This is a genomic window from Klebsiella sp. CN_Kp088 (assembly GCF_040064335.1).
Classification (GTDB): Bacteria; Pseudomonadota; Gammaproteobacteria; order Enterobacterales; family Enterobacteriaceae; genus Klebsiella; species Klebsiella aerogenes.
In genome coordinates, this window is the sequence record NZ_JBEAIQ010000022.1 from 1 (window position 1) to 112,344 (window position 112,344).

The 112,344-nt window shown below is 54.9% G+C and carries 115 protein-coding genes, 2 tRNA genes and 1 other RNA gene; 59 read left to right on the forward strand and 59 right to left on the reverse strand.

Annotated features, from left to right (window positions below):
• Positions 1 to 113 precede the first annotated feature (113 nt).
• Complete coding sequence (locus tag ABLV08_RS11975; RefSeq protein ID WP_348855897.1) at positions 114 to 812, forward strand: hypothetical protein; 699 nt, start codon at positions 114 to 116, stop codon at positions 810 to 812.
• A 28-nt stretch (positions 813 to 840) separates the two neighbouring features.
• On the opposite strand, the gene degS is transcribed toward ABLV08_RS11975, so the two are convergent.
• The 3 genes from degS to zapG form a co-directional block, all read right to left on the reverse strand.
• Positions 841 to 1,899: an outer membrane-stress sensor serine endopeptidase DegS gene (degS, locus tag ABLV08_RS11980; RefSeq protein ID WP_047080093.1), complete on the reverse strand. Its 1,059-nt coding sequence runs from the start codon at positions 1,897 to 1,899 to the stop codon at positions 841 to 843.
• 87 nt (positions 1,900 to 1,986) lie between these two features.
• Positions 1,987 to 3,354 carry a serine endoprotease DegQ gene (gene degQ, locus ABLV08_RS11985; protein ID WP_015369479.1) on the reverse strand — a complete coding sequence of 456 codons (1,368 nt, stop codon included), beginning with the start codon at positions 3,352 to 3,354 and terminating at the stop codon, positions 1,987 to 1,989.
• A gap of 173 nt (positions 3,355 to 3,527) precedes the next feature.
• Positions 3,528 to 3,926, reverse strand: coding sequence for a Z-ring associated protein ZapG (zapG, locus tag ABLV08_RS11990; RefSeq protein ID WP_015369480.1), 399 nt, complete (start codon positions 3,924 to 3,926; stop codon positions 3,528 to 3,530).
• A 190-nt stretch (positions 3,927 to 4,116) separates the two neighbouring features.
• On the opposite strand from zapG, the gene zapE reads away from it, so the two are divergent.
• From zapE to ABLV08_RS12020, 6 genes are all read left to right on the forward strand, one after another.
• A complete protein-coding gene (gene zapE / locus ABLV08_RS11995; RefSeq protein ID WP_015703612.1) occupies positions 4,117 to 5,247 on the forward strand; it encodes a cell division protein ZapE in 1,131 nt (376 codons plus the stop codon).
• Positions 5,248 to 5,494: 247 nt separating this feature from the next.
• A complete protein-coding gene (rplM, locus tag ABLV08_RS12000) occupies positions 5,495 to 5,923 on the forward strand; it encodes a 50S ribosomal protein L13 (protein WP_002918559.1) in 429 nt (142 codons plus the stop codon).
• Positions 5,924 to 5,938: 15 nt separating this feature from the next.
• Entirely contained in the window at positions 5,939 to 6,331 is a 393-nt protein-coding gene (gene rpsI, locus ABLV08_RS12005) for a 30S ribosomal protein S9 (protein ID WP_000829818.1), read from the forward strand.
• A 309-nt stretch (positions 6,332 to 6,640) separates the two neighbouring features.
• On the forward strand, positions 6,641 to 7,279 hold the full coding sequence (sspA, locus tag ABLV08_RS12010; protein WP_015369483.1) for a stringent starvation protein SspA: 639 nt from the start codon (positions 6,641 to 6,643) through the stop codon (positions 7,277 to 7,279).
• 3 nt (positions 7,280 to 7,282) lie between these two features.
• Positions 7,283 to 7,780 (forward strand): ClpXP protease specificity-enhancing factor, encoded by a 498-nt coding sequence (gene sspB / locus ABLV08_RS12015; RefSeq protein ID WP_015369484.1) that lies wholly within the window; start codon positions 7,283 to 7,285, stop codon positions 7,778 to 7,780.
• A gap of 120 nt (positions 7,781 to 7,900) precedes the next feature.
• On the forward strand, positions 7,901 to 8,596 hold the full coding sequence (locus ABLV08_RS12020; RefSeq protein WP_032712589.1) for an N-acetylmannosamine-6-phosphate 2-epimerase: 696 nt from the start codon (positions 7,901 to 7,903) through the stop codon (positions 8,594 to 8,596).
• A gap of 63 nt (positions 8,597 to 8,659) precedes the next feature.
• On the opposite strand, the gene gltD is transcribed toward ABLV08_RS12020, so the two are convergent.
• Both gltD and gltB read right to left on the reverse strand, forming a co-directional pair.
• Entirely contained in the window at positions 8,660 to 10,078 is a 1,419-nt protein-coding gene (gene gltD / locus ABLV08_RS12025; protein WP_015369485.1) for a glutamate synthase subunit GltD, read from the reverse strand.
• Between the two features lie 9 nt (positions 10,079 to 10,087).
• The gene (gene gltB, locus ABLV08_RS12030; RefSeq protein WP_015703611.1) at positions 10,088 to 14,548 is read right to left on the reverse strand and encodes a glutamate synthase large subunit; all 4,461 of its coding nucleotides are present in this window, start codon (positions 14,546 to 14,548) and stop codon (positions 10,088 to 10,090) included.
• Between the two features lie 685 nt (positions 14,549 to 15,233).
• Here gltB and ABLV08_RS12035 point away from each other — a divergent pair.
• The 4 genes from ABLV08_RS12035 (at position 15,234) to mtgA (ending at position 20,214) form a co-directional block, all read left to right on the forward strand.
• Positions 15,234 to 16,160, forward strand: coding sequence for a TIGR01212 family radical SAM protein (locus ABLV08_RS12035; RefSeq protein ID WP_015703610.1), 927 nt, complete (start codon positions 15,234 to 15,236; stop codon positions 16,158 to 16,160).
• 107 nt (positions 16,161 to 16,267) lie between these two features.
• Positions 16,268 to 18,604, forward strand: a complete 2,337-nt coding sequence (gene arcB, locus ABLV08_RS12040; RefSeq protein WP_015703609.1) for an aerobic respiration two-component sensor histidine kinase ArcB — start codon at positions 16,268 to 16,270, stop codon at positions 18,602 to 18,604.
• Positions 18,605 to 18,838: 234 nt separating this feature from the next.
• A complete protein-coding gene (gene elbB, locus ABLV08_RS12045) occupies positions 18,839 to 19,492 on the forward strand; it encodes an isoprenoid biosynthesis glyoxalase ElbB (RefSeq protein WP_032709251.1) in 654 nt (217 codons plus the stop codon).
• Positions 19,489 to 20,214, forward strand: coding sequence for a monofunctional biosynthetic peptidoglycan transglycosylase (gene mtgA, locus ABLV08_RS12050; RefSeq protein WP_015369490.1), 726 nt, complete (start codon positions 19,489 to 19,491; stop codon positions 20,212 to 20,214). The genes elbB and mtgA overlap by 4 nt, the downstream gene beginning before the upstream one ends.
• Before the next feature lie 22 nt (positions 20,215 to 20,236).
• Here the strand turns inward: mtgA and npr are convergent, their stop codons facing one another.
• From npr to ABLV08_RS12105, 11 genes are read right to left on the reverse strand one after another with little or no spacing between them, the layout of a single operon-like run.
• A complete protein-coding gene (npr, locus tag ABLV08_RS12055) occupies positions 20,237 to 20,509 on the reverse strand; it encodes a PTS phosphocarrier protein NPr (RefSeq protein WP_002918431.1) in 273 nt (90 codons plus the stop codon).
• The gene (gene rapZ, locus ABLV08_RS12060) at positions 20,506 to 21,360 is read right to left on the reverse strand and encodes an RNase adapter RapZ (protein WP_015369491.1); all 855 of its coding nucleotides are present in this window, start codon (positions 21,358 to 21,360) and stop codon (positions 20,506 to 20,508) included. Before rapZ ends, npr begins: the two co-directional genes overlap by 4 nt.
• A 45-nt stretch (positions 21,361 to 21,405) precedes the next feature.
• Positions 21,406 to 21,894, reverse strand: coding sequence for a PTS IIA-like nitrogen regulatory protein PtsN (gene ptsN, locus ABLV08_RS12065; protein WP_015369492.1), 489 nt, complete (start codon positions 21,892 to 21,894; stop codon positions 21,406 to 21,408).
• A gap of 58 nt (positions 21,895 to 21,952) precedes the next feature.
• Complete coding sequence (gene hpf, locus ABLV08_RS12070; protein ID WP_004125711.1) at positions 21,953 to 22,240, reverse strand: ribosome hibernation promoting factor; 288 nt, start codon at positions 22,238 to 22,240, stop codon at positions 21,953 to 21,955.
• Between the two features lie 22 nt (positions 22,241 to 22,262).
• The gene (gene rpoN / locus ABLV08_RS12075) at positions 22,263 to 23,696 is read right to left on the reverse strand and encodes an RNA polymerase factor sigma-54 (protein WP_032715896.1); all 1,434 of its coding nucleotides are present in this window, start codon (positions 23,694 to 23,696) and stop codon (positions 22,263 to 22,265) included.
• A gap of 47 nt (positions 23,697 to 23,743) precedes the next feature.
• Positions 23,744 to 24,469 (reverse strand): LPS export ABC transporter ATP-binding protein, encoded by a 726-nt coding sequence (gene lptB / locus ABLV08_RS12080; RefSeq protein ID WP_004206203.1) that lies wholly within the window; start codon positions 24,467 to 24,469, stop codon positions 23,744 to 23,746.
• A gap of 6 nt (positions 24,470 to 24,475) precedes the next feature.
• The gene (gene lptA / locus ABLV08_RS12085) at positions 24,476 to 25,021 is read right to left on the reverse strand and encodes a lipopolysaccharide ABC transporter substrate-binding protein LptA (RefSeq protein WP_015369494.1); all 546 of its coding nucleotides are present in this window, start codon (positions 25,019 to 25,021) and stop codon (positions 24,476 to 24,478) included.
• Positions 24,990 to 25,565, reverse strand: coding sequence for an LPS export ABC transporter periplasmic protein LptC (gene lptC / locus ABLV08_RS12090; protein WP_015369495.1), 576 nt, complete (start codon positions 25,563 to 25,565; stop codon positions 24,990 to 24,992). The genes lptA and lptC overlap by 32 nt, the downstream gene beginning before the upstream one ends.
• Entirely contained in the window at positions 25,562 to 26,128 is a 567-nt protein-coding gene (gene kdsC, locus ABLV08_RS12095) for a 3-deoxy-manno-octulosonate-8-phosphatase KdsC (protein WP_015369496.1), read from the reverse strand. Before kdsC ends, lptC begins: the two co-directional genes overlap by 4 nt.
• Positions 26,129 to 26,142: 14 nt before the next feature.
• The gene (gene kdsD, locus ABLV08_RS12100; RefSeq protein WP_015369497.1) at positions 26,143 to 27,129 is read right to left on the reverse strand and encodes an arabinose-5-phosphate isomerase KdsD; all 987 of its coding nucleotides are present in this window, start codon (positions 27,127 to 27,129) and stop codon (positions 26,143 to 26,145) included.
• 14 nt (positions 27,130 to 27,143) lie between these two features.
• The gene (locus tag ABLV08_RS12105; protein WP_015369498.1) at positions 27,144 to 28,121 is read right to left on the reverse strand and encodes a calcium/sodium antiporter; all 978 of its coding nucleotides are present in this window, start codon (positions 28,119 to 28,121) and stop codon (positions 27,144 to 27,146) included.
• Between the two features lie 206 nt (positions 28,122 to 28,327).
• On the opposite strand from ABLV08_RS12105, the gene mlaF reads away from it, so the two are divergent.
• The 7 genes from mlaF to murA all read left to right on the forward strand — a co-directional run bounded on the left by mlaF (position 28,328) and on the right by murA (position 33,135).
• Positions 28,328 to 29,140, forward strand: coding sequence for a phospholipid ABC transporter ATP-binding protein MlaF (gene mlaF / locus ABLV08_RS12110; protein ID WP_015369499.1), 813 nt, complete (start codon positions 28,328 to 28,330; stop codon positions 29,138 to 29,140).
• A 7-nt stretch (positions 29,141 to 29,147) separates the two neighbouring features.
• Positions 29,148 to 29,930, forward strand: a complete 783-nt coding sequence (gene mlaE, locus ABLV08_RS12115) for a lipid asymmetry maintenance ABC transporter permease subunit MlaE (protein ID WP_015369500.1) — start codon at positions 29,148 to 29,150, stop codon at positions 29,928 to 29,930.
• Positions 29,931 to 29,934: 4 nt separating this feature from the next.
• Positions 29,935 to 30,486, forward strand: coding sequence for an outer membrane lipid asymmetry maintenance protein MlaD (mlaD, locus tag ABLV08_RS12120; RefSeq protein ID WP_015369501.1), 552 nt, complete (start codon positions 29,935 to 29,937; stop codon positions 30,484 to 30,486).
• 18 nt (positions 30,487 to 30,504) lie between these two features.
• On the forward strand, positions 30,505 to 31,140 hold the full coding sequence (mlaC, locus tag ABLV08_RS12125) for a phospholipid-binding protein MlaC (RefSeq protein ID WP_015369502.1): 636 nt from the start codon (positions 30,505 to 30,507) through the stop codon (positions 31,138 to 31,140).
• Positions 31,140 to 31,430 carry a lipid asymmetry maintenance protein MlaB gene (mlaB, locus tag ABLV08_RS12130; RefSeq protein WP_348855898.1) on the forward strand — a complete coding sequence of 97 codons (291 nt, stop codon included), beginning with the start codon at positions 31,140 to 31,142 and terminating at the stop codon, positions 31,428 to 31,430. The genes mlaC and mlaB overlap by 1 nt, the downstream gene beginning before the upstream one ends.
• A 136-nt stretch (positions 31,431 to 31,566) precedes the next feature.
• Positions 31,567 to 31,821, forward strand: coding sequence for a BolA family iron metabolism protein IbaG (gene ibaG / locus ABLV08_RS12135; RefSeq protein ID WP_015369504.1), 255 nt, complete (start codon positions 31,567 to 31,569; stop codon positions 31,819 to 31,821).
• A gap of 54 nt (positions 31,822 to 31,875) precedes the next feature.
• Complete coding sequence (murA, locus tag ABLV08_RS12140; RefSeq protein ID WP_015369505.1) at positions 31,876 to 33,135, forward strand: UDP-N-acetylglucosamine 1-carboxyvinyltransferase; 1,260 nt, start codon at positions 31,876 to 31,878, stop codon at positions 33,133 to 33,135.
• 62 nt (positions 33,136 to 33,197) lie between these two features.
• Here the strand turns inward: murA and sfsB are convergent, their stop codons facing one another.
• Both sfsB and ispB read right to left on the reverse strand, forming a co-directional pair.
• Positions 33,198 to 33,470 (reverse strand): DNA-binding transcriptional regulator SfsB, encoded by a 273-nt coding sequence (gene sfsB, locus ABLV08_RS12145; protein WP_015703605.1) that lies wholly within the window; start codon positions 33,468 to 33,470, stop codon positions 33,198 to 33,200.
• A 195-nt stretch (positions 33,471 to 33,665) separates the two neighbouring features.
• Positions 33,666 to 34,637 (reverse strand): octaprenyl diphosphate synthase, encoded by a 972-nt coding sequence (gene ispB, locus ABLV08_RS12150; RefSeq protein WP_015369507.1) that lies wholly within the window; start codon positions 34,635 to 34,637, stop codon positions 33,666 to 33,668.
• A 260-nt stretch (positions 34,638 to 34,897) separates the two neighbouring features.
• On the opposite strand from ispB, the gene rplU reads away from it, so the two are divergent.
• The 4 genes from rplU to cgtA all read left to right on the forward strand — a co-directional run bounded on the left by rplU (position 34,898) and on the right by cgtA (position 37,744).
• Positions 34,898 to 35,209 carry a 50S ribosomal protein L21 gene (gene rplU, locus ABLV08_RS12155; protein ID WP_015703604.1) on the forward strand — a complete coding sequence of 104 codons (312 nt, stop codon included), beginning with the start codon at positions 34,898 to 34,900 and terminating at the stop codon, positions 35,207 to 35,209.
• Between the two features lie 21 nt (positions 35,210 to 35,230).
• Entirely contained in the window at positions 35,231 to 35,488 is a 258-nt protein-coding gene (rpmA, locus tag ABLV08_RS12160; protein ID WP_002434222.1) for a 50S ribosomal protein L27, read from the forward strand.
• A gap of 99 nt (positions 35,489 to 35,587) precedes the next feature.
• A complete protein-coding gene (locus ABLV08_RS12165) occupies positions 35,588 to 36,553 on the forward strand; it encodes a DMT family transporter (protein WP_015369509.1) in 966 nt (321 codons plus the stop codon).
• A 15-nt stretch (positions 36,554 to 36,568) separates the two neighbouring features.
• Entirely contained in the window at positions 36,569 to 37,744 is a 1,176-nt protein-coding gene (cgtA, locus tag ABLV08_RS12170; RefSeq protein ID WP_103825634.1) for an Obg family GTPase CgtA, read from the forward strand.
• Positions 37,745 to 37,788: 44 nt separating this feature from the next.
• Here cgtA and dacB read toward each other — a convergent pair whose 3' ends face one another.
• Positions 37,789 to 39,222 (reverse strand): serine-type D-Ala-D-Ala carboxypeptidase, encoded by a 1,434-nt coding sequence (gene dacB / locus ABLV08_RS12175; RefSeq protein WP_047057090.1) that lies wholly within the window; start codon positions 39,220 to 39,222, stop codon positions 37,789 to 37,791.
• Between the two features lie 235 nt (positions 39,223 to 39,457).
• Between dacB and greA the strand changes: the two genes are divergently transcribed.
• Positions 39,458 to 39,934 carry a transcription elongation factor GreA gene (gene greA, locus ABLV08_RS12180; protein WP_015369513.1) on the forward strand — a complete coding sequence of 159 codons (477 nt, stop codon included), beginning with the start codon at positions 39,458 to 39,460 and terminating at the stop codon, positions 39,932 to 39,934.
• Positions 39,935 to 40,086: 152 nt separating this feature from the next.
• Here greA and yhbY read toward each other — a convergent pair whose 3' ends face one another.
• Positions 40,087 to 40,380 carry a ribosome assembly RNA-binding protein YhbY gene (gene yhbY, locus ABLV08_RS12185; RefSeq protein WP_002918374.1) on the reverse strand — a complete coding sequence of 98 codons (294 nt, stop codon included), beginning with the start codon at positions 40,378 to 40,380 and terminating at the stop codon, positions 40,087 to 40,089.
• Between the two features lie 123 nt (positions 40,381 to 40,503).
• Here yhbY and rlmE point away from each other — a divergent pair, with 123 nt between their 5' ends.
• The 7 genes from rlmE to ABLV08_RS12220 all read left to right on the forward strand — a co-directional run bounded on the left by rlmE (position 40,504) and on the right by ABLV08_RS12220 (position 46,898).
• On the forward strand, positions 40,504 to 41,133 hold the full coding sequence (gene rlmE / locus ABLV08_RS12190; RefSeq protein ID WP_008806638.1) for a 23S rRNA (uridine(2552)-2'-O)-methyltransferase RlmE: 630 nt from the start codon (positions 40,504 to 40,506) through the stop codon (positions 41,131 to 41,133).
• Positions 41,134 to 41,232: 99 nt separating this feature from the next.
• On the forward strand, positions 41,233 to 43,167 hold the full coding sequence (ftsH, locus tag ABLV08_RS12195; protein WP_015369514.1) for an ATP-dependent zinc metalloprotease FtsH: 1,935 nt from the start codon (positions 41,233 to 41,235) through the stop codon (positions 43,165 to 43,167).
• Between the two features lie 354 nt (positions 43,168 to 43,521).
• Entirely contained in the window at positions 43,522 to 44,370 is an 849-nt protein-coding gene (folP, locus tag ABLV08_RS12200) for a dihydropteroate synthase (RefSeq protein ID WP_020077835.1), read from the forward strand.
• Complete coding sequence (glmM, locus tag ABLV08_RS12205) at positions 44,363 to 45,700, forward strand: phosphoglucosamine mutase (protein WP_032712585.1); 1,338 nt, start codon at positions 44,363 to 44,365, stop codon at positions 45,698 to 45,700. The genes folP and glmM overlap by 8 nt, the downstream gene beginning before the upstream one ends.
• A 227-nt stretch (positions 45,701 to 45,927) precedes the next feature.
• Positions 45,928 to 46,257: a preprotein translocase subunit SecG gene (gene secG, locus ABLV08_RS12210; RefSeq protein WP_015369517.1), complete on the forward strand. Its 330-nt coding sequence runs from the start codon at positions 45,928 to 45,930 to the stop codon at positions 46,255 to 46,257.
• A 9-nt stretch (positions 46,258 to 46,266) separates the two neighbouring features.
• Positions 46,267 to 46,353, forward strand: a tRNA-Leu gene (locus ABLV08_RS12215).
• A gap of 149 nt (positions 46,354 to 46,502) precedes the next feature.
• Complete coding sequence (locus ABLV08_RS12220; protein ID WP_015369518.1) at positions 46,503 to 46,898, forward strand: hypothetical protein; 396 nt, start codon at positions 46,503 to 46,505, stop codon at positions 46,896 to 46,898.
• Between the two features lie 38 nt (positions 46,899 to 46,936).
• Here ABLV08_RS12220 and ABLV08_RS12225 read toward each other — a convergent pair whose 3' ends face one another.
• The 3 genes from ABLV08_RS12225 to argG all read right to left on the reverse strand — a co-directional run bounded on the left by ABLV08_RS12225 (position 46,937) and on the right by argG (position 49,805).
• Positions 46,937 to 47,488 (reverse strand): YfaZ family outer membrane protein, encoded by a 552-nt coding sequence (locus ABLV08_RS12225; protein ID WP_045389119.1) that lies wholly within the window; start codon positions 47,486 to 47,488, stop codon positions 46,937 to 46,939.
• A gap of 173 nt (positions 47,489 to 47,661) precedes the next feature.
• Positions 47,662 to 48,291, reverse strand: a complete 630-nt coding sequence (locus ABLV08_RS12230; protein WP_015369520.1) for a winged helix-turn-helix transcriptional regulator — start codon at positions 48,289 to 48,291, stop codon at positions 47,662 to 47,664.
• Positions 48,292 to 48,461: 170 nt separating this feature from the next.
• Entirely contained in the window at positions 48,462 to 49,805 is a 1,344-nt protein-coding gene (gene argG / locus ABLV08_RS12235) for an argininosuccinate synthase (RefSeq protein WP_015369521.1), read from the reverse strand.
• A 306-nt stretch (positions 49,806 to 50,111) separates the two neighbouring features.
• On the opposite strand from argG, the gene ABLV08_RS12240 reads away from it, so the two are divergent.
• From ABLV08_RS12240 to mtr, 12 genes are all read left to right on the forward strand, one after another.
• Positions 50,112 to 50,188, forward strand: a tRNA-Met gene (locus ABLV08_RS12240).
• A 206-nt stretch (positions 50,189 to 50,394) separates the two neighbouring features.
• Positions 50,395 to 50,847: a ribosome maturation factor RimP gene (rimP, locus tag ABLV08_RS12245; protein WP_015703598.1), complete on the forward strand. Its 453-nt coding sequence runs from the start codon at positions 50,395 to 50,397 to the stop codon at positions 50,845 to 50,847.
• A 27-nt stretch (positions 50,848 to 50,874) separates the two neighbouring features.
• Positions 50,875 to 52,362: a transcription termination factor NusA gene (gene nusA / locus ABLV08_RS12250; protein ID WP_015369524.1), complete on the forward strand. Its 1,488-nt coding sequence runs from the start codon at positions 50,875 to 50,877 to the stop codon at positions 52,360 to 52,362.
• Positions 52,363 to 52,386: 24 nt separating this feature from the next.
• Positions 52,387 to 55,077, forward strand: a complete 2,691-nt coding sequence (gene infB / locus ABLV08_RS12255; protein WP_015369525.1) for a translation initiation factor IF-2 — start codon at positions 52,387 to 52,389, stop codon at positions 55,075 to 55,077.
• A gap of 105 nt (positions 55,078 to 55,182) precedes the next feature.
• Complete coding sequence (gene rbfA / locus ABLV08_RS12260; protein ID WP_002918248.1) at positions 55,183 to 55,584, forward strand: 30S ribosome-binding factor RbfA; 402 nt, start codon at positions 55,183 to 55,185, stop codon at positions 55,582 to 55,584.
• On the forward strand, positions 55,584 to 56,528 hold the full coding sequence (gene truB / locus ABLV08_RS12265; protein WP_015369526.1) for a tRNA pseudouridine(55) synthase TruB: 945 nt from the start codon (positions 55,584 to 55,586) through the stop codon (positions 56,526 to 56,528). Before rbfA ends, truB begins: the two co-directional genes overlap by 1 nt.
• A gap of 148 nt (positions 56,529 to 56,676) precedes the next feature.
• Positions 56,677 to 56,946, forward strand: a complete 270-nt coding sequence (gene rpsO, locus ABLV08_RS12270) for a 30S ribosomal protein S15 (RefSeq protein ID WP_015369527.1) — start codon at positions 56,677 to 56,679, stop codon at positions 56,944 to 56,946.
• A gap of 241 nt (positions 56,947 to 57,187) precedes the next feature.
• A complete protein-coding gene (gene pnp / locus ABLV08_RS12275) occupies positions 57,188 to 59,323 on the forward strand; it encodes a polyribonucleotide nucleotidyltransferase (RefSeq protein WP_020077840.1) in 2,136 nt (711 codons plus the stop codon).
• A 107-nt stretch (positions 59,324 to 59,430) separates the two neighbouring features.
• Positions 59,431 to 60,315, forward strand: coding sequence for a lipoprotein NlpI (gene nlpI / locus ABLV08_RS12280; RefSeq protein ID WP_020077841.1), 885 nt, complete (start codon positions 59,431 to 59,433; stop codon positions 60,313 to 60,315).
• A gap of 103 nt (positions 60,316 to 60,418) precedes the next feature.
• Positions 60,419 to 60,499, forward strand: coding sequence for a protein YrbN (gene yrbN / locus ABLV08_RS12285; protein WP_086538083.1), 81 nt, complete (start codon positions 60,419 to 60,421; stop codon positions 60,497 to 60,499).
• Positions 60,492 to 62,426 (forward strand): DEAD/DEAH family ATP-dependent RNA helicase, encoded by a 1,935-nt coding sequence (locus ABLV08_RS12290; RefSeq protein WP_015369531.1) that lies wholly within the window; start codon positions 60,492 to 60,494, stop codon positions 62,424 to 62,426. Before yrbN ends, ABLV08_RS12290 begins: the two co-directional genes overlap by 8 nt.
• A 144-nt stretch (positions 62,427 to 62,570) precedes the next feature.
• Positions 62,571 to 63,815: a tryptophan permease gene (gene mtr, locus ABLV08_RS12295; protein WP_015369532.1), complete on the forward strand. Its 1,245-nt coding sequence runs from the start codon at positions 62,571 to 62,573 to the stop codon at positions 63,813 to 63,815.
• 44 nt (positions 63,816 to 63,859) lie between these two features.
• On the opposite strand, the gene ABLV08_RS12300 is transcribed toward mtr, so the two are convergent.
• The 3 genes from ABLV08_RS12300 to ABLV08_RS12310 form a co-directional block, all read right to left on the reverse strand.
• On the reverse strand, positions 63,860 to 64,867 hold the full coding sequence (locus tag ABLV08_RS12300; RefSeq protein ID WP_015369533.1) for an LLM class flavin-dependent oxidoreductase: 1,008 nt from the start codon (positions 64,865 to 64,867) through the stop codon (positions 63,860 to 63,862).
• Positions 64,868 to 64,955: 88 nt separating this feature from the next.
• A complete protein-coding gene (locus ABLV08_RS12305; protein ID WP_032710032.1) occupies positions 64,956 to 65,834 on the reverse strand; it encodes a U32 family peptidase in 879 nt (292 codons plus the stop codon).
• A gap of 5 nt (positions 65,835 to 65,839) precedes the next feature.
• Complete coding sequence (locus ABLV08_RS12310; protein WP_045377933.1) at positions 65,840 to 66,835, reverse strand: peptidase U32 family protein; 996 nt, start codon at positions 66,833 to 66,835, stop codon at positions 65,840 to 65,842.
• 221 nt (positions 66,836 to 67,056) lie between these two features.
• On the opposite strand from ABLV08_RS12310, the gene ABLV08_RS12315 reads away from it, so the two are divergent.
• Positions 67,057 to 67,581, forward strand: coding sequence for an SCP2 domain-containing protein (locus tag ABLV08_RS12315; RefSeq protein WP_015369536.1), 525 nt, complete (start codon positions 67,057 to 67,059; stop codon positions 67,579 to 67,581).
• Complete coding sequence (locus ABLV08_RS12320; RefSeq protein ID WP_015703593.1) at positions 67,575 to 68,078, forward strand: N-acetyltransferase; 504 nt, start codon at positions 67,575 to 67,577, stop codon at positions 68,076 to 68,078. Before ABLV08_RS12315 ends, ABLV08_RS12320 begins: the two co-directional genes overlap by 7 nt.
• On the opposite strand, the gene ABLV08_RS12325 is transcribed toward ABLV08_RS12320, so the two are convergent.
• Positions 68,065 to 68,355, reverse strand: coding sequence for a GIY-YIG nuclease family protein (locus ABLV08_RS12325; protein ID WP_026612209.1), 291 nt, complete (start codon positions 68,353 to 68,355; stop codon positions 68,065 to 68,067). The two genes, ABLV08_RS12320 and ABLV08_RS12325, sit on opposite strands and share 14 nt — an antisense overlap.
• Before the next feature lie 49 nt (positions 68,356 to 68,404).
• On the opposite strand from ABLV08_RS12325, the gene ABLV08_RS12330 reads away from it, so the two are divergent.
• Complete coding sequence (locus ABLV08_RS12330) at positions 68,405 to 68,848, forward strand: YhbP family protein (protein ID WP_015369539.1); 444 nt, start codon at positions 68,405 to 68,407, stop codon at positions 68,846 to 68,848.
• Here ABLV08_RS12330 and ABLV08_RS12335 read toward each other — a convergent pair.
• Entirely contained in the window at positions 68,828 to 69,346 is a 519-nt protein-coding gene (locus ABLV08_RS12335) for a type 1 glutamine amidotransferase domain-containing protein (RefSeq protein WP_348855900.1), read from the reverse strand. The two genes, ABLV08_RS12330 and ABLV08_RS12335, sit on opposite strands and share 21 nt — an antisense overlap.
• A gap of 128 nt (positions 69,347 to 69,474) precedes the next feature.
• Between ABLV08_RS12335 and ABLV08_RS12340 the strand changes: the two genes are divergently transcribed.
• Both ABLV08_RS12340 and ABLV08_RS12345 read left to right on the forward strand, forming a co-directional pair.
• On the forward strand, positions 69,475 to 70,122 hold the full coding sequence (locus ABLV08_RS12340) for an NAD(P)H-binding protein (protein ID WP_149270241.1): 648 nt from the start codon (positions 69,475 to 69,477) through the stop codon (positions 70,120 to 70,122).
• Positions 70,123 to 70,194: 72 nt separating this feature from the next.
• Complete coding sequence (locus ABLV08_RS12345) at positions 70,195 to 71,238, forward strand: permease (RefSeq protein WP_348855901.1); 1,044 nt, start codon at positions 70,195 to 70,197, stop codon at positions 71,236 to 71,238.
• Positions 71,239 to 71,506: 268 nt separating this feature from the next.
• Here ABLV08_RS12345 and dolP read toward each other — a convergent pair whose 3' ends face one another.
• The 4 genes from dolP to ABLV08_RS12365 are packed head-to-tail and all read right to left on the reverse strand — an operon-like array spanning position 71,507 to position 75,157.
• Entirely contained in the window at positions 71,507 to 72,082 is a 576-nt protein-coding gene (gene dolP, locus ABLV08_RS12350) for a division/outer membrane stress-associated lipid-binding lipoprotein (protein WP_015369543.1), read from the reverse strand.
• Positions 72,083 to 72,091: 9 nt separating this feature from the next.
• Positions 72,092 to 72,682 (reverse strand): DnaA initiator-associating protein DiaA, encoded by a 591-nt coding sequence (gene diaA, locus ABLV08_RS12355; protein ID WP_015369544.1) that lies wholly within the window; start codon positions 72,680 to 72,682, stop codon positions 72,092 to 72,094.
• A 25-nt stretch (positions 72,683 to 72,707) separates the two neighbouring features.
• A complete protein-coding gene (locus tag ABLV08_RS12360; protein WP_015369545.1) occupies positions 72,708 to 73,094 on the reverse strand; it encodes a YraN family protein in 387 nt (128 codons plus the stop codon).
• Positions 73,052 to 75,157, reverse strand: a complete 2,106-nt coding sequence (locus tag ABLV08_RS12365) for a penicillin-binding protein activator (RefSeq protein WP_348855902.1) — start codon at positions 75,155 to 75,157, stop codon at positions 73,052 to 73,054. The genes ABLV08_RS12360 and ABLV08_RS12365 overlap by 43 nt, the downstream gene beginning before the upstream one ends.
• Before the next feature lie 63 nt (positions 75,158 to 75,220).
• Between ABLV08_RS12365 and rsmI the strand changes: the two genes are divergently transcribed.
• The gene (gene rsmI, locus ABLV08_RS12370; protein WP_015703587.1) at positions 75,221 to 76,081 is read left to right on the forward strand and encodes a 16S rRNA (cytidine(1402)-2'-O)-methyltransferase; all 861 of its coding nucleotides are present in this window, start codon (positions 75,221 to 75,223) and stop codon (positions 76,079 to 76,081) included.
• A gap of 33 nt (positions 76,082 to 76,114) precedes the next feature.
• On the opposite strand, the gene ABLV08_RS12375 is transcribed toward rsmI, so the two are convergent.
• From ABLV08_RS12375 to kbaZ, 9 genes are all read right to left on the reverse strand, one after another.
• Complete coding sequence (locus tag ABLV08_RS12375) at positions 76,115 to 78,004, reverse strand: enterotoxin (RefSeq protein WP_049052677.1); 1,890 nt, start codon at positions 78,002 to 78,004, stop codon at positions 76,115 to 76,117.
• An 82-nt stretch (positions 78,005 to 78,086) separates the two neighbouring features.
• Positions 78,087 to 78,959, reverse strand: a complete 873-nt coding sequence (gene kbaY / locus ABLV08_RS12380; RefSeq protein WP_032712577.1) for a tagatose-bisphosphate aldolase subunit KbaY — start codon at positions 78,957 to 78,959, stop codon at positions 78,087 to 78,089.
• A gap of 12 nt (positions 78,960 to 78,971) precedes the next feature.
• Positions 78,972 to 80,126 (reverse strand): SIS domain-containing protein, encoded by a 1,155-nt coding sequence (locus ABLV08_RS12385; RefSeq protein WP_015369550.1) that lies wholly within the window; start codon positions 80,124 to 80,126, stop codon positions 78,972 to 78,974.
• Positions 80,127 to 80,407: 281 nt separating this feature from the next.
• Positions 80,408 to 81,541, reverse strand: coding sequence for an N-acetylglucosamine-6-phosphate deacetylase (gene nagA / locus ABLV08_RS12390; RefSeq protein ID WP_348855903.1), 1,134 nt, complete (start codon positions 81,539 to 81,541; stop codon positions 80,408 to 80,410).
• Positions 81,538 to 81,972 (reverse strand): PTS galactosamine/N-acetylgalactosamine transporter subunit IIA, encoded by a 435-nt coding sequence (gene agaF / locus ABLV08_RS12395; protein WP_015369552.1) that lies wholly within the window; start codon positions 81,970 to 81,972, stop codon positions 81,538 to 81,540. The genes nagA and agaF overlap by 4 nt, the downstream gene beginning before the upstream one ends.
• 16 nt (positions 81,973 to 81,988) lie before the next feature.
• Positions 81,989 to 82,867 (reverse strand): PTS N-acetylgalactosamine transporter subunit IID, encoded by an 879-nt coding sequence (agaE, locus tag ABLV08_RS12400; protein ID WP_015369553.1) that lies wholly within the window; start codon positions 82,865 to 82,867, stop codon positions 81,989 to 81,991.
• Positions 82,857 to 83,636, reverse strand: coding sequence for a PTS N-acetylgalactosamine transporter subunit IIC (gene agaW / locus ABLV08_RS12405; protein WP_015369554.1), 780 nt, complete (start codon positions 83,634 to 83,636; stop codon positions 82,857 to 82,859). Before agaW ends, agaE begins: the two co-directional genes overlap by 11 nt.
• A 10-nt stretch (positions 83,637 to 83,646) precedes the next feature.
• Positions 83,647 to 84,120, reverse strand: coding sequence for a PTS N-acetylgalactosamine transporter subunit IIB (agaV, locus tag ABLV08_RS12410; protein ID WP_032709230.1), 474 nt, complete (start codon positions 84,118 to 84,120; stop codon positions 83,647 to 83,649).
• A 19-nt stretch (positions 84,121 to 84,139) separates the two neighbouring features.
• Positions 84,140 to 85,435: a tagatose-bisphosphate aldolase subunit KbaZ gene (kbaZ, locus tag ABLV08_RS12415; RefSeq protein WP_032712575.1), complete on the reverse strand. Its 1,296-nt coding sequence runs from the start codon at positions 85,433 to 85,435 to the stop codon at positions 84,140 to 84,142.
• 249 nt (positions 85,436 to 85,684) lie between these two features.
• Here kbaZ and ABLV08_RS12420 point away from each other — a divergent pair, with 249 nt between their 5' ends.
• Positions 85,685 to 86,494 (forward strand): DeoR family transcriptional regulator, encoded by an 810-nt coding sequence (locus tag ABLV08_RS12420; RefSeq protein ID WP_015703580.1) that lies wholly within the window; start codon positions 85,685 to 85,687, stop codon positions 86,492 to 86,494.
• A 67-nt stretch (positions 86,495 to 86,561) separates the two neighbouring features.
• Here the strand turns inward: ABLV08_RS12420 and garD are convergent, their stop codons facing one another.
• On the reverse strand, positions 86,562 to 88,133 hold the full coding sequence (gene garD, locus ABLV08_RS12425; protein WP_032712574.1) for a galactarate dehydratase: 1,572 nt from the start codon (positions 88,131 to 88,133) through the stop codon (positions 86,562 to 86,564).
• A 483-nt stretch (positions 88,134 to 88,616) separates the two neighbouring features.
• Between garD and garL the strand changes: the two genes are divergently transcribed.
• The 6 genes from garL to ABLV08_RS12455 all read left to right on the forward strand — a co-directional run bounded on the left by garL (position 88,617) and on the right by ABLV08_RS12455 (position 93,817).
• Positions 88,617 to 89,387 (forward strand): 2-dehydro-3-deoxyglucarate aldolase, encoded by a 771-nt coding sequence (garL, locus tag ABLV08_RS12430; RefSeq protein ID WP_032715882.1) that lies wholly within the window; start codon positions 88,617 to 88,619, stop codon positions 89,385 to 89,387.
• Positions 89,388 to 89,413: 26 nt separating this feature from the next.
• Complete coding sequence (gene garR / locus ABLV08_RS12435) at positions 89,414 to 90,304, forward strand: 2-hydroxy-3-oxopropionate reductase (RefSeq protein WP_015369560.1); 891 nt, start codon at positions 89,414 to 89,416, stop codon at positions 90,302 to 90,304.
• 65 nt (positions 90,305 to 90,369) lie between these two features.
• A complete protein-coding gene (gene garK / locus ABLV08_RS12440) occupies positions 90,370 to 91,515 on the forward strand; it encodes a glycerate 2-kinase (protein ID WP_015703577.1) in 1,146 nt (381 codons plus the stop codon).
• Positions 91,516 to 91,547: 32 nt separating this feature from the next.
• An RNA gene (gene rnpB / locus ABLV08_RS12445) (RNase P RNA component class A) lies at positions 91,548 to 91,928 on the forward strand.
• 468 nt (positions 91,929 to 92,396) lie between these two features.
• Entirely contained in the window at positions 92,397 to 93,257 is an 861-nt protein-coding gene (locus ABLV08_RS12450) for a mechanosensitive ion channel domain-containing protein (RefSeq protein ID WP_047055030.1), read from the forward strand.
• Between the two features lie 149 nt (positions 93,258 to 93,406).
• Positions 93,407 to 93,817 carry a hypothetical protein gene (locus ABLV08_RS12455; RefSeq protein WP_015703575.1) on the forward strand — a complete coding sequence of 137 codons (411 nt, stop codon included), beginning with the start codon at positions 93,407 to 93,409 and terminating at the stop codon, positions 93,815 to 93,817.
• Between the two features lie 31 nt (positions 93,818 to 93,848).
• On the opposite strand, the gene ABLV08_RS12460 is transcribed toward ABLV08_RS12455, so the two are convergent.
• Together ABLV08_RS12460 and ABLV08_RS12465 are read right to left on the reverse strand one after the other, a co-directional pair.
• On the reverse strand, positions 93,849 to 94,010 hold the full coding sequence (locus ABLV08_RS12460; RefSeq protein ID WP_015703574.1) for a hypothetical protein: 162 nt from the start codon (positions 94,008 to 94,010) through the stop codon (positions 93,849 to 93,851).
• Between the two features lie 23 nt (positions 94,011 to 94,033).
• A complete protein-coding gene (locus tag ABLV08_RS12465) occupies positions 94,034 to 94,735 on the reverse strand; it encodes a pirin family protein (RefSeq protein ID WP_015703573.1) in 702 nt (233 codons plus the stop codon).
• Positions 94,736 to 94,839: 104 nt separating this feature from the next.
• Here ABLV08_RS12465 and ABLV08_RS12470 point away from each other — a divergent pair, with 104 nt between their 5' ends.
• Positions 94,840 to 95,736 (forward strand): LysR family transcriptional regulator, encoded by an 897-nt coding sequence (locus ABLV08_RS12470; protein WP_015369566.1) that lies wholly within the window; start codon positions 94,840 to 94,842, stop codon positions 95,734 to 95,736.
• 38 nt (positions 95,737 to 95,774) lie between these two features.
• Here ABLV08_RS12470 and ABLV08_RS12475 read toward each other — a convergent pair whose 3' ends face one another.
• From ABLV08_RS12475 to ABLV08_RS12485, 3 genes are all read right to left on the reverse strand, one after another.
• Complete coding sequence (locus ABLV08_RS12475) at positions 95,775 to 96,143, reverse strand: DUF805 domain-containing protein (RefSeq protein WP_015369567.1); 369 nt, start codon at positions 96,141 to 96,143, stop codon at positions 95,775 to 95,777.
• Positions 96,144 to 96,268: 125 nt separating this feature from the next.
• Complete coding sequence (locus ABLV08_RS12480) at positions 96,269 to 97,255, reverse strand: glutathione S-transferase family protein (RefSeq protein WP_048229540.1); 987 nt, start codon at positions 97,253 to 97,255, stop codon at positions 96,269 to 96,271.
• A gap of 74 nt (positions 97,256 to 97,329) precedes the next feature.
• Entirely contained in the window at positions 97,330 to 97,722 is a 393-nt protein-coding gene (locus tag ABLV08_RS12485) for a DoxX family protein (protein WP_015703571.1), read from the reverse strand.
• Positions 97,723 to 97,998: 276 nt separating this feature from the next.
• Between ABLV08_RS12485 and ABLV08_RS12490 the strand changes: the two genes are divergently transcribed.
• Positions 97,999 to 98,922 carry an Rpn family recombination-promoting nuclease/putative transposase gene (locus ABLV08_RS12490; protein WP_045389089.1) on the forward strand — a complete coding sequence of 308 codons (924 nt, stop codon included), beginning with the start codon at positions 97,999 to 98,001 and terminating at the stop codon, positions 98,920 to 98,922.
• A gap of 8 nt (positions 98,923 to 98,930) precedes the next feature.
• Here the strand turns inward: ABLV08_RS12490 and ABLV08_RS12495 are convergent, their stop codons facing one another.
• From ABLV08_RS12495 to exuT, 8 genes are all read right to left on the reverse strand, one after another.
• Positions 98,931 to 99,227 (reverse strand): YqjK-like family protein, encoded by a 297-nt coding sequence (locus tag ABLV08_RS12495; RefSeq protein ID WP_015703570.1) that lies wholly within the window; start codon positions 99,225 to 99,227, stop codon positions 98,931 to 98,933.
• Positions 99,224 to 99,622, reverse strand: coding sequence for a phage holin family protein (locus ABLV08_RS12500; RefSeq protein ID WP_015369572.1), 399 nt, complete (start codon positions 99,620 to 99,622; stop codon positions 99,224 to 99,226). Before ABLV08_RS12500 ends, ABLV08_RS12495 begins: the two co-directional genes overlap by 4 nt.
• Before the next feature lie 2 nt (positions 99,623 to 99,624).
• Entirely contained in the window at positions 99,625 to 99,930 is a 306-nt protein-coding gene (locus tag ABLV08_RS12505) for a YqjD family protein (RefSeq protein WP_015369573.1), read from the reverse strand.
• A 25-nt stretch (positions 99,931 to 99,955) separates the two neighbouring features.
• Complete coding sequence (locus ABLV08_RS12510) at positions 99,956 to 100,324, reverse strand: DUF1090 domain-containing protein (protein WP_032712569.1); 369 nt, start codon at positions 100,322 to 100,324, stop codon at positions 99,956 to 99,958.
• A 148-nt stretch (positions 100,325 to 100,472) separates the two neighbouring features.
• Positions 100,473 to 100,850, reverse strand: a complete 378-nt coding sequence (gene mzrA / locus ABLV08_RS12515; RefSeq protein WP_161799831.1) for an EnvZ/OmpR regulon moderator MzrA — start codon at positions 100,848 to 100,850, stop codon at positions 100,473 to 100,475.
• A gap of 8 nt (positions 100,851 to 100,858) precedes the next feature.
• Positions 100,859 to 101,521 carry a DedA family general envelope maintenance protein YqjA gene (yqjA, locus tag ABLV08_RS12520; RefSeq protein WP_015369576.1) on the reverse strand — a complete coding sequence of 221 codons (663 nt, stop codon included), beginning with the start codon at positions 101,519 to 101,521 and terminating at the stop codon, positions 100,859 to 100,861.
• 327 nt (positions 101,522 to 101,848) lie between these two features.
• Positions 101,849 to 102,625: a transcriptional regulator ExuR gene (gene exuR, locus ABLV08_RS12525; RefSeq protein ID WP_163389081.1), complete on the reverse strand. Its 777-nt coding sequence runs from the start codon at positions 102,623 to 102,625 to the stop codon at positions 101,849 to 101,851.
• A 127-nt stretch (positions 102,626 to 102,752) separates the two neighbouring features.
• Positions 102,753 to 104,054, reverse strand: a complete 1,302-nt coding sequence (gene exuT / locus ABLV08_RS12530; protein WP_015703568.1) for a hexuronate transporter ExuT — start codon at positions 104,052 to 104,054, stop codon at positions 102,753 to 102,755.
• A gap of 467 nt (positions 104,055 to 104,521) precedes the next feature.
• On the opposite strand from exuT, the gene uxaC reads away from it, so the two are divergent.
• Complete coding sequence (gene uxaC / locus ABLV08_RS12535; protein ID WP_015369579.1) at positions 104,522 to 105,934, forward strand: glucuronate isomerase; 1,413 nt, start codon at positions 104,522 to 104,524, stop codon at positions 105,932 to 105,934.
• Between the two features lie 18 nt (positions 105,935 to 105,952).
• Positions 105,953 to 107,440 (forward strand): altronate dehydratase family protein, encoded by a 1,488-nt coding sequence (locus ABLV08_RS12540; protein WP_015703566.1) that lies wholly within the window; start codon positions 105,953 to 105,955, stop codon positions 107,438 to 107,440.
• A 528-nt stretch (positions 107,441 to 107,968) separates the two neighbouring features.
• On the opposite strand, the gene sstT is transcribed toward ABLV08_RS12540, so the two are convergent.
• The 4 genes from sstT to ABLV08_RS12560 form a co-directional block, all read right to left on the reverse strand.
• Positions 107,969 to 109,216, reverse strand: coding sequence for a serine/threonine transporter SstT (sstT, locus tag ABLV08_RS12545; RefSeq protein WP_117025451.1), 1,248 nt, complete (start codon positions 109,214 to 109,216; stop codon positions 107,969 to 107,971).
• A gap of 267 nt (positions 109,217 to 109,483) precedes the next feature.
• Positions 109,484 to 110,452 (reverse strand): TerC family protein, encoded by a 969-nt coding sequence (locus ABLV08_RS12550; RefSeq protein WP_020077873.1) that lies wholly within the window; start codon positions 110,450 to 110,452, stop codon positions 109,484 to 109,486.
• Positions 110,453 to 110,720: 268 nt separating this feature from the next.
• Complete coding sequence (locus tag ABLV08_RS12555) at positions 110,721 to 111,710, reverse strand: Gfo/Idh/MocA family oxidoreductase (RefSeq protein WP_047740283.1); 990 nt, start codon at positions 111,708 to 111,710, stop codon at positions 110,721 to 110,723.
• Between the two features lie 73 nt (positions 111,711 to 111,783).
• Entirely contained in the window at positions 111,784 to 112,284 is a 501-nt protein-coding gene (locus tag ABLV08_RS12560) for a M48 family metallopeptidase (protein WP_015369584.1), read from the reverse strand.
• Positions 112,285 to 112,344: the final 60 nt, after the last annotated feature.

Consider the following 112,344-nt stretch of genomic DNA (forward strand, 5'->3'; position numbering starts at 1 on the left):
CGCCACCGGGGAGAGGTTCCCGGATAGCGGCTGGCGCCTTATCCGGGCTACCGGTGATCCCATAGCCCGGCCGGGCGCCGCGCGAGCCGGGAATTTTCCCTGAGGAGGCTTTGATGAATGAAACCGTAGCATTACGTCCTGGCAGCAGGTCATCGGCAAAAGAGGGGGTCATTGATGACACCCTGGCATCGCTGGAGGAGCTTGAACAACTACACCTGGCTCTGTATCTGCTGGCGCATCCGTCAATCGACTGTGGCAACCATGATTTCTTTGTCTGTTGTTATGACGCAGGTGTACAGCATGCGCAGATCGGCGTGGCTGAAACGATAGCGGCGTTGCTGGGTTCGCTGACGCATGAGCGGCAAAGGAGCGGCCTGCTTTGCGCCGCCGCCGGGCATCTGGATGCGCTGCGCCAGCCGCTGACGCATAATCGTTTATGCGATCTGGCCGGGCAGATGTGCGCCAGCGTGGCGCAGGCTGATAGTGAATCACGCAGTGGTTTCTACAGCGTACGCAGTATCTCGCTGCCGGTGTATCGACGATTGTTGCGGGACAACCATTCGCACAGCGTTTGCTTACAACAGTCGCTGCTGCATTTGCTGGCCTGGAAGAGTGAATCGCCGTGGGCGCGGCAGCAGGCGCAACGGCTGCTGTGGCAGGGCGGGGTTCTCGGCGAGAGAGGGGAGTTCGCGTTACTGACGCTGGATGATGAACTGCGGGAGCGGCAGATCCGCTGGCCATCGTTGCGGTCGTTACTGGCGGTGACCGGGTTTCTGGCCAGATTCCCGGCGGGACTGCTGTTTGTTGATTAATCGCGCTCCGATAACGGAGCGCTAATCTTTAATTTGTCGCCGGATATTCCTGTACCGCCACGTGCAGGGTGATTTTCTTATCATCACGCATGATGACCACCGGGATTTCTGAACCCGGGCGAATTTCTGCGACCTGGTCCATGGTTTCCAGCGCCGAGATCGCCGGTTTATCGTTCACCGAGATGATCACATCATTGGCGCGGATCCCGGCCTGCGCCGCTGGGCCGTCAGGTGCGACGTCATTAACGACGATCCCCTGGATCTGATCCATGCCGCCGCTCTGCGCATGCATCGGCGCGATCTCGCGGCCGCTGATCCCGATGTAACCGCGGATCACCCGGCCGTCGCGGATCAGTTTATCCATGATTTTGGTCGCCAGCTGGAACGGGATGGCAAAGCCGATCCCTTCCGGCGTTTCGCCGTCATTGCTCTTATCAAACGACAGGGTGTTAATACCCATCAGTTCACCCAGCGAGTTGACCAGTGCGCCGCCGGAGTTGCCGTGGTTGATAGAGGCGTCGGTTTGCAGGAAATTCTGTCGCCCGGTGGGGTTCAGGCCGATACGACCGGTCGCGCTGATGATACCCTGGGTGATGGTTTGCCCAAGGTTATACGGGTTGCCTATCGCCAGTACCACATCGCCGATATGTGGAACGCGTTTCGGGTTAATCGGGATAACCGGCAGGCCGCCGCTGGCGTTTATTTTGAGCACCGCCAGGTCAGTCAGGGTATCGGAACCGACCAACAGGGCTTCAAATACCCGTCCATCCTGCAAGGCGATGATTATCTGATCGGCATCGTTGATGACGTGCTTGTTGGTGAGGATATATCCGCGTTGGTCCATGATAACGCCGGAGCCGAGCGTCAGCTGGTTATGGCTGGTGCTGTTCAGCGCGCGGTTATAGACGTTGACCACCGCCGGCGCGGCGCGTCTTACCGCAGCATTATAGCTGGCGGGCGATTCGTCAGCGGTATCGCTCGGCGTCGCCGACGAGAGCTGCCACTGGCGCAGCGAAGGCATCGCCGCCAGCAGGATGCCGCCGACGATTAAACCGATAAGGACTGAACGTAAAAGCTTTCCTGGCATGATGCGAATATCGTTAATTAATGGGCAGGCGCAGCATAGCATGACTTATCCGGACATCGCACGACGCGCGATGTCCGGATGCAGCCGTCAGCGTAGCAGCAGATAAATGCTTTCGTTACCGCGCAGCACATTCAGCGCGATGACGGCCGGTTTGGTTTCCAGCACTTTACGTAGCTCGGCGATGGAACGCACGCGCTGGCGGTTGAGGCCGATAATGAGATCGTCTTTATGCAGGCCAACCTGAGCCGCCGCGCTGCCTTTATCGACGTTATCGATGCTCACGCCCTTAGTGCCGTCTTTTAACTGGCCATCGCTTAGCGCCGCTCCCTGCAGGGCCGGGATAATCAGCTCGGCGCTGGCGGTGGAGGAGGTGCTCTTATCCAGCGTGACCTCGACGTCCAACGGTTTGCCGTCGCGCAGTAGCCCCAGTTTTACTTTTGTGCCAGGGGCGGTAGTGGCGATACGCGAGCGCAGCTCGGCGAAGCTGCTTAGCGGCTTGCCGTTCATGCTGACGATAACGTCACCGGATTTAATCCCAGCTTTTGCGGAGCCTGAATTGGCCAGGACTTCGCTTACAAAGGCGCCGCGCTGAGCGTTGATATTCATCGCTTTGGCGATATCCGCGCTCATTTCCATGCCTTTAATGCCCAACAGGCCGCGTTTGATTTCGCCGTATTGAATAAGCTGATCGGCGAGGGTCTTCGCCATGTTGCTCGGGATGGCGAAGCCGATACCGATGCTGCCGCCGCCCGGCGCCAGAATGGCGGTATTGATGCCGATAAGCTCGCCGTTGAGATTCAGCAACGCGCCGCCGGAGTTGCCGCGGTTAATTGAGGCATCGGTCTGAATAAAGTTTTCCAGCCCTTCGAGATTAAGGCCGCTACGACCCAGCGCGGAGATGATGCCGGAAGTAGCGGTTTGCCCGAGGCCGAAGGGGTTGCCGACGGCAACGGCGAAATCGCCGACGCGTAGCTTGTCGGAATCCGCGATGGCGATTTGCGTTAAATTGCTGGGTTTTAAAACCTGCAGCAGGGCGATATCGCTCTGTTCGTCGCTGCCGACCAGTTTGGCATCGAACTCGCGGCCATCGTTCAACTGAATGCTGATTTTCTGCGCCTGGCTTATTACGTGGTTGTTGGTCAGCACGTAGCCTTTGGCGGCGTCGATAATCACCCCTGAACCGAGGCCTTCAAACGGCTGCGCCTGCTCTTGCGGCGCGTTGTCGCCGAAGTATTTTTTCAGCTCTTCCGGCATATTCTGCACCGGCGAGGCGGTGCCTTCTACCTGCACGCTGACCACCGCAGGCAATACTTTTTCCAGCATCGGCGCGAGGCTCGGTAGCGCGCCCTGGCCTGGAACCTGGGTCGGCAGTGATGCCGCCGCCGGAGGCAGGACCGACAACGATAATCCAATGCTTAACGCTAACGCACTCAACAGCAAAGTCTGTTTCTTCATTAGATGCTGGCTCTCGTAACCTGAGGTGTATGGAAAATACGTCTGAATGGTTTGATGTTATTGAATTTTCGACCGGCTAACAATGCGGTCCGTGCTTAAATTGTAGCTGGGATGCAGGGGGAAGACGGGCGCGGAAGGCGCGCCCGGTAAATATTTTTACGCAGACAGCGGGATCAGTCGCGTTTCGCGCCACCGCGCAGTAGGCCGGATGCGCCTTCAGAATAATCGCGCGGCATCTGTACCGGCGCCTGATCGTTGCTGGCTTCGGACTCCGCCAGGCGATTGCGGAACGGATTGGCGTCCGCCATTGCGTCCGGCAGCAGGCTGCTGGAGCTTTTTGCCATGTGCTGATACAGCTGACGGTAGTCATCCGCCATGTTGTCCAGCAGTTCTGCGCTGCGCGCAAAATGGCTGACCAGCTCTTCGCGATACTCTTCAAGCTCTGCTTTATTCTTTTCCAGTTCGAACTGCAGCGCTTGTTGCTGACGCAATTTGCGGTTACCAAAACGCATGGCGACGGCACCGATGATGATACCGACGACTAATCCAATTAGCGCGTATTCCCAGGTCATGAACATCTCCCGTTGTTTTGTGGTTCCGTAGGGTGGCTGTTAGGCTCTCCGCCTGCGCCCGATAGTGCCACTATAACCGCTAATTCCACAGAAGTGGAATCCTGGCGTATCATCGCGTACTGTAGAACCGCCTTTTTTTCGTCAATCGTGGGCCACGGCGCCACGGTTTTCAAGGAATAACAATAAGATCATGCAAAGCCTGTCCCCAACATCGCGTTACCTTTTAGCTCTCAAAGAGGGCAGCCATCAACCCGACGACGTGCAACAAGAAGCGGTCAGCCGCCTCGATACCATCTATCGTGAACTGCAGGAAAAACCTGTAGCCGCAGCGCCTGCGGGCGGCGGGCTGCGGGCGAAATTCAGCAAGCTGCTTGGCAAACGCGAACCGGCGGCGGAAGCGACCGCCGTACGCGGCCTGTATATGTGGGGCGGCGTTGGGCGCGGCAAAACCTGGCTGATGGATATGTTTTATCAAAGCCTGCCGGGCGAGCGTAAACAGCGCCTGCATTTCCATCGCTTTATGCTGCGCGTACACGAAGAGTTAACTACCTTGCAGGGGCATAGCGACCCGCTGGAAATCGTTGCCGATCGCTTTAAAGCGCAAACCGATGTGTTGTGCTTTGACGAGTTTTTTGTCTCCGACATCACCGATGCCATGCTGCTCGGCGGCTTAATGAAAGCGCTGTTCTCGCGTGGGATTACGCTGGTTGCTACCTCAAACATCCCGCCGGACGAGCTCTACCGCAATGGTCTGCAGCGCGCGCGTTTCCTGCCGGCGATAGACGCCATCAAACAGCATTGCGACATTATGAACGTCGATGCGGGTATTGATTACCGCCTGCGCACATTAACCCAGGCGCATCTGTGGCTGTCGCCGCTCAATGGCGAGACCAGCCAGCAAATGGATAAACTCTGGCTGGCGCTGGCGGGAGCCAAACGCGAGCAGATGCCGACGCTGGAAATTAACCACCGGCCGCTGCCGACGTTAGGCGTGGAAAACCAGACTTTGGCGGCGTCGTTCGACACGCTATGCGTGGATGCGCGCAGCCAGCATGATTACATCGCGCTGTCACGCCTGTTCCATACCGTGATGTTGTTCGATGTGCCGGTGATGACGACGCATCTTGAGAGCGAAGCGCGGCGCTTTATCGCGCTGGTGGATGAATTCTACGAACGTCACGTAAAACTGGTGGTTAGCGCGGCGGTGCCGCTGTATGAGATCTATCAGGGCGAACGCTTGAAGTTTGAGTTCCAGCGCTGTTTATCGCGCCTGCAGGAAATGCAAAGCGAAGAGTATCTGAAACAACCGCACATGCCCTGAATCCAGCCTTCTTCTCACATTGAGAAAAACCTGCTGCAAATCACATAAAGGGGTCGATCTTTGGCCCCTACTTCTCTATAATCTTGCGACCCCACGTTACGAGAAGGTTTTTTTTCCCGAAATCTTCTATGTGCTGGCATAGGCTATTCGAAGGGGTAGGTTTGCCGGACTTTGTCGTGTGAACCTCAACTGACTAAACGTTTGGGTGTTCACCAACGTGTAACTTATTTATTTGGGTAAGCTTTTAATGAAAACTTTTACAGCTAAACCAGAAACCGTAAAACGCGACTGGTATGTTGTTGACGCGACCGGTAAAACTCTGGGCCGTCTGGCTACTGAACTGGCTCGTCGCCTGCGCGGTAAGCACAAAGCGGAATACACTCCGCACGTTGATACTGGTGATTACATCATCGTTCTGAACGCAGAAAAAGTTGCTGTAACCGGCAACAAGCGCGAAGACAAAATGTACTACCACCACACCGGCCACATCGGTGGTATCAAAGAAGCGACCTTTGAAGAGATGATTGCCCGCCGTCCTGAGCGTGTGATTGAAATCGCGGTTAAAGGCATGCTGCCAAAAGGCCCGCTGGGTCGTGCTATGTACCGTAAACTGAAAGTTTACGCTGGTAACGAGCACAACCACGCGGCACAGCAACCGCAAGTTCTTGACATCTAATCGGGATTATAGGCAATGGCTGAAAATCAATACTACGGCACTGGTCGCCGCAAAAGTTCCGCAGCTCGCGTTTTCATCAAACCGGGCAACGGCAAAATCGTAATCAACCAGCGTTCGCTGGAACAGTACTTCGGTCGTGAAACTGCCCGCATGGTAGTTCGTCAGCCGCTGGAACTGGTCGACATGGTTGAGAAACTGGATCTGTACATCACTGTTAAAGGTGGTGGTATCTCTGGTCAGGCTGGTGCGATCCGTCACGGTATCACCCGCGCTCTGATGGAGTACGACGAGTCCCTGCGTTCTGAACTGCGTAAAGCTGGCTTCGTTACTCGTGACGCTCGTCAGGTTGAACGTAAGAAAGTCGGTCTGCGTAAAGCACGTCGTCGTCCGCAGTTCTCCAAACGTTAATTGTTTTCTGCTCACGCAGAACAATTTGCGAAAAAACCCGCTTCGGCGGGTTTTTTTATGGATAAAACGGCTGTTATCCACAAAGAAATGGTCTGTTCTTACCACTTTTTCAGCATTTCCAGAATACCCTCACCACAACGTCCGCAAAATCTGGTAAACTATCATCCAATTTTCTGCCCAAATGCTGGTGGTTGTTCATTTTTTAGTTAATCAATGAACATATCGTCGCCGTGCGAATGGGGTTTATACATCTGGCTGGCCATGCGTGGTCGGCAGCAGTAAAAATTCTGAATATACCTGGAGGTTTTCATGGCTGTCGCTGCCAACAAACGTTCGGTAATGACGCTGTTTTCTGGTCCTACTGACATCTATAGCCATCAGGTCCGCATCGTGCTGGCCGAAAAAGGTGTCAGTTTTGAGATAGAGCACGTGGAGAAGGATAACCCGCCTCAGGATCTGATTGACCTCAACCCGAATCAAAGCGTCCCGACGCTGGTGGATCGTGAGCTCACTCTGTGGGAATCCCGCATCATTATGGAATACCTGGATGAGCGTTTCCCGCATCCGCCGCTAATGCCGGTTTACCCGGTGGCGCGTGGTGAAAGCCGTCTGTACATGCAACGTATCGAGAAAGACTGGTATTCGCTGATGAATACCATCCAGACCGGTACCGCGGCCCAGGCTGATGCCGCTCGTAAGCAACTGCGTGAAGAACTGCAGGCGATTGCGCCGGTCTTTACTCAGAAGCCTTACTTCCTGAGCGACGAATTCAGCCTGGTCGATTGCTACCTGGCTCCGCTGCTGTGGCGTTTGCCGGTTCTCGGCGTAGAACTGGTGGGTGCTGGCGCGAAAGAGCTTAAGGGCTATATGACTCGCGTCTTCGAACGTGATTCTTTCCTCGCTTCTTTAACTGAAGCCGAGCGTGAAATGCGCCTCGGCCGGGGCTAAATAATGGATGTCTCACAGCTGACGCCGCGTCGCCCGTACCTGCTGCGGGCGTTCTATGAGTGGCTGCTGGATAACCAGCTGACTCCGCACCTGGTCGTCGATGTGACGCTGCCAGGCGTTCTCGTGCCGATGGAGTACGCTCGCGACGGCCAAATCGTTCTGAATATTGCGCCGCGTGCGGTGGGCAATCTGGAACTGGCGAATGACGAAGTGCGCTTTAATGCTCGCTTCGGCGGCGTACCGCGCAACGTTTCCGTGCCGCTGGCTGCGGTACTCGCTATCTATGCCCGTGAGAACGGCGCAGGAACGATGTTTGAACCTGAAGCGGCCTATGACGAAGATGTCAGCAGCCTCAACGATGATGACGTCGTGTCTGAGAGCGAAAACGAAACGGTGATGTCGGTGATTGATGGCGATAAGCCGGATAATCACGATGACGATCCTGACGACACGCCACCGCCGCCGCGCGGTGGTCGTCCGGCGCTGCGCGTTGTGAAGTAATGCCTGACAGGCCCTCCGGGGCCTGTTTTTTTTGCCTGTCTGCTTTGTTAACCCCGCCACACATCACGCGTCCTGCCGCTGGTACTGTTAATGCTACACGTATCCGTCCAGAGAGCAGGAATGTCTTTATTTGAACAACTAAATTCGCGCATACGCCATCATGGCGGACTCATCGTCTCCTGTCAGCCGGTACCCGGCAGTCCGCTTGATGACCCGCAGATTGTCGCCGCAATGGCGCTTGCGGCAGAGCAGGCGGGGGCCGTGGCGCTGCGCATTGAAGGTCTGAACAACCTACATACCGTCCGTCCGTTAGTGACGGTGCCCATTATCGCTCTGATTAAGCGCGATCTGCCTGATTGCCCAGTGCGTATTACTCCATGGTTGGAAGATATCGACGCGCTGGCGCAGGGCGGAGCAGATATTATTGCCATTGACGGTACGCAGCGTCAGCGTCCAGCGTCGGTATCGGCGCTATTGGCGGAAATTCATCATCAGGGAAAAGTGGCGATGGCGGATTGTTCGTCTCAGGCCGATGCCCTGCAGTGCTGGCAGCTGGGCGCAGAGATCGTCGGCACCACTCTTTCAGGCTATACCTCAGAAGAGACGCCGGATGAGCCCGACCTGGCGCTGGTGAAAAGCCTGAGTGCCGCGGGCTGCAGAGTGATCGCCGAGGGGCGCTACAATACGCCAGCGCAGGCGGCTGAGGCGATGCGCCACGGCGCGTGGGCAGTTACCGTCGGTTCAGCGATAACCCGCTTAGAGCATATCTGCGGTTGGTATAATGCGGCGTTGAAACAAGCCGTTTCCAATCGATGAAGCATAAAAAAAGCCCGGTGGCGTTAACCATCGGGCTTTTCTGTGTTGAGACTCAGGGTCTAATCAGACTTCAAGATAGTTGAGGATCCCGTCCGCCGCTTTACGGCCTTCGGCAATCGCCGTTACCACCAGGTCTGAGCCGCGAACGATATCGCCGCCGGCAAAGATTTTCGGGTTGCTGGTCTGGAACGCGTTGTCGCTGCCTTCCGGGGCGATGATGCGGCCCTGAGAATCCAGCTCGACGCTATGTTTCGCCAGCCATTCCATGCTGTGTGGACGGAAACCAAACGCCATCACCACCGCGTCTGCCGGCACCACGTGCTCGGAACCGGCGACGATTTCCGCGCGACGGCGGCCTTTCGCATCCGGCTGGCCCATTTCGGTACGCGCCATTTTCACGCCGCACACTTTGCCGTTGGCATTCACTTCCACGCCCAGCGGCTGGACGTTGAACTGGAATTCGACACCCTCTTCACGCGCGTTTTTCACTTCGCGTTTGGAACCCGGCATGTTTTCTTCGTCACGACGATAGGCGCAGATAACGTGCGCCGCCCCCTGACGAACCGAGGTCCGCACGCAGTCCATCGCGGTGTCGCCGCCGCCGAGAACCACCACGCGTTTGCCTTCCATACTGACGAACGGTTCGTGCGCCGTTTCGCCAAAGCCCATGATCTGTTTGGTGTTGGCGATAAGGAACGGCAGTGCGTCATACACGCCGTTGGCATCTTCGTTTTCCAGTCCGCCGCGCATGGACTGGTAGGTGCCCACGCCCAGAAATACGGCATCGTACTCTTTCAGCAGATCGTCGAGTTGGACGTCACGGCCCACTTCGGTATTGAGCCGGAACTCAATCCCCATGCCGGTGAAGATCTCACGGCGGCGGGTCATCACCTCTTTTTCCAGCTTAAACGCCGGGATGCCGAAGGTCAGCAGACCGCCGATTTCCGGATGACGATCGAAAACGATCGCCTTTACGCCGTTACGGGTCAGCACATCCGCGCAGGCCAAGCCTGCCGGACCGGCGCCGATAATGGCGACGGTTTTACCAGTTTGCTTCACGCCGGACAAGTCCGGACGCCAGCCCATCTCAAACGCCTTATCATTGATATAGCGCTCAATGTTGCCGATGGTTACCGCGCCGAACTCATCGTTCAGGGTACAGGAACCTTCGCACAGCCGGTCCTGCGGGCAGACACGTCCGCAGACTTCCGGCAGGGTGTTGGTCTGATGCGACAGTTCGGCCGCTTCAAAAATACGCCCCTCGTTGGCCAGTTTCAGCCAGTTAGGGATGTAGTTGTGCACCGGACATTTCCATTCGCAGTACGGGTTGCCGCAGGAGAGGCAGCGATCTGCCTGCGCCTTGGCCTGGCCTTCTGAAAACGGCTCGTAAATTTCTACAAATTCAATTTTACGGATCTTCAGCGGTTTCTTTGGCGGATCAACGCGCTGCAGGTCGATAAATTGGTATACGTTCTGACTCATCTTAACCCCTTACTGCGCCTGCACCCGCAGCTCAGCTGCGGAACGACTACGGTGACCCAACAGTGCTTTAACATCGCTGGACTTCGGTTTAACCAGCGCAAACTTCGCTGCGAAGGCCGGCCAGTTGGCGAGGATCTCTTCGCCGCGCTGCGAACCGGTAAGCTGGACGTGTTCGGTAATTAAGCCACGCAGGTGCTCCTCATGGATAGCCAGCGTGTCCACGTCCAGAACTTCCACCAGTTCGGGGTTAACGCGTTTACGGAAGTCGCCATCTTCATCCAGGACGTAAGCAAAGCCGCCGGTCATACCTGCGCCGAAGTTCACGCCGGTTTTCCCCAGGATACAGACGATGCCGCCGGTCATGTATTCACAGCCGTTGTCGCCGATGCCTTCCACCACGGTGATGGCGCCGGAGTTACGTACCGCAAAGCGTTCGCCCGCGCGTCCTGCCGCGTACAGACGACCGCCGGTCGCGCCATACAGACAGGTGTTGCCAATGATGCTTGCTTCATGGCTACGGAAGGCGGAGCCGACCGGAGGACGAATCGACAGCAGACCGCCCGCCATGCCTTTACCCACGTAGTCGTTGGCGTCGCCGGTCAGGTGCAGCTCAACGCCGCCGGCGTTCCAGACGCCGAAGCTCTGGCCCGCGGTACCGCTAAAGTGGGCGGTAATCGGGTCGGCGGCCAGCCCCTGGTCGCCGTGAGTCTGGGCGATATAACCGGACAGCGACGCCCCAACGGAACGGTCAGTGTTGCGAATATCGAACCAGAACGTTTTGCTCTGTTTGTTATCCACATACGGCTTCGCCTGCTGCAGCAGCTGCGCGTTGAGCACGCCGTTATCGAACGGCGGGTTGCTCTCGGTGCAGTACAGCGCCTTGCCTGGCAGCGGCTCAGCGGTTTCCAGCAGTTTGCCGAGCTCCAGTTTCTGCTGTTTCGCCGTAAAGCCTTCCAGTTCTTTCAGCAGGTCGGTGCGGCCGATCAGGTCCACCAGACGCTTCACGCCCAGCTGCGCCATCAGCTCGCGGGTTTCGCGGGCGATGAATTCAAAGTAGTTGGTCACTTTGAATGGCAGGCCGTGGTAGTGGTTCTTACGCAGTTTGTCATCCTGGGTCGCCACGCCGGTGGCGCAGTTGTTCAGGTGACAGATACGCAGGTATTTACAGCCCAGCGCGACCATCGGGCCGGTGCCGAAGCCGAAGCTTTCCGCGCCAAGGATCGCCGCTTTGATGATATCGAGGCCGGTTTTCAGGCCGCCGTCTACCTGCAGGCGAATTTTATGACGCAGGCCGTTGGCGACCAGCGCCTGCTGGGTTTCCACCAGGCCAAGTTCCCACGGACAGCCAGCATATTTCACCGATGAGAGCGGGCTCGCCCCGGTGCCGCCATCGTAGCCGGCGATAGTGATTAGGTCTGCGTAGGCTTTCGCCACGCCGGTGGCGATAGTGCCGACACCCGGTTCGGAAACCAGTTTGACGGAAATCATCGCCTTCGGATTGACCTGCTTGAGGTCGAAAATCAGCTGCGCCAGATCCTCGATAGAGTAAATATCGTGGTGCGGCGGCGGGGAGATCAGCGTCACGCCAGGTACCGAATAACGCAGTTTGGCGATATAAGGCGTCACTTTGTCACCCGGCAACTGTCCGCCTTCACCGGGTTTCGCGCCCTGGGCGACTTTAATCTGGATCACGTCGGCATTCACCAGGTAGGCTGGGGTAACGCCGAACCGACCTGAAGCCACCTGCTTAATACGCGAGACTTTGTTGGTGCCGTAGCGCGCAGGGTCTTCGCCGCCTTCACCGGAGTTGGAGAAGCCGCCGATGCTGTTCATCGCTTCCGCCAGCGATTCATGCGCTTCCGGGCTCAGCGCGCCGATCGACATGGCCGCGGTATCGAAGCGTTTAAACAGCTCTTTCGCTGATTCCACTTCATTGATGCTTATGGCTTCATCGCCTGGGTTGAGCGCCAGCAGATCGCGCAGCGTGGCTGCCGGGCGTTCGTTAACCAACTTCGCGTATTCCTGATAATCACGGTATTCGCCGCTCTGAACCGCCTGCTGCAGGGTGCGAACGACGTCCGGGTTGTAGGCGTGATATTCGCCGCCGTGGACATATTTCAGCAAACCGCCCTGAGCCAGCGGTTTACGCGCCAGCCATGCGCGTTTCGACAGATTCAGCAGGTCCTGCTGGAAGTCGTCGAAACCGGCGCCGCCGATGCGGCTCACTACGCCCTGGAAGCAGAGGTCGGCCACGTCGCGATGCAGACCGACCGCTTCGAACAGCTTCGAGCAGCGGTAGGAGGCGATGGTCGAGATCCCCATCTTCGACATGATTTTGTACAGGCCTTTGTTGATGCCGTTACGGTAGTTCAGCATCACCGTACGGTATTCTTTATCGATAGCTTTGCTATCCACCAGCTTCGCCAGGGTTTCATAGGCAAGATATGGATAGATAGCCGTCGCGCCAAAGCCCAGCAGCACCGCAAAGTGGTGCGGATCGCGGGCGCTGGCGGTTTCGACGATGATGTTAGCGTCGCAGCGCAGGCTCTTATCGACGAGGCGCGTCTGGATGGCGCCAACGGCCATCGGCGCCGGTACCGGCAGACGGTCTTTCGCGATGTTGCGGTCGGACAGCACCAGCAGTACGGTGCCGTTACGTACCATCTGTTCCGCTTTATCGCACAGCGCTTTTACCGTCTCGGCCAGCGTGGTTTCGTTGGCATCAAAGGTAATATCCAGGGTGTCGGCGCGATAATGCTCCTCTTCCATGGTGGTCAGTTGTTTAAAGTCGGAGTACAGCAGGATCGGCGATTTGAAGCTCAGGCGGTGCGCCTGGCCTTCCGCTTCGCAGAAGACGTTCATTTCACGGCCGATGCTGGTGGCCAGCGACATCACGTGCGCTTCACGCAGCGGATCGATCGGCGGGTTTGTCACCTGGGCGAACTGCTGGCGGAAATAATCATAAATGATACGCGGCTGGCTGGAGAGCACGGCGAATGGGGTATCATCGCCCATCGAACCGACCGCTTCCTGGCCGTTTTCCCCCAGGACGCGCAGGACGGAGTCCAGCTCTTCGGCGCTGTAGTTAAACTGTTTCTGGTAGCTGGCGAGCGTGTCATCATCCAACTGACGGCTGCCGACTTCTTCTTCCGGCAGGTCTTCGAACGGCACCAGACGGCGGACGTTTTTCTCCATCCACTCTTTGTACGGATGGCGGCTTTTTAGATCGTTATCGGTTTCCGCCGAGTGCAGAATGCGCCCGCTGCGGGTATCGATGACCATCAGCTCGCCAGGCCCAACGCGGCCTTTTTCCATCACCTCATCAGGCTGGTAGTCCCAGATACCGACTTCAGACGCGCAGGTGATGAGTTTGTCTTTGGTGATGACGTAGCGCGCCGGACGCAGACCGTTACGGTCGAGGTTACAGGCGGCGTAGCGACCGTCGGACATGACGATGCCCGCCGGGCCGTCCCACGGCTCCATATGCATGGAGTTAAAATCGAAGAACGCGCGCAATTCCGGATCCATGTCCGGGTTATTCTGCCAGGCTGGCGGTACCAGCAGGCGCATCGCGCGGACGATATCCATCCCGCCTGCCAGCAGCAGTTCCAGCATATTATCCATCGAGCTTGAATCAGAGCCGGTTTCGTTGACGAACGGCGCGGCGTCATGCAGATCGGGGATCAGCGGAGTCTGGAATTTATAGGTACGGGCGCGGGCCCACTGGCGGTTACCGGTGATGGTATTGATTTCACCATTGTGCGCCAGATAGCGGAAAGGCTGCGCCAGCGGCCAGCGCGGCACGGTATTGGTGGAGAAGCGCTGGTGGAACAGGCAGATGGCGGATTCCAGACGCAGGTCCGCGAGGTCCAGGTAGAAGCGCGGCAAATCCGCCGGCATACATAGACCTTTATAGATATTAACCAGGTTCGACAGGCTACAAACGTAGAAATCTTTGTCTTCCTGCAGGCGCTTTTCAATGCGGCGGCGCGCGATGAACAGACGGCGTTCCATATCGCGCGGACGCCAGCCTGCCGGCGCGTTAACAAAAATTTGTTCAATACGAGGCAGCGAGGAGAGGGCGATTTCACCGAGCACGCCTTCATTGGTTGGCACATCGCGCCAGCCAACGATAGACAATGTTTCGCGTTGCAGCTCTTCTTCAACGATACGGCGCGCAGCGCTTGCCAGCTCGGGGTCTTTATTCAGGAACAGCATCCCGACGGCGTAGTTTTTGGCTAAGCGCCAGCCGCGCTCTTCCGCCACAATCCGGAAGAAACGATCGGGTTTTTGTAACAGCAGGCCGCAACCGTCGCCGGTTTTACCATCGGCCAGGATCGCGCCGCGGTGCTGCATTCGGGCCAGTGCGTGTATAGCGGTGCGCACTACCTTGTGGCTAGGTTCGCCTTCTATGTGGGCGATCAGGCCGAAACCACAGTTATCCCGCTCAAGGGATTTGTCGTACAACATATCAGTGAACCTCCCCAGGCTCTACGGGACGCCCCCTTAATCGATTGCGCGCAAGGCACAGCAAGAGCATGGCGACGGGGTAAGGGCATCTTTGCCTACCTCGCATTCGCCCTCTTTAAATCCTTTTCGCATCGGTACACAAGTTTGAGGACTTGCTATTAAGAGGGAATCTCAATTACTGCATAAATATGATGAGCAGAGCGCTCATCCAGAAAGCTTCCAGCGGATTCCCAACTTAGCGAGAATCCACACTTACGTCAAATGGCAATCTTATTTATACAAAAGTGTGCTAAGAGGTGTTTAATTTTATGATTTTAAAAAGAATTGTTGTTTTTTTAAAGGCATATAAACTCTCAGGGATGCGTAATCTAGTGTGATCTGTCTCACTATATCCGTAGCCTAAGATTACCTTTCTGTGCTGAATTGTATTTTTATGGCGGAATATTTGACTGCTGGTTGTCTTAATGGCAGGAAATAAAACTGTTTTTTGCTGCGACAAAGATAATTGAAACTCAGCATTGAAGTATAAGTAAATGTTATTACCGCGGGTGTGAATGAAACCGCGTTTATTTTGATTTAATATGCAATGAGGTAAGCGGCCGCGCTGACGATTGATCCAGGTCATCGCCGTCGGAGGCTAAAAATGGCAGGCTTGGCCCCTTTCTTGAGGCCGGTCTATCAGATTATGCAGTTACAAAAATTAGTCAACATGTTTGGTGGGGATCTTACGCGCCGCTACGGCGAAAAGGTTCATAAACTGACGCTGCATGGTGGATTTAGCTGCCCGAACCGGGATGGCACAATTGGCCGCGGCGGCTGCACATTTTGTAATGTCGCCTCCTTCGCCGACGAGGCCCAGCAGTACCGTTCGATTGCCGATCAGCTGGCGCACCAGGCGCAGTTGGTTAACCGAGCGAAACGCTATCTTGCTTATTTCCAGGCCTACACCAGCACCTTTGCCGAAGTACAGTTGCTGCGTTCAATGTATCAGCAGGCGGTGAACCAGGCGAATATCGTGGGGCTGTGCGTCGGCACCCGCCCCGACTGCGTTCCCGATGCGGTGCTGGACCTACTCAGCGAATATCGGGAGCAGGGCTATGAAATCTGGCTGGAGCTGGGATTGCAGACCGCGCATGATAAAACGCTGCATCGTATCAATCGCGGCCATGACTTTGCCTGCTACCAGCGCACCACCCGACTGGCGCGCGAGCGCGGATTAAAGGTCTGCGCGCATCTTATCGTCGGCCTGCCGGGCGAAACCCAGCAGCAGTGCCTGCACACCCTGCAACGGGTGGTCGACACCGGCGTCGATGGCATCAAACTGCACCCGCTGCACATCGTGACCGGCAGCATCATGGCGAAAGCCTGGCAGGCGGGTCGCCTGAACGGTATTGCGCTGGATGATTATACGATCACCGCCGGTGAGATGATTCGCCATACCCCGCCGGAGGTGATTTACCATCGCATCTCGGCCAGCGCCCGCCGCCCGACGCTACTGGCGCCGCTGTGGTGCGAAAACCGCTGGACCGGTATGGTCGAGTTGGACAAATACCTTAATACCCATGGCGTTCAGGGGTCGGCATTGGGGACGCCGTGGATCCAGCCTGCCTGATGTTCCACTTCCTTAACGGCTGATTACCGCCGCATTTTTTGCACAACTTACAGCGTAATGTTCAGAATTGGGTATTATTGTGCGGAGTTGGCGATAAGGAATCCCTCATGAAGCAAATTCGTATGCTGGCGCAGTACTATGTCGACCTGATGATGAAGTTAGGTCTGGTGCGCTTTTCAATGCTGTTGGCTCTGGCGCTGGTGGTGCTGGCTATCGTGGTGCAGATGGCCGTCACGATGGTGCTGCATGGACAGGTGGAGAGTATCGATGTCATCCGCTCTATCTTCTTCGGGCTGCTGATTACCCCCTGGGCGGTCTATTTTCTGTCAGTGGTGGTCGAACAGCTGGAAGAGTCGCGCCAGCGACTCTCGCGGCTGGTGGAAAAGCTGGAAGAGATGCGCGAGCGCGATCTTAAGCTTAACGTACAGCTCAAGGATAATATCGCCCAGTTGAACCAGGAAATTGGCGAACGTGAAAAAGCGGAAGCGGAGCGCGAAACCACGCTGGAACAGCTGAAAATAGAGATGAAAGAGCGCGAAGAGACGCAAATTCAGCTAGAGCAACAATCCTCTTTCCTGCGCTCTTTCCTTGATGCCTCACCGGATCTGGTTTTCTATCGTAACGAAGATAAAGAGTTCTCCGGCTGTAACCGGGCGATGGAGCTGTTGACCGGTAAAAGCGAAAAGCAGTTGATTCACCTCAAGCCGCAGGATGTCTATAGCGAAGAAGCCGCGGTGAAAGTGCTGGAGACCGATGAGAAAGTCTTCCGCCATAATGTCTCGCTGACCTACGAACAATGGCTCGATTATCCCGATGGGCGTAAAGCCTGCTTTGAGATCCGCAAGGTCCCCTACTATGACCGCGTGGGCAAGCGCCGTGGCCTGATGGGCTTTGGCCGCGATATTACCGAGCGTAAGCGCTATCAGGACGCGTTGGAGCGCGCCAGCCGGGACAAGACCACCTTTATCTCAACCATCAGCCACGAGTTGCGTACGCCGCTCAATGGCATCGTTGGGCTCAGCCGCATCCTGCTGGATACTGAATTGACCAACGAGCAGGAAAAATATCTGAAAACTATCCATGTTTCAGCGGTGACGCTGGGGAATATCTTCAACGATATTATCGATATGGATAAGATGGAGCGGCGCAAAGTTCAGCTTGATAATCAGGAGGTGGATTTTACCAGCTTCCTTGCCGATCTGGAGAACCTCTCAGGCCTACAGGCGCAGCAGAAAGGTTTGCGCTTTGTGATGGAGCCAACCCAGCCGCTGCCGCATAAGGTGATAACCGACGGCACGCGTCTGCGGCAGATCCTGTGGAACCTGATCAGCAATGCGGTGAAGTTTACCCAACAGGGCAATGTCACCGTGCGCGTCCGCTATGACGAAGGCGATATGCTGCACTTCGAAGTCGAGGACTCCGGTATCGGTATCCCGCAGGCGGAGCAGGACAAAATTTTCGCCATGTATTATCAGGTGAAAGACAGCCACGGCGGTAAACCGGCAACCGGTACCGGTATCGGGCTGGCGGTATCGCGCCGGCTGGCGCGCAATATGGGCGGCGATATCAGCGTGACCAGCCAGCCGGGGCAGGGGGCGACGTTTACCTTGACCGTACACGCGCAGGCGGTAGCTGATGAAGTTGAAGATACGCTGGCCGAAGACGATATGCCGCTGCCGGCGCTGAATGTGCTGCTGGTGGAAGATATCGAACTGAACGTGATTGTCGCCCGTTCGGTGCTGGAAAAATTGGGCAACAGCGTGGACGTGGCGATGACTGGTAAAGCCGCGCTGGAGATGTTCGAACCCGGCGAATACGACCTGGTGCTGCTGGACATTCAGCTACCGGACATGACCGGCCTCGATATCTCGCGACAGCTAAAACAACGCTATGCCGCCGATGAGTTGCCGCCGCTGGTGGCGCTGACCGCCAACGTCCTGAAGGACAAAAAAGAGTACCTTGATGCCGGCATGGATGATGTACTGAGCAAGCCGCTGTCGGTACCGGCGTTAACCGCGATCATCAAGAAATTCTGGGATGCGCCGGAAGACGATGGCCATGAGCCGCCTGCGGTGGATGTGGCGAAATCGGCATCGGTACTGGATACCGACATGCTGGAACAATATATTGAGCTGGTGGGGCCGAAGCTGATTACCGACGGGCTGGCGGTGTTCGAGAAGATGATGCCGGGCTACATGTCCGTGCTGGAATCGAATCTCACCGCGCGCGACCAGAAAGGTATCGTCGATGAAGGCCATAAAATTAAGGGCGCGGCGGGGTCGATAGGCTTGCGTCATATCCAGCAATTAGGGCAGCAGATCCAAACGCCAGATTTACCCGCCTGGGAAGACAACGTCGGCGAGTGGGTGGAAGAGATGAAATCCGAGTGGCAAAACGATGTTGCGGTACTGAAGGCCTGGATTGCGGCGGCGGATAAAAAATGACCCCGGATAAACCGGGGTGCGCGAATACTGCGCCAACACCAGGGAACTGGTTGTTGAGCCAGGATTGTTCGAGTGATTTTTTTACACGGCGCAACCTGAGGATTTGGCTTGCTCGCTCATTAAGATAGCAAACCATAAATATTTTGTTACGTGAATCGGTAAAATATGTGAAGCATAGCGAGTAAATCAAAATTATTTACTTGTTTCATAGAGTTGCGCTAAGGGGTTAGCAAGATGAAGAAGATTGGCGTGGTACTAAGCGGCTGTGGCGTTTACGACGGCGCAGAAATCCATGAAGCGGTCATTACCCTGTTGGCCATTGCGCGTCGCGGCGCGCAGGCGGTTTGCTTTGCGCCGGATAAGGCGCAAACCGACGTGATCAACCATCTGACCGGCGAAACGATGGCGGAAAGCCGCAACGTGCTGATTGAAGCGGCGCGCCTGGCGCGCGGCGCTATTCAGCCTTTGGCCAGCGCCCGCGCGGACGAGCTGGATGCGCTGATTGTGCCAGGCGGCTTTGGCGCGGCGAAAAACCTGAGTAATTTTGCCGCCCAGGGAAGTGAATGCGTTGTTGATCGCGATCTGCAGGCGTTAACGCTGGCGATGCACGAAGCGGGTAAGCCGCTGGGCTTTATGTGTATCGCGCCGGCGCTGTTGCCGAAGATTTTCCCGACGCCGCTGCGGATAACCATCGGTACCGATCCGGATACTGCCGAGGTGCTGGAAGAGATGGGCGCGGAGCACGTGCCGTGCCCGGTTGACGACATCGTGGTCGATGAAGACAACAAAGTGGTGACCACGCCTGCTTATATGCTGGCGCAGAATATTGCCGAGGCAGCCAGCGGTATTGAGAAACTGGTCGATCGCGTACTGGTTCTCGCTGAATGAGTAAGCGTGTTGCGCCGCTGGCGATGATTAAGCGCCTGCTGTTACGTCTGCTGCTGGTCTGTGTGGTGTTCTGGGGCGGCGGTATCGCCGTATTCAGCGTCCTGCCGGTGCCGTTCTCAGCGGTGATGCTGGAGCGCCAGGTTAGCGCCTGGTTCTCCGGTGATTTCCATTATGTCGCCCATTCTGACTGGGTTGGCATGGACGAGATTTCCCCCTGGATGGGGCTGGCGGTGATTGCCGCCGAAGATCAGAAATTCCCCGACCACTGGGGTTTTGACGTGCCGGCAATCGAAAAAGCGCTGGCGCACAACGAACGGAATGAAAATCGAATTCGCGGCGCGTCGACGCTGTCGCAGCAGACGGCAAAAAACCTGTTTTTATGGGATGGCCGTAGCTGGTTGCGCAAGGGGCTGGAAGTGGGGCTGACGGTCGGCATTGAAACGGTCTGGAGCAAGAAGCGCATTCTTACCGTGTACTTGAATATTGCCGAGTTTGGCGACGGTATTTTCGGCGTAGAAGCGGCGGCTCAGCGCTATTTTCATAAGCCGGCCAGCCGTTTAACCCCTGCAGAGGCCGCGCTGCTGGCGGCGGTATTACCGAACCCGATTCGGTTTCGCGCCGATGCGCCATCAGGCTATGTTCATAGCCGACAGGCATGGATCCTGCGCCAGATGCGTCAGTTAGGCGGCGAAGGCTTTATGCAGGCCAATAAGCTGCATTAACCGCAATCCCGCCGGGAGATGCTTAGTCTTCATCAAACCCGGCGTTGAACAGCGCAATCACCGCCGCCAGCGCTTCGACTTCCTGCGGGCCGCTGGCCTCAACTTCAATTTGGCGTCCTTTGGCGGAATCCAGCATCAGCAGGGCGATAACGCTGTTGGCTTCCGCTTCGGTGCCTTCGTCGTTGCGTAGCAACACTTCCGCATCGAAATTCTGCATCAGCTCGAAAAGCTTCATTGCCGGGCGCGCGTGCATGCCCAGCTTGTTGGTGATTTCAACGGTTTGCTTGACGGTCATGATTTACGTTTTTCCAGCGTCCGGTGACGAGATTGCACGTTCTTACCGCGCGAACGGAAGTAGTCAGCCAGCTGTTCGGCAATATAGACCGAGCGATGCTTACCGCCGGTACAACCAATGGCCACCGTCAGATAGCTGCGGTTATTGGTTTCCAGCATCGGCAACCATAGCTCCAGATAGCTACGCGTCTGGTAAATAAAGTTATGCACTTCCGTATGGCGATCGAGGAAGGCGGCGACCGGTTTATCGAGGCCGGTCATGGGGCGCAGCTTCGGATCCCAGTGCGGGTTTGGCAGGAAGCGGACGTCAAATACGTAATCGGCATCGATAGGGATACCGTGTTTGAAGCCGAATGATTCAAAGACCATCGTCAATTCACGCTCGCGTTTACCTAACAGGCGGGTACGCAGCATCTCGGCCAGTTCATGCACCGACATTTCGGAAGTATCGACGATCAGATCCGCACGGGAGCGCAGCGGCTCAAGCAGATCGCTCTCTTCGTCGATCGCGCTTTCAAGCGACAGATTCTTGCTGGAGAGCGGATGTAAGCGACGGGTATCGCTGTAGCGGCGGATCAGGGTGTTACGGTCGGCATCAAGGAACAGCAGCTGCGGGGAGAAGGATTCCGGCAGATTCTGCATCGCTTGTTCAAAGATTTCCGGTGATTCCGGCATATTGCGCACGTCAATGCTGACGGCCGCAGAGATATCGCGGTCGGCCAGCGTTCGCGCCAGCTCAGGCAACAGCACTACCGGCAGGTTATCCACACAGTAGAAGCCCATATCTTCCAGCGCTCGCAGGGCGACGGATTTCCCCGAGCCAGAGCGGCCGCTGACGATCATCAGTACCATGTACCGTTTCTCCTCAGTACGATAAAGGTTAAGACGCGACTCACGTTAAGCGTCATCGCTGCTTCCTGCTTCGGTGATGATCTCATACAACTCTTCATCGCTCACCGCAGCGCGCAGGCGACGGCAGATGGTTTTGTCCGCCAGACGTTTGGCGACCAGCGAGAGCGTATGCAGATGGGTTTTGGTTTGATCGGCCGGCACCAGTAGCGCAAACAGCAGATCGACCGGCTGATTGTCGATCGCATCGAAGGCGATCGGCGTTTCCAACTGCACAAATACGCCAACGGCGCGCAGGGTATCCTCTTCAAGCTTGCCGTGAGGGATCGCAATGCCGTTGCCGATCCCGGTACTGCCCATTTTTTCACGGGTCAGGATCGCTTCAAAGACCACCTGCGGCGGTAAACCTAGCTGCTTCGCCGCCAGTTCGCTGATGATTTCCAGCGCGCGTTTCTTGCTCTGGCAGTGAACCTGGCTACGGGTACAATCCTGGTTAAGGACATTGCTCAGTTGTAGAGCGGAATCGTTGTTCATCATAATTTCACCTGAGCTGCCCTTATCCGCGGGCTGCGGATAAGGGCGATCGCCCGGACAATTAGTGTTGTTTCAGTTTATCTTTATGTTTTGTTAACTGTCTTGCCAGCTTATCGATAAGACCATCGATAGCGGCATACATATCCTGCCCTTCCGCACTGGCATGGATTTCGCCACCGTTGACATGCAAATTGGCGTCCGCGATTTGCGTCACCTTCTCTACTTTTAACACAATATAGACCTGGTTGATCCTATCGAAAAACTGCTCCAGTTTGCTGAACTTCGTAGTGACGAAGTCGCGCATGGCGGGAGTGATCTCGACGTTGTGTCCTGTAATGTTGAGCTGCATAGTGTCTTCCTTATCGGTTGTGTCAGACCAGTTGTTTGCGCTGGTTTGACGGCGGAATGGATAAAGACTCTCGGTACTTAGCAACAGTACGCCGCGCCACCATAATACCCTGATCGGAGAGCATGGTGGTGAGCTTGCTGTCGCTCAACGGCTTCGCGGGGTTCTCCGCGGCGATTAACTTCTTCACCAGCGCACGAATGGCGGTAGACGAGGCTTCACCGCCGCCTTCGGTATTGACGTGGCTGGAGAAGAAATACTTCAACTCAAAAATACCGCGTGGACTGTGCAGATATTTTTGCGTGGTAACGCGTGAAATGGTTGATTCATGCATCTCGACGGCCTGGGCGATATCCGCCAGCACCATCGGTTTCATAAATTCTTCACCCTGCTCAAAGAAGGCCTGCTGCTGTTCGACGATGCAGCGGCTGACGCGCAGCAGGGTATCGTTACGGCTCTCAAGGCTCTTAATCAGCCAGCGGGCTTCTTGCAGGTTGCTGCGGATAAACTGGCTGTCGGCGTCGTTGCGCGCATTATTGCCCATCGCCGCGTATTGCTGATTAATCTTCAGCCGCGGAATGCTGTCGGAATTGAGCTCGACGACCCAGCGGCCGTTAACCTTGCGCACCAGTACATCCGGGATCACGTATTCCGGCTCGCTGGTTTGAATGGACTGACCCGGGCGCGGATCCAGCGACTGGATCAGGCAAACCGCCTCTTTCAGAACGTCTTCTTTCAAGCGAGTGACGCGCATCAGGCTACGGAAATCGTGGTTGGCCAGGAGATCAAGATGCTCGCTGATAATCAACCTGGCTTCTTCCAGCCACGGCGTCTCTTTGGCAAATTGTGAAAGCTGGATCAGCAGGCAGTCACGGAGATCCCTGGCGGCGACGCCGACCGGATCGAAACGCTGTACGCGCTTGAGTACCGCTTCAACTTCCTCAAGACCAATTTCATCATCTTCGATACTGTCGACAATGTCCTGAATGGAAATAGTGAGGTAGCCGGTCTCGTCAACGGCATCGACGATGGAGGTGGCTATCGCGCGGTCGGTATCGGTGAATGGCGTGAGCTCGACCTGCCACATCAGATAATCCTGCAGGCTTTGGGTGGTCTCACCCTGATAGATCGGCAGTTCATCGTCCTGGTAGTCGACGCCATTACCCGACGGCGTGCCGGCGGTGTAGATTTCATCCCAGCTGGCGTCTAGCGGGAGCTCGTCCGGCATCTCTTTTTGTTCGAGCGCGTCGACGGTATCCAGAGACTCGCGGTCCTCGGCTTCTGTGGTTTCAACCTCTTCGTGAAGATCGGTTTGCTCAAGCAACGGGTTACTCTCCAGCGCCTGCTGGAGTTCTTGCTGGAGTTCTAACGTGGACAGCTGCAACAAGCGGATGGCCTGCTGCAGTTGGGGCGTCATGGCAAGCTGTTGGCTTAGCCTTAATTGCAAACCTTGCTTCATGTTCAGGGTCAATATCTCCGGCTAAAACGTCTATAACCTCTACCCTATCAGAGTCTGAAGTCTTCCCCAAGGTACACGCGTTTAACCTGCTCGTCTTCAAGGATTTGCTGCGGGGTGCCGTGGGCGATGAGATGGCCCTGGCTCACGATATAAGCTCGTTCACAGACCGCCAGCGTCTCCCTGACGTTATGGTCAGTAATGAGTACGCCCAGCCCGCTGTCGCGCAGGTGTTCGATGATGCGTTTAATATCGATAACAGAGATAGGGTCAACCCCGGCGAACGGTTCATCCAGCAGGATGAATTTCGGGTTCGCCGCCAGCGCGCGGGCGATTTCGACGCGGCGGCGTTCACCGCCGGAGAGCGCCTGGCCCAGGCTATCGCGCAGGTGTTCAATGTGGAACTCTTCCATCAGCTCTTTAGCGCGATCTTCACGTTGTTCGCTGCTGAGATCGTCGCGGATCTGTAGCACCGCCATCAGATTATCGTAGACGCTCAGGCGGCGGAAAATAGAGGCTTCCTGCGGCAGGTAACCGATGCCGCGGCGCGCGCGGGCATGTAGCGGCAGCAGGCTGATATCTTCATCGTCAATGATGATGTTGCCGGCGTCGCGCGGCACGATGCCTACCACCATATAAAAGGTGGTGGTCTTACCGGCGCCGTTCGGGCCCAGCAGGCCGACGATTTCACCGGAGTTGACGGTCAGGCTGACGTCTTCCACCACGCGGCGGCCTTTGTAGGCTTTGGCGAGATTTTTTGCAGTTAATGTTGCCATAACGGATTACTTACCTTTCTTCTGCTGATCGCCGCTTTTGTCCTGCAACTGCGAAGGTACCAGCACCGTAGTCACGCGACCGCCTTTGTTGCTGAAGGCCTGCATTTTCTGCTCTTTCACCAGATAGGTGATTTTGTCGCCCTGAATATTGCTATCCAGCTGTTCCAGATGCGCGTTGCCGGTCAGTACCACGAAATCGTTCTGCAGTTCATAATGCATTTTCGACGCGCGGCCTTTCACCGGCTTGCCGTTGTCCTGCATCTGATAGAAGGTGGCCGGATTGCCGAAACCGTCGATCACCTCTTTGCCTTTTTCACCGCCAGGGCGGGTAACCACGACTTTGTCGGCATTGATTTTAATGGTCCCCTGGGTGACGACCACGTTGCCGGTGAAGGTCACGACGTTGCCCTGCATATCCAACGACTGCTGATCGGACTCGATGTGAATCGGCTGATCGGTATCGCCGGTTTTTGCCAGAGCCGGCAGGCTCGCGGCCAGAAGCGCGCTTGCGAGCGCAATGTTAAGGCTGAGTTTGTTTGTTCTGAATTTCATAAGAGGTTCTAACCTTTTCAATCAGCTCGGCATTTTTGCTGCGTAGGTTCCCGCGCATTTTCAGGCCGCTGGAATTAAATGTTGTTCCGTACAACGTCACCATATCGTCAGAGGTTACATCCTGGGTCACCAGGTTTACCTGCGCGTTATCGGTGGTAATTTTGCGCAGTTGAGAGTCGGGGCTCAACGCGTCGACCTCAACATGGCCGTAAAGATACAGCATACGGTCGTTGGTTAACTTGGCTTTATCCGCTCTGATTGACCAGGTCGGAACCTTATTGGTATCAAAGGTGGTCATCACCGGATTGGTGAACCACGATACTTCTTGTTCGGAAAAGTATTCGACATGCTCGGCTATCAGACGATAGCTCAGCGCGCCTTCCGGGCTGTACACCACGGTATCGGTATGCTCGCTTTTATACGTCGGATCGTTAGGATTGACCGCGACGGTCGCGGTGTCGTCCGTACTCGCCAGGTTCAGGCCGATCAGGATCAACGCGACCAGCGATAGTAAGATGATAACCCAACGTCTGGTTTTACTCATATTGATTGCCCTTTGGCCTCATCAAGCTTGCCCTGCGCCAATAGTAACAAATCGCAGACTTCGCGTACCGCGCCGCGTCCGCCGTTAATTCGCGTGACGTAATTCGCCCGCGGGAGCAACAGCGGATGCGCATCGGCGACGGCGACGCTTAAACCGACTTCCGCCATTACCGGCCAGTCGATCAGATCGTCGCCAATATAAGCGACTTCATCCGGACGAACCGCCAGTTTGCTTAATAATTCACGAAACGCCAACAGCTTATCGGACTGACCTTGATACAGATGCGTAATGCCCAGCGTCTGGCAGCGGTCTTCTACCAGTTTAGCTTTTCGCCCGGTAATAATCGCGACTTCAATACCGGAAGTCAGCGCGCAGCGGATCCCGTAGCCATCGCGGACGTTAAACGCTTTCAGCTCTTCGCCGTTGTTGCCCATATAGATAAGACCGTCGGAAAGCACGCCGTCGACGTCGAGAATCAGTAAACGGATCTTCGCCGCCCGGTCGATAAATTCCTGGCTTACCGGCCCGTAGCAGGTGTCGACCTGGGCATCAGCATTATTCATTATTTTATCCTTACTTACACTACGCCAGCGCGCAGCAGATCGTGCATATGTACCACACCTAGCAGCCGGTCGCCATCGGCAACCAGCACGCAGGTGATATGGCGGGACTGCATCAGGTTGAGCGCATCTACCGCCAGCATGCCTGGACGAATGCGGATCCCGCCTGGGGTCATGACTTCAGCGATGCTGGCGTTGCGCATATCGACGCCGGTATCGAAGACGCGGCGCAGGTCGCCATCGGTGAAGATGCCGATGATATTCATCTCGTCATCGCAGATGGCCGTCATGCCCAGATTTTTGCGGGTGATTTCCAGCAGCGCGTCGCGCAGGGTAGCCTGCAGGCCGACGTGGGGGATCTCGTCGCCAGTATGCATAATATCATTGACCCGCAGCAGCAGCTTACGACCGAGTGCGCCGCCGGGGTGCGACAGGGCGAAATCTTCGGCGGTAAAGCCGCGCGCTTCGAGCAGCGCCACGGCGAGGGCGTCACCCATCACCAGCGCGGCGGTGGTGCTGGAGGTCGGCGCCAGCCCTAGCGGGCAGGCCTCTTTCGGCACTTTCACACACAGATGAATATCGGCGGCGCGCGCCATGCTGCTATCCGGACGGCTGGTGACGCAGATAAGCGGCACCTGCTGGCGTTTAAGCACCGGAATCAACGCCAGGATTTCATTAGATTCACCTGAGTTAGATAACGCGATGACCACATCCTGCGGCGTCACCATCCCCAGATCGCCGTGAGCGGCTTCACCGGGATGGACAAAAAAAGCCGAGGTGCCGGTACTGGCGAAAGTCGCCGCCATTTTGCGCCCGATATGCCCGGATTTGCCCATACCCATCACCACGACCTTACCGCCGCAGCGGAAAATCGTCTCACAGGCACGGGTGAAATCTTCATTAATATACTGATCGAGCTGGGCCAGACCTTCACGTTCAATTTCCAGAACCTGACGTCCTGCCTGTTGAAAGTCAAAATCCGTTGGCAAATCTATTTGCGACATGATGTTACCCCAATTCATTCAACGAAGTACGGCGCTGAACAGAACAGCACCGCCAACCAAACCATAAAGCCGCCGACCAGCAAGGCGCCCGCTACGCGCCCCGGCTGCCGTTTACGCCGCCAGCACAGCAGCGCGAAGATCGCGCTGACCAGCAGCATCACGCTGTAGTCGCGCGTAAAAGCTTCAGCAGGGAAGGCGCCAGGGGCGATTAACGCCGGCAGCCCGAGCACCAGCACGAGATTAAGGATATTGGCGCCAATGATATTCCCGATGGCGATATCGTCTTCCCCTTTTCGTGCGCCGGCGATGGCGGTGGCCAGTTCCGGCAGGCTGGTGCCGATAGCAATGACCGTTAAGCCCACCGTCAGTTCGCTAATGGCGAAATAGTTCGCCAACACCGTGGCGTTATCCACCACCATACGGGTGGCCATCGGCATGACGATCATCGCCACCCCAAGCCACAGCAGGGCGACGGGTAGCGAACCGCCGCGCGGCAGCTCCGCCAGCTGTTCCCGGGTCAGGCTATCGCTGCCCTGGCGTTCCGCCAGGCGCGCTATTTTTAGGGTAAACACCAGCCACAGTATGGCCAGCGCCAGTAAAAATAGCCCGTCCAGACGCGAGAGCTGGCCATCGTAGAGCACAAATCCCGCCAGTAAACTGACCAGCAACATTAGCGGCAATTCGCGGCGCAGGATATCAGAATGCACGGTAAATGGATGGAGCAGGGCGGCAAGACCGAGAATTAATAGAATATTCGTAATATTGGATCCCAACGCCGTACCGATCGCCAGATCGGTTTGCCCGTGAAGGGAGGCGGCGGTGGAAACGATGATCTCCGGCAGGCTGGTACCGATGCTCACGACCGTCATGCCGATGATGAGCGGCGGGATCCCCATCATGCGACACAGTATTGAAGCGGCGTATACCAGACGATCGGCGCTGTAAACTACCAGCAGTAAACCAATTATTAACAGAGCCGTTGCTAAGAGCATCTAAAGTCCTTTCTTCAGGTATAATCGTCGCCTCGCTGGCCGTCCGTACGCAGCGTAACGAATTCTTAATTTTGACTTTATGTGTGGCAAAAGTAAAACAAATGCCAGCTTTCGCTAACCCGGGCAGGTAAGATTCTGTAAAAATGTTGGGTTTGTGGTGAAAGAAAGCGCCATGCTTAGCCCGAAGGTTTAGTAAGGATGATTTTATGAGCCAAACTCTGGCGAATTTAGTCGAGGTTCGCGGTATTCGTTTCTCTCGGGGCGACCGCGTCATCTTCGATGATATCTCGCTATCGGTGCCTCGCGGCAAGATTACCGCCATTATGGGGCCATCGGGGATCGGCAAGACGACCCTGCTGCGTTTGATCGGCGGCCAGATCCCGCCGGACAGCGGCGAGATCCTGTTTGACGGCGAAAACGTGCCGCAAATGACGCGCTCGCGGCTGTATACCGTGCGTAAACGCATGAGCATGCTGTTTCAGTCCGGCGCGCTATTCACCGATATGAACGTGTTTGATAACGTAGCTTACCCGCTGCGCGAACATACCCAGTTGCCGGATGCGCTACTGCACACCACCGTCATGATGAAGCTGGAGGCGGTTGGGCTACGCGGCGCGGCGAAACTGATGCCTTCGGAACTCTCCGGCGGGATGGCGCGGCGCGCGGCATTGGCGCGGGCGATTGCCCTTGAGCCGGATCTGATCATGTTTGATGAACCTTTCGTCGGACAGGATCCCATCACCATGGGCGTATTGGTTAAACTTATCTCAGAGCTGAATAGTACCCTGGGAGTGACCTGCATTGTGGTATCGCACGACGTACCGGAAGTGCTGAGCATTGCGGATTACGCCTACATCGTGGCGGATAAGAAAATCGTTGCCCACGGCAGCGCGCAATCGCTGCGTGAAAATAGCGATCCGCGCGTGCGCCAGTTCATTGATGGCATCGCTGACGGCCCGGTGCCGTTCCGCTATCCTGCGGGCGATTACCACCATGATTTATTAGGCAAAGGGAGCTAAACGACTCATGCTATTCAATGCGTTGGCAGCGCTCGGACACCGCGGCATCAAAACCACCGCGACCTTCGGGCGCGCCGGATTAATGCTGTTTAATGCCGTGGTGGGCAAGCCGGAATTTCGCAAACATGCTCCGCTGCTGGTGCGCCAGCTGTATAACGTCGGCGTGTTATCGATGCTGATTATTATCGTCTCGGGGCTGTTCATCGGTATGGTACTGGGGCTGCAGGGCTATCTGGTATTAACGACCTATAGCGCAGAGACCAGCCTGGGTATGCTGGTGGCACTGTCGCTGCTGCGCGAGCTGGGGCCGGTGGTAGCCGCACTGCTTTTCGCCGGGCGAGCCGGTTCGGCGTTAACCGCCGAGATTGGCCTGATGCGGGCGACCGAGCAGCTCTCCAGCATGGAAATGATGGCGGTGGATCCGCTGCGCCGGGTGATTTCGCCGCGCTTCTGGGCCGGGGTTATCTCGCTTCCGCTGTTGACGATCATATTCGTCGCCGTAGGCGTCTGGGGCGGTTCGCTGGTTGGCGTCAGCTGGAAAGGCATCGACGCGGGGTTCTTCTGGACCGCGATGCAAAATGCCGTCGACTGGCGAATGGATCTGGTTAACTGCCTGATTAAAAGCCTGGTTTTTGCCGTTACGGTAACCTGGATTGCGTTATTCAATGGTTATGACGCTATCCCCACTTCCGCTGGAATTAGCCGGGCAACGACGCGCACCGTGGTGCATTCGTCGCTGGCGGTTCTGGGGCTGGATTTTGTGCTGACTGCGCTGATGTTTGGGAATTAAGTTCATGCAAACGAAAAAAAATGAGATCTGGGTAGGTGTGTTCTTACTGGCGGCGCTGCTGGCGGCGCTGTTTGTCTGTCTGAAGGCGGCGAACGTCACCTCGTTGCGTACCGAACCGACTTACCGTCTTTATGCGACCTTCGATAACATCGGCGGCCTGAAAGCACGTTCACCGGTGCGCATCGGCGGTGTGGTGGTCGGTCGCGTCGCGGATATCACCCTCGATCCAAAAACCTATCTGCCGCGCGTTGCCATCGATATCGACGAAAGCTACAACCACATTCCGGATACCAGCTCGCTGGCGATTCGTACTTCTGGTTTGCTCGGGGAACAGTACCTGGCGCTGAACGTCGGGTTTGAAGACCCGGAACTGGGCACCGCGATTCTTAAAGACGGCGGTACGATTCAGGACACCAAGTCCGCCATGGTGCTGGAAGATCTGATTGGCCAGTTCCTCTATAACAGCAAAGGCAGCGATAATCAGAATTCTGACAATGATAAGGCGGCGGCTGAGGGTCATACTGACGCTACGCCGCAGGCCGGCATGACGCATTAATTTCAGGAGAGACAAGATATGTTTAAACGCTTACTCATGGTCGCCATGCTGGTGATTGCTCCACTAACAGCCGCGCATGCCGCGGATCAAACTAACCCGTATAAGTTGATGGACGAAGCGGCGCAGAAGACCTTCGATCGTCTGAAGAACGAACAGCCGAAGATCAAAGCCAACCCGAACTATCTACGTGATATCGTCGATCAGGAACTGCTGCCTTACGTGCAGGTGAAATATGCCGGCGCGCTGGTGCTGGGCCGTTACTACAAAGAGGCGACGCCTGCACAGCGTGAAGCCTATTTCGCCGCCTTCCGCGAGTATCTGAAACAGGCTTACGGTCAGGCGCTGGCGATGTATCACGGCCAGACTTACCAAATTGCGCCTGAGCAGCCGCTGGGCAGTGCAACCATCGTGCCGATTCGCGTGACCATCCTCGACCCGAATGGCCGTCCTCCGGTACGTCTGGACTTCCAATGGCGTAAAAATACCCAGACCGGCAACTGGCAGGCTTATGACATGATCGCCGAAGGCGTCAGCATGATCACCACCAAACAAAACGAGTGGAGCGACCTGCTGCGCACGAAAGGTGTTGATGGTCTGACCGCGCAGCTGAAAGCTATTTCTGCCCAGCCTATCACTCTGGATCAGAAGAAATAATGAGCGAACAACTGAGCTGGAACCGCGACGGTGAACGCCTGGCGTTGCGCGGCGAACTGGATCAGGAATTTATACTGCCGCTGTGGAAAGCGCGCGCGCAGGCGACCGACGGCGTATCCACTATCGACCTCAGCGACGTTTCACGGGTCGATAGCGCCGGGGTAGCGTTGCTGGTTCATTTTGTCGCGCTGGTACGTCGGCAGGGCAAAACGGCGCAAGTGGTAGGGAAAAGCGAAAACCTGCAAACGCTGGTTAGTCTTTACAACCTTCCGGCGGACATGATCCCGTAAATTTTTCAGTAGGTTAATGCTGAAGCTATTCTGAAAGCCCCATCAATCTGTTCGATGGGGCTTTTTGCTTGTTTAAGACAGCGCCACTTTCCTCTAAGATGTTGGGCTGTTTTCACACTCAGAAAAATGTGATCCCATGGAAAATCATGAAATTCAGACCGTGCTGATGAACGCACTCTCCCTTCAGGAAGTCCACGTCTCTGGCGATGGCAGCCACTTTCAGGTTATCGCTGTGGGTGAGATGTTTGACGGCATGAGCCGGGTAAAAAAACAGCAGGCTATCTACGCGCCGCTGATGGAATATATTGCCGACAATCGCATTCATGCGCTGTCGATCAAAGCGTTTACCCCGCAAGAATGGGCACGCGATCGCAAACTTAATGGCTTTTAAGCTGTAGGGATGTTCCCTACAGCGTTGATGAATTTTTAACCGAGAACAGAATCAATGGATAAATTCCGTGTTCAGGGGCCGACTCGCCTGCAGGGCGAGGTCACCATTTCCGGCGCTAAAAACGCTGCCCTGCCAATCCTCTTTGCCGCGCTGTTAGCCGAAGAGCCGATTGAAATCCAGAACGTACCGAAGCTGAAAGATATCGATACCACCATGAAGCTGCTGAGCCAGCTGGGCGCGAAGGTCGAGCGCAATGGTTCCGTATGGATCGATGCTGGCCCGGTAAATGTTTTCTGTGCTCCGTACGATTTAGTGAAAACCATGCGCGCTTCCATCTGGGCGCTGGGGCCGCTGGTGGCGCGTTTCGGCCAGGGCCAGGTTTCTCTGCCGGGCGGCTGCGCTATCGGCGCGCGTCCGGTCGACCTGCACATTACCGGCCTGGAACAGCTGGGCGCGGAAATCAAACTGGAAGAAGGCTATGTGAAGGCGTCGGTTAACGGGCGTCTGAAAGGCGCGCATATCGTGATGGATAAGGTCAGCGTAGGCGCGACCGTGACTATCATGAGCGCGGCGACGCTGGCTGAAGGCACGACCGTGATTGAAAACGCCGCGCGCGAGCCGGAAATCGTCGATACCGCCAACTTCCTTAACGCGCTGGGCGCGAAGATTACGGGTCAGGGTTCCGACCGTATCACCATTGAGGGCGTTGCGCGCCTGGGCGGCGGCGTTTATCGCGTGCTGCCGGACCGTATCGAAACCGGTACCTTCCTGGTCGCTGCGGCGATCTCCGGCGGTAAAATTATGTGCCGTCATGCGCAGCCTGATACCCTGGATGCGGTACTGGCTAAGCTGCGTGAAGCTGGCGCGGACATTGAAGTCGGTGAAGACTGGATTAGCCTCGATATGCACGGCAACCGTCCGAAAGCGGTCAACGTGCGTACCGCGCCGCACCCGGGTTTCCCAACCGACATGCAGGCGCAGTTCACCTTGCTGAACCTGGTGGCTGAAGGAACGGGCGTTATCACTGAAACCATCTTCGAGAACCGCTTCATGCACATTCCGGAACTGATCCGTATGGGCGCGCACGCGGAAATCGAAAGTAATACCGCGATTTGCCATGGTGTCGCGAAGCTGTCCGGCGCACAGGTCATGGCGACCGACCTGCGTGCATCTGCAAGCCTGGTGCTGGCGGGTTGTATTGCGGAAGGGACGACCATCGTCGACCGTATCTATCATATCGATCGCGGCTATGAGCGCATCGAAGATAAACTGCAGGCTCTGGGCGCGAATATCGAACGCGTCAAAGGCGAGTAATTCTGCTGCGGTAGCAGCCCTCTGACGTCCGTCCGGGGGCTGCTATCGATCTCTCCCTCACGTTAGGTCTTATGTCTCTTCTGACGCATCATCTGCGTTCTGTCGATGAACTGATGGGTAATGGGGTCGTGGTAACGCGATGGCCAGATAACCCACGGATCGGTTCCCAGCGCGTTCGCAATAATCAATTCGCCTTTAGGCCACGGACGGGTTAGCGCGTTGGCAAGCGTAGAAGAGCTTAATCCGTGACGTCGCGACTCAGCTGCGAGGGACGTCCCCTTTTTGCGAAGGCCGGCAATAATATCCGCTGAATGCCAGTCGATGAACTTATCCATAAATTCTCCCGGTGATAACTGTCTGCGCGTCAATACGGACGGCCGAAATACTATACCCTGGTTCTTATATGGTTTTAACAAGTTCCCTTATTGTTCTTGTACATTCAGAATATATTAAGGTTTCTGGCGTTATTTGAAGAATATTGGATTTTATTGGAACTCTCCCGCGCGGTGAGCACGGGAGAGAGGAGGGGATTAGTGGTCGCGCTGAACGGCGATATGCGCAAGGCCGATGAGGGCATCGCGCCATGGCGTATCCGGCAGAACCTGCAGTGCGGCGATAGCTTTATCGGCTTCCTCTTCCGCACGTTTCTGCGTCCACTCCAGCGAACCGCAGGCCGCCATGGTTTCAAGTACCGCGTCAAGCAGATGACGCCCGTTACCCTGCTCGATAGCGCCGCGAATCATTGCCGCCTGATCCGGGGTACCGTGATGCATAGCGTGTAGCAGAGGCAGCGTAGGTTTGCCTTCGTTCAGATCATCACCGACGTTTTTGCCAAGGCGCTCGCCATCGGAACTGTAATCCAGCAGATCGTCAATCAGCTGGAACGCGGTGCCGAGGTAACGGCCGTAATCCTGCAGCGCCTGTTCTTCTTCCGCGCTGCAACCAGCCAGGATACCGGAACACTGCGAAGCGGCTTCAAACAGACGGGCGGTCTTACTGTAGATGACCCGCATATAATTCTCTTCCGTGATATCCGGGTCGTTGACGTTCATCAACTGCAGGACTTCGCCTTCGGCAATGACGTTTACGGCTTCCGACATCACCTCCAGCACCTTCAGCGAACCGAGACGAGTCATCATCTGGAAGGCGCGGGTGTAGATAAAGTCGCCCACCAGTACGCTGGCGGCGTTACCGAACGCGGCATTGGCCGTCGCCTTGCCGCGGCGCATATCGGACTCGTCGACGACGTCGTCATGCAGTAGGGTCGCGGTATGAATAAATTCGATCAGTGCGGCGATGTTGACGTGCGCATTCCCCTGATAGCCGACCGCGCGAGCTGCAAGCACGGCGATCATCGGACGAATACGTTTTCCGCCTCCGCTGACGATGTAGTAGCCTAACTGATTGATAAGCTGAACATCTGAGTTGAGCTGCTCAAGGATTGCCGCATTGACACCCGCCATATCCTGCGCGGTTAACTCATTGATTTTTTCTAAATTCATCGCAAAAGCCGGGCCAAATGTCCTGTTACCGCGAATCCAGGTGGGATCACAGAAGGATTAAGATAGAATTAAAAGAAGATATGATTGTACTGAAAAATCAGCGCAGATAAACGTTAGCGTGAAAGTTGTGTTTTTTTTCTGCGTTGATCGATGATCGCTCTTGTCAAAGGGTCGCGTTTTGCGTAATATTCGCGCCCTATTGTGAATATTTATAGCGCACTCTGAATCACACGAAGAGGTGCGCGGAAGCGGAGTTTTATATGTACGCGGTTTTCCAAAGTGGTGGTAAACAACACCGAGTAAGCGAAGGTCAGACCGTTCGCCTGGAAAAGCTGGACATCGCAACTGGCGAAGCTGTTGAGTTCGCTGAAGTTCTGATGATCGCAAACGGTGAAGAAATCAAGATCGGCGTTCCCTTCGTTGAGGGCGGCGTAATCAAAGCTGAAGTTGTTGCTCACGGTCGTGGCGAGAAAGTTAAAATCGTTAAGTTTCGTCGTCGTAAACACTATCGTAAGCAAGCAGGCCACCGTCAGTGGTTCACTGATGTGAAAATCACTGGCATCAGCGCCTAAGACTTGAGGGAGTAGATTTAAATGGCACATAAAAAGGCTGGCGGCTCGACTCGTAACGGTCGCGATTCAGAAGCTAAACGTCTGGGCGTAAAACGTTTCGGCGGTGAAGCAGTTCTGGCAGGTAGCATCATCGTTCGTCAACGTGGTACTAAATTCCACGCTGGCACCAACGTTGGTTGCGGCCGTGACCACACTCTGTTCGCTTTGACTGACGGTAAAGTCAAGTTCGAAGTTAAAGGCCCGAAAAACCGTAAATTCATCAGCATCGTTGCTGAATAAGTTTTTCGCGTCCTGGTGACGGATGAAAGCCCCGCAACACGTTGCGGGGCTTTTTACATTAGAATCCCGGAAAAAATTTCTGCAGGGAAAACGGGCATCATGAAGCAGCAGGCCGGCATTGGCATTCTTTTGGCGCTAACCACCGCGATGTGTTGGGGAGCACTGCCAATTGCAATGAAGCAGGTTCTTGAAGTGATGGAGCCGCCAACGGTGGTCTTTTATCGCTTTTTGATGGCCAGTATTGGTCTTGGCGCGATCCTCGCCATCAAAGGCAAACTGCCGCCGCTGCGAATTTTTCGCAAGCCGCGCTGGTTGGTTTTATTAGCGATTGCTACCGGCGGTCTGTTCGGTAACTTCATTCTGTTCAGCTCTTCCCTGCAATATCTCAGTCCAACGGCCTCCCAGGTCATCGGCCAGCTATCGCCGGTCGGCATGATGGTGGCAAGCGTTGTGATTCTGAAAGAGCGCATGCGCGGTACCCAGGTTGTAGGGGCGCTGATGTTGCTCAGCGGGCTGGTGATGTTTTTCAACACCAGCCTGATTGAAATCTTTACCCGTCTCACGGACTACACGTGGGGGGTAATTTTTGGTGTCGCAGCGGCAACGGTGTGGGTAAGCTACGGGGTCGCGCAAAAGGTGTTATTGCGGCGCCTGGCATCACAGCAGATACTATTTTTGCTGTACACTTTATGTACTATCGCATTACTGCCACTCGCTAAACCGGGGGTAATATCCCAACTGAGCGACTGGCAACTGGCTTGCCTGATTTTTTGCGGGCTGAATACCCTGGTCGGCTACGGGGCGCTGGCGGAAGCCATGGCGCGCTGGCAGGCGGCGCAGGTCAGCGCGTTAATTACCTTAACGCCACTGTTTACGCTACTGTTTTCTGATTTATTATCAATGGCCTGGCCCGATGTTTTCGCCAGACCGATGTTAAACCTGATTGGTTATCTCGGTGCGTTTGTCGTGGTTGCGGGCGCGATGTATTCCGCCATTGGCCATCGTCTTTGGGGACGCTGGCGCAAGCGAGAAGCGGTTGTACCGCTGCCCCGCTCAGGCGAATGATTTACGGAGAGTAAAATGAAGTTTGTAGATGAAGCAACGATCCTGGTCGTAGCAGGTGACGGCGGCAATGGTTGCGTTAGCTTCCGCCGCGAAAAATATATTCCGCGAGGCGGCCCGGACGGCGGCGATGGCGGTGACGGCGGTGACGTTTGGCTGGAAGCTGACGAGAACCTCAACACCCTGATCGACTATCGATTCGAAAAATCTTTCCGCGCAGAACGCGGACAAAACGGTCAGAGCCGCGACTGCACCGGTAAACGCGGTAAAGATGTCACGGTGAAAGTGCCTGTAGGGACCCGCGTCATCGACCAGGGAACCGGCGAGACCATGGGCGATATGACCAAGCACGGTCAGCGTTTAATGGTCGCGAAAGGCGGATGGCACGGTCTTGGCAACACGCGCTTCAAATCATCCGTTAACCGTACCCCGCGTCAGAAAACCATGGGTACGCCGGGCGATAAGCGGGATCTGCAGCTCGAACTGATGCTGCTGGCCGACGTGGGGATGCTGGGGATGCCGAATGCCGGTAAATCCACCTTCATTCGCGCGGTCTCCGCGGCGAAGCCGAAAGTGGCCGACTATCCATTTACCACTCTGGTGCCGAGCCTGGGCGTGGTGCGTATGGATAACGAGAAGAGCTTTGTGGTCGCCGATATTCCGGGGCTGATTGAAGGCGCGGCGGAAGGCGCTGGCCTTGGTATTCGCTTCCTTAAGCACCTCGAGCGCTGCCGCGTGCTGCTGCACCTTATCGACATCGAGCCTATCGACGGTTCCGATCCGGTTGAGAATGCGCGCATTATCATCGGCGAACTGGAGAAATACAGCGAGAAGCTGGCCTCTAAACCGCGCTGGTTGGTCTTCAACAAGATTGACCTGATGGGCAAAGCGGAGGCTGAAGCCAAAGCGAAGGCCATCGCCGAAGCGCTGGGTTGGGAAGATAAGTTCTACCTGATCTCTGCGGCCAGCCAGCAGGGCGTTAAAGAGCTGTGCTGGGACGTGATGACCTTTATCATCGAAAACCCGATCGTGCAGGCGGAAGAAGAGCAGAAGCCGGAGAAAGTCGAGTTCATGTGGGACGACTATCACCGTCAGCAGCTTGAAGAAGCCGAACTGGAAGAAGATGACGAAGACTGGGATGACGACTGGGACGAAGACGACGAAGAAGGCGTCGAATTCATCTACAAACGTTAATCCTGAGTAATAAGGGCCGCATCATCCAATGCGGCCCTTTTGTTTTAGTTGTTCTGGTACAAATCTTTATACAGTCGACTTTCGAAGCGCACCAATGGTATGCGGCGGTTGCGCTGGTCGCCCGGCGGCACCGCATAGCCGGAGAGGTACTGTACGAAGGCCATCTTTTGGCCGCTGGCGGTGGTAATGAAACCTGCCAGGTTATATACCCCCTGCAGCGAACCGGTCTTCGCCGAAACCTTACCGTCAACGCCCGCCTGATGAAGACCGGCGCGATACTGCAGCGAACCATCGTGCCCGGCAAGCGGCAACATCGAGATAAAGTTGAGTTCATTGTCGTGCTGAGCGATGTACTGCAATACCTGCATCATCGTTGCCGGCGCGATCAGGTTGTGCCGGGACAGGCCTGAGCCATCGGCGATAATCGTGTTACCGAGGTCAATACCCGCCTGCTGGCGCAGGATTTGCCGTACCGCGTCGGAGCCGGCGCGCCAGGTTCCCGGTACGCCCATTCGCGCGTGGCCGATAGTACGGAACACCGTATCAGCAATCATGTTGTCGGATTTCTTCAACATGATGCGCAGAAGATCGTGCAACGGCGCCGATTGAGTCGTCGCCAGCACGGTACCCGGATCGTTGGCCAGCGTCTGGCGCAGAAGAGTACCGCTGTAGGCGATCCCCGCATCGGCGAGCTCGGCTTTCAGGATCGCGCCTGCATAGCCTGCGCCATCCTGAATGGCGAACGCCAGCGGCAGCGGCTCGCTGCGCTGCGGCAGGCAGCCGGTGAGGGTGTAGCGGTTGAGATCGCCCGGCACAACGTCCAGCTCGCAGTACTGCGCTTCTGCGGAGCCGCGCGCCAGCGTCCGCACCTGGCTGAACATGGTGACCGGATAGTAAGACGCCACGCGGATGAAGGCCAAATCGCCCGCTTTCTGTGCGCTATAGAGCGAGACGGAGAAACAGTTGCGATCAACGATCGCCGCCGCTGGCGGGGCGCTGAAGCACTGCGTCATATCGTTCCACGGCCAGCCGGGAGCCTTATCGTGGCTGGCGAAAACCGAGGTATCGATAAGCACATTGCCTTCAATACGCTGCACGCCGGCTTTTTTCAGCGACGCTACCATGTTGCGGATATCCTGACGCTTTAGCGTCGGATCGCCGCCGAAGCGGGCAATCAGGTCGCCTTTCAGCACACCGCCGTCAAGGGAGCCTTTGGTTTCCAGCGTCGTGGTGAAGCGGAAATCCGGCCCCAACTGCAGCAACGCGGCCAGCGCGGTGATCACCTTCTGGGTACTGGCAGGCAGCGCCATCTGCTGGCTGTGAAAGTCTATCTCCGGCGTCGGGGAGCCAACCTTCTGCGCCATAAAGGCAAGGTTCGCGCCGGCAGGAAGCTGGCTGATGTACTCGTCAATATTCGCGGCCTGAGCGCTAAGCGCTATACCGGCAGTCAATCCGATGATAAATCTGGGAAATCGCATAATCTCGCGCTAACAACCTGAAACCAAGCCGTCATACTACGGTGCATCACCCTGTAAAGTAAACGATGACCCATAGTGAACTTCAGGGTAAAATGCGTATCAAATTGAAAATTGCTGCTGACCTGGGGAGTGTTTCCCGGGTCGGTTTTCTTTTTGCTTCGGCCATGGCTAAGACGTGACCGATGGCGGAACGACTCCGTCCGTTCCATGAAGGAATGATAAAGAGGTATAACAAATGCAAGCTATTCCGATGACCTTACGTGGCGCAGAAAAACTGCGCGAAGAACTGGATTTCCTGAAGTCCGTACGTCGTCCAGAAATTATTGCTGCTATCGCTGAAGCGCGTGAGCACGGCGATCTGAAAGAGAACGCGGAATACCACGCGGCCCGCGAACAGCAGGGCTTCTGCGAAGGTCGTATCAAGGATATCGAAGCAAAACTGTCGAACGCGCAGGTTATCGATATCACTAAGATGCCGAATAATGGCCGCGTGATTTTTGGCGCCACGGTCAGCGTGCTGAACCTGGATAACGACGAAGAGCAGACTTACCGCATCGTGGGCGATGATGAAGCTGATTTTAAACAGAATCTCATCTCTGTGAATTCACCGATCGCCCGCGGCCTGATCGGCAAAGAGCAGGATGACGTCGTCACTATCCGTACCCCGGGTGGTGAAGTGGAATACGAAATTATCAAGGTTGAATACCTGTAAGGCGTATTTCCCGCTACGATGTTTATAGATTGTAAAGAAAGGAAAAAGGCCGCATAGCGGCCTTTTATCAACGTCAGGAGCATGGCATTTTGCTCGCCTGGCCACAGAAATCCCTCGTTTTCCACAATGTTGTGTCGGGATTCAGGATATTCTTAGCGTGGCAGCGAGATTTTACGCTCTGGCGTTGGGCGGTACAGAACCAGCGTTTTACCGATGACCTGTACGTTACAGGCACCGGTTTCACGCACGATGGCTTCCACGATCAAGGCTTTAGTTTCGCGATCTTCTGAGGCGATCTTCACCTTGATGAGCTCATGGTGCCCTAACGCTTGTTCGATCTCGGCCAGTACCCCTTCGGTCAAACCATTATTGCCAAGCATAACTACCGGCTTGAGCGGATGTGCCAGACCTTTCAGGTGCTGTTTTTGTTTAGTACTCAGATTCATCGTATTTTTTTGCTTACGTTGGGATTGAAAACGGGTCATTCTACCGCCATCTCCCATATATCGCCAAACTACCGCGTCGATTTTTACGCAGTAAAGTACGATGAACCCGAATGGGAATGTTAAATGACAGGTAAAAAGCGTTCTGCCAGCTCAAGCCGCTGGCTTCAGGAACACTTTAGCGATAAATATGTTCAACAGGCACAGAAAAAGGGGTTACGTTCCCGTGCCTGGTTTAAACTTGATGAAATACAGCAAAGTGACAAGATTTTTAAGCCGGGAATGACGATAGTCGATCTCGGCGCTGCTCCCGGTGGCTGGTCGCAGTACGCGGTTACGCAGATCGGAAACAGCGGCCGCATCATCGCTTGCGATCTTTTACCAATGGATCCAATCGTCGGTGTGGACTTCCTTCAGGGCGATTTTCGTGATGAATTAGTCCTGAAAGCGTTACTTGAGCGAGTAGGCGACAGTAAAGTACAAGTTGTCATGTCCGATATGGCGCCGAATATGTGCGGAACACCGGCGGTGGATATTCCCCGGGCCATGTATCTGGTAGAACTGGCGCTTGAAATGTCTCGTGATGTATTAGCGCCAGGTGGTAGTTTTGTAGTGAAGGTGTTCCAGGGCGAAGGCTTCGATGAGTATCTTAGAGAAATTCGCTCCCTGTTTACGAAGGTCAAAGTTCGTAAGCCGGACTCTTCCCGCGCTCGTTCGCGTGAAGTGTATATTGTAGCGACCGGGCGTAAACCATAACCGGTAGATTTCAAACGAAAGTTTGAAAGACGCTGGATATAGAGTATCCTGACGCTGTTTTTAACACAGTTGTAATAAGAGGTTAATCCCTTGAGTGACATGGCGAAAAACCTAATACTCTGGCTGGTCATTGCCGTTGTGCTGATGTCAGTATTCCAGAGCTTTGGGCCCAGCGAGTCGAATGGCCGCAAGGTGGATTATTCTACCTTCCTGCAAGAGGTCAATCAGGACCAGGTTCGCGAAGCGCGTATCAACGGACGTGAGATCAACGTTACCAAGAAAGATAGTAACCGTTACACGACTTACATTCCGGTTAACGATCCGAAGCTGCTCGACAACCTGTTGACTAAAAACGTCAAAGTGGTTGGCGAACCGCCGGAAGAACCGAGCCTGCTGGCTTCCATCTTCATTTCCTGGTTCCCGATGCTGCTACTGATCGGCGTCTGGATATTCTTTATGCGTCAGATGCAGGGCGGCGGCGGAAAGGGCGCGATGTCCTTCGGCAAGAGCAAGGCCCGAATGCTGACCGAAGACCAGATCAAAACCACCTTTGCTGACGTTGCCGGTTGCGACGAAGCGAAAGAGGAAGTGGGCGAGCTGGTTGAATATCTGCGCGAACCGAGCCGTTTCCAGAAGCTGGGCGGTAAAATCCCGAAAGGCGTCCTGATGGTCGGCCCTCCGGGTACCGGTAAAACGCTGCTGGCGAAAGCTATCGCCGGCGAAGCAAAAGTGCCGTTCTTTACTATTTCCGGTTCTGACTTCGTAGAAATGTTCGTCGGTGTCGGCGCGTCTCGTGTACGCGACATGTTCGAACAAGCTAAGAAAGCAGCGCCTTGCATCATCTTTATCGATGAAATCGACGCCGTCGGTCGCCAGCGTGGCGCCGGTCTTGGCGGCGGTCACGATGAGCGTGAGCAGACCCTGAACCAGATGCTGGTTGAGATGGATGGTTTCGAAGGTAACGAAGGTATCATCGTTATCGCCGCGACTAACCGTCCGGACGTTCTGGACCCGGCATTGCTGCGTCCAGGCCGCTTCGACCGTCAGGTTGTCGTTGGTCTGCCGGATGTTCGTGGTCGTGAGCAGATCCTGAAAGTTCATATGCGTCGCGTACCGCTGGCGCCGGATATCGATGCGGCAATCATTGCCCGTGGTACTCCTGGCTTCTCCGGTGCTGACCTCGCGAACCTGGTGAACGAAGCTGCCCTGTTTGCTGCCCGTGGTAACAAACGCGTCGTCTCGATGGTTGAGTTCGAAAAAGCGAAAGACAAAATCATGATGGGTGCGGAACGTCGCTCCATGGTGATGACGGAAGCGCAGAAAGAATCGACCGCGTACCACGAAGCGGGCCACGCGATTATCGGTCGTCTGGTTCCGGAACACGATCCGGTACACAAAGTGACGATTATCCCGCGCGGCCGTGCGCTGGGTGTGACCTTCTTCCTGCCGGAAGGCGATGCTATCAGCGCCAGCCGTCAGAAACTGGAAAGTCAGATCTCCACTCTGTACGGCGGCCGTCTGGCGGAAGAGATTATCTACGGTGCTGAACATGTTTCTACCGGCGCGTCCAACGATATTAAAGTTGCGACTAACCTGGCGCGTAACATGGTCACCCAGTGGGGCTTCTCCGACAAACTCGGCCCGCTGCTGTATGCCGAAGAAGAGGGCGAAGTGTTCCTCGGCCGTAGCGTCGCGAAAGCGAAGCATATGTCTGATGAAACTGCGCGTATTATCGACCAGGAAGTGAAATCACTGATTGAGCGTAACTACGGTCGTGCTCGCCAACTGCTGAACGACAACATGGATATTCTGCACGCGATGAAAGATGCGCTCATGAAATATGAGACCATCGATGCGCCGCAGATTGACGACCTGATGGCTCGTCGCGATGTTCGTCCGCCGGCGGGTTGGGAAGAACCAGGTTCTTCTAACAACTCAGGCAACAATGGCACCCCGACGGCGCCGCGTCCGGTTGATGAGCCGCGTACGCCTAACCCGGGCAATACCATGTCGGAACAGCTGGGCGACAAATAAGTCTCCACGCTTTGCTAAAGCGCTCTGACTAATAAGGGCCGCAGCCTAATCCGCTGCGGCCCTTTTGTTTTTATGCGTCCGTTTGCAGCGGTTGGCTATGAGATCCTCTTTCGGAACATAGCTATGACGATGGCGTGCTATCGTCCATCGCGTAAAATGTTTTCGGGATGGTGGCGGCTTCAACACGCGCGGATGCGCCGTCTGTCTGATAATATTCATTTTTTGAATATTTAAACGCCGGGGCTTCATTATCCTGTTGAGGAATTGAATGATGTCACCGCCAGAATCTCTAAGATGGTGCGGGCCGAGCCCTGTCCGTACTACAACTGTACAAAACCATAGCGGAAAGAAAACATGCAATTACACGCCCAGGGGTCAACGCTCGATCTCTCCCATCCGCATGTGATGGGGATCCTTAACGTCACGCCAGATTCCTTCTCCGATGGCGGCAGTCATAATTCGTTGATAGAGGCGGTTAAGCACGCCAATCTGATGATTAACGCCGGGGCGACTATTATTGATATCGGTGGTGAATCAACCCGTCCTGGGGCGGCGGATGTCAGCGTCGAGGAAGAGCTGGCGCGGGTGATCCCGGTGGTAGAAGCGATTGCACAGCGTTTTGAAGTCTGGATCTCGGTTGATACCTCGAAAGCCGAGGTAATCCGCGAATCCGCGCGCGCTGGCGCGCATATCATTAACGATATTCGCTCATTAACCGAGCCCGGCGCCCTGCAGGCCGCCGCGCAAACCGGGCTACCGGTGTGCCTGATGCATATGCAGGGGCAGCCGAAAACAATGCAGGAAGCGCCGAAGTACGACGATGTTTTTGCCGAGGTTGACCGTTTTTTTGCTGAACACATTGTGCGCTGCGAACAGGCGGGGATCGCAAAAGAAAAATTGTTGCTCGACCCGGGATTCGGATTCGGTAAAAATCTTTCCCATAACTATGAACTGCTTGCCCGACTTGGGGGGTTCCATCATTTTGGCCTCCCGCTGCTGGTGGGGATGTCGCGTAAGTCGATGGTGGGTCAGCTGTTGAACGTGGGGCCGTCGGAACGGCTGAGCGGCAGCTTGTCCTGCGCAGTCATTGCTGCAATGCAGGGCGCGCAGATAATTCGCGTCCATGATGTCAAAGAAACGGTAGAAGCGCTGCGCGTGGTGGAAGCCACCCTGGCCGCTAAGGAAAATAAACGTTATGAGTAACCGCAAATATTTTGGCACCGATGGTATTCGTGGCCGCGTTGGCGACGCGCCTATTACGCCTGAGTTCGTGCTGAAGCTGGGTTGGGCGGCAGGTAAAGTGCTGGCGCGCCATGGTTCACGTAAAATCATTATCGGCAAAGACACGCGAATTTCTGGCTATATGCTGGAATCCGCGCTGGAAGCTGGCCTGGCGGCTGCGGGGTTGTCCGCCTCGTTTACCGGCCCTATGCCGACGCCGGCAATCGCCTATCTGACCCGCGCCTTCCGCGCTGAAGCGGGAATCGTCATCTCTGCCTCTCATAACCCTTTCTATGACAACGGTATTAAATTCTTCTCTATCGAAGGCACTAAGCTTCCGGATGACGTCGAAGAAGCGATTGAAGCAGAGATGGAAAAAGAGCTGACCTGCGTTGATTCTGCTGAGCTTGGGAAAGCCAGCCGTATCGTCGACGCCGCCGGCCGTTATATTGAGTTTTGCAAAGGCACCTTCCCGAATGAGCTGAGCCTCGGCTCGCTGAAGGTGGTGGTGGATTGCGCCCACGGCGCGACTTACCACATTGCGCCAAATGTATTCCGCGAATTGGGCGCGCAGGTTATCGCGATGGGCTGTGAACCTGATGGGCTGAACATTAATGAAGAGGTCGGCGCAACCGACGTACGCGCGCTGCAGGCTCGCGTGCTGGCGGAAAAAGCCGATCTGGGTATTGCCTATGACGGTGATGGCGATCGCGTCATTATGGTTGACCATGAAGGCAACAAAGTCGATGGCGATCAGATCCTCTATATTATCGCCCGTGAAGGCCTGCGCCAGGGCCAGCTGCGCGGCGGCGCAGTCGGCACGCTGATGAGCAACATGGGGCTTGAGCTGGCGCTGAAGCAGCTTGGCATTCCGTTTACCCGCGCGAAAGTGGGTGACCGTTACGTGCTGGAAAAACTGCAGGAAAAAGGCTGGCGCATTGGCGCGGAAAACTCCGGCCATGTGATTCTGCTGGACAAAACCACCACCGGCGATGGCATTGTCGCCAGCCTGCAGGTCGTGGCGGCGATGGTGCGCAATCATATGAGCCTGCACGATCTGTGCAGCGGAATGAAAATGTTCCCGCAGATTCTGGTCAACGTGCGCTTTACCGAAGGCAGCGGCAATCCGCTGGAGCATGAAAGCGTGAAAGCGGTGACTGCCGAAGTCGAAGCTGCGCTGGGGAACCGTGGACGCGTGCTGCTGCGTAAATCCGGTACTGAACCGCTGATCCGCGTGATGGTTGAAGGCGAGCATGAAGCGCAGGTGAAGGAATTTGCCCACCGTATCGCCGATGCGGTTAAAAGCGTATAACTATCGCAGCTAAGTGATTAAAAAGGCGGCTCTTGCTGCCTTTTTAAGCATATAAAAACGCTTTTTGCTGTTTTTTTCCGCAGTTGATACAATACGCCAAAATTGCCCTTGCGAAGGTTATTCGCTTTGGTTAGTATTCACACCCGCTTCAGTGGGAAATATTAAAACGTCCCGCTTTATTGGTGAAGCACTTGGTATGCGGCGAATCCGCAAGGAACAGGTTGATTATGTACGAAGCTCTTTTAGTAATTTTCCTTATTGTAGCGATTGCCCTTGTTGGCCTGATCATGCTGCAGCAAGGTAAAGGCGCTGACATGGGAGCCTCCTTCGGAGCAGGCGCTTCCGGCACGTTGTTTGGTTCTAGCGGTTCTGGTAACTTCATGACCCGTATGACCGGCATCCTGGCCGCGCTGTTCTTCATCATCAGTCTGGCGCTGGGTAATATCAACAGCAACAAGACCAATAAAGGAAGCGAGTGGGATAATCTGAGTGCGCCGAAGTCTGAGCAGACTCAGCCAACCGCACCGGCTCAGCCGGCCAGCGATATCCCGCACTAAGTATTCTGTACCGAGGTGGTGGAATTGGTAGACACGCTACCTTGAGGTGGTAGTGCCCTAACGGGCTTGTGGGTTCGAGTCCCATCCTCGGTACCAATATTCCAGAGAAAAGACGCTGAAAAGCGTCTTTTTTTGTTTTTGTTCCCTCTATGCGTTGTTTATTTATAAACAACACTCCGCTGGTTTTGATCCCCGAGAAATCGCTAAAGTCGCCCTCATCAATTTTGACGAGGTTCAGTGACGCCATGCGTACTTTAAAAGTAGTTATCATTGCCGGTGTATTGGGCCTGGCCGGATGCAGCAGTCATTCGTCGCCAGAAACAGTAGACACGTTGAATACCCTGCAGGTGCCGGTTATAAATAATTCCGCGGCCGCGCCGGAATCATCAACGGTCGTTAACTATTTTCAGGATAACAGCCTGCTTATCAGCAAGTTAAGCCAGTCGCTCAAAAGCAACTATTTACAGGATGTAGATAAACGGGATGTCTTTGATAAAGATAGCGAGGCGTATCAGGTTTACGGGGCGTTAACCAAACTTGAGCAAATGGCTTCGATGAACGACGTCTACCGTAAAGAGAACAATATTGCGGGCTTGCAGGAAATTAATAAACTGCTGAAAACCATACCATCTCTTGCATAAAAAGAGGGATTGCCGACAGGCAATCCCGTTTGCCGCGCTTAGAAACGGAAATTGAAACCCGCATAGGCGCCATCCGCCAGAACGTTATCGCGGTGGTCATGTTTCCCCGCCATATCGATATAGCGATAGCCCGCTTCGATGCTCATGGATTTGATGATATTGACGCGTAAGCCGGCATTGGCTTCGAGATATTCATCAACGCCGCTGGACATGGAATCCGGGGAATAATAAGCCTCACCGAACAAGGTAAAGAAATCGCCAAGCGGTAGTTGAGCGCCGCCGCCGAGGGCAATCGCATAGCCTTCATCGCCATCGTTCGGATTCAGATATACCGCTTTACCGCCAGCCGTCAGCAGGAACGGACCGAGATCAAAGTTATAACCCATGCCCAATCCCACCGTATCGCCATCGTTATCGCTATGCGCCCAGTTACCGTTAAAGGTCATTCCGGGAGCCTGCGGGTTAAAGCTGGCTGATAAGTTGGTGAATTCTGAACCGGCTTCACCGTGAAGATTAACGGAAGCGAAGGCGGCGCTGCTGGCGCTCAGGGTCGCGATAAGCAGGATGGATTTCAATCTGAACATGCTCATTATTCATATTCCTTCGGGTAAAAAAATGCCCGATACGAGCGCTCGGGCAAAATTAACGGGTTTCTGGTTTAATAGTTATGTGCAGAATAGAAGCATTTATCGCCCGCCGTTACCGTTTATATGTTTAATTTTAAACAATGGCCGAGGGCGATAAGTTGCTGGTCAAGCGGGGACTAAAACTTCTCAGGCAGGGAGGTGATACTCTGTAAATAACCACCGCGGGCAAACTCGATATAGCCGCCCTTTTTCAACGCTGATAACACATTCAGAATACTGCTGCGCGACAAATGTGTGCGGTCCTGAATATATTCCAGCATGGATACCCGCGAGCGGGTCTCTTCAGGAAGCAGTAACATTTCCATTAAATGATTACGAATGACCGAATAAGTCCGCTGTTGTAATACTAAATCGTCGCGATACACCAAATAAGAGGTGTGGTAAGCCAGCAGCCGGGTGACCTCTTCCCACATGTTATGCTCACTGAAGAGTTGCATGGCTTTATCGCTGTCAATCCGCAGGATCTCCGTATCGACTTCCGCACGAAGGCCGTGGCTACGGCTGGGCTGCAGCATTTCGGCTACGCCAAACAGGTGCGGCTCATAGACGGTGACCATAAGTAATCTGTCCGATGAGCGAAAAATGGATAGCTCACCTTTCTTAAACAGATAGAGCTGGATTTTGCCTTTATATTCCCAGCTAAGCCTTTTCCTTGCGACCATATTTATTGGCGTGGCATGCGGTTCCAGCAACGACATCAGACGATTGATCGCGTCTTGCGGCCGAACGGGAGGTTTAATATTCATTGCGATCCTCTCGGTATAAGAGTACAGGTATTCGATAAATTATAGATGGTGATTATTAAAAATAGTGATGTCATAAACTATAACGATAAAGCAGAGTTGTTATTTAGGATTTATTGCGGAAATAAAAAAGCCGGCGGGTTAGCGCCGGCTGGAGAGTTTGGCTTCGCGGTTTATTTATCGCGATTTTCCAGGTTTTCAACCTGTGGCAGACCGGTGGCGGAAGACGCGCTGAGTAGCCCGGATTGGGCATAGCCGAATAGCTTCTCACGGGTATCGGTAATGTCCAGGTTGCGCATGGTCAGCTGGCCGATACGATCTTCAGCGGTAAACATGGAATCGCCTTTTTCCATGGTCAGACGCTCTGCTTTATAGGTCAGGTTGTCTGAAACGGTATTCAGGATTGAGTAGTCGTTGCCGCGACGCAGTTCCAGAGTCACTTCGCCGGTGATCTGACTGGCGACCCAACGCTGCAGCGAATCGCGCAGCATCAGCGCCTGGGAATCGAACCAGCGACCCTGATAGAGCAGGCGACCCAACTGACGGCCATGAGCATGATATTGCTCAATGGTATCTTCGTTGTGGATACCGGTCAGCAGGCGCTCGTAGGCGATATGCAGCAGTGCCATCCCCGGAGCTTCATAGATGCCACGGCTTTTCGCTTCGATGATGCGGTTTTCAATCTGATCGCTCATGCCCAGACCGTGGCGACCGCCGATGCGGTTAGCTTCCAGCATCAGTTCGACGTCATCGCTGAACGTTTTACCATTCAGCGCAACCGGATGACCCTGTTCAAAACGCACGGTCACTTCTTCAGCGGCGATTTTTACGCTTTCATCCCAGAACTTCACACCCATAATCGGGTTGACGATTTTCACGCTGGAATTAAGGAATTCGAGATCTTTTGCTTCGTGCGTCGCGCCCAGCATGTTGGAATCGGTGGAATAGGCTTTCTCGACAGACATTTTGTAGTCGAATCCGCAGGCTATCATAAACTCGGACATTTCATGACGGCCGCCCAGTTCATCAATGAAATCGCTATCCAGCCACGGTTTGTAGATCTGAAGTTCCGCATTGGTCAGCAGGCCGTAGCGATAAAAACGCTCGATATCGTTGCCTTTATAGGTGCTACCGTCGCCCCAGATGTTGACGCCATCTTCTTTCATCGCTGCAACCAGCATGGTGCCGGTCACGGCGCGGCCCAGCGGCGTGGTGTTGAAATAGGTTAAGCCGCCGGTGGTGTTATGGAATGCGCCGCACTGAATCGCCGCGATGCCTTCCGCCACCAGTTGTTTGCGGCAATCAATCAGACGAGCGCCTTCAGCGCCATACTCTTTCGCACGACGCGGAATGGCCTCGTAGTCGTCTTCGTCAGGCTGGCCCAGGTTCGCGGTATATGCATAAGGAACCGCGCCTTTTTTACGCATCCACAGCAGGGCGGCGCTGGTATCCAGCCCACCGGAGAAAGCAATACCAATACGTTGACCAACCGGGAGATGCTTAAGAATCGTCGTCATAAAATAAAACCCTGCTAGATAGACTGTGGTGAGTTCGACTCAACAACAAATTTGCATTTTTATGCACTAATTGTGAGTTTTCATTTAATCATCTTTTGCTGGCGACAGGAAGAGCCTGATGGTGATTTTGCTAAAAAAGCCTGAAATGCCAGCATAAACGGCAAGCGGGTGGTGTAAAATGGATGTTGACAAAATATATGATTTATCGATACAATTCACCACGATTTTATGTCCCGTCCTCGGTACCAAATCCCAGCAGTATTTGCGTCTTTTACTCAGAAAGAGTAAAATATGCCACGTTTCAGGCGCGGGGTGGAGCAGCCTGGTAGCTCGTCGGGCTCATAACCCGAAGGTCGTCGGTTCAAATCCGGCCCCCGCAACCACTTTCCCATTAAGTACTTTTTCAAATATACTGTGAGGACTAGGTCCTTCGTAGCCGGATTTGAAAGAATTCTTCTGGAAGGTGTTCCAGATCGCAATTGCGGTCTCAGGGTTCAGTTATCTAAAGCCCCGATTTATCGGGGTTTTTTGTTATCTGACTTCAGAATAACTGGGCTATACGCCCTTTTTTTATGTCTTGGGGGTGGGTTTGTCCACATTAGAGCAAAAATTAACAGAGATGCTCACTGCGCCAGTTGAAGCGCTTGGCTTTGAGCTGGTCGGCATCGAATTTATTCGCGGTCGCACATCCACACTGCGCATCTATATTGATAGTGAAGATGGCATCAATGTTGATGATTGTGCTGATGTGAGCCACCAGGTCAGTGCTGTCATGGATGTCGAAGATCCAATCACCGTCGCTTACAACCTGGAAGTCTCTTCGCCTGGTCTCGACCGTCCGATGTTTACTGCTGAACACTATCAACGTTTCACCGGTGAAGAAGTTTCGCTGGTGCTGCGTATGGCGGTACAGAACCGTCGTAAATGGCAGGGCATTATCAAAGCGGTAGACGGTGAGATGATCACGGTAACCGTCGAAGGCAAAGATGAAGTGTTCGCGCTGAGTAACATCCAGAAGGCGAACCTGGTTCCCCACTTTTAACAGTCTGGATTGAGGTGAAAGGCCCCGATGAACAAAGAAATTTTGGCTGTTGTTGAAGCCGTTTCCAACGAAAAAGCGCTGCCGCGCGAGAAGATTTTCGAAGCGTTGGAAAGCGCTCTGGCAACGGCGACCAAGAAAAAATACGAACAAGAGATCGACGTTCGCGTAGAAATCGACCGTAAAAGCGGTGATTTCGACACCTTCCGTCGCTGGCTGGTGGTTGAAGAGGTGACTCAACCAACTCGCGAGATCACGCTGGAAGCGGCGCGTTACGAAGATGAAAGCATGAACGTCGGCGACTACGTTGAAGATCAGATTGAATCTGTCACCTTCGACCGTATCACCACGCAGACCGCTAAACAGGTTATCGTACAGAAAGTACGTGAAGCTGAGCGCGCGATGGTTGTCGATCAGTTCCGCGAGCACGAAGGTGAGATCATCACCGGCGTGGTGAAAAAAGTAAACCGCGACAACATCACTCTGGATCTGGGCAGCAACGCTGAAGCCGTGATCCTGCGTGAAGATATGCTGCCGCGTGAAAACTTCCGTCCGGGCGACCGTATTCGCGGCGTGCTGTACGCCGTTCGTCCGGAAGCGCGCGGCGCGCAGCTGTTCGTGACTCGCTCCAAACCGGAGATGCTGGTCGAACTGTTCCGCATTGAAGTGCCGGAAATTGGCGAAGAAGTGCTGGAAATCAAAGCCGCAGCCCGCGATCCGGGTTCTCGTGCGAAAATCGCCGTGAAAACCAATGACAAGCGTATCGACCCGGTTGGCGCTTGCGTAGGTATGCGCGGTGCGCGCGTTCAGGCGGTTTCTACCGAGCTTGGCGGCGAGCGCATCGATATCGTCCTGTGGGATGATAACCCGGCGCAGTTCGTGATTAACGCCATGGCGCCGGCTGACGTCGCGTCCATCGTGGTGGATGAAGATAAACACACCATGGACATCGCGGTAGAAGCAGGCAACCTGGCGCAGGCGATCGGCCGTAACGGTCAGAACGTCCGCCTGGCATCGCAGCTCAGCGGCTGGGAACTCAACGTCATGACCGTTGATGACCTGCAGGCTAAGCACCAGGCTGAAGCCCATGCCGCTATCGATACCTTCACCAAATATCTCGATATTGATGAAGATTTCGCAACCGTACTGGTTGAAGAGGGCTTCTCCTCGCTGGAAGAACTGGCCTATGTGCCGATGAAAGAACTGCTGGAAATCGACGGCCTTGATGAAGCGACCGTTGAAGCACTTCGTGAGCGTGCGAAAAACGCACTGACTACACTGGCGCTGGCTCAGGAAGAAAGCCTGGGAGACAACAAACCTGCCGACGATTTATTGAATCTGGAAGGTTTGGACCGTGCTCTGGCGTTTAAGCTGGCTGCCCGTGGTGTTTGTACGCTGGAAGATCTCGCCGAACAGGGCGTTGATGACCTGGCTGATATCGAAGGTATGACCGACGAGAAAGCTGGTGAACTCATCATGGCTGCTCGCAACATTTGTTGGTTCGGCGACGAAGCGTAATAAACTGTAGCAGGAAGGAACAGCATGACAGATGTGACTATTAAAGCGCTGGCCTCAGAAATTCAGACCTCTGTGGATCGCCTGATACAGCAATTTGCTGATGCAGGTATTCGCAAATCGGCTGATGATTCTGTGACCGCGCAAGAGAAGCAAACCTTGTTAACGCACCTGAACCGTGAACACGGCTCGGCGCCTGACAAGCTGACGTTGCAGCGTAAAACGCGCAGCACGTTGAATATTCCAGGTACCGGTGGAAAGAGTAAATCGGTACAAATCGAAGTCCGCAAGAAACGCACCTTTGTGAAACGCGATCCGCAAGAGGCTGAACGCCTGGCCGCGGAAGAGCAGGCGCAGCGTGAAGCGGAAGAGCAAGCCCGTCGTGAAGCTGAAGAAGCAGCTAAGCGCGAGGCGCAATTAAAAGCTGAACGTGAGGCCGCAGAACAAGCTAAACGTGAAGTCGCTGAAAAAGCGAAACGTGAAGCCGCGGAAAAAGACAAAGTGAGCAATCAACATACCGACGAAATGACCAAGACCGCCCAGGCTGAAAAGACCCGCCGTGAGAACGAAGCAGCGGAGCTGAAGCGCAAATCGGAAGAAGAAGCACGCCGCAAACTTGAAGAAGAAGCGCGCCGTGTAGCGGAAGAAGCACGCCGTATGGCTGAAGAAAATGAAAAAAACTGGAGTGAAACTCCGGAAACCCCAGAAGAAACGACCGACTATCACGTAACCACGTCTCAGCATGCGCGTCAGGCTGAAGATGATAACGATCGTGAAGTTGAAGGCGGTCGCGGCCGTGGCCGTAACAGCAAAGCTGCTCGCCCGGCGAAGAAAGGCAACAAACACGCTGAATCGAAAGCTGACCGTGAAGAAGCCCGTGCGGCCGTTCGCGGCGGTAAAGGCGGCAAACATCGCAAAGGTTCTTCTCTGCAGCAGGGCTTCCAGAAGCCGGCTCAGGCCGTTAACCGCGATGTTGTGATCGGCGAAACCATCACCGTTGGCGAGCTGGCCAACAAAATGGCGGTCAAAGGTTCTCAGGTCATCAAAGCGATGATGAAACTGGGCGCGATGGCGACCATCAACCAGGTCATCGACCAGGAAACCGCTCAGCTGGTTGCCGAAGAGATGGGCCACAAAGTTATCCTGCGTCGTGAAAACGAGCTGGAAGAAGCAGTAATGAGCGACCGTGACACCGGCGCTGCGGCTGAACCGCGCGCACCGGTAGTGACCATCATGGGTCACGTTGACCACGGTAAAACCTCTCTGCTGGACTACATTCGTTCTACTAAGGTTGCCTCCGGCGAAGCGGGTGGTATTACCCAGCACATCGGCGCATACCACGTAGAAACTGACAACGGCATGATCACCTTCCTGGACACCCCGGGCCACGCCGCGTTTACCTCCATGCGTGCTCGTGGCGCGCAGGCGACGGATATCGTGGTTCTGGTGGTGGCGGCAGACGACGGAGTGATGCCGCAGACTGTGGAAGCTATCCAGCACGCCAAAGCGGCGCAGGTGCCGGTAGTGGTTGCAGTGAACAAGATCGATAAGCCGGAAGCGGATATGGATCGCGTGAAGAACGAACTCTCCCAGTACGGTGTGATGCCGGAAGAGTGGGGTGGCGAAGCGCAGTTCATCCCAGTATCGGCGAAAGTCGGTACCGGTATCGACGACCTGCTGAACGCTATCCTGCTGCAGGCTGAAGTTCTCGAGCTGAAAGCGGTACGTAACGGTATGGCGAGCGGCGCGGTCATCGAATCCTTCCTGGATAAAGGTCGTGGTCCGGTAGCTACCGTTCTGGTTCGCGAAGGTACTCTGCACAAGGGCGATATCGTACTGTGTGGCTTTGAATATGGCCGCGTACGTGCGATGCGTGACGAACTGGGTCGCGAAGTGCTGGAAGCGGGTCCGTCCATTCCGGTGGAAATCCTCGGTCTGTCCGGCGTTCCGGCTGCGGGTGATGAAGTTACCGTCGTTCGTGACGAGAAAAAAGCGCGTGAAGTTGCGCTGTATCGTCAGGGCAAATTCCGTGAAGTTAAACTGGCTCGCCAGCAGAAATCTAAACTGGAAAACATGTTCGCTAACATGACCGAAGGCGAAGTTCACGAAGTGAACATCGTGCTGAAAGCGGACGTGCAGGGTTCTGTCGAAGCGATTTCCGATTCCTTGCTGAAACTGTCTACCGACGAAGTGAAAGTGAAGATCATCGGTTCCGGCGTAGGTGGTATCACCGAAACCGACGCGACCCTGGCTGCAGCTTCCAACGCGATTCTGGTTGGCTTCAACGTTCGTGCCGATGCTTCCGCACGTAAAGTTATCGAGTCAGAAAGCCTGGATCTGCGTTACTACTCCGTCATCTATAACCTGATCGACGAAGTGAAAGCGGCGATGAGCGGCATGCTGTCTCCGGAACTGAAACAGCAGATCATTGGTCTGGCTGAAGTGCGTGATGTCTTCAAATCGCCGAAATTCGGCGCCATCGCGGGCTGTATGGTTACCGAAGGTACGATTAAACGTCACAACCCAATCCGCGTACTGCGCGACAACGTGGTTATCTATGAAGGCGAGCTGGAATCCCTGCGCCGCTTCAAAGATGACGTTAACGAAGTTCGTAACGGTATGGAATGTGGTATCGGCGTGAAGAACTACAACGACGTTCGCGTTGGCGATATGATCGAAGTGTTCGAAATCATCGAAATCCAGCGTAGCATCGATTAATCGTCAGATAGCTATGCGAAGGCCGGGTAAGCGAAGCGCCACCCGGCAATAATTTTAAAAAGGGGCTTTTGGCCCCTTTTTTGTCTTTATTCTGGAGAATTTATTATGGCGAAAGAATTTGGTCGCCCGCAGCGCGTGGCCCAGGAGATGCAAAAAGAAATTGCCATCATCCTGCAGCGTGAAATCAAAGACCCGCGTCTGGGCATGATGACCACCGTTTCCGGCGTGGAAATGTCCCGTGACCTGGCCTATGCCAAAGTGTATGTCACCTTCCTCAACGACAAAGATGAAGCCGCGGTGAAAGCGGGCATCAAAGCGCTGCAGGAAGCCTCTGGTTTTATCCGCTCTCTGCTGGGCAAAGCGATGCGCCTGCGCATCGTGCCGGAACTGACTTTCTTCTACGACAACTCGCTGGTCGAAGGGATGCGCATGTCCAATCTGGTTACCAGCGTGGTGAAACACGACGATGAGCGTCGTGTGAACCCGGACGACAGCAAGGAGGACTAATGAGTCGTCCTCGTCGTCGCGGCCGCGACGTGCACGGCGTATTGCTGCTGGATAAGCCTCAGGGCGCCTCCAGCAACGATGTGCTGCAGAAAGTAAAACGTATTTATAATGCCAACCGCGCTGGCCATACCGGCGCGCTGGATCCGCTGGCGACCGGTATGCTGCCGGTCTGCCTTGGCGAAGCGACTAAGTTTTCCCAGTATCTGCTGGATTCTGATAAGCGTTATCGCGTGATCGCCAAACTTGGTCAGCGTACGGATACCTCCGACGCCGATGGCCAGGTGGTGGAGGAACGCCCGCTAACCTTTAACGAAGAACAGCTGGCGGCGGCGCTGGATAGCTTCCGCGGCGAGACTCAGCAGGTGCCGTCGATGTACTCGGCGCTGAAATATCAGGGTAAAAAGCTGTACGAATACGCTCGTCAGGGCATTGAGGTTCCGCGTGAAGCCCGGCCGATTACGGTCTATGAGCTGCTGTTTATTCGCCATGAAGGCGATGAACTGGAGCTTGAGATCCACTGTTCGAAAGGTACCTACATCCGTACGATTATCGATGATTTGGGCGAGAAGCTTGGCTGCGGCGCGCACGTGATTTTCCTGCGTCGCCTGGCGGTGAGCAAATACCCGGTCGAGCGGATGGTGACCCTGGAGCAACTGCAGGCGCTGGTCGAACAGGCGGCGGCAGAGGATATTCCCGCCGCTCAACTGCTTGACCCGCTGCTGATGCCGATGGATAGCCCGGCGTCGGATTACCCGCTGGTTCATATTCCGGAAACTTCCGCGGTCTACTTTAAAAACGGCAACCCGGTTCGTCAGTCAGGCGCGCCGCTGAACGGGCTGGTGCGAGTGATGGAAAGCGAGTCCGGCAAGTTCCTCGGTATGGGCGAAATCGACGATGAAGGCCGCGTCGCGCCTCGTCGTCTGGTGGTGGAATACCCACAGTAAGCGCTTTTGTTGCGATAAAAGCCTGCTACGAGTAGAATATCGCCGCTTAACGTCCGCTAAAGTGTTTTAACATTTTCGGGCGTTGCATCAGGGGTTGCTGAATTAGAGATCGGCACCCTTTCTTTACTTATAATTTTGGAGTTTGAAAATGTCTCTAAGCGTTGAAGCTAAAGCACAAATCGTTTCTGAGTTCGGTCGTGGCGCAAACGACAGCGGTTCTACTGAAGTTCAGGTTGCACTGCTGACTGCACAGATCAACCACCTGCAGGGTCACTTTGCAGAGCACAAAAAAGATCACCACAGCCGTCGTGGTCTGCTGCGCATGGTTTCTCAGCGTCGTAAACTGCTCGACTACCTGAAACGTAAAGATGTTGCACGTTACTCTTCGCTGATCGAGCGTCTGGGTCTGCGTCGCTAATTCTGCGAGTTTCAGAAAAAGGGGCCTCACGGCCCCTTTTTTCGACCAGGCGGCAGCAATTCATTAAAAACTCATGTATTGTTGCTATTAATGATCTTCATGCAGAGGTTCGCGCGGCTAATGAGAGGCTTCATCCGCAGGGGCGGGTAAAGGTTGTCATTAGTCGCGAGGATGCAGAGGATCGGGTCATCAGGCGCGATATCGTAGATATGGCGTCATTTTTAGATAAAAGGATAGAATTTTGCTTAATCCGATCGTTCGTAAATTCCAGTACGGCCAGCACACCGTAACCCTGGAAACCGGCATGATGGCGCGCCAGGCAACGGCCGCTGTGATGGTTAGCATGGATGACACCGCGGTATTCGTTACCGTTGTGGGTCAGAAAAAAGCGAAACCGGGCCAGGACTTCTTCCCGCTGACTGTTAACTACCAGGAGCGTACTTACGCTGCCGGTAAAATCCCGGGTGGCTTCTTCCGTCGTGAAGGCCGTCCAAGCGAAGGCGAAACCCTGATCGCGCGTCTGATTGACCGCCCGGTTCGTCCGCTGTTCCCGGAAGGCTTCGTTAACGAAGTTCAGGTTATCGCGACCGTTGTTTCCGTTAACCCGCAGGTTAACCCGGATATCGTCGCGATGATCGGCGCATCCGCCGCGCTGTCTCTGTCCGGTATTCCGTTCAATGGCCCAATCGGCGCCGCTCGCGTGGGTTACATCAACGACCAGTACGTACTGAACCCAACCCAGGAAGAGCTGAAGTCCAGCAAACTGGATCTGGTGGTTGCCGGTACCGAAGCGGCCGTACTGATGGTTGAATCCGAAGCTGAACTGCTGAGCGAAGACCAGATGCTGGGCGCGGTGGTCTTTGGCCACGAGCAGCAGCAGGTTGTTATTCAGAACATCAACGATCTGGTGAAAGAAGCCGGTAAACCGCGTTGGGACTGGCAGCCGGAAGCCGTCAACGAAGCGCTGAACGCGCGCGTTGCTGCGCTGGCTGAATCCCGCCTGAGCGATGCTTACCGTATCACCGACAAACAAGAGCGTTACGCTCAGGTTGACGTCATCAAATCTGAAACCATCGCGACGCTGGTTGCTGAAGATGAAACCCTGGACGCCAACGAACTGGGTGAAATCCTGCACGCTATCGAGAAAAACGTCGTCCGTAGCCGCGTACTGGCAGGCGAGCCGCGTATCGATGGCCGCGAAAAAGACATGATCCGTGGTCTGGACGTTCGTACCGGCGTATTGCCGCGTACTCACGGTTCCGCACTGTTTACCCGTGGCGAAACTCAGGCGCTGGTTACCGCGACTCTGGGTACCGCACGCGACGCGCAGAACATCGACGAACTGATGGGCGAGCGCACGGACTCCTTCCTGTTCCACTACAACTTCCCTCCGTACTCCGTAGGTGAAACTGGCATGGTTGGTTCTCCGAAGCGTCGTGAAATCGGTCACGGTCGTCTGGCTAAGCGCGGCGTTCTGGCCGTAATGCCGACAATCGACGAATTCCCGTACACCGTTCGCGTGGTATCTGAAATCACCGAATCCAACGGTTCTTCTTCCATGGCTTCCGTCTGTGGCGCATCTCTGGCGCTGATGGACGCTGGCGTGCCGGTGAAAGCCGCCGTTGCGGGTATCGCAATGGGTCTGGTGAAAGAAGGCGATAACTTCGTCGTACTGTCCGACATTCTGGGTGACGAAGACCACCTTGGCGATATGGACTTCAAAGTTGCGGGTTCTCGCGACGGTATCTCTGCGCTGCAGATGGATATTAAAATTGAAGGTATCACCAAAGAAATCATGCAGGTTGCTCTGAACCAGGCTAAAGGTGCGCGTCTGCACATCCTGGGCGTGATGGAACAGGCGATTAACGCGCCGCGCGGCGATATCTCCGAATTCGCACCGCGTATCCACACCATCAAGATCAACCCGGACAAGATCAAAGACGTTATCGGTAAAGGCGGTTCTGTTATCCGTGCCCTGACCGAAGAAACCGGCACCACCATCGAAATCGAAGATGACGGTACCGTGAAGATCGCAGCGACCGACGGAGACAAAGCTCAGCACGCTATCCGCCGTATCGAAGAGATCACCGCTGAGATCGAAGTTGGCCGTATCTACAATGGTAAAGTGACCCGTATCGTTGACTTTGGCGCATTCGTTGCCATCGGCGGCGGTAAAGAAGGTCTGGTTCACATCTCTCAGATCGCTGACAAGCGCGTTGAGAAAGTGACTGATTACCTGCAGATGGGTCAGGAAGTACCGGTTAAGGTTCTGGAAGTTGACCGTCAGGGCCGCGTACGTCTGAGCATTAAAGAAGCAACTGAGCAGGCTCAGCCAGCTAACGCGCCGGAAGCTCCGGCCGCAGAGCAGGGCGAGTAAGGTTGCCGATTGCCCTCCGCTTCGGCGGAGGGTCTATTCCGGGCAGGATGCCTTTTTGCAGCCGGGGAACTGGACGTTCATCCAATCGTTGTCTTCGGGAGTGGGAAATGAAGCCTTTTCTGCGCTGGTGTTTCGTGGCGACAGCTCTCACGCTGGCAGGATGCAGCAACTCTGCCTGGCGTAAGGACGCCGTCCTCGCGGTACCATTGCAACCGACTTTGCAGCAAGAAGTGATTCTGGCGCGCATGGAACAAATTCTTGCCAGTCGGGCTTTAACCGATGACGAACGCGCACAGCTTTTATATGAGCGCGGAGTGTTGTATGATAGTCTCGGTCTGAGGGCATTAGCGCGAAATGATTTTTCACAAGCGCTGGCAATCCGACCCGATATGCCTGAAGTATTCAATTACTTAGGCATTTATTTAACGCAGGCAGGCAATTTTGATGCTGCCTATGAAGCGTTTGATTCTGTACTTGAGCTTGATCCAACTTACAACTACGCGCACTTAAACCGCGGCATCGCTCTGTATTACGGTGGCCGTGCTAAGTTAGCGCAAGATGATCTGCTGGCGTTTTATCAAGACGATCCCAATGATCCTTTCCGCAGTCTGTGGTTATACCTCGCCGAGCGTAAGCTTGATGAGAAGCAGGCGCTTGAAGCACTGAAACAGCGCTTCAACAAGTCGGACAAAGAGCAATGGGGATGGAACATTGTCGAGTTCTACCTTGGCGACATTAGCGAAAAAGAGCTGATGACCCGTCTGAAGGCAGACGCAACGGATAACACCTCGCTCGCTGAGCATCTCAGTGAAACCAACTTCTATTTAGGTAAGTACTACCTAAGTCTGGGGGACAAGGACAGCGCTACGGCACTGTTCAAACTGGCGGTCGCTAACAACGTTCATAACTACGTTGAGCACCGATACGCATTGTTGGAATTATCGCTCTTGGGCCAGGAGCAAGATGACCTGGCAGAATCGGACCAGCAATAGCTGACGAACACACATCAGCCCTTTTTTTGATTGCCATCACCTTCGCGGGTGAGGGCGTTGTTGTTCGTTAATACACCTACTTTGAGCCGGTTCACACTTTTCAATGAAAATTACTCTAAATTTTCACGATGAGTTATGTAGACTGGCCGCCATTAATTTTGAGGCACACGTACTACATGGCTGAATTCGAAACCACTTTTGCAGATCTGGGCCTGAAGGCTCCTATCCTTGAAGCGCTTAACGATCTGGGTTACGAAAAACCATCTCCGATCCAGGCTGAGTGCATTCCGCATCTGCTGGACGGCCGCGACGTTCTGGGTATGGCCCAGACCGGTAGCGGTAAGACCGCAGCGTTCTCTTTACCGCTGCTGAACAACATCGATCCTGAGCTGAGAGCACCACAGATTCTGGTGCTGGCGCCGACCCGCGAACTGGCGGTACAGGTTGCTGAAGCAATGACGGAATTCTCTAAACATATGCGCGGCGTAAACGTGGTTGCCCTGTACGGCGGCCAGCGTTATGACGTGCAGCTGCGCGCCCTGCGTCAGGGGCCGCAGATCGTTGTCGGTACCCCGGGTCGTCTGCTGGACCACCTGAAGCGCGGTACGCTGGATCTCTCTAAACTGAGCGGCTTGGTACTGGACGAAGCAGATGAAATGCTGCGCATGGGCTTTATCGAAGACGTAGAAACTATCATGGCGCAGATCCCGGAAGGTCATCAGACCGCTCTGTTCTCCGCCACGATGCCGGAAGCGATTCGTCGCATTACCCGCCGCTTCATGAAAGAGCCGCAGGAAGTGCGCATTCAGTCCAGCGTCACCACGCGCCCGGACATCAGCCAGAGCTACTGGACTGCTTACGGCATGCGTAAAAACGAAGCGCTGGTGCGTTTCCTGGAAGCGGAAGACTTTGATGCGGCGATTATCTTCGTGCGTACCAAAAACGCGACCCTGGAAGTGGCAGAAGCGCTGGAGCGTAGCGGCTATAACAGCGCCGCGCTGAACGGCGATATGAACCAGGCGCTGCGTGAGCAGACTCTGGAGCGCCTGAAAGACGGTCGTCTGGATATCTTGATCGCCACCGACGTTGCGGCCCGTGGCCTGGACGTTGAGCGTATCAGCCTGGTTGTTAACTATGACATCCCGATGGATTCCGAATCTTACGTTCACCGTATCGGCCGTACCGGTCGTGCGGGTCGTGCGGGTCGCGCGCTGCTGTTCGTTGAGAACCGTGAGCGTCGCCTGCTGCGTAACATCGAACGTACGATGAAGCTGACGATCCCTGAAGTAGAACTGCCGAACGCAGAACTGCTGGGCAAACGTCGTCTGGAGAAATTCGCCGCTAAAGTTCAGCAGCAGCTGGAAAGCAGCGATCTGGACCAGTACCGTGCGCTGCTGGCGAAAATCCAGCCGACCGCGGAAGGCGAAGAGCTGGACGTGGAAACGCTGGCCGCTGCGCTGCTGAAAATGGCCCAGGGCGAACGTTCTCTGATCGTTCCGCCGGATGCGCCGATGCGTCCGCGTCGTGAATTCCGCGATCGTGATGACCGTTTCGAACGTCGTGGCGACCGTAATGACCGCGGCCCGCGTGGCGATCGTGAAGATCGTCCGAAGCGTGAGCGTCGTGACGTGGGTGAAATGGAACTGTACCGCATTGAAGTGGGCCGTGATGACGGCGTTGAAGTTCGTCATATCGTTGGCGCGATCGCTAACGAAGGCGACATCAGCAGCCGCTACATCGGCAACATTAAGCTGTTCGGTTCTCACTCCACCATCGAATTGCCGAAAGGTATGCCGGGCGAAGTGCTGCAGCACTTTACTCGTACCCGCATCCTGAACAAGCCGATGAACATGCAGCTGCTGGGCGATGCGCAGCCGCGCACCGAACGTCGTGGCGGCGGCGAGCGTCGTGAAGGCGGTCGTGGCTTCGGCGGCGAGCGTCGTGAAGGCGGTCGTAGCTTCGGTGGCGAACGTCGTGAAGGCGGTCGTGGTGAAGGTCGTCGTTTCAGCGGCGAACGTCGTGAAGGCGGCCGCGCGCCGCGTCGTGACGATGCTTCCGCGCCGCGCCGTGATGATTCCGCGGGTCGTCGTCGTTTCGGTGGCGATGCGTAATAAGCGCAATCCCTTAGCGTAAAGTAAATAATACAGCCCCGATCGTCATGATTGGGGCTTTTTTTATTTCTTTTGTACTCGTGTACTGGTACAGTGCGTCATGCTCAACGTGAGCGAAGTATTTTCGACTGGAGATTTCGGCAAATGGCGACACTAACCACTACGGCCACCCGACCGTCTTTATTTGGCGGCGTGGTGATTATCGGCGGCACAATTATTGGCGCGGGCATGTTCTCGCTGCCGGTGGTCATGTCCGGCGCGTGGTTTTTCTGGTCGCTGGCGGCGCTGGTTTTTACCTGGTTCTGCATGCTGCACTCCGGTTTGATGATTCTGGAAGCCAACCTTAACTACCGGATTGGCTCCAGCTTCGACACCATTACCAAAGACCTGCTCGGCAAAGGCTGGAACCTGGTGAACGGCGTGTCGATCGCCTTTGTGCTGTATATCCTGACCTACGCCTATATTTCTGCGAGCGGTTCGATCCTGCACCATACCTTCAGTGAAATGTCGCTGAACGTACCGGCGCGCGCTGCGGGCTTCGGCTTTGCGCTGCTGGTGGCCTTTATCGTCTGGATGAGCACGAAAGCGGTGAGCCGCATGACGGCTATCGTACTGGGCGCTAAGGTGATTACCTTCTTCCTGACCTTCGGCAGCCTGTTGGGGCACGTTGAGCCGACGACGCTGTTTAACGTCGTGGAGAAGAATGCCTCCTATGCGCCATACCTGCTGATGACGCTGCCGTTCTGCCTGGCCTCGTTTGGCTATCACGGTAACGTGCCGAGCCTGATGAAATATTATGGTAAGGATCCGCGCACCATTACCCGCTGTCTGATTTACGGTACGCTACTGGCGCTGGGTCTGTATGTGGTCTGGCTGCTGGTGACGATGGGGAATATCCCTCGTCCGCAGTTTATCGGTATCGCCCAGAAGGGCGGCAACATTGATGTGCTGGTGCAGGCGTTGAGCGGCGTGCTGAATAGCCGCGGTCTGGATCTACTGCTGGTGGTGTTCTCCAACTTTGCCGTCGCCAGTTCCTTCCTCGGCGTGACGCTGGGGCTGTTCGATTATCTCGCGGATCTGTTTGGCTTTGACGATAGCGCGATGGGACGCTTTAAAACCGCGCTGTTGACCTTTATCCCGCCGATGATCGGTGGGCTGGTGAAACCAGATGGTTTCCTTTACGCCATCGGCTATGCCGGCCTGGCGGCGACGGTATGGGCGGCGATTGTGCCGGCGCTGCTGGCTCGCGCTTCGCGTAAACGCTTCGGCAGCCCACAGTTCCGTGTTTGGGGCGGAAAACCGATGATTGCGCTGATCCTGCTGTTCGGGCTCGGCAACGCGGTGGTGCATTTCCTGTCGAGCTTTAATCTGTTGCCGGTTTATCAATAACCGCATTGCCCGGTGGCGTGACGCGCACCGGGCTTACCACGTCGCTAACCTAACAATTCCTCTTTCACCTGCATCGCTAAATCAAACGAATGCAGGCGCGCCTGGTGGTCGAAGATCTGGCCGTTGACCATGATTTCGTCCGCTTCTGTTTCGCGAAGAATCGACGCTAACCCATGGCGAACTTTGGTCTTATCGCCAACCAGCGACATGCTCAATGCCTGCTGTACACCATACTGCTCGGACGCTGACCACAGTTGATGCATATTTTCCACCGGCGGCGGCAACTGCCCGGTTTCACCGCGGCGCAGTTTAACGAAGGCCTGCTGCATCGAGGTAAAGAGGAACTCCGCATCGCGATTACTATCGGCGGCGATAATATTGATACATACCATCGCGTACGGTTTTTCGAGCCGCGCCGAAGGTTTGAAGTTGCTGCGGTACAGATGCAGCGCCTGGAATAGCATGTCCGGCGCGAAGTGAGAGGCGAAGGCAAACGGCAGACCAAGCTGCGCCGCCAGCTGCGCGCTGTACAGGCTTGAGCCCAGCAGCCACACCGGAATTCGTTCGCCATAGCCGGGAACCGGGCGCACCTGCGGATTAGCCTCGCGGGCGTCAAACCAGTCCACCAACTCCGCCACATCGCGCGGGAAGTTATCGACATCACCGCTCATATGGCGACGCAGCGCGCGCATGGTCGGCTGATCGCTGCCCGGCGCGCGGCCAAGGCCGAGATCGATACGTCCGGGATACAGCGTATTCAGGGTGCCGAACTGTTCGGCGATCACCAGCGGCGAATGGTTTGGCAACATTACGCCTCCGGATCCCAGATGCAGGGTGGTGGTATTGGCGGCAAGATAGCCAATCAACACCGAGGTCGCCGCGCTGGCAATGCCCACCATATTATGATGCTCCGCCAGCCAGTAACGGTGGTAGCCGCGGGATTCCGCCAGTTGGGCGAGAGCAAGAGAATGGGAAAAGGCTTCTTTAGCAGAAGATCCCTGCGGGATCGGCGCCAGATCGAGCACCGAGAACGGAATGGTTTTATCAGTCATAACAGCTCACTTTGTCGACGGTGAATCTTTTAATAGTGCATTAAAAATTAATAACCGTTGTTAACAAAGTGAGCTTTTACACTTCACCTTACGCCTGCAGCTCCAGCCCGGCCAGCCGTTTCCAGTAGCCATTGCAATCGCTGTTAGCGGTGAGATCCAGCGGCGCAGCGCCATTTTCATTGGCGCGGAAGGCGTCGAGCATGGCGAAGGTCTCGCTACCCATCGGCGACAGGCGCACCATATCCACCAGACCGTGCATCGAGGTTAACTCGTTGCCAAGGTTATAGACGTAGCCGCTCATCGTCTGAATGCCGTTAAGCACAAACACCTGCTGGTTCTCCTGCGACAGCATGCTGCGCCCGGTTGGGTACTTGATGCAGCAGGTTTCGCATTCGTCTTTTGGCCGGTCTTCCGAGCGGGCGGTAAAGCAGCGCGCGGAATAGGCCAGCGGCAGATGGCCGTAGCTCAGCACTTCGACTTCAAACTGGTTGCGAATACCCAGCTCTTCGCACTGGGTCAGTAAATTAGCCAGCCAGTCGCGGGAAAGCTCCACCGGCATGCACCAGCGCGTCATACCCTGCTTCAGCAGCAGGCGCAGGGTGACGGCGTTGTAGCAGTTCAGCGCATGACCGGCGACGAAGGGCAGCTTGCGTTCGGCACAGAGATTGACCACGCCGAGGTCGCTGGCTTCAATCAGGAATTCGCCGTTCTCGACATAGCGCTTCAGCTCGCCCAGTTCGGATGAGGCCTGCACCAGCGCGAGGGTGGAGAGCACCACCTGCTTGCCGCTGCCGGCCAGCGCTTTCGCCATTTCGATCCAATCGCCGACTTTAGTGGCGCGGCGTTTGCTGCATACCGCTTCGCCCAGATAAATGGTGTCAGCGCTACAGTTTGCCGCCTGCTGGTAAAAATCTTCCAGCGTCTCTTTTGGCCAGTAGTACAGCACCGGCCCTAATGAATATTTCATGTTTCTCACTGCCATTTACGGTGATAGGCGCCAAGGGTGGTTTGCGTTCCTTCGGACATCGAACCAAGGGTTTCCATCCATGCAGATTGCGGCACGAAGTTCTGCGGATCGGCTTTACAGCGATCGATCGCCTGACGCCAGACTTTCGCTACCTGGGTGACGTATGCCGGGCTGCGCTGGCGGCCTTCAATTTTTACCGAAGCGATATTGGCGGCCATCAGTTCTGGCAACAGTTCCAGGGTGTTGAGGCTGGTGGGTTCTTCCAGCGCGTGGTAGCGCTCGCCGTCGACCAGGTAGCGGCCTTTGCACAGCGTCGGATAACCGGCATTCTCGCCATCCTGATAACGATCGATCAGCACTTCGTTAAGGCGTGACTCCAGCCCCTGCGGCGTTTGCTGCCAGCGGACGAAGCGCGCGGGCGAACAGGCGCCGACGGTATTTGGCGATTCGCCGGTGAGATACGACGAGAGATAGCAGCGGCCTTCCGCCATGATGCATAAGCTACCGAAGGCGAAGACTTCCAGTGGAACCGGCGTGGCGCGCGCTAACTGTTTCACCTGGTGAATGGATAACACCCGCGGTAGTACGACGCGGGCAACGTCAAAGTTACGGTGATAAAAACGTACCGCCTCTTCGTTAGTGGCGGACGCCTGTACTGAAACGTGACGTTCAATGTGCGGATAGCGTTCCGCAGCGTACTCCAGCATGGCGATATCGGCGAGGATGAGCGCGTCGGCGCCCAATTGCGCGGCCATATCCACAGCACGCTGCCAACGGGCATAACCGTCGGGATGGGCGAAGGTGTTAATCGCGATATGTAGCTTGCGGCGATGCTGGTGCACAAAGCTGACGGCTTCCTGTAATTTCTTTTCGGTGAAATTAAGGCCGGCAAAGTGGCGGGCATTGGTGTCATCTTTCAGCCCGATATAGACGGCATCGGCGCCGTTTTCGATGGCCGCCTTAAGTGCCGGGAGGTTACCGGCGGGGCAGAGCAGCTCCATAATTTTTCCTGAAAAATGCGGCCGGTCAGGGACGCAAAATGGTTAACGAGCTGGGATTTTAGTTAACCTTCTGGTGACAATTTTTGATTTGAGGCAGTTAAAAGCGTATTGGTGGGCTCAATAGCTGGCGGCCATCATCGCGATTTTGTTGATTTACGCCGCTATGTCGTTTATTTGATATGGCACAATAGTGAAACTATTGCATGCATGGAGTGAAGCTTGTGTTGGATGAACTGCGTTCCCGGCTGGTCCGTTTTGGCCCGTCTTTAATGAGCGTGCCGGTTAAGCTGGCGCCTTTTGCCCTCAAGCGCCAGGTGCTGGAACAAGTATTGAGCTGGCAATTTCGCCAGGCGCTGGCGGATGGAGAACTGGAGTTTCTCGAAGGTCGCTGGTTAAGTATTAATGTGCGAGATATTGGCCTGCTGTGGTATACCTCGGTAGTCGACGGTCGCCTGGTGGTCAGCCAGCAGGCTGACGCCGACGTCAGCTTTAGCGCCGATGCCAGCGATCTGTTGATGATTGCCGCGCGTAAACAGGATCCGGATACGCTATTCTTCCAGCGTCGTCTGGTGATTGAAGGTGATACCGAGCTGGGTCTATACGTGAAGAACCTGATGGATGCCATCGAGCTGGAGCAGATGCCGAAAGCACTGCGCGTCATGCTGCTGCAGATGGCGGATTTTGTCGAAGCAGGCCTGAAGAGCCCGCAGAAACCTGAACAGACATCGGTAGGTGAGGCATGCTGATTCGAGTGGAAATTGGGATTGATGCGCCGGGTATCGACGCGCTGCTGCGCCGTACGTTCGGCAGCGACGCGGAAGCGAAGCTGGTGCACGATCTGCGTGAAGATGGTTTGATCACGCTGGGCTTAGTCGCCACTGACGATGAAGGCCAGGTAGTTGGCTACGTCGCCTTCAGCCCGGTCACCGTCGAAGGCGAAGAGCTGCAGTGGGTCGGTCTGGCGCCATTGGCGGTAGATGAAAGCTATCGCGGCCAGGGTATCGGCCGACAGCTGGTCTACGAAGGGCTGGATTCATTAAATGAGTTTGGCTACGCCGCGGTGGTTACGCTGGGCGAACCGGCGCTGTATGGCCGTTTGGGCTTTGAACCCGCCGCCGCGTTCGATTTACGCTGCCGTTGGCCGGACACCGCTGAAGCCTTCCAGGTGCACCGTCTGGCGGATGACGCGCTGCAGGGCGTACACGGTCTGGTCGAGTACAGCGATCATTTCAATCGCTTCTGAGCCCCTCCAGCAGGGTCTCGAACGAACCATCCCCGGCAACGAGGCGCTCTTTCTGGCGCTTCGTTAGCTGCTTGATGCGATACTCCAGCCGCAGAGCGAGTGAGTGGTCACCAACTTTCTGACTAAACGCCAGCGCCAGTTCGCCTTTGCCGCGCAGCGCTTTCGCTCCTTTGCCTTCCTGATGCTGAAGAAAGCGGCGTGGGACATCGGTGGTGATGCCGGTATACAGGCGGTTATCAGCGGTTCGAATAAGATAGAGAAACCAGCACACGGTAATAACGTCAGTCTGTTAGGGTGTGTGCACCATAGCATAATGGAGAATAAAGATGGATACGCTTGCCGCGATTAGCCGCTGGCTGGGTAAACAGCACGTCATCACCTGGTGCGTCGCGCGTGATGACGAGCTGTGGTGCGCCAATGCGTTTTACGTTTACGACCCGGATAACGTCGCCTTTTATCTGCTGAGCGACGAAAAAACCCGCCACGGCCAGATGACCGGCGAACACGCGAAGGTTGCCGGGACGGTTAACGGCCAGCCAAAGACCGTTGCCTTGATCCGCGGCGTGCAGTTTAAGGGTGAGATCCGCCGCCTTCACGGTGACGAAGAGGCTGAAATGCGCAAGCGCTACGTCAAGCGCTTCCCGGTCGCCCGCATGCTGTCGGCGCCGGTGTGGGAGATCCGTCCCGACGAACTTAAATTTACCGACAACACGCTGGGTTTTGGCAAAAAGCTATATTGGCTGCGCGACTCAAGCCCCGAGCAGGCGTAGCGCCTCGCGATTGAACGCCGGCAGATCGTCTGGGGTTCGGCTGGTGACTAACTGATCGTTATCAAGCACCACTTCCTGATCGTAAAACTCACCGCCGGCGTTTTTTACGTCGACCACGATAGGTTTAACCGCCGTGAGTTTACGCCCGCGAATGACATCTGCGCTGATGAGTAGCTGCGGGCCGTGGCAGATGGCAAAGACCGGCTTACCGCTATTCACGAAGTCGCGAGTAAAAATGACGAAGCGCTCATCACCCCGCAACTGGTCCGGTGAATAGCCACCAGGCAGCAACAGGGCGTCAAACTGCGCCGGCGTCACGTCATCAATCGCTTTATCGATCGCCACTTCAGCCTCGCCTTGTTTCCCTCTTACCGTTTTTCCAGCCTGCTTCTCAATCGTCACGACCTGATGCCCGGCAAGTTTAAAGGCCTCGGCAGGTGAGGTGAATTCAGCGTCTTCAAAGTCGTCGGTGATTAGTACGGCAATCTTTTTACTCATTCTTCCTCCGATCTTTTGGCAGTGAATGAGGCATTTCCATGATGATGGTGGATACTTACCTCGTAAGCTATTAAGCCTGGAACATGTGGGGCAAAGTGCAAGGCAGACAATTCTGCAAAGGAGATTCGATGAGTCAGGTATTATTAACCGGCGCGACTGGTTTGGTTGGTGGGCACTTACTTCATCTGCTACAGAGTGAGCCGGGCATTAACGCGATTACTGCGCCAACGCGCCGTCCCCTTGCTGTGGCGGAGGGGGTATTCAATCCACACGATCCGCAGTTGACCGATGCACTGGCGCAGGTGGTTGATCCTGTCGATATCGTTTTCTGCTGCCTGGGCACCACGCGCCGGGAGGCGGGGAGTAAAGAAGCGTTTGTGCATGCTGACTATACGCTGGTGGTAGATACGGCGCTGGTCGGGAAGCGTCTCGGAGCGCAACATATGCTGGTGGTCAGCGCGATGGGCGCTAATGCGCATTCGCCCTTCTTCTATAACCGCGTGAAAGGAGAAATGGAAGAGGCGCTGATGGCGCAGGACTGGCCGCGGCTGACCATTGCCCGTCCTTCGATGTTGCTGGGGGATCGGGAGCATAAACGCGCCAATGAAACGCTCTTTGCACCGCTATTTCGTTTTCTGCCTGGAGACTGGAAAGCTATTCAGGCCCGCGATGTAGCGACTGCCCTGCTCGCGGAGGCGCTGGCGCCGAGCCATGAAGGCGTCCAGATCCTGACCTCGTCTCAGCTACGGGAGCGCGCTGCCCGGCAGGCGGATTAACCATTTTCAAATTTGGACGGCAGGCGTAGTATTCACCTCCTTATTTGTTATCACTTCTCCCTGGGGAATGCTATGGCTGGTCAGTCTTCATCTCAGGCGGCATCACCATTTCAATGGTGGAAACCCGCGCTGTTCTTTCTCGTCGTTATCGTTGGTCTGTGGTACGTCAAATGGCAGCCGTATTACGGTAAAGCCTTTACGGCCGCGGAAACCCACAGTATCGGTAAATCTATTCTCGCGCAGGCTGATCTAAACCCGTTGCAGGCGGCATGGGATTACGCGATGGTTTATTTCCTCGCGGTCTGGAAAGCGGCGGTGCTCGGCGTGCTGCTTGGTTCGCTTATTCAGGTGTTGATCCCACGCGACTGGCTGCAGAGGACGCTTGGGCAATCTCGTTTTCAGGGCACGCTGCTGGGAGCGATTTTTTCGCTGCCGGGGATGATGTGTACCTGCTGCGCCGCGCCGGTCGCCGCTGGTATGCGTAAACAGCAGGTGTCGATGGGCGGAGCGCTGGCGTTCTGGATGGGCAACCCGCTGCTGAACCCGGCGACGCTGGTCTTTATGGGCTTCGTGCTCGGCTGGCAGTTTGCTCTGATCCGGCTGGTGGCCGGGCTGGCGACGGTGCTGGTGGTGGCGACGCTGGTGCAAAAATGGGTAAAAGAGGCGGCGACGCAGCCGGTAGCGGCAGAAGACGTTAGCCAATTGAAGCGCGATGAGGGCAGTTTTATCAGCCGCTGGCTACGCGCGCTGTGGTCGCTGTTCTGGAGTACGATCCCGGTTTACATCCTCGCGGTGCTGGTACTGGGCGCGGCGCGGGTCTGGCTGTTCCCGCACGCCGAGGGCGCGGTCGATAACACGCTGTTCTGGGTGATCGCAATGGCGATAGCCGGTTGCCTGTTCGTTATCCCGACGGCGGCGGAAATCCCGATTGTGCAGACGATGCTGCTGGCTGGAATGGGCACCGCGCCGGCGCTGGCGCTGCTGATTACGTTGCCGGCGGTGAGCGTGCCGTCGCTGGTTATGTTGCGTAAGGCGTTTCCGGCTAAAGCGCTGTGGCTAACCGGTGGGCTGGTGGCGTTATGCGGGGCGATCGTCGGCGCGCTGGCGCTGGTGTAATTTATCCGGAGCGGGGCTGTGGCCCCGGCGCCGGATTTTGTGCCGGGTGGCGGCTAACGCCTTACCCGGCCTACGGTTCGTGCGGCCTGCCGTTAATTTATACTGCCGGTGCTGGTGGCCTCAAAATCCCCCCGGTGGCGCTGCCGCTTACCGGGGCTACAGCGCTTTGCGATTTGGTAGCCCGGAGAAGGCGCAACGCGCCGCGTCCGGGAAAACCCCTTAAAAAAGTTGCCAACCGATAACAGTATCTACAACGGATACAGGGCGTTTATTTAATATAGGTAAACGCGGTTGTGACGCGGCTCACGCCGCTAACCCGGCTGGCGATATCCGCCGCTGCGCGGCCTTCGCGGTCGGTGACCAGGCCCATCAGGAACACTTCGCTATTTTCGGTCGTCACTTTCACATTGGAAGACTTCACCTGATCGCTGCCCAGCAGTTGGGAACGAACTTTGGTGGTGATCCAGGTATCCGACGACGCGGTGCCTAAGCCAATCGGCTGGCCTTGACGCACTTCATTGAAGACTTCGGTAGTCCCTTCAACCCCCATCGCGATTTGTTTGGCGCGTGAGGAGAGATCGGCGGTCGGCGACTGGCCGGTCAGCAGGACCTTGCCCTGATAAGCGGTGACGTTAATACGCGCTTCTTTCTTAATCTGTTCATCTTTCCCTAAGGCGCTGTTAACGCGTAGCTCCAGGGTGCTGTCATCAACCTGCGTACCGACCGTACGTGGGTCCGTTGCCGCTTTGGTGCCGACGGCTGCCGTACCGACTACCGCTGCGGCGACGCAGCCCTGTAGCAGTAGCGCAGAAAGCAGGATGGCGAGGGGCGAGAGAGCCTTCATGTGTTCTCCTTATTCGTCCTGGTGTGGAAAAAGCGTGTTATCAATCAAATCGCACAGACAATTGACGGTGAGCATGTGCATTTCCTGGATCCGCGCGCTGCGGTGTGAAGGAATGCGGATTTCAACGTCCTGCTGACCTAACAGGCCAGCCAGCTCGCCGCCGTCGTAACCGGTTAACGCTACGATAGTCATATCGCGGGTGACCGCCGCTTCCACGGCTTTCACGATATCCCGGCTATTGCCGCGCGTAGAAATCGCCAGCAGTACGTCGCCGGCGTGTCCCAGCGCGCGCACCTGTTTAGCATAGATTTCATCATGCAGGCGATCGTTGGCGATTGCGGTTAAGACCACATTATCGGTATTTAGTGCAATGGCGGGTAAACCAGGGCGCTCTGTTTCGAAACGATTGATCATGCTGGCAGCAAAATGCTGTGCGTTGGCGGCGGAGGTGCCATTACCACAACAGAGGATTTTGTTGCCGTTAAGCAGCGACTGAACGAGCGTCATAGCCGCCCGCGAGATGGCGTCCGGGAGCGCTTCCGCGGCGGCGATTTGGGTTTGAATGCTTTCGGTAAAGCAGGCTTTAATTCTGTCGAGCACGGGATCCCTTAAATCTGATAATACGCTATTCGCCAAAGGCGTTTTTCAGCCATTGGATGTCGTTGCCGGTGAAGGCTACCACATCGAAACGGCAATCCACAGTATCAAAACTCCCATTCTGCCGGGAGAGCCACAGGCGAGCGGCCTTGAGAAGGCGTTGTTGCTTTTGCGGCGTGACGCTGGCGGCGGCATCGCCGTAGCTGGCGCTGCGCCGGTAGCGCACTTCGACGAACACGATAACCGCGCCGTCGCGCATAATAAGGTCGATCTCGCCGCCGCGCTCGCGGGCGTTGGCGGCGATAAAACGCAGTCCATGCCGTTCTAACCACCGACGCGCCTGGCTTTCCCAGGCGTCGCCGGTCTGTTTACTTAGTTGGCTGCGACGATTTGCCCCTGTTGGTACTTGAGCCATGATAACTTCCTGTTAATCACGCAGTCCGGCGTAGCCGTCAGATCGCCCGTATTGCCGTTCAGCTCGTAACCTGGGCTCTGGCGCATTTGCGCGAAATGATTCGCCAGCGACCAGGCATCGGCGCCCATTGCGTACAGCCGCGCCAGCGAGTAGTCGTTACGCACGGCGGAGAGCGCCTGCTGCATCAGCGCCGGGTTACTGCCCGCCAGCATCGGGATTTCGCTATATTGCAGGCCTTCCATCTCCAGACGGAAATCCGGGCCGGAGGTGCCTTGGGCGCTACGGGAGCTGGCGTACAGGGTGACGTTGCTCTGGCTGCCGTTGCGCATCGCGATCAGCGGCTTGATATAACCAATTTGTTCCGGGGTGGCGACGATATAGGCGGCATCGATGCTGCCGCCGCTGCTGACCGGAACGTCGCCTGGGCTGCCGAGCGAGCTATCTACAGATGAGGGCAGCGTCGATACCGGGCTGCCGGTCAGCGAGATGCCGCCGCCGTTGACGCCGGATTTCAGCTCCGCCGTCGATCCCAGACGCTGCTGCAGCACCGTACCGCCGCCCAGCTTCAGCCACTCGTCGGCGAAAGCGCTGACCACGCGGTCGCCAAGCGCGCCGCGCGGCACCAGCAGTAACGGCGTTTGTTTGCCCTGATTGTGAATATGACGCGCTGCGTCGCGGGCTTCATCTTCCGGGGAGAGCGCGAAGTAGCACAGGTTCGGACGGTTCTCGACTTTGCCCGGCTGGTTAAGGGCGAGCACGTTTAGCGAGGTGTTGCTTTTCATCACCTCTTCAACGTTTTCTTTCAACAGCGGGCCAACCACGATGGTGGCGCCGTCCTGCTGTACCTGCGCCAGAAGCTGGCTCATCGGCTGGCTGGTGGTATCGTAAATTTTCAGTTCAGCGGCAGGATTGGCGGGTGTCGCTACAGCGGGCTGCGGCTGCGCGGCTGGCGCGCTCACCGGCTGTGCTGTCGGTTGTGCTGCCGGCGTTGCGGCAACCGGGGCGGGTAGCGGAGCGGCTGCTGGTTTTGCGGCAGGCGCGGCCTGCGTTTCCGCTGGCGCCTGCACCGGATCGGCCTGGCTGCCGGTGGCGGTGAGATCGCCGACTTCCGCCTGCGAAGGGCTCACCACATCATTATTGCCGGCAACATTCGCCGCCTGGGCGACCTGCGCCGGCACTGCGCTGCCCTGGACCGCTGGGGCGCCATTCTTCGCCGCTTCAAAACCCTGTTGGATAGTGCGGCCGAAAATCGCTGCCTGGCCGTTCAGAGGCAGCAGCAGGGCAATTTTATTGGTCGAGGCCGGTTTATAGTTTTGCATGTTCACCAGCGCGGTGGGCAGCATCTGCGCCCCCGGGTTCTGCGGATAACGGATTCGCCAGTCTTTAACGCCCGCTTTCAGCATCGCCGGATCGTTACGGTTGTCGAACCACATCCGCTGCAGATCCAACCAGCCCTGCAGCACGTTTTCGTCGGCATTAATTACCAGCGCGTTGGCCTGCTGTGGAGTCATCGCCGTCAGCGCTTTCCACGTGGCGTCGATGTTTTGTTGTTTTTGCTTCGCCTGGCTTAGCAGGGGCTGCTGGGCAATCAGCGCGCGCAGCAGGGACAGAGAGGGCTGCCCCTGGCTGGCGTCAATTTGCGCCTGCCAGTAGCGCGGCTGCTGATTTTTTTCAAAACTGAGAGGATCGAGTTTGCTCAGCAATGCCTTCGCGCCCTGGTAATCGCCTTGCGCCAGTTTGACTTCCACCGCCAATAGCGACTGTTCGCGGGCCTGCGTGCTGTTCAGGTTCGACGGCAGTTGGTTGTACAGGTCGATAGCCTGCTGCTTCTTACCTTCCTGCAGCAGTGCACGAATGGCGAGTAATTGCCAGTTGGTCTTGCTATCATTCGTGCTTTGCTGCATCTGCTGTAGGTAGAAACTGGAGTTGGCCTGCGACGTACCCTGCATAAACGCCGTGCTTTGATCCTGCGTGTGGGTGCCGCAGCCAGCAAAAAGAAGAGTCGCCAGCAATACGGGCAGACAGCGCGCGGGCTTAGAACGAAGAAATGTTGACGGTACCATATGTATCCAGTGATATTTTTTTGGCTCAATGCTCAATATTAAATCGGCAATACGGACGAGACAATGAAACAACACGAATCAGCGGATAATTCTCAGGGGCAACTGTACATTGTGCCCACTCCGATAGGGAATCTGTCTGATATCACGCAGCGCGCACTGGAAGTGTTGCAAGCTGTTGATTTAATTGCTGCGGAGGATACCCGCCATACCGGTTTGCTGCTGCAGCATTTTGCGATTAACGCCCGTTTATTTGCCCTTCACGACCATAACGAGCAGCAAAAGGCCGAAACACTTTTAGCGAAATTAAAAGAGGGGCAGAACATCGCGCTGGTGTCCGATGCCGGCACGCCGCTGATTAACGATCCCGGCTACCATCTGGTGCGCACCTGCCGTGAAGCCAATATCCGCGTCGTGCCCCTGCCGGGCCCTTGTGCCGCGATTGCCGCTCTGAGCGCCGCCGGTTTGCCGTCCGATCGTTTCTGCTATGAAGGTTTCCTGCCGGCGAAATCGAAAGGCCGCCGCGATACCCTGAAGGCGCTGGAAGAAGAACCGCGCACTCTCATCTTCTATGAGTCTACGCACCGCCTGGTGGAGAGCCTGGAAGATATCTGCGCGGTTCTGGGCGAATCCCGCTACGTGGTGTTGGCGCGCGAGCTGACCAAAACCTGGGAGTCTATCCACGGCGCGCCGATTGGCGAGCTGGTGGCATGGGTGAAGGAAGACGAAAATCGCCGCAAAGGCGAGATGGTGCTGATCGTCGAAGGTTTTAAGGCCCAGGAAGAGGCGCTGCCGGCAGCCGCGCTGCGGACTCTGGCGCTGCTACAGGCGGAACTGCCGCTGAAGAAAGCCGCCGCGCTGGCCGCGGAAATCCACGGCGTGAAAAAGAATGCGCTGTATAAATACGCGCTGGAGCAGCAGGGATAATCACTGCGCCCGGGGGTAACCGGGCGCGGCTGGCTATTTTATCGGCGTCGCTTCGAAAACCAGCGTTTGCAAGGGTTGTAGCGTAACAATAGCCGCTTGCTGATAGTCAGCAGGGAATGTCGCGTTACTGCCGTAAACGCTTTTTAACGTAAAGCGCGACGTCTCTCCCTGCGGTATCTCGAAGGCTTTAGCGAGATCGAGATAAAATTGCTGTGGTTTATCTGATGGGTTACGCAGGCCTAAAATCGCCTTATCTTTATTCCATGAGGCCCAGCCGTAAACTTCCAGTGCGGTAGGATCGCCGCCGACCCAATGGGTATCCACCAGCACGTCGGCATTTGCTCTCGACCATTTTGCCGCCTGCGCCAGGGTGTCCCACTTCACTTTGTTAAGTAGCGACGGCGTGATGTACAGCTCCTGTAATTGCGTACCTGTCGCGAAATAGCTCCAGACCTGATCGGCAAAATCGCTATCGGTTTGCGGTTTTTCCAGCCCGTAATAGGCATTTTCAGCACTGACAATACCATGATACATCAGTGAGTTAAGCGGGAAGAGCGGCCCTTTACGCACAATCGAACGATAAGTCTCGGCATCCCGATAGGTTATCCATTGCTGCACCGGCGTCCCCGGCCCGTAAAGATTGATATCGTCGCCCTGGCGCCATATCGCGTCGGCATAAAAAAGCCAGGAAGGACTGGCATTGGTCCCGGTGGTTAAATTAATAAATTGGTCGGGATTGGCGCTGCGCATGTTATGCAGTAAGGCAATCGATGCATCAAAATCGGAAGCAAACTGGCTACCCGGAATATGTGAATTCGCGTTGCCCATACCATCAAGCTTAAAAGAGGTAATATGTTCGTCTTTAATCAGCTTAATAATCTGTTGATTGAAGTTATTGAAATAGTGTCGCCCGGATAGGGCGAATTTGCCATCAACCGTTTCAAAACCATACTCTTTGGCGTGAGAGACGCGGATATCTCTGGGCTTATTATAACCACCCCATGGTGAAAGCCACAGCCCCACTGAACTTTGCATGCTGGCTGCTTTTTCCCGAACCTTACTGAACCCCTGGCTGAAAGCGGGGCCAAAGAGCCATCTGCCAGTACGATCGTCCCAACCATCATCCAGAAGAAAGGCATCTAATGTGACGCCGCGTCCGGTGATAAATTCCTTATTCCACTCATCCATCCGGCGTAGAACATCCTGCTCGCTATAGGTGGTGAAGAAGCCGATATCCATCCAGCTGTTATAGTGCAGATAGGGTTTATAGGGGCGGGGACGCAGGGCATTAATAAAGAGGTTTACGCTGCGACGAAGCTGATTGGTTGCTGGAAAGGTGCCGAAGTAGGTCGTATAGCTGAGCGGTGTGGCAGGGTCGATAGCGGTTTTTAATTCTACATTCAGATTCGTGGTTGCCTCATAAGCCCAGGTATTTACGATAGGTTTATCGGGCAGTATAAAAAAGGAATCAGCAACGATCGGTGAACTATTAATAGCGCCATCGACATAGGGTGCCTGAGATTGTTTTTTAGTTGGGAAAAAGGTTATTTTCGCTACGTCTCTTGATTGGCCCACCGCCGCGATAGTGTAATCAATACTCGCGTAGTTTCCCTTTATCAGGTTCATCTTAACCGTGACATTAAAATCCGGGCGGGTGTAGTCGACGACAATAGAATCATTATGTTTCTCGACATGCTTTATTTTAAAATCAGCGGTGTGGATGATGGTTTCATCAGGTAGTGTGAGAAAAAACAGTTCCTGCGGTGAAAGCTGATGGGCGGATTTTTCATCTTTTACCTTCGCGGAGGAATCCGCATCGTTAAATGAAAGCGCCATCGACGCGTTATTTAATGTGTATTCAGCGGCGGCGGCGCCTTGAGAAATCAGCAGGGCCAGTAACGAAACAGTGAGCGCTTTTTTCATAAGAGAGATCCTTGTTGTCGTTCTATCAGAGGTCAATAACGTTAGCCCTATCGGGCTAACGCGTTTTAATATCGTATGATGTTCAGGCTTCTGCGGTCTGTAATAGTCGGTTAGCGGAACCGCACACGTTAATTTTACTTTTCACGATTTCTTTCATCGCATCCATGCCAACACGCATGTAATAACGCGGATCGTTCCCTTGCGGGTTTTCAGCAAACCAAGTTTTCACCGCGGCGGCGAAGGCGATTTTGAGTTCTGTAGCGACATTGACCTTGCAAATTCCCAGTGTGATAGCGCGGCGGACATAGTCATCCGGTACATCGCTTGCGCCATGCAGCACCAGGGGGACATCAACCACTTCCCGAATTTCTGCCAGCCGTTGGAAATCGATTTTAGGCGTTTTTTGATACAGCCCATGAGCGGTACCGATCGCCACGGCGAGGCTGTCGATACCGGTCAATTCGACAAAGCGTTTCGCCTCTTGCGGGTCTGTGAGAAATGCGCTTTCCGCATCAACGTTAAGATCGTCTTCCATCCCGCCAAGCCGTCCCAGTTCTGCCTCAACGCTGCAATCCAGCGCGTGGCAATAATCGACGACCGATTTCACCAGCTTCACATTCTCTGCAAATGGAAAATGGCTGCCATCGATCATCGCGCTGCGGACCCCGGCATTAACCTTACGACGAATATCCGCCAGCGATTCATGATGGTCGAGATGTAGCGCAATTGGCATCGCGTAGGTGGCGGAGTAGGCCTGGCAGAGTGCGTAAATTTCCTCGAGCGCGATATGCTTAAAGGTTCCCGGCGTGCCGGCAAGGATCACCGGCGATCGCATTTCACTGCACGTTTCAAGGATCGCCTGGATCGTTTCGGCGTTGTGAATATTAAATGCAGGAACCGCATAACCTTTACTCTGTGCATCCTGCAGAAGATATTTGGTGGAAATAATGCTCATGGCGCGCTCCTTTTAAGCCTGCCAGGGATGAATAACAACACCTTGTACGACGCGATTAACGGTACCGCTGGCGGAAGGCGTATCCGGAGTGTTACCCACGGCGAGAGATTGGTTAAGCGCGAAGATCTGGGCATACATCAGGAAGCAGAAAGCCAGTTCGACATCGCTGAAACGGCGTGATGGCGGGATGATGATATGCGGGCCTGCCTCGATAACAGGATCGGTTCCTGCGGCGATGGCCACTATCCGCATGGCCTGGCGATCGCGACGCAACTCAGCGAGAAGATCCAGATCGTACTGGCGGGTATAAGGGTGGTTGGAGATAAACATCACCACCAACGTTTCGTTATTCACCAGTGATTTAGGGCCGTGACGGAAGCCGGTAGGCGAGTCATAAAACGCGGTTAGCTTACCTGCCGTGAGCTCAAGTACTTTCAGGGCGGATTCGCGCGCAGCGCCCTGTAGCCCGCCACTACCGAGGTAAACGATCCTTTTCCACGCTTCGTTGCCGAAAACCCCAGCGTTAACATCGAGCAGCGAGTTAAGAATCGTCTGGCAGCAGTCAGCGACATCGCTGAATGTATGGCTATTAATGAGGTTGGGTGCAAACACTGCAAGGCAGCTGGCCATCATGGTGGTAATACTGCTGGTCATCGCAAAGCCGCGATCGTGAGTTTCTGGCGGCATTAATAGCGGCAGAGCGTTGTCGCTATCCAGCGCGGTTTGATACAGGCTACCTGCTTCGTTGCAGGTAATGGGTAAGTGATAACACTCTGTAACAAACTGATTCGCCAATTTCACTGCGGCCACGCTCTCCGGGCTATTACCTGAACGGGCGAATGAGACCAGCAGCAGTGGATGTGCGGGATCCAGATAATCCATCGGATTGGTCACCAGATCGGTAGTTGGAACGGCGCTAAAATTTTTACCGCTATGACGGGATAACCATGGCGCAATGATGTCGCCAATAAATGCTGAAGTTCCAGCGCCGGTAAGGACGATACGGAGATCGTTTTTTCGTAGTAGCGGCGTGAGAAAGCCGTCAATCTCCGCTCGTAAACGATCGATATGCTTTAAAGATTGGATCCAACTGCCTGGTTGCTGGCGGATCTCTTCTTCGGTCCAGGTACCAGTGGTTGATGGCGCAGGGGTGTATCTTTCTGACATAACGCAATCCTTATGGTGATGATTTCCGCTTTCGGTGTGGGCTAATGCAAGCCTTTCGTTTCGTTTCACTTTGACTTGCTTTTAATGTGTTAAAATTTACACGAAAGAAATCGAAAGCTCAATGATGTGATTAACAATAAAACGAAAATAGCGATGCTTTGGCGTTATTTTTTACGTAATAAATTGAAATTATATGGTTTTTATTTGGATGTGCCGTGAACTAAAAAGAAAGGAAAAGAAAGGTCTGCAGGTAAGCTGCAGACCAGAAGAGATAAGTGGACTTAAAGCGAAAACGCTTCGCCGCGGATCCAAATGTTTTCCACCCGCAGCTCGTTATCAACTGCAATCATGTCGGCCATTTTTCCCGGCTGTAACGATCCTAATTGCCGATCCAGCCCTAATAGACGCGCCGGGTGTAGAGAAGCCATATGTATAGCCCGTTCAGCCGTCATCCCGGGTAATGAACTGATGGTGCGCACGGCGGAATCCAGTGACAGGGTACTCCCCGCCAGGCTACCGCTGAGGGTACGAACGATCCCATTACGCATTTCTACCCTTTCGCCACATAAGGTGTAATTACCGTCAGGCATACCCGCCGCCTGCATAGCGTCGGTTATCAGCACGATACGATCTCCAGCGCAACGGCAACATAGCTGCATTGCCGCAGGATGTACGTGATGACCGTCGGCAATAAGTTCAAGCCAGGCGCGGTTATCGGTTAATCCAGCGCCGACCATGCCAGGTTCGCGATGATGTAAACCGCTCATGCCGTTGTAACAATGCACCAGGCCATCTGCACCGGCATCGAAGGCGGAACAGGTTTGTTCCCAGGTTGCCGCACTATGACCCAGCATCACCCGTACACCTTGCCGTTTGAGATGACGGATCGCCTGCAGTGCCCCCTCTTTTTCCGGGGCAAGGGCGACGACGCGTAGCGTCTCGCGAGAAACCGCAATCAACCGATCGAATTCGGCAAGATCCAGTTCTCTGAACCATTGTGCCGGATGAGCGCCTTTATGCGGCGGCGTGAAGTAGGGGCCTTCAAGATAGCTGCCAAGAATTTGCGCTCCCGGACCGCCTGCGTGAACGCGTCGCGCAATACGTTCCAGCGTCGCATGGATTTCCGCTAACGGCGCGGTGACGGTGGTCGGCAACCAGTTGGCGACCCCCTCACGCGCTTTATGTTTCGCAAGGAGGTCTAACGTATCCGGTGCGTCATCCATGACATCTACGCCTGCGCCGCCGTGGACATGAATATCGATATATGCGGGACACAGCAGCTCGGCGTCGCGAGTGAGAACACCCGCGGGGATCGGCTCCAGCGCCACGATAACGTCATTTTCAAACCGTAGCTGATGGTCATCAAGCCAGCCTTGCTCTGTGAGTAAGCGCCTGGCGCGCAGTATGCGGCTCATATACCTTCCTCAACAGCATGATCTTCCCGGCAGCGTCCCAGCTCATCGACCAGACATGTTAACCCGCGATGACCGCATTCCAGTGCCTGAAGACGAAAGGCTTCGCTGGTTAATCCTTCTCGTTCCAGCACCATCTCCAGCAGTAGCTGCAGGTTAGTGCCGGTAATGACTTCTCGTCCGCGTTTTTGCATCGCCAGCGTGGAGGCGACGCGAAATGGCGTGCCGCCAAGTAAATCAGTCAGAAAAACAATATCTTCTTCGCCATCCAGCTCGTTTACCGCCTGCTCCAGTTGTGCGGTCAGCAGGGCGGTCGTGGAGGATTCAGGAAAATCTATCGCAATGAATTGCGACTGTTCGCCAAGGATCTGTTTCATTGCCTTTTCCATGCCGCTGGCAAATCCGCCATGCCCGGTCAAAATGATTCCTAACATCGAAAACCTCTTAGCGTTACAGGAAGTGACAGAATTTACCTACAATGCCCAGCGCGACGGTGATGCCGATAAGGCGGAGCGGGCTCCAGCCGCGGCGCACCAGCCAGAACATCACCAGGGTATAAACCAGCGGTAAAAAGGCGGGCATCAGCTTATCGATGACATCCGTTTGCAGTTTAACCACGGCATCGCCGGCAGTGATTTCAAGCGTTGTGCTTAAACGAACATAAGTCGCTACCAGCGCGCCAATCACCGTCATCCCGACGATAGAGGCGGCATGGCCGACTTTTTTGGTATTGGCTTTAATGAGCGGAATCGCCGCTACCCCCATCCGGTAGGCATAGTGCGCCAGACCGAAGCGCAGGCCGAGATGGACCACATTGAACAGAACGATAAAAACAACCGCGCCGAGGATCGACCCTTGTAGCGCCAGGCTGGCGCCAATGCCGCCGCAAATCGGCAATAGCGTTAACCAGAACATAGCATCGCCGATACCGCCGAGCGGCGCGCCAACGGCGATTTTGGTGTTCTGGATACTGTTAACGTCCTGCTTCGAGCGCTCCATCGCCAGAATAATGCCGATGACAAAGGTCACGAGGAACGGATGGGTATTAAAGAAGCCCATATGTCCTTTCATTGCCCGTGCCAGATCGCGCGGATTAGTGTGGATTTTCTTTAATGCCGGCAATAGTCCGTACAGCCAGCCGGAAGCCTGCATACGTTCGTAGTTGAAGGACGCCTGTAATAGCATTGAACGCCAGGCCACCCGATTAATGTCTTTTCTTGTCAGGTCGGCCCCAATGCTTTGATCTTCATAAACGTTTTCATTAACACCAGTGAGCAGCGTCGTTTCGCTTTCGGCCACGTTGGGCAGCGTGTGTTGATTAGATGCCATCTTCGAATTCCTCTTTAGGCGCAGCAGGTTGAGTCGGTTCGGGAGATTTGCGTAGCAGGTCGATAAGCGCCATGGCCAGCGCGGCGGCAGCAATGGCTAACACCGGGAGCTTGAGCCAGGCCGCCGCGACGAACCCGATGATGAAATAGGGGATATAGACGTTTTTCATCATGATTTTTAGCAGTACGGCAAAACCGATTGCCGGCATGATGCCGCCAGCGACGCCAAGGCCATCGATTAGGCGCTCAGGGAGCACATCTATTGCGGTTTTGGCGTGTTCTGCGCCGAAGTAGATAGGCAGAAAAGCACAGAGAAAATAAAAGGTACCTAATGCCAGCAACGCCAGGTAATTCACACGCTCAATACCGCGGGTATCGGCATTTGCCGCCATGCGATCGCAGCGCGACATAACCCCTGACATCACTGAGAAAAGGAACGTTATCCCCATCTGAACCGCGACGGCGAAGGGAACCGCAACGCCGACGGCGACATCGGGTTTAACGCCGGTGGTAATAGCGAAGGTGGTGCCGACAATGGTCCCGATAATGACGTTCGGCGGTTGCGCGCCAGCCAGCGGCGCCAGACCCATCCACACCAGCTCCAGTGTGCCGCCGGTTAATATACCGGTATGAAGATCGCCGAGGATCAGGCCCACTAAGGGGCCAAGGACCACCGGACGATGCATATGGGTTAAACCGTTAAACATATCCAGACCGGCGATAAAGGCGAGGATACCCAATGCAATGGCTTGAAAAAGCGAGATTTCCATGGAGAGCCCCTTAGAGCAGTTTATAAAGATCCGTTGCCGGTTCCGTCGGAACCCCTTGAATGAAACACTCAACGCCAGCAGATTTCAGACCGTTAAAGGCGACAATATCGTTGCCGTCGACAGAGACCGTTTTCGCAATTTGTCGCTTCCCGTCGGCATAGTGCATATTGCCGACGTTGATGCGCGATACCGGCACCCCGCCGGAAACCAGCGTCAGAAAATCGGCGGGCGATTTACATACCAGCAATATTTTTTGCCGATCGGCGGCGCGATGAATGTTGTCGATGACTTTCTGCAGCGACCAGAAGCGCACGGCAATCCCCTCTGCCAGCACCATCTCCATCAGGTTCTGTTGTACGGGGTCTTCAGCAACCTCGTCATTGGCAACCAGGACCAGATTCGCCCCCGCGAACCCGACCCACTGCACGCCAACCTGGCCGTGGATTAAACGTTCATCAATGCGACTTAACACAATATTTGGCATCGCCGTTTCCTCTTCGTTGTTATCCGTTATGAGATGTCATGCCCTGACAGGCGTCATGGTATTGCTGCAAGATGTCCTGGACGTGGCTAATGATGAGTTCATGCGGCGTAGCGCTGAGCGCCCCCTCGCGAACTTTTACGTACTGTAAAGGCAGATACTGGCTAATGAGCGGAAGCGGAATGGCTTCATCGGCCAGATTGCGCACCAGATGCGCTAAAGCGGTGTCTATCTGGCTGTCCGGCCAGTAGTAGCGAACGCGATCGGAATAGCTGTAGCCGCGTGCTAACCGCCGTGCGTGGCCATCGCCGTGGTAGTGGCTTTGCCAGTATTCCGGACGATCGAGCATGACGTTTTCCAGTACCATGCGTAATCCCGAACAGGATTTTGCCGGTACGATTTCTTCTTCAATCGCCGCTAAAGCGAAAAGCGCTTCACGCAGCGCGAAAGTCAACGCCGGGCCGACTTTCAAAATCGCGAAATGATCGACTACCAGTTGGCGTAGCGCATGCGGGGTCTGATAATCCGTGGAATGCGCTTCAAAGAGCAATGTGGCATAGTCTTCCACCATAGCGCTGAGGGATTTTGCTTTTTCAGATTCGTAATCAATGATTTGTGCATGATCGAATTCCACGCCAGGCTGTACCACGAGCGCGATAATTCGCGGCCAAATACCCTCAAGCCCCACACTGGTAAAGGCGACCCTGTGTGCATCGAGAGTGGCGCGAGCCGCATCCGGGGTGGTGACTTGTAGGGTGTTGAGGGTTTCGTGAGCGCCACCGGGCACGGGAACCTCAGTGCCGATAACGTAAACGAGATCCGATTTGCCTTTCAGGGCAATACAGGTTTCTTCTGCGATTTTTGCCAGCCTTGCGGCGCGTTCAGCGACAAGGTCATCGGTTAAGGGAATGGGATCGTCTTTGCATGACATACTGCAATCGAGGTGGATTTTTTTAAACCCGGCGGCGACATAGCTTTTAATCAGATCGTCGGCGTGGGCCATGGCTTGTGCGACCGGAAGATGTTGCCAGCGGTTTGGCCCCAGATGATCGCCGCCGAGGATGAGCCCGTCGCGGGGGAACCCCAGTGTATCGGCAAGATGATAGATAAAGCCGCAGAAATCAGCGGGGGTCATACCGGTATAACCGCCAAACTGATCAACCTGATTGGAGGTCGCTTCAACGAGCAGGGGCGTATGGTTTGCCTGAGCAAAACGAATGGCGGACTCCAGTACCAGTGGATGCGCGGAGCACACCGCGTAAATACCATTCGCTTCACCCTGTTTGTGTCGCACCACCAATTGTGTAAGATGTTTCACTTTCCTCTCCAGGTCAGAAATCAACGATTCGATCTTTCGTTTTGTTTCGCTTTATAGTGCTTCAGCGTGCTTTAAAAATAAAACGAAAGATAATAGTTTTCCGATCTGTTTCACAAAAGAAACATAATGAAAGCTTTCAGCACGGTGTGGTTCCTTTTTTGCCGTGCCAATAGCGCTTGCATTCTGCTAAAAGAAAGGCGTTAATAGTCAAAACGAAATGAAACGAAAGATACAGCCAAGGATATTGTTATGAACAGCAGCGAGTCATCTGCCGAAAAGCGCATTGCGGGAACAAGTGAAAGGCGTGAGCAGATCATCCAGCGGTTGCGACAGCAGGGAAGCGTCCAGGTTAATGACCTGGCGGAGGCGTATGGTGTATCGACGGTCACGATACGCAACGATCTGGCGTTTCTGGAAAAACAGGGCATTGCGGTGCGAGCATACGGCGGCGCGCTGATTTGCGATAGTCATACTCCAGGCGTTGAACCTTCAGTTGAAGATAAAAGCGCGCTTAATACGGCCATCAAACGCCAAATTGCCAGCGCCGCCGCTGAGCTGATAAAACCGGGACACCGAATTATTCTCGACTCAGGCACTACCACCTGTGAAATCGCGCGCCAGCTCCGACAGCATAGCGATGTTATCGCGATGACTAATGGAATGAATGTCGCCAACGCGTTGTTAGAAGCTGAAGGCGTAGAATTACTGATGACGGGGGGGCACCTGCGTCGCCAGTCGCAGTCATTCTATGGCGATCAGGCTGAGCAGTCCTTGCAGAACTACCACTTTGATATGCTTTTCCTCGGGGTGGATGCGATAGATCTGGAACGTGGGATCAGCACTCATAATGAGGATGAAGCCCGCCTGAACCGTAAAATGTGCGAAGTCGCGGAGTGTATCGTCGTTGTGACTGATTCCAGTAAATTCAATCGTTCCAGTTTACATAAAATCATCGATACGCAGCGCATTGATATCATTATTGTCGATGACGGGATTCCGCAAGAAAGTCTGGAGGGGTTACGTAAGGGCGGGATTGACGTTATTCTCGTCAAATCATAATTCGGTGTAAGTTGCCAGCCGGGGTATGCTCTATAACCCGACTGGCGATAGACGCTGACTTTTAGGGTCACGTCACCGGCGCCGGGTTAAACACCGCCAGCTGGTTATGCAGACCCCATTGATCGGAGAAGGTTTTCTTACGTCCGCTGGCGACGTCGAGAATGAACTCGAACAGTTTCTGCCCAACCTCCTCAATCGTCTCTTCGCCGGTCGCGATAGTACCGGCATTGATATCCATTAAGTCGTACCAGCGGTTGGCAAGCTCGGTACGGGTCGCCATTTTAATCACCGGTACCGCCATCAGCCCGTAAGGGGTGCCGCGCCCGGTGGTGAACACCTGAACGGTAATGCCGGAAGCCACCTGTTGAGTACCGCAGACAAAATCGCTGGCCGGTGTCGCCGCATAGATAAGCCCGCGTTTCGTCGGGCGCTGACCCGGCGAAAGGACTTCGACGATGGCGCTTTTACCTGATTTGGCAATTGAACCCAGCGCTTTTTCCACTACGTTGGCCAGACCGCCTTTCTTATTACCCGGTGACGGGTTGGCGCTGCGGTCGGTTTTCCCCAGCTCCAGATAGTTATCGTACCAGGCCATCTCTTCCAGCAGGCGCTTGCCAACTTCTTCGTTGATGGCGCGCGGGGTTAACAGATGGATAGCATCGCGAACCTCGGTCACTTCCGAGAACATCACCGTCGCGCCGCAGCGTACCAGCAGATCTGAGGCATAGCCCACCGCCGGGTTGGCGGTCACGCCGGAGAAGGCGTCGCTGCCGCCGCACTGCATACCGACCACTAAGTCCGAAGCCGGGCAGGTCTCACGCTGACGAGCATTGAGTTTGGCCAGGTGGCGCTCGGCAACCTGCAGAATATCATCGACCATCGATTTAAAGCCGACATGCTGTTCGTCCTGCAAACGCACTACGCTTGCGCTATCGACGGCGATCGGCTGCACGTCTTCGGTTCCCTGCAGCAGACGTTCCGGCTGCAGCTTTTCACAGCCCAGACCAATCACCATCACCTCACCGCCAAAGTTGGGGTTCAGCGCGATATTGTGGATGGTGCGAATCGGTACGATCGCCGCCGGGGCGTTAATCGCCACGCCGCAGCCGTACAGATGGTTTAGGCCGACCACTCCGTCGACGTTGGGGTATTTCGGCAGCAGGTCGCGTTCAATGATCTTGACCACATAATCCACTACACCGGCGACGCAGTGCACGCTGGTGCTGATCCCCAGCAAATTCTTAGTTCCCACGCTGCCATCGGCATTGCGATAGCCTTCAAAAGTGTATCCTTCCAGCGGCGGCAGCGGTTCCGGGACTTTGGTCGCCAGCGGTAAGGTGTTGAGCGGCGGCGCGGTCGGCAGCTCAACCAACGACTCATCAATCCAGCTTCCCTTTGGTATATCGCGAACGGCGAAGCCAATCACTTCGCCGTAGCGGATGATTTCACCATGGGCAGGAATATCGACAAGGGCGACTTTATGACCTTGCGGGATATGTTCAATGAGGGTCAGGCCATCCGGAAAACGCGTTCCGGCGGGTAAACCGCGATCGTTAACAATAATCGCCACATTATCGGTAGGGTGCACTTTTATATAAAACGCCGTCGGCGACTGTTGTCGAATCTCAATCTCAGCCATTGTCCAGTGTTCTCCAGAACGGTGCTAATAATAAAAATAAAACGTTAATTCAGCTTGTGCCTATCAGAATGATGAAATACAGAATGTCAGGAGTTATAGCAGCAAAATGTGATCTTGGTCACTGCTTGCGGTGACGGTTGCCAGCATTGAACGGCAATCCTAAGAACTGTGGATTAGCGCCCATAACCTATGGCATTTGCATAACGAAAATGATTATTAAAGCGCTTATATTGTGATTATGCATAGTGCCTGGTCACGGTGGGATGATTATACTGAGTCATGTTTTGCGGTGTTCGATATGAGAATAAATAGCCCGCTTAAAAAATAATAAAGGTATTCTTTTTCAGAAAAATATCTAAATGTTCAAGGGTAAAAGAAAATAGGCATCGGTTCGCTATTTAATTCTGCAAATTATATTTGTGGTTGGCGAGATTAAACGTATAGAACAGCAGAAGTAAGCAACGATTAACCCAAGGTAAAATCATGGATAACGCAATTTTCCCGAACAAATTTAAGGCCGCGCTGGCGGCCCACCAGGTACAAATCGGCTGCTGGTGCGCTCTGGCGAATCCGATTAGCACCGAGGTATTAGGGCTTGCTGGTTTCGACTGGCTGGTGCTTGACGCGGAGCATGCGCCGAATGATGTGACCACACTTATCCCGCAACTGATGGCGTTGAAGGGCAGCCACAGCGCGCCGGTGGTCCGCGTGCCGACCAATGAACCGATTATCATCAAGCGCATGCTGGACATCGGTTTCTACAACTTCCTCGTGCCGTTTGTCGAAACCGCTGAACAGGCGGCGCAGGCGGTAGCATCGACCCGCTATCCGCCGGAAGGCATCCGCGGGGTCTCCGTTTCTCATCGCGGCAATATGTTCGGCACCGTAGCGGACTACTTCACTCAGTCGAATAACAACATCGCCATTCTGGTGCAAATTGAGAGCCAGACCGGGGTGGACAATGTCGACGCGATCGCCGCGACCGAGGGCGTTGATGGCCTTTTCGTGGGGCCAAGCGACCTGGCCGCAGCATTAGGCCATCTGGGCAATGCCGCACATCCTGACGTCCAGCGCGCCATCCAGCATATCTTCGCCAGCGCGAAGAAACACGGTAAGCCGAGCGGCATTCTTGCACCGGTGGAAGCCGATGCGCGCCGCTATCTGGAGTGGGGCGCGACCTTCGTCGCCGTCGGTAGCGATTTAGGTGTCTTCCGTTCAGCAACCCAGAAACTTGCTGATTCTTTTAAAAAATAATCACCAGGATGAAGAGAGAGAACATTATGACAATCAAAGTGGGTTTTATTGGTCTTGGCATCATGGGCAAGCCGATGAGCAAAAATTTGCTGAAGGCGGGTTATTCGCTGGTGGTATCCGACCGTAACCCTGAAGCCATTGCTGACGTGATTGCCGCGGGCGCAGAGACTGCGAGCACGGCGAAGGCCATTGCTGAGCAGTGCGATGTAATTATCACCATGCTGCCAAACTCTCCGCACGTGAAAGACGTTGCGTTGGGTGAAAACGGCATTATCGAAGGCGCGAAACCGGGCACCGTGGTGATTGATATGAGCTCCATTGCGCCGCTGGCGAGTCGCGAAATCAGCGAAGCGCTGAAGGCCAAAGGCATCGATATGCTGGATGCGCCGGTGAGCGGCGGCGAACCCAAAGCGATCGACGGCACCCTGTCGGTGATGGTTGGCGGCGACAAGGCGATTTTCGATAAATACTACGACCTGATGAAAGCGATGGCGGGATCCGTGGTGCATACCGGCGAGATTGGCGCAGGCAACGTCACCAAGTTGGCCAACCAGGTGATTGTGGCGCTGAACATCGCGGCAATGTCGGAGGCGTTAACTCTGGCCACCAAAGCCGGCGTTAACCCGGAACTGGTTTATCAGGCGATTCGTGGCGGCCTGGCAGGTAGCACCGTGCTCGATGCTAAAGCGCCGATGGTGATGGATCGCAACTTCAAACCGGGCTTCCGTATCGATCTGCATATTAAAGATCTGGCCAATGCGCTGGATACGTCTCACGGCGTCGGCGCCCAGCTACCGCTGACGGCGGCGGTGATGGAGATGATGCAGGCGCTGCGCGCGGATGGCCTGGGCACCGCTGACCATAGCGCTCTGGCGTGTTACTACGAAAAACTGGCGAAAGTGGAAGTGACTCGTTAACAAGAAGGGCGTGTTCCCGCGCCCTGTCATTCTTGCCTTGCGCGGCACAGTCAGGCGACATAACTATGAAAATCGTAATTGCCCCAGACTCTTATAAAGAAAGCCTTTCTGCCAGCGAGGTAGCTCAGGCGATAGAAAAAGGATTTCGGGAAATTTTCCCCGATGCGCAATATGTTTCTGTTCCGCTTGCCGATGGCGGCGAGGGAACGGTTGAGGCCATGATTGCCGCCACGCAGGGTACGGCGCATACGGCGCTGGTCACCGGGCCGCTGGGGGAAAAAGTGAATGCCCGCTGGGGCATGTCCGGGGACGGCAAAACCGCATTTATTGAGATGGCCGCGGCCAGCGGGCTGGGACTGGTGCCGCCTGAGAAACGTAATCCTCTGATCACCACTTCTCGCGGTACCGGCGAGCTGATTTTACAGGCGCTGGAGCACGGCGCGACCAGCATCATTATCGGCATCGGCGGTAGCGCGACCAATGACGGCGGCGCCGGGATGATGCAGGCGCTGGGCGCAAAGCTCTGTGATGCCAACGGCAGCGACATCGGTAATGGCGGTGGTTCCCTTAACTGCCTGAATTCAATTGATGTTTCGTCCATGGACCCACGTCTTAAACACTGTGCTATTCGCGTGGCTTGCGACGTGACAAATCCGTTGATTGGCGAACAGGGGGCATCGCGCATTTTTGGCCCACAAAAAGGGGCGACCGAAGCGCTCATTGTCGAGCTTGATAATAATCTTGCCCACTACGCCTCGGTTATCAAAAAATCGCTGCGCGTGGAGGTGAAAGATGTCCCCGGTGCCGGAGCGGCGGGGGGAATGGGGGCCGCGCTAATGGCTTTTCTGGGGGCTGAACTGCGCAGCGGGATTGAGATTGTGACGACGGCGCTTAATCTGGAAGAACATATTCACGACTGCACGCTGGTGGTAACCGGCGAAGGGCGACTCGATAGCCAGAGCATCAACGGCAAAGTACCGGTTGGCGTAGCCAATGTGGCGAAGAAATACCATAAACCGGTGATTGCTATTGCCGGCAGTCTGACCCGCGATGTCGGCGTGGTACATCAATATGGCATCGAAGCGGTGTTCAGCGTACTGACCAGCATCGGCTCGCTGGAAGAGGCATTCCGCGGCGCATTCGACAATATTTATCGCGCTTCGCGAAATATTGCCGCGACGCTGGCGATCGGAATGCGTTGTGCGGGGTGACAAAGGCGCGCGAACCCTCTATACTTCGCGCCGAAGCTGACCAGACAGTCGCCGCTTCGTCGTCGTCCTCTTAGGGGGAGACGGGCGGAGGGGAGGAAAGTCCGGGCTCCATAGGGCAAGGTGCCAGGTAACGCCTGGGGGGTGTCACAGCCCACGACCAGTGCAACAGAGAGCAAACCGCCGATGGCCCGCGCAAGCGGGATCAGGTAAGGGTGAAAGGGTGCGGTAAGAGCGCACCGCGCGGCTGGTAACAGTCCGCGGCACGGTAAACTCCACCCGGAGCAAGGCCAAATAGGGGTTCATAAGGTACGGCCCGTACTGAACCCGGGTAGGCTGCTTGAGCCAGTGAGCGATTGCTGGCCTAGATGAATGACTGTCCACGACAGAACCCGGCTTATCGGTCAGTTTCACTCCTTAGAAAACCCCGCCTCGGCGGGGTTTTTGCTATCTGGAGGTTGGAACAAAGATGAATGACTGTCCACGACGCTATACCAGAAAGAAAGCGGCTTATCGGTCAGTTTCACCTCTTTAATGTAAAAACCCCGCTCCGGCGGGGTTTTTGCTATCTGGAGGTTGGAACAAAAATGAATGACTGTCCACGACGCTATACCAGAAAGAAAGCGGCTTATCGGTCAGTTTCACCTCTTCAATGTAAAAACCCCGCTCCGGCGGGGTTTTTGCTATCCGGAGGGTGGAACAAAGATGAATGACTGTCCACTTTTAAACAGCTTTCTGGCTGCATTGCAGGCCGCGCTCGTTGATACTGTCACGCTTTGAAAATGTATCTTCTATCCATTAATCTCAATCCCTCATTTGCAGCGGTCATCATTCAGCTTAATGGATAGCAGGTTTTACGTGTTATCCAGACAGGGGCGGTGGACGTGAAAAATGTAGTGTTATTCCCTCAACTCAAAACGGCAATAGCATGGCTGGTTGGTCATGGCGAGACGATTATGCAGTTTGCCTGGAATATCGTGGCAGCGCTGATTATTCTTTTTATCGGGAGAATGCTTGCAAAAGTCCTCGCCAAAACCTTCGAGAAAATTCTGCTGCGACGCAACGTAGATGCGACAATCGTCCACTTCTTCGCCGCGCTGGTGCGCTATATCACCATGGCTTTTGCGATTGTCGCCGCGTTAGGTCGAGTAGGGATTGAAACTTCTTCCATCATCGCGGTTATTGGTGCGGCGGGTCTGGCCATTGGCCTGGCGCTGCAGGGCTCGCTGTCAAATTTTGCCGCTGGCGTACTGCTGGTGACTCTGCGTCCATTCAGGGCGGGTAATTTCGTGCAGGTTGGTTCGGTATCAGGGATGGTGCAATCGGTACATGTTTTTTCTACGACGCTGCTTACTGTAGATAATAAAGAAGTCATTATCCCGAACGGTAAAATTATTGCCGATAGCATCGTTAACTACTCCCGCCATCCCTATCGCCGCATCGATCTTACGCTCGGCGTAGCGTGTCATAGCCAAATATCGCACGTTAAACAGGTTATCCAGACGCTTATCGATGATGAAAAGCGCATCGATCATTCTCGCGGTACCACCGTTCGCCTGATCGAGTTGGCTCCCGGTTCGCTTAACTTTACCATTCGCGTATGGGTGAAAAATGCTGAGTATTGGGACACCTATTTCGATTTTCTGGAAAATATCAAAAATGCGCTCGATGAAAATAATATCTTGCTGGCCGCACCGCGCATGGATATTAATTTAACATCAGCGGATTTAGCACGTGTTCAATAAGTAAGAAGAATTTTATATTTTATACAATTCATTTGGTGAATATATTATCTGAATATTTACACTGGTGAACATGATTTTTTACACATCGTCATTATTGTTCAGGGAATAATAGGTCGTCTTATCACTACGTACTTATTCAGGATAACAAGATGAACAAACTTTCTCGGATGGTATTAATGACGGCTGTAGCCGCAGGGTTCTCCATGGCGGCACAGGCCGCTGAGGTTACCGCCGCGCCGGCGCCGGCTCAGGATCCTATCGTTCAGCATTTAAAATTGAGCCAGGATCAGGTCGCAAAAATTAAGAGCCTGCATCAGGAAATGGAAAAGAACGTCCAGCAGATTTCACAGAAAGATATTAAAGATGGCGTGTTATTTGACGTGATCGATTCTGGTAAGTGGAATGAAAAAGCGGTTAAAGATCAGCTGGCGGCCTTTAGCAAGGTTGAGCAACAGGTGCGCTATTATCGCGTGAAGTACTATTTCGGCGTAAATCAGGTACTGACGCCGGAACAACGTACTCAGGTGAAAAAAGATCTCTCTCAGGCATTGAGCGAGTAATAAAGTCGGCCCCGCTATGGGGCCGATTTCTTCAGGCGGCGTTATCTTCATCCTGCAACCGCGTTTGCGCATCTTCCACGATGGCTTCCAGTTCACTCAGCATCTCTTCATAGCCAAAGCCGATTGGGCTCATGGTTTCCACGGCGACTGGCTGGTCTAACGATTTTGCCTTTTTGCTTTTTTTCTTGCTCACTCACAAACTCCCGGGCTTCCTTGTTACACCGGTAAATCTATCAGCAAAGCGCGCAGCGGCGTATCGGCGACGAGGGTAATGTTAGCTTCGTCACGAATAAACGCGCCATCGCCGCAGGTTAATGCCTGTTTCTCTTCCTTTTTTGCCACGGCATGTACCGTCCCGTGAATCGACTGCAGATAGGCGCGCGGGCCGTGCAGTTGAACGTTGATCTCTTCGCCCTTCGCCAGCTGCAGATGATGGATCCACACCTGCTGACGCAGCTGTAAGCTGTCGCCGCTGCCGTCCGGTGAGGCTAATAGCTGAATCGGCGAATCGCCAACCGTCATTTTCTGTACCAGCGGGTTTTCGCGCTCCGGACAGGCGTCGAGCCATAGCTGCATGCGCGTCAACGACTGCTCTTTACTGAGATTATGCTCGCTGTAGCTGACCCCCGGTTGGGTGGAGAGCAGCAGGGCTTCTCCAGCTTTTGCCTGTATGTGGTTGCCGTCGCTATCGCGGTATTCCGCTTCACCTTCCAGAATCAGATTCAGGATATCGACCTTTGGGTAGGTACGTGGCTGAAATGACGCGCCCGGCGCCAGCACTTCTTGATTGAGTACACGCAGCGAGGCGTAACCCAGCAATTTAGGGTCGAAGTAGTGGCCAAAGGAAAAGGTGTAGCGGGCCTGCAGCCAGCCGAAGTCTGCTTGACCGCATTGTTTGGCTGTTCGGGTTGTAATCATTTTCTTGACCTCTCTTTACACTAAATCAATGGTAAAGGTATGGACGCTGTATTGTTAGCCAGATATTCTGCCCGGTATGTTCAAAATTCCTGAATGAGAGCGAAATGGCGAAAGAGAGAGCATTAACGCTGGAAGCGTTACGCGTAATGGATGCAATAGACCGACGCGGGAGCTTTGCCGCTGCGGCTGACGAGCTGGGGCGTGTGCCTTCAGCCCTAAGCTACACCATGCAAAAACTGGAAGAAGAACTGGATGTGGTGTTGTTTGACCGTTCCGGCCATCGCACAAAATTTACGAACGTTGGCCGCATGCTGCTGGAACGCGGCCGCGTGCTGCTGGAAGCGGCGGACAAGCTGACCACCGATGCCGAAGCGCTGTCGCGCGGCTGGGAAACTCACCTGACCATCGTGACCGAAGCGTTGGTTCCTACCACCGATCTGTTTCCGCTGATTGAGAAACTGGCGACTAAATCCAATACCCAGCTGTCGATTATTACCGAAGTGCTGGCCGGTGCCTGGGAACGGCTGGAGCAGGGACGTGCTGATATTGTCGTCGCGCCGGATATGCATTTTCGTTCATCGTCAGAAATTAACTCGCGTAAGCTCTATTCGGTTTTAAGTGTTTATGTTGCCGCGCCGGATCACCCGATTCATCAGGAGCCAGAACCGCTTTCTGAGGTGACGCGGGTGAAATATCGCGGCGTCGCGGTGGCGGATACCGCGCGCGAGCGTCCGGTTCTGACGGTGCAGCTACTGGATAAGCAGCCGCGTTTAACCGTCAGCACTATTGAAGATAAACGCCAGGCGCTGCTGGCGGGGCTTGGCGTGGCAACCATGCCGTATCCGTTGGTTGAGAAGGATATTGCCGAAGGGCGCTTGCGGGTCGTAAGCCCTGAATATACCAACGAAATCGATATCATTATGGCCTGGCGCCGCGACAGCATGGGCGAAGCCAAATCCTGGTGTCTGCGGGAGATCCCGAAACTGTTTACCGGCAGATAACGGGAAGATGCGCTCCTCCGCCGCGAGGAGCGCGTAAATCAGTAGGAGTAGGGTTTTGGATTTGGCCCAAAGCGATTGTTGCCGGGCGTGCCGTTCTGACAATTGAAAATCAAAATCACCAGCCAGCCGATGACCGGGATCAGCAGCAGCAGTAGCCACCACGCCGAGCGGTCGGTGTCATGCAGGCGACGAAACTGCACCGCCCACCAGGGTAAAAAAACCAGCACGCCGTAAATGGTCGTCAGGATGCCTTCACCCCCAGCACGCTGCCAGCCGAGCATCTTATCAATGATGCTTAGCACTGCGGTGAGAATGATGTTGACCAGAATAAACATCCAGTACTCTTTGCGCCGGGCGCGACCGCCAAAGCCAATATAGTTTCGTAATACTTTTAGATACCAGTCCATTTTCTCACGCCTTAGTTAACCATTAATCACTTGTTTTTAAAGCGATCAAAATAATCATAGGCGTGAATATCAAACTGGTAAATATCCGTTATCCGAATAAAAGGCGCCCTTCGGCGCCTTATCGATCAGCGGGAAAAACGATCCCGCCCATGTGGTTCGTTGAGATCCTGCTGCGGGCCCACGGAGATGATCCCCGTCGGGTTGATGGTTTTGTGGCTGCGATAATAGTGATTGCGGATATGCGGGAAATTCACCGTTTCCGCAATCCCCGGCATCTGGTAGATATCGCGCAGGAAACCGTACAGGTTGAGATAGTCGCTGATGCGGCGCTTATCGCATTTAAAGTGGGTAACATACACCGGGTCGAAACGAACCAGCGTTGTCCACAGGCGGATATCCGCTTCCGTTAACTGGTTCCCGGTCAGGTAGCGGTGCTGACCGAGGATCTGCTCAAGGCGTTCGAGCGAGGTAAACAGCGCGTCTACGGCTTCGTCGTAGGCCTGCTGGCTGGTGGCGAAACCGGCTTTATATACCCCGTTGTTAACGTTGTCGTAGATCCAGCTATTGAGATCGTCGATCTTTTCTCGCAACGCCGGCGGATAATAGTCGCCCGCGCGCGCCCCCAGGCCATCAAACGCGGTATTGAACATGCGGATAATTTCAGCCGACTCATTGCTGACGATGGTCTGTTGTTTTTTATCCCACAGCACCGGAACGGTCACCCGGCCGGTATAATGCGGATCGGCCTGCAGATAAAGCTGATAGAGGAACTGATGATGATAGAGCTGGTCGCCGGTCGCATCCGGGAAATCGTCGGCGAAGGTCCAGCCGTTTTCCAGCATCAGTGGATTCACCACTGAGACAGATATAAAAGGCTCTAATCCTTTCAACTTGCGCAGAATCAGGGTGCGATGGGCCCACGGACAGGCCAGTGAAACGTACAGATGATAGCGGTCTTTCTCTGCGGCGAAGCCACCTTCGCCCGCAGGGCCTGGCGCGCCATCGGCGGTGAGCCAGTTGCGGAAGGCTGAAACGGAACGCTTGAACCGTCCTCCGGTGGATTTGGTGTCATACCAGGTATCTTGCCAGACGCCCTCGACTAATTGTCCCATTACTTCCTCCTTCAGATAGCAAAAGCGAGGAGATAGCCCCTCGCTTTTTTAGATTTTTACTCAGTATAGTGCGCTTACCACTTTTTATTCAGCACGCGGTCGATGCTGAATGCGCCCGGACCCGTCACGGCCAGCAGCAGATAACCACCAGCGATGGTCAGGTTTTTCATGAACATCAGCGAGTTCACGCCTTCAGCAAAGTTGCTGTGGAACAGGAACGCGGTCAGCAGGGTAAAGCCTGCGGTGAACAGCGCGGTAGTGCGAGTCAGGAAACCGAACAGAATTGCCAGACCGCCGCCAAACTCAAGCAGAATAGTCAGCGGCAGCAGCGCTCCCGGAACACCCATCGCTTCCATATACTGCTGCGTACCTGCATACCCGGTGATTTTTCCCCAACCAGCGGTAATGAACAGAATCGGCATCAGAATACGCGCTACCAGTACACCAACATCTTCTAATTTTTTCATTTCTTACTCCAGAAAACCCAAAGGGCGGCGATTTCGTTTTTTAGAGCAATCCTGCGTGGTTACGCGGGCTTGCTGTCGATGGAGAGGATATTAGCGAGCTTGAGAGGGGATTGTTAGCAAGGAAAACTGTAGTTCTTTTTCAAAGTTTCTGAGCAATTGGTGCGATCGGTGAAAATATTTTCCGAGGCGCCTCGCAGCGTGCGTGGCTATCGGTTGTGGTGGCGGGGATAAAAGAGGATATCTGTCGCCAACTTATTTTTGCATAGACAGGATGTCATGAAACAATTCAGCTCTACGCCTCACGATGCGTTGTTTAAAACATTTCTCACTCATCCGGAAACGGCGCGAGATTTTCTCCAGATCCATCTACCGGAATCGTTACGTATGCAATGCGATCTCAGTACCCTGCAGTTAGAGTCCGGCAGCTTTATTGAGGACGATATGCGTGCGTTGTACTCGGATGTGTTGTGGTCAATTAAAACGCAAAGCGGAAGCGGATATGTGTACGCGCTGATTGAACACCAAAGCACGCCAGACAAACATATGACCTTTAGACTAATGCGCTATGCATTTGCCATAATGTCTCGTCATCTGGATGCCGGTAATGAACATCTGCCATTGGTTATTCCGATGTTGTTTTATCATGGGCGGATTACACCTTATCCCTTTTCGATGTGCTGGCTGGATAGTTTTGCGCAACCCGCGTTAGCACGGGAGATATATGGGGATAATTTTCCATTGATCGATGTGACATCCTTCACGGACGATGAAATCCAACAGCATCGGCGTATAGCAATTTTGGAGTTCCTGCAGAAAAATATTCGCCAGCGCGATCTGAATGACCTGGTAGATCAACTTGTAGCCTTGCTGCTGCCGGGTTATACCACCGAGCATCAATTTAACGTGTTGATGAACTACATTGCCCGTTCCGGCCATTTGACCAGCCCTGGCAGATTTTTTCGTCAACTGGCGCAGGGAATGCCTGAACATAAGGAGCAACTGATGACATTAGCAGAATGGTTTGAAGAGCGTGGGCGCACAAAGGGAAGAAAACAGGGTCGTGAAGAAGGTAGAGAAGAAGGCGAACGTCAGGCGACGCGTAAAATAGCTCTTGCGATGCTTCGTAACGGCGTTGATAGCGCGCTGGTCAGTAAAACCACCGGTTTAAGCGAACAAGAGCTCAGCGCGCTGGCGCACTGAGCGAGCAATTAACGCGATGCGGACTGGCGCAGAATCCCTTTGACCATCCGCCAGGTGCTCCAGATGCCGAGGCCGCGTTTGCCCCAGCGGATTAAAAAGCGCGGATGGCGTACTGACCAGATAGCCATTACCCCGCTGCCGACCATCGCCCATGAACGCAGGTGTTTCAGCGTTTGCCAGCCGCGATCGATAGGCGAGGTGGCTTCCAGCCAGTGACGATGGCTGGCGGCCAAATCCAGCCGCTGTTGCTGGATTTGGCGCAGCAGCAGCGCTTTTCGCTGGTCGCGTTCCTGTTGGCCGCTCATCGACGATCGTCCTCAAGCAGCGCGCGATCGTTCGCCAGCTCGTCGCGGGTATGACGTAAAAACGTTGAGCGGCGAGCTTTCCTGAGGGTCCAAATTCCCCCTATCAATGAGGCGAGCAACAGGACGCTGGTGGTCGCGATCATCACATGCAGGCGGTACTGCGGATCGACGGCCCAGATGATCAGCACCAGCAGGCTCATCAGCCCAAAAGCGGCGAATAGCAGCGTTAGCCCGAGCATCAGCAACAGCTGGAAGAGGTTCGCTTTCTCCTCTTCCAGCTCCACGACGACCAGGCGCAAACGCGTTTCCACCATTTCGACCAGCAGCGTAATGATCCGCTGGCCGATGCCGAATACGCTCTGTCCCGGGCCCTGCGTGTGTTGAGAGTTTGCCATAATTAACGGCGCGACAGCAGTACGCCGACCACCAGCCCGACAGCTGCGCCAATACCAACGCCGGTCCACGGATTCTCGCGAACGTACTCATCGGCGCGAGCAGCGGTTTCACGCGTCTGCTTAACGATGGCATCGCTGGTGTCGCTGAGACGCACACGGCTGTCTTTCAGCACGCTTTCCGCTTTGCTACGCAGTTTGCCGAGTTCTTCTTTTGATTTATCGGTTGAGGAGTTCAGAACTTCTTCCAGCGTATCAGCCAGATTTTTCAGCTCAGCGCGTAGATCTTCTGCAACGTTATCTTTAGCCATCTTGTTCTCCTGTAGCGTTTACCAATTAATAATCGCGTGACTCAAGCGCTTTCAGTTCCTGCTGCGCTTCATCCAGTTTGCGTTCCCGTTTGCTAATTTTGTCTGCATCGCCTTTCTGCTTCGCCTCGCTCAGATCGCGCTGACGTTCGGCAACTTCGGCCTTCTGTTTAGCGATTTTCTGCTGATGTTCAGCCCTGACTTTACTGTCGCTGCAGTTAGCGCGAACTTCCTGCAGCGCTCTGTTCAGGCCGTCAATGCGATGCTGATTATGGTGTTTTTCGGCATAGCTGATCTCCCGTTGGATACTCTGTTCTTTTTCCTGACAAGGAGAGGCTGCGAAGGCGCTGGCGCTAAGTGAGGTCAGTGCCAGTAATAGTGCGATGCGGTATTTCATGGATTCTACCTTCCATTGTGTGAGGGGATATCGGTGATATACCCAATCCAGTCAACAATACGAGCCAGGCGGTTCCCGCAGTCTTAATAATAGACACGAAAGCGGGACATCACCAAACCGTACGAAAAGATTCGGAATTTTTGACGCGTTATCCAAAACGGCGCGGAGCATCGCGCAGGCGGGATAACCAGGCGGTGGCAGAATTTTCTTCATCCACCAGAGCAATAATATAACCGTGAGGCAGAGCCCGGCCCAATACTTCTTTTGCCGCGGCGCCCTGGGCGTTGGAATCGAATTTGATCAGCAGGCCGTCTTTTTGCGGGGTGATGCTCTTAAAACGGATGCCGTTGGCGTCAAGATGATGCCAGACGGAAAAACCGTCCGGCATGGCGACGCCCTGGCTGACGGGACGGATGGCCAGAGTGGACTCATGCTGACTGACGGTCAGCCACAGCCAGACGATGGCGCAAAGCAGCAGTGAGCCGCCCAGCATCCACCGCAGCTGGCGCCAGGAAGGACGTTTGATGACCATGCTCAGCTCCGACTGCTGTGTTTTTTCTTCCACAGTACAACCAGAGAGCCGATCAGACCGAAGACCAGCAGCGCAACCGGCAGCAGCATCAGGCACGACATCAGCTGATCTTCATACTTCAGGAATACCGGTGTTTTACCCAGCAGATAGCCGAGAGAGGTAAGAATCAACACCCACAGCAGACCGCTCATCCAGTTAAAGAACTGGAAACGCGCGTTATTCAGACCGGAGATACCGGCAATCGTTGGCAGTAGGGTACGTACGAAGGCGATAAAGCGGCCAATCAGCAGCGCCGATAACCCGTGCTTGTGGAACAGGTGATGGGCTCGCTGGTGATAATGCGACGGTAAATGCGATAGCCAGTTTTGCACGATCCGCGTATTGCCCAGCCAGCGTCCCTGGATGTAGCTCACCCAGCAGCCGAGGCTGGCCGCCGCCGTCAAAAGCAGTAGCGTTTCCGGGAAGCCCATCGCCCCTTTGGCGATCAAAACGCCGACCAGCACCAGCAGGCTATCACCCGGTAAAAACGCCGCCGGCAGTAAACCGTTCTCAAGGAACAAAATCATAAATAAGACAAAATAGAGCATGCCAATCATGGAGGGATTAGCGAGCGTTTCGTAATCCTGGGCCCATAAGGCATTCAGTAATTGGGTTAGTAGTTCCATTCACGATTCCTGGTACATCGGTTAACGGTACGTCTTATACATAGCGACTAGATTATTTTTTAGAGTATGGCCGCTGTTGAGACGTTCTGATCGGATCCTTGATTAAACAGTAAGTAAACACTTACATGCAGAACGACAAAATGCATCTAATTGTAACAAACTAGCTGACTTTCCGTCAGAGAAATTGCAGTTTGTTGCTGATTGATTTTGCGGGTTGCGGGGACGAGTAGCGAGAGGATTTACACAGGCTGACACTATATATGCTTTGCTTACCCTGTCGGGTTTGCGGGCAGAAAAAGAGGTTCTGCCCGTGAAAAGGATAATACGTTATTTTACCCCGTTCGCCGCGGTATCGAGATGAACCACCGGATTTTCGGCAAACAGGTAGCGATCGGCATTGAATTCAAAGTCATCGCTGGTTTCGTTAAACAGCATCAGCTTGGTATTTTCCAGATGCTGCCACATCGCCAGCTTCGCCGCGTGAGGGTCTTTACGAATTAACGCCTTGAGGATTTGGTCATGATCGTCGCACCAGTTGTCGACGGTGCGCAGGTCGATGTGGTCGTGCAGTTTTTTCCAGTACGGGTTGTGTACCCGCTGGGTCCACATTTTTTCAACGATGGCGGCAAGGGCGGTGTTCTGGGTAGCCAGCGCGACCTGGACATGGAACTGCAGGTCCCATTCGGAATCACGGAAGCACTTCTCGTTGCGGGCTTTCTCCTGAATTTCCATTAACTTCATGATGTCCTGCTTGGTCACCTGAGTCGCGGCGAATTCAGCGATATTGCTCTCAATCAACTGACGGGCCTGGAGTAATTCAAACGGGCCATAGTTGGCGAACTCCAGCGATTCATCCACCACCTGTTGGTATTTCGGGTGGTTGGAAATAACGTGGATGCCGGAGCCTTTGCGGACTTCAACATAGCCTTCGACTTCCAGCATGATGATGGCTTCGCGAACCACGGTGCGGCTGACGCTTTTTTCATCGGCGATGAAGCGCTCTGCGGGCAGCTTATCCCCTACAAGGTAGACGCCTTGTTCGATACGCGTCTTTAGCTCAGCGGCAAGCTGCTGATAGAGACGGCGCGGTTCACTGATTTCCATATTCGCTCCCGGAAGATGGCGACAATATTCGATTTGTTATACCACTTTTACGCGCTTTCCACCACTGGAAGGCACAAAAAAAGCCGCCTTAAAAGGCGGCTTAGTCGGTGCAAAATCATCTTGCAGTCTAGCTTTGCGTCACCGGTTTACTGGTATTGAGCGGCGTCGAGTCATCGTCGGCCGATTTGTTTTTCAGCACCGTCCAGATAACCAGCGCGCCCAGCAGGTCAAAGACCGCCAGCACCGCGAACAGCGGGCTGAAGCCGATGGTATCCGCCAGTGCGCCGACGACCAGCGCGAATAGGGTGCTCGCCAGCCATGCCGCCATCCCGGTCAGACCGTTGGCGGTCGCCACTTCGTTACGACCAAAGACGTCGGAAGAGAGGGTGATCAGCGCACCGGACAAGGCCTGGTGAGCAAAACCGCCAACGCACAGCAGCGCGATTGCCACATACGGGCTGGTGAACAGGCCAATCATGCCAGGACCAATCATCAGCAGGGCGCCCATCGTCACGACCATTTTACGTGAGACGATAAGATTCACGCCAAACCAGCGCTGGAACAGCGGCGGCAGGTAGCCGCCAACGATGCAGCCGAGGTCGGCGAACAGCATCGGCATCCAGGCGAACATGGCGATCTCTTTCAGGTTAAAGCCGTAAACCTTAAACATGAACAGCGGGATCCAGGCGTTGAAGGTACCCCAGGCCGGTTCTGCGAGGAAGCGCGGCAGCGCAATACCCCAGAACTGACGGTTACGCAGGATCTGCCACGGCGACATTTTCTTCGCGTTATTGGTCTGATGCTGAGATTCCTGGCCGCCGATGATGTAGTCACGTTCTTCATCGGTGAGTTTTTTCTGATCGCGCGGGTGTTTGTAGAAAATCAGCCAGGCCATTGCCCAGGCGAAGCTCAGTACCCCGGAAATAATAAATGCCATCTGCCAGCTATGCATGACAATCGCCCATACCACCAGCGGCGGAGCAATCATCGCGCCGATAGAAGAGCCGACGTTGAAATAGCCGACGGCGATGGAACGCTCTTTCGCCGGGAACCATTCGGAGCTGGCTTTCAGACCGGCAGGGATCATCGCTGCTTCCGCTGCGCCGACCGCGCCGCGGGCCAGCGCCAGGCCGCCCCAGCTGCCTGCCAGCGCCGTTGAACCGCAGAATACCGCCCAGGCGATAGCAAAGAAGGCGTAGCCAATTTTGGTGCCAAGCACATCGAGCACATAGCCGGCAACCGGCTGCATAACGGTATATGCAGCGGAGTAGGCGGCGATGATATAAGAATATTGTTGGGTTGAAATGTGCAACTCTTCCATCAGCGTCGGCGCAGCCGCCGCTACGGTGTTACGAGTCAGGTAACCCAGCACGGTGCCCAGCGTCACCAGTGCGATCATATACCAACGTAACCCTTTAATTTTACGCATGTAAAACCTCATCGTTGTTGTCTCTCCGCAGCGTCTGCGGCCATCTTTCGTCCCGCCAGGGAAGGAGGATGGGGAAACGGAGGGTTCAGGACGTGAACTGAACCTTGCCATCAGTGGTTAAAGTGAAACCGGCATCCCTACCGTTTAAGCCGATGTTATTCACACCGGTAATGCATTCCGTCGGTTTATATGTTGCGACGGCAGAAAGATAACTTGTCATACAACTTTAAAAGTTGAGTACTGTCACAAAAGTGGGAAAGTTTGTAGGGACATTAATCGCGTCAATTAAAGCCAGTACTGGCGCGGCTTGCAGCGATGTTTACTCCTTTGGTGGTGCTTTTTTTGTCGACGTTTATTGATCTAACTCACGAAAAATACTTCGGCCTGTAGAAATTGGTGTGATAACTTTGTCAGCATTAGAGTCAATCATCTGATGGGCTCCTTGATGGGGCGAAGAGGACACGACAATGACACCGTTTATGACCGAAGATTTTCTGCTTGATACCGAGTTTGCCCGCCGCCTGTACCACGATTACGCCAAAGATCAGCCGATTTTCGACTACCACTGCCACCTTCCGCCGCAGCAGGTTGCCGAAAATTATCGTTTTAAGAACCTGTATGACATCTGGCTGAAAGGCGACCATTACAAATGGCGCGCGATGCGTACCAACGGCGTGGCGGAGCGCCTGTGTACCGGCGATGCTGCCGATCGCGAGAAATTTGACGCCTGGGCGGCAACCGTTCCTCATACCATCGGTAACCCGCTATACCACTGGACGCATTTAGAGCTGCGCCGTCCTTTTGGTATTACAGGTAAGTTGTTGTCGCCAGCCACGGCGGATGAAATCTGGAACCAGTGTAATGAGTTGCTGGCTCAGGAGTCGTTCTCCGCCCGTGGAATCATGAAGCAGATGAATGTGAAGATGGTGGGGACGACCGACGATCCGATTGATTCACTGGAGCATCATGCTGCGGTCGCTAAAGATAGTACTTTTGATATCAAGGTATTGCCGAGCTGGCGCCCGGATAAAGCGTTCAACATCGAGCAGGCCACTTTTAACGATTACATGAGCAAGCTTGGCGAAGTCTCCGATACCGAGATTCGCCGTTTTGCCGATCTGCAAAGCGCGCTGACTAAGCGTCTGGATCACTTTGCCGCTCACGGCTGTAAAGTTTCCGACCACGCGCTGGACGTGGTGCTGTTCGCTGAAGCGAGCGATAACGAACTGGATAGCATTCTGGCGCGCCGTCTGGCGGGCGAAACGCTCAGCGAGCATGAAGTCGCGCAGTTCAAAACGGCGGTACTGGTGTTCCTCGGTGCGGAATACGCGCGCCGCGGCTGGGTACAGCAGTACCACATCGGCGCGCTGCGTAATAACAACCTGCGTCAGTTCAAACTGTTAGGGCCGGATGTTGGCTTCGACTCCATCAACGACCGTCCGATGGCCGAAGAGTTATCGAAGCTGCTGAGCAAGCAGAACGAAGAAAACCTGCTGCCGAAAACTATTCTGTACTGCCTGAACCCACGCGATAACGAAGTGCTGGGCACTATGATCGGTAACTTCCAGGGCGAAGGCATGCCGGGCAAGATGCAGTTCGGTTCCGGCTGGTGGTTCAACGATCAGAAAGACGGCATGGAACGTCAGATGACCCAACTGGCGCAGCTTGGCCTGTTGAGCCGCTTTGTCGGCATGCTGACCGACAGCCGCAGCTTCCTCTCCTACACCCGCCACGAATACTTCCGCCGTATTCTGTGCCAGATGATCGGCCGCTGGGTGGCTGCTGGCGAAGCGCCTGCGGATATCGCCCTGCTGGGCGAGATGGTGAAAAACATCTGCTTTAACAATGCGCGTGATTACTTCGCCATTGAATTGAACTAAGGCCAGAGGTCGGTTGATATGCAATACATCAAAATCCATTCGCAGGATAACGTCGCGGTGGCGCTGGCGGATATGACGTCAGGCAGCGTGGTGACGATTGATAACGATACCGTCACCCTTAGCCAGGATGTTGTCCGCGGTCATAAGTTCGCGCTGCGGGCCATTGCGAAAGGTGAAAACGTCATTAAGTACGGGTTGCCGATTGGTCATGCGCTGGCGGATATCGCGCCGGGCGAGCATGTTCATGCGCACAATACGCGTACCAATCTGAGCGATCTTGACGCGTATCGCTATCAACCAGACCTGGTTGAACAACCGGCGCAACCTGCGGATCGCGACGTCGAGATTTATCGTCGCGCCAGCGGTGAAGTCGGCGTGCGTAACGAATTATGGATCCTGCCGACCGTGGGCTGTGTTAACGGCATCGCCCGGCAGATCCAGAATCGTTTCCTGAAAGAGACCAACGACGCGGAAGGCACCGACGGCGTCTTCCTTTTCAGCCACACCTACGGCTGCTCGCAGTTGGGAGATGACCATATCAACACCCGTACCATGCTGCAAAACATGGTCCGCCACCCGAATGCCGGGGCGGTGTTGGTGATTGGTCTTGGCTGCGAGAACAACCAGGTTGATGCCTTCCGTGAAACGCTGGGGGATTTTGACCCGGAACGCGTGCACTTCATGATTTGCCAACATCAGGAAGATGAAGTGGAAGCGGGAATTGAGCATCTTCATCAGCTCTATGAAGTGATGCGCCATGATAAACGCGAAGCGGGTAAACTGAGCGAACTGAAGTTTGGCCTTGAGTGTGGCGGCTCGGACGGCCTGTCCGGCATTACCGCTAACCCAATGCTGGGGCGTTTTTCTGACTACCTGATTGCGAACGGCGGCACTACGGTGTTGACCGAAGTGCCGGAAATGTTCGGCGCTGAGCAACTACTGATGAGCCACTGTCGCGACGAAGAGACTTTCGGCAAACTGGTCACCATGGTCAATGATTTTAAACAGTATTTTATCGCCCACGACCAGCCTATCTACGAGAACCCGTCGCCGGGTAACAAAGCGGGCGGTATCACGACGCTGGAAGATAAGTCGCTTGGCTGCACGCAGAAAGCGGGTTCCAGCCAGGTGGTTGACGTTCTGCGCTACGGTGAACGTTTGAAAGTCCACGGGTTGAATCTGTTGAGCGCGCCGGGTAACGACGCGGTGGCGACCAGCGCGCTGGCGGGTGCCGGCTGCCATATGGTGCTGTTTAGTACCGGCCGCGGCACCCCTTATGGTGGTTTCGTTCCGACGGTAAAAATCGCTACCAACAGCGAGCTGGCGGCGAAGAAAAAGCACTGGATTGATTTCGATGCCGGGCAGTTAATTCACGGGAAAGCGATGCCGCAGGTGTTGGAGGAGTTTGTCGATCTGATCGTCGATATCGCCAACGGCAAGCAGACCTGCAACGAACGCAATGATTTCCGCGAACTGGCAATCTTTAAAAGCGGCGTCACGCTGTAACGACGCTGACTACCGCGGTGTTTGCAAGGTCGGATAAGCGTAGCGTCATCCGACAATATTAAACTCTCCCCGGTCGCGCTTACGCTTACCGGGGCTACCAACGGAATAGGTCCGTAGATACTGTTATCGATTTGCAACTGTTTTGGTCCGGGAAAAACAGTTGTTTTTTATTATTTCAGAGCAGATTGCGCTCCCGATATTTCTTCTGCGTTATGTCCCTCATGGCGCAGGGAGCGCACAAAGGGCGGCCAGTCGCCGCCGCCCTCTGTACTCCCGGGCTCTGGCCGCCAAAATCGCCACTTCGTGGTACCTTCGACTTATCCCGGAAGGCTTCGGGTCGGGCCGAGGCAGCGTCCGTGCAAGTCACGGCCCTCAGCCCGCATCCATGCGGGCTGCCCCGGCCTTCCGGGAACGTCTCAGCGATTTTGAGGCCACCAACACCGGCAGTTTCAGCCAGCATGGTGAATAAAATAAAGGCAGGCCGCACGTACCGTAGGTCGGATAAGCGTAGCGCCATCCGACAATACGCTAACTACGCAGGGCGTTCTTCGCCAGCTGTTCGTCTTCGGCCATACAGGCCGCGGCGGTGAACAGCGCATCGGTTGACGAGTTGAGCGCCGTTTCGCAGGAATCCTGCAGCACGCCGATAATAAAGCCGACGGCGACGACCTGCATGGCGACATCGTTCGGAATACCGAACATGTTACAGGCCAGCGGGATCAGCAGCAGCGAACCGCCTGCCACCCCGGAAGCGCCGCAGGCGCACAGCGAGGCCACTACGCTCAGCAGCAGCGCCGTCGGTAGATCCACCGGAATATTCAACGTATGCACCGCCGCCAGCGTCAGCACGGTGATAGTAATCGCCGCGCCCGCCATATTGATGGTCGCCCCCAGCGGAATAGATACCGAATAGGTATCGCGATCCAGATTCAGCTTCTCGCACAGCGCCATATTCACCGGAATGTTGGCGGCGGAGCTGCGGGTAAAGAAGGCGTAGACGCCGCTTTCACGCAGGCAGGTCAGCACCAGCGGATACGGGTTACGGCGGATTTTCCAGAATACCAGCAGCGGGTTAATCACCAGCGCCACCAGCAGCATGCAGCCGACCAGCACCAGCAGCAACTGGGCGTAGCCCCACAGGGTATCGAAACCGGTCGTCGCCAGCGTTGAGGAGACCAGGCCAAAAATACCCAGCGGCGCAAAGCGGATCACCAGCTTGACGATAAAGGTCACCGCGTGCGAAACGTCGTTAATCAGGTTTTTAGTGCTGTCGTTACCGTGGCGCAGCGCGAAGCCCAGCCCCACCGCCCACACCAGAATACCGATATAGTTGGCGTTCAGCAGCGCGTCGATAGGGTTAGCCACCATGCTCATCAGCAGCCCGCGTAGCACCTCTACAATCCCCGATGGCGGGGTGATGCTGTCCGCCGCGCTGGTCAGATGCAGCGTAGAAGGGAAAACAAAGCTAAACAGCACCGCGGTGAGCGCCGCGCTGAAGGTCCCCAGCAGATAGAGAAACAGAATCGGGCGGATACTGGTTTTTTGTCCGTGCTGATGGTTTGCGATCGACGCCATCACCAGCATTAATACCAGCACCGGCGCGACGGCTTTCAGCGCGCCGACGAACAGCGTTCCCAGCAGCCCGACCGCGATAGCGGCCGGTTTCGAGACCAGCGCCAGTACCACGCCAAGTACCAGTCCCAACAGGATTTGTTTCACCAGACTGCCCTGCGCCAGGCGCTGCAGCAGCCCCGACGGGCGGTTTTGTGTTGTCATAAATCATTCCTTCCAGTGATGTAGCAGTCCATCCCGGCGACGTATTATTTGTTACGTTTATGTCCGGATGTAAATGAATGTTTGCATGGTCGAGTATACGGAAAGAACGCGAGGTAGGAAGCGTATTCTACTGTTTCTTGCACGCCGATCTTATTTTTTAACTATATATTAACGTTTTTGTGACATGGATAAAAATTATGCGCGGGAAAGCTAACGCAGGGCGGCGTATCCCGGCCAGATACGCGATATCTGGCCGGGAACAGGGGGTTATTGCAGCTGTTTCTTCTTATCGTTCTGTTTGTTCACCCAGGCGTTAATCAGCAGCGTCGCCGCCAGGATACCGCCCACCACGCCGAGGGAAACGGCGATCGGAATGTGGTAGAAATCGACGATTAGCATCTTGATACCGATAAACACCAGGATCACCGACAGACCATATTTCAGCATCGAGAAGCGTTCGGCTACGCCCGCCAACAGGAAGTACATCGCACGCAGGCCGAGAATCGCAAACAGGTTAGAGGTCAGCACGATAAACGGGTCGGTGGTCACCGCGAAAATTGCCGGGATGCTATCAACGGCGAAAATCACGTCGCTCAGCTCAACCAGGATCAGCACCAGCAGCAGCGGCGTGGCGAACAGTACGCCATTTTTACGGGTGAAAAAGCGCTCGCTCTCGATTTTATCCGTCATCCGCAGATGGCTGCGGATCCAACGCACCAGCGGCTTATCGCCGATCCCGGAATCATCTTCTTTCGCCAGCGCCATTTTCACCCCGGTAAACAGCAGGAACGCGCCGAACACGTACAGTAGCCATTCGAACTGCGAAATCAGCCAGCTGCCGGTGAAGATCATAATGGTACGCAGGACAATCGCCCCGAGGACGCCATACACCAGTACCCGGCGCTGTAGCGCTGGCGGCACGGCAAAGTAGCTAAAGAGCATTAGCCAGACGAAGACGTTATCGACCGCCAGTGATTTTTCGATCAGATAACCGGTGAGGAAGGCTAACGCCTGCGGATCGGCGACGGCGCGGCCCTGCGTTTGCACCAAATACCACCAGAAAGCGGCGTTAAACAGCAGGGAGAGGGTGACCCACAGGATGGACCAACCGGCGGCCTGCTTCATGGTCATGGTATGCGCACCGCGCCTTCCCTGAAGCAGTAAATCGATCGCCAGCATGATGACCACGACTACAGCGAATCCGCCCCATAACAACGGCGTGCCGACACTATTCATTGCGTTATTCCTTACATAAAAACAAAACGGCTGTCGTCGAAAGACGGCAGCCGCTGCGCTTTTATGCATAGACCTCGCCTTCCGGCAAGGTCTCACTTACAACAAGAGCGGACATGGATCCTTGATCTTGTTGCCCGGCGACCGGATGCGGTTTTGCACGCATCGTAATGACGATCGACCGGCCAGGAAGTTACTCCCCTTTGCACGTAACAAAGTATTACAAGTTATAAAGGGCGTCAATGGAGGTCGAGGGCCCATTTACACTCCTTTACTCCACAGGCTGAGTATCCGCCGGGAAGACCACGCCGGTCTGGCGACGGATTTCGCTAAGCAGTTTTGCCGTAATGCGGCTGACTTCAAGCCCTGGATGAGCGACGTCGTTGGTTTCCACCAGCCGCGCGAACGCTTCCGCTTCATACAGCATAGTATTGATGTGCTGAGGCTGGGTGAGATCCTGCGCTTTTCCGCCGCGTGGAATAAAGGCCACCTTCTGGCATTCGGAGATTTTCTCAATCACCAACGCGCCTTCTTCACCCTGGATTTCGCTAGGGATAGTGGAGTCGCTGACCTTCGAGTGGTGCAGGGTGACATCGAAATCGCCGTAACTCAGCACTACCGTGCCCTGGCCATCAACACCGCTTGCCAGCAGGCTGGCGCTGGCATGGACCGCTTGCGGTTCGCCCCACAGCGCGACCGCCGAGGCGAGGCAGTAAAAACCGATATCCATAATCGAGCCATTGGAAAAGGCTGGGTTGAAGGTATTTGGATTTTCGCCGTCGAGATAGCGCTGGTAACGTGAAGAGTACTGACAGTAGTTGATGAAGGCTTTACGTAATTTGCCCACTTTATCGAGCGCTTCGCGCAGCAGCAGGAAGTTGGGCAGGCTGGCGGTTTTGAACGCTTCAAACAGCACCACGTTGTTTTCTTTAGCCACGGCAATCGCCGCTTCAACCTCTTGCAGGTTCGATGCCAGCGGCTTTTCGCAAATCACGTGCTTTTTATGGCTCAGGAACAGGCGAGTTTGCGGGAAGTGCAGCGAGTTCGGGCTGGCAATATAGACCGCGTCAACGTCAGGGCTCTGCGCCAGTTCATCGAGCGAGGTAAACAGATGCTCTACCGGGTAGTCATTAGCGAAAGCTTGCGCCTGTTCAAGGCTGCGGGAATAAATCGCGGTGAGTTTAAATTTACCGGTTTCATGGGCGGCATCGACAAACTGCTTAGTAATCCAGTTTGTGCCAACAACTGCGAAACGTATCATAAACGTTGACGAACTCCGTTAAAGGGGACCTTTCGTCACTCTAGCACGCCATGATGACAAAACGAGTGCGCTATCACGCAGAACGGTTTAACGAAAGGTGCGTCAGCCACAGGCGGGTATCGAACTCTAACTGGTGATACTGCGGCTCCATATGACAGCACAGCTGATAGAAGGCTTTGTTGTGATCCTTCTCTTTTAAGTGCGCCAGTTCATGAACCACGATCATGCGCAGAAACGCTTCCGGCGCGTCGCGAAACACCGTCGCTACGCGGATTTCCGCTTTGGCTTTCAGTTTGCCTCCCTGAACGCGGGAAATGGCGGTATGCAGACCAAGCGCGTTCTTCAGCACGTGGATTTTACTGTCGTACATCACCTTATTGATTGGCGCCGCCCCGCGCAGATAGCGGGCCTTCAGATCCTGGGTGTATTGATATAACGCCTTATCACTGTTGACATCATGCCCCTGCGGATAGCGCTTTTGCAGCACCTCGCCGAGACGGTCTTGCTCGATTAAGGTGGTCACCTGCGACAGCAGCGATTCGGGGTAGCCCTGAAGGTAAGGTAGCGTGTTCATGGTGAAAAAAGTTTACTTCTCCGGAGAATTGAGCGATAACACGCGCGAATTTTAGCATTT

Coding starts and splice junctions, on each gene's coding strand:
- ABLV08_RS12340 (WP_149270241.1), top strand. CDS start 69,475: ATGAGTCAGGTATTATTAACCGGCGCGACTGGTTTGGTTGGTGGGCAC.
- kbaY (WP_032712577.1), bottom strand. CDS start 78,959: ATGAGCATTATTTCCACCAAATATCTTCTGCAGGATGCACAGAGTAAA.
- yqjA (WP_015369576.1), bottom strand. CDS start 101,521: ATGGAACTACTAACCCAATTACTGAATGCCTTATGGGCCCAGGATTAC.
- elbB (WP_032709251.1), top strand. CDS start 18,839: ATGAAGAAGATTGGCGTGGTACTAAGCGGCTGTGGCGTTTACGACGGC.
- rlmE (WP_008806638.1), top strand. CDS start 40,504: ATGACAGGTAAAAAGCGTTCTGCCAGCTCAAGCCGCTGGCTTCAGGAA.
- rbfA (WP_002918248.1), top strand. CDS start 55,183: ATGGCGAAAGAATTTGGTCGCCCGCAGCGCGTGGCCCAGGAGATGCAA.
- ispB (WP_015369507.1), bottom strand. CDS start 34,637: ATGAATTTAGAAAAAATCAATGAGTTAACCGCGCAGGATATGGCGGGT.
- ABLV08_RS12305 (WP_032710032.1), bottom strand. CDS start 65,834: ATGAAATATTCATTAGGGCCGGTGCTGTACTACTGGCCAAAAGAGACG.
- sspA (WP_015369483.1), top strand. CDS start 6,641: ATGGCTGTCGCTGCCAACAAACGTTCGGTAATGACGCTGTTTTCTGGT.
- ibaG (WP_015369504.1), top strand. CDS start 31,567: ATGGAAAATCATGAAATTCAGACCGTGCTGATGAACGCACTCTCCCTT.
- zapG (WP_015369480.1), bottom strand. CDS start 3,926: ATGACCTGGGAATACGCGCTAATTGGATTAGTCGTCGGTATCATCATC.
- ABLV08_RS11975 (WP_348855897.1), top strand. CDS start 114: ATGAATGAAACCGTAGCATTACGTCCTGGCAGCAGGTCATCGGCAAAA.
- lptC (WP_015369495.1), bottom strand. CDS start 25,565: ATGAGTAAAACCAGACGTTGGGTTATCATCTTACTATCGCTGGTCGCG.
- ABLV08_RS12420 (WP_015703580.1), top strand. CDS start 85,685: ATGAACAGCAGCGAGTCATCTGCCGAAAAGCGCATTGCGGGAACAAGT.
- ABLV08_RS12540 (WP_015703566.1), top strand. CDS start 105,953: ATGCAATACATCAAAATCCATTCGCAGGATAACGTCGCGGTGGCGCTG.
- mlaE (WP_015369500.1), top strand. CDS start 29,148: ATGCTATTCAATGCGTTGGCAGCGCTCGGACACCGCGGCATCAAAACC.
- exuR (WP_163389081.1), bottom strand. CDS start 102,625: ATGGAAATCAGTGAACCGCGCCGTCTCTATCAGCAGCTTGCCGCTGAG.
- ABLV08_RS12555 (WP_047740283.1), bottom strand. CDS start 111,710: ATGATACGTTTCGCAGTTGTTGGCACAAACTGGATTACTAAGCAGTTT.
- hpf (WP_004125711.1), bottom strand. CDS start 22,240: ATGCAGCTCAACATTACAGGACACAACGTCGAGATCACTCCCGCCATG.
- ABLV08_RS12495 (WP_015703570.1), bottom strand. CDS start 99,227: ATGAGCGGCCAACAGGAACGCGACCAGCGAAAAGCGCTGCTGCTGCGC.
- ABLV08_RS12105 (WP_015369498.1), bottom strand. CDS start 28,121: ATGCTCTTAGCAACGGCTCTGTTAATAATTGGTTTACTGCTGGTAGTT.
- ABLV08_RS12490 (WP_045389089.1), top strand. CDS start 97,999: ATGAAACAATTCAGCTCTACGCCTCACGATGCGTTGTTTAAAACATTT.
- lptB (WP_004206203.1), bottom strand. CDS start 24,469: ATGGCAACATTAACTGCAAAAAATCTCGCCAAAGCCTACAAAGGCCGC.
- dolP (WP_015369543.1), bottom strand. CDS start 72,082: ATGAAGGCTCTCTCGCCCCTCGCCATCCTGCTTTCTGCGCTACTGCTA.
- ABLV08_RS12560 (WP_015369584.1), bottom strand. CDS start 112,284: ATGAACACGCTACCTTACCTTCAGGGCTACCCCGAATCGCTGCTGTCG.
- ABLV08_RS12360 (WP_015369545.1), bottom strand. CDS start 73,094: ATGGCTCAAGTACCAACAGGGGCAAATCGTCGCAGCCAACTAAGTAAA.
- kdsC (WP_015369496.1), bottom strand. CDS start 26,128: ATGAATAATGCTGATGCCCAGGTCGACACCTGCTACGGGCCGGTAAGC.
- greA (WP_015369513.1), top strand. CDS start 39,458: ATGCAAGCTATTCCGATGACCTTACGTGGCGCAGAAAAACTGCGCGAA.
- truB (WP_015369526.1), top strand. CDS start 55,584: ATGAGTCGTCCTCGTCGTCGCGGCCGCGACGTGCACGGCGTATTGCTG.
- ABLV08_RS12335 (WP_348855900.1), bottom strand. CDS start 69,346: ATGAGTAAAAAGATTGCCGTACTAATCACCGACGACTTTGAAGACGCT.
- ABLV08_RS12465 (WP_015703573.1), bottom strand. CDS start 94,735: ATGATTACAACCCGAACAGCCAAACAATGCGGTCAAGCAGACTTCGGC.
- glmM (WP_032712585.1), top strand. CDS start 44,363: ATGAGTAACCGCAAATATTTTGGCACCGATGGTATTCGTGGCCGCGTT.
- mtr (WP_015369532.1), top strand. CDS start 62,571: ATGGCGACACTAACCACTACGGCCACCCGACCGTCTTTATTTGGCGGC.
- arcB (WP_015703609.1), top strand. CDS start 16,268: ATGAAGCAAATTCGTATGCTGGCGCAGTACTATGTCGACCTGATGATG.
- ABLV08_RS12375 (WP_049052677.1), bottom strand. CDS start 78,004: ATGAAAAAAGCGCTCACTGTTTCGTTACTGGCCCTGCTGATTTCTCAA.
- rpsI (WP_000829818.1), top strand. CDS start 5,939: ATGGCTGAAAATCAATACTACGGCACTGGTCGCCGCAAAAGTTCCGCA.
- infB (WP_015369525.1), top strand. CDS start 52,387: ATGACAGATGTGACTATTAAAGCGCTGGCCTCAGAAATTCAGACCTCT.
- garK (WP_015703577.1), top strand. CDS start 90,370: ATGAAAATCGTAATTGCCCCAGACTCTTATAAAGAAAGCCTTTCTGCC.
- nlpI (WP_020077841.1), top strand. CDS start 59,431: ATGAAGCCTTTTCTGCGCTGGTGTTTCGTGGCGACAGCTCTCACGCTG.
- murA (WP_015369505.1), top strand. CDS start 31,876: ATGGATAAATTCCGTGTTCAGGGGCCGACTCGCCTGCAGGGCGAGGTC.
- agaW (WP_015369554.1), bottom strand. CDS start 83,636: ATGGAAATCTCGCTTTTTCAAGCCATTGCATTGGGTATCCTCGCCTTT.
- ABLV08_RS12485 (WP_015703571.1), bottom strand. CDS start 97,722: ATGAAAAAATTAGAAGATGTTGGTGTACTGGTAGCGCGTATTCTGATG.
- ptsN (WP_015369492.1), bottom strand. CDS start 21,894: ATGATGAACAACGATTCCGCTCTACAACTGAGCAATGTCCTTAACCAG.
- gltB (WP_015703611.1), bottom strand. CDS start 14,548: ATGTTGTACGACAAATCCCTTGAGCGGGATAACTGTGGTTTCGGCCTG.
- ABLV08_RS12505 (WP_015369573.1), bottom strand. CDS start 99,930: ATGGCTAAAGATAACGTTGCAGAAGATCTACGCGCTGAGCTGAAAAAT.
- agaF (WP_015369552.1), bottom strand. CDS start 81,972: ATGTTAGGAATCATTTTGACCGGGCATGGCGGATTTGCCAGCGGCATG.
- yrbN (WP_086538083.1), top strand. CDS start 60,419: ATGAAAATTACTCTAAATTTTCACGATGAGTTATGTAGACTGGCCGCC.
- rsmI (WP_015703587.1), top strand. CDS start 75,221: ATGAAACAACACGAATCAGCGGATAATTCTCAGGGGCAACTGTACATT.
- ABLV08_RS12300 (WP_015369533.1), bottom strand. CDS start 64,867: ATGACTGATAAAACCATTCCGTTCTCGGTGCTCGATCTGGCGCCGATC.
- rpoN (WP_032715896.1), bottom strand. CDS start 23,696: ATGAAGCAAGGTTTGCAATTAAGGCTAAGCCAACAGCTTGCCATGACG.
- mlaD (WP_015369501.1), top strand. CDS start 29,935: ATGCAAACGAAAAAAAATGAGATCTGGGTAGGTGTGTTCTTACTGGCG.
- gltD (WP_015369485.1), bottom strand. CDS start 10,078: ATGAGTCAGAACGTATACCAATTTATCGACCTGCAGCGCGTTGATCCG.
- ABLV08_RS12330 (WP_015369539.1), top strand. CDS start 68,405: ATGGATACGCTTGCCGCGATTAGCCGCTGGCTGGGTAAACAGCACGTC.
- rpsO (WP_015369527.1), top strand. CDS start 56,677: ATGTCTCTAAGCGTTGAAGCTAAAGCACAAATCGTTTCTGAGTTCGGT.
- cgtA (WP_103825634.1), top strand. CDS start 36,569: ATGAAGTTTGTAGATGAAGCAACGATCCTGGTCGTAGCAGGTGACGGC.
- ABLV08_RS12470 (WP_015369566.1), top strand. CDS start 94,840: ATGGCGAAAGAGAGAGCATTAACGCTGGAAGCGTTACGCGTAATGGAT.
- mlaB (WP_348855898.1), top strand. CDS start 31,140: ATGAGCGAACAACTGAGCTGGAACCGCGACGGTGAACGCCTGGCGTTG.
- rapZ (WP_015369491.1), bottom strand. CDS start 21,360: ATGGTACTGATGATCGTCAGCGGCCGCTCTGGCTCGGGGAAATCCGTC.
- argG (WP_015369521.1), bottom strand. CDS start 49,805: ATGACGACGATTCTTAAGCATCTCCCGGTTGGTCAACGTATTGGTATT.
- agaV (WP_032709230.1), bottom strand. CDS start 84,120: ATGCCAAATATTGTGTTAAGTCGCATTGATGAACGTTTAATCCACGGC.
- yhbY (WP_002918374.1), bottom strand. CDS start 40,380: ATGAATCTGAGTACTAAACAAAAACAGCACCTGAAAGGTCTGGCACAT.
- npr (WP_002918431.1), bottom strand. CDS start 20,509: ATGACCGTCAAGCAAACCGTTGAAATCACCAACAAGCTGGGCATGCAC.
- sspB (WP_015369484.1), top strand. CDS start 7,283: ATGGATGTCTCACAGCTGACGCCGCGTCGCCCGTACCTGCTGCGGGCG.
- ABLV08_RS12345 (WP_348855901.1), top strand. CDS start 70,195: ATGGCTGGTCAGTCTTCATCTCAGGCGGCATCACCATTTCAATGGTGG.
- folP (WP_020077835.1), top strand. CDS start 43,522: ATGCAATTACACGCCCAGGGGTCAACGCTCGATCTCTCCCATCCGCAT.
- uxaC (WP_015369579.1), top strand. CDS start 104,522: ATGACACCGTTTATGACCGAAGATTTTCTGCTTGATACCGAGTTTGCC.
- ABLV08_RS12365 (WP_348855902.1), bottom strand. CDS start 75,157: ATGGTACCGTCAACATTTCTTCGTTCTAAGCCCGCGCGCTGTCTGCCC.
- degQ (WP_015369479.1), bottom strand. CDS start 3,354: ATGAAGAAACAGACTTTGCTGTTGAGTGCGTTAGCGTTAAGCATTGGA.
- mlaF (WP_015369499.1), top strand. CDS start 28,328: ATGAGCCAAACTCTGGCGAATTTAGTCGAGGTTCGCGGTATTCGTTTC.
- kdsD (WP_015369497.1), bottom strand. CDS start 27,129: ATGTCGCAAATAGATTTGCCAACGGATTTTGACTTTCAACAGGCAGGA.
- ftsH (WP_015369514.1), top strand. CDS start 41,233: ATGGCGAAAAACCTAATACTCTGGCTGGTCATTGCCGTTGTGCTGATG.
- ABLV08_RS12480 (WP_048229540.1), bottom strand. CDS start 97,255: ATGGGACAATTAGTCGAGGGCGTCTGGCAAGATACCTGGTATGACACC.
- rplM (WP_002918559.1), top strand. CDS start 5,495: ATGAAAACTTTTACAGCTAAACCAGAAACCGTAAAACGCGACTGGTAT.
- rplU (WP_015703604.1), top strand. CDS start 34,898: ATGTACGCGGTTTTCCAAAGTGGTGGTAAACAACACCGAGTAAGCGAA.
- ABLV08_RS12225 (WP_045389119.1), bottom strand. CDS start 47,488: ATGAGCATGTTCAGATTGAAATCCATCCTGCTTATCGCGACCCTGAGC.
- dacB (WP_047057090.1), bottom strand. CDS start 39,222: ATGCGATTTCCCAGATTTATCATCGGATTGACTGCCGGTATAGCGCTT.
- ABLV08_RS12385 (WP_015369550.1), bottom strand. CDS start 80,126: ATGTCAGAAAGATACACCCCTGCGCCATCAACCACTGGTACCTGGACC.
- nagA (WP_348855903.1), bottom strand. CDS start 81,541: ATGAGCCGCATACTGCGCGCCAGGCGCTTACTCACAGAGCAAGGCTGG.
- mlaC (WP_015369502.1), top strand. CDS start 30,505: ATGTTTAAACGCTTACTCATGGTCGCCATGCTGGTGATTGCTCCACTA.
- mtgA (WP_015369490.1), top strand. CDS start 19,489: ATGAGTAAGCGTGTTGCGCCGCTGGCGATGATTAAGCGCCTGCTGTTA.
- sstT (WP_117025451.1), bottom strand. CDS start 109,216: ATGACAACACAAAACCGCCCGTCGGGGCTGCTGCAGCGCCTGGCGCAG.
- rpmA (WP_002434222.1), top strand. CDS start 35,231: ATGGCACATAAAAAGGCTGGCGGCTCGACTCGTAACGGTCGCGATTCA.
- garR (WP_015369560.1), top strand. CDS start 89,414: ATGACAATCAAAGTGGGTTTTATTGGTCTTGGCATCATGGGCAAGCCG.
- ABLV08_RS12165 (WP_015369509.1), top strand. CDS start 35,588: ATGAAGCAGCAGGCCGGCATTGGCATTCTTTTGGCGCTAACCACCGCG.
- sfsB (WP_015703605.1), bottom strand. CDS start 33,470: ATGGATAAGTTCATCGACTGGCATTCAGCGGATATTATTGCCGGCCTT.
- degS (WP_047080093.1), bottom strand. CDS start 1,899: ATGCCAGGAAAGCTTTTACGTTCAGTCCTTATCGGTTTAATCGTCGGC.
- ABLV08_RS12020 (WP_032712589.1), top strand. CDS start 7,901: ATGTCTTTATTTGAACAACTAAATTCGCGCATACGCCATCATGGCGGA.
- garL (WP_032715882.1), top strand. CDS start 88,617: ATGGATAACGCAATTTTCCCGAACAAATTTAAGGCCGCGCTGGCGGCC.
- ABLV08_RS12320 (WP_015703593.1), top strand. CDS start 67,575: ATGCTGATTCGAGTGGAAATTGGGATTGATGCGCCGGGTATCGACGCG.
- ABLV08_RS12290 (WP_015369531.1), top strand. CDS start 60,492: ATGGCTGAATTCGAAACCACTTTTGCAGATCTGGGCCTGAAGGCTCCT.
- garD (WP_032712574.1), bottom strand. CDS start 88,133: ATGGCTGAGATTGAGATTCGACAACAGTCGCCGACGGCGTTTTATATA.
- nusA (WP_015369524.1), top strand. CDS start 50,875: ATGAACAAAGAAATTTTGGCTGTTGTTGAAGCCGTTTCCAACGAAAAA.
- zapE (WP_015703612.1), top strand. CDS start 4,117: ATGCAAAGCCTGTCCCCAACATCGCGTTACCTTTTAGCTCTCAAAGAG.
- ABLV08_RS12510 (WP_032712569.1), bottom strand. CDS start 100,324: ATGAAATACCGCATCGCACTATTACTGGCACTGACCTCACTTAGCGCC.
- ABLV08_RS12035 (WP_015703610.1), top strand. CDS start 15,234: ATGCAGTTACAAAAATTAGTCAACATGTTTGGTGGGGATCTTACGCGC.
- ABLV08_RS12310 (WP_045377933.1), bottom strand. CDS start 66,835: ATGGAGCTGCTCTGCCCCGCCGGTAACCTCCCGGCACTTAAGGCGGCC.
- secG (WP_015369517.1), top strand. CDS start 45,928: ATGTACGAAGCTCTTTTAGTAATTTTCCTTATTGTAGCGATTGCCCTT.
- exuT (WP_015703568.1), bottom strand. CDS start 104,054: ATGCGTAAAATTAAAGGGTTACGTTGGTATATGATCGCACTGGTGACG.
- lptA (WP_015369494.1), bottom strand. CDS start 25,021: ATGAAATTCAGAACAAACAAACTCAGCCTTAACATTGCGCTCGCAAGC.
- ABLV08_RS12455 (WP_015703575.1), top strand. CDS start 93,407: ATGAACAAACTTTCTCGGATGGTATTAATGACGGCTGTAGCCGCAGGG.
- ABLV08_RS12550 (WP_020077873.1), bottom strand. CDS start 110,452: ATGAATAGTGTCGGCACGCCGTTGTTATGGGGCGGATTCGCTGTAGTC.
- ABLV08_RS12475 (WP_015369567.1), bottom strand. CDS start 96,143: ATGGACTGGTATCTAAAAGTATTACGAAACTATATTGGCTTTGGCGGT.
- ABLV08_RS12500 (WP_015369572.1), bottom strand. CDS start 99,622: ATGGCAAACTCTCAACACACGCAGGGCCCGGGACAGAGCGTATTCGGC.
- agaE (WP_015369553.1), bottom strand. CDS start 82,867: ATGGCATCTAATCAACACACGCTGCCCAACGTGGCCGAAAGCGAAACG.
- ABLV08_RS12220 (WP_015369518.1), top strand. CDS start 46,503: ATGCGTACTTTAAAAGTAGTTATCATTGCCGGTGTATTGGGCCTGGCC.
- ABLV08_RS12230 (WP_015369520.1), bottom strand. CDS start 48,291: ATGAATATTAAACCTCCCGTTCGGCCGCAAGACGCGATCAATCGTCTG.